Below are 112,158 nucleotides of genomic sequence, written 5' to 3'. Positions count from 1 at the left end.
GGCTCGGAGGGCGCGCCCATCATCAGATCCTCGGCGCGCTGGTTCATCGGGAAGGGGATCACTTCGCGGATGTTGATCTCGTCGGCGAGCAGCATGACGATCCGGTCGATGCCGGCCGCGCAGCCGCCGTGCGGCGGCGCGCCGTAGTGGAAGGCGGTGTAGAGCCCGCCGAAGCGGCGGCGCACCTCTTCCTCGGAGTAGCCGGCGATCTCGAACGTCTTGAGCATCACCTCGGGCTTGTGGTTCCGGATCGCACCGGAGACGAGTTCATAGCCGTTGCAGGTCAGGTCATACTGGTATCCCAGCACCTCCAGCGGGTCGCCCTCCAGCGCATCCATGCCGCCCTGCGGCATCGAGAAGGGGTTGTGCTCGAAGTCGATCTCGCCGGTCTCGGGATCCTTCTCGTAGATCGGGAAATCCACGATCCAGGCGAAGGCGTAGCGATCCTCGTCGACATGGCCGAGTTCGCGCCCGATCACGTCGCGCGCCCGCGCCGCCACGCCGATGAAGTCCTTGGGACGCCCGCCCAGGAAGAAGGCCGCGTCGCCCTTGCCGAGGCCGAGCTGCTGCCGGATCGCCTCGGTCCGTTCGGGGCCGATGTTCTTGGCCAGCGGGCCGGCGGCCTCGACGCCGCTCTCGCCCTCGCGCCAGAAGATGTAGCCCATCCCCGGCAGCCCCTGTTGCTGCGCGAAGGAATTCATCCGGTCGCAGAACTTGCGGCTGCCGCCGCCGGGCGCAGGAATGGCGCGCACCTCGGTGCCCTCCTGCTCGAGCAGGTCGGCGAAGATCTTGAAGCCGCTGCCGGCGAAATGCGCGCTCACCACCTGCATCTTGATGTGATTGCGCATGTCGGGCTTGTCGGTGCCATACCACAGCATCGCGTCGCGGTAGGCGATCTGCGGCCAGTGCCTGTCCACCTTGCGCCCGTTGCCGAACTCCTCGAAAACGCCCTCGATCACCGGCTGGATCGTCGCGAAGACCTCGTCCTGCGTGACGAAGCTCATCTCCATGTCGAGCTGGTAGAAGTCGGTGGGCGAGCGGTCGGCGCGGGGATCCTCGTCGCGGAAGCAGGGCGCGATCTGGAAATACTTGTCGAAGCCCGAGACCATCAGCAGCTGCTTGAACTGCTGCGGCGCCTGCGGCAGGGCGTAGAACTTCCCGGGATGGAGCCGCGAGGGCACGAGGAAGTCGCGCGCGCCCTCGGGGGACGAGGCGGTGATGATCGGCGTCTGATACTCGCGGAAGCCGATGTCCCACATCCGCCGGCGGATCGAGGCGATCACGTCCGCGCGCAGGGTCATGTTGCGCTGCATCTCCTCGCGGCGCAGGTCGAGGTAGCGGTAGCGCAGGCGCGTCTCCTCCGGGTATTCCTGATCGCCGAAGACCATGAGCGGCAGCTCCTGCGCGCGGCCGAGCACCTCCATGTCGCGGATGAAGACCTCGATCTCGCCCGTCGGGATCTTGGGGTTGATCAGCGAGGGGTCGCGCGCCTTCACCTCGCCGTCGATGCGGATGCACCACTCGGAGCGGACCTTTTCGACCTCGGCGAAGACCGCGCTGTCGGGGTCGCAGAGCACCTGCGTCACGCCGTAGTGGTCGCGCAGGTCGATGAAGAGAACGCCGCCGTGGTCGCGCACGCGGTGGACCCATCCGGCAAGGCGCACGGTCTGCCCGACGTTGCCGGTGTCGAGCTGGGCGCAGGTGTGGGTGCGATAGGCGTGCATGATGCCCTCCGGGTCAGCGATCCGGCGCCGATACACTTGCCAGTCGGGCAGAAGTCAAGGGCAGGCGTCGCGCGGGATTTGAGGAAATCCGAATCGGGTGGCATAGTGACGCAACGGGAGCAACGTCAACCATCCATGCGCCATGGCGGTCCGCCGAGGCAGGAAGGGGGAAGTCATGTGGGAAAACGTCTTCGACAGGATGCTCGAGCGGCTGATCGTCCGCGGGCGCCTTGAGGTTACCGGTCCTGACGGCAGCAGCAAGGCCTACGGGCCCGGCGGCGACATGGAAGCCCGCGTGCGCTTCACCGACCCGGCCGTCTATCGCCGGCTCTGCCTGAACCCCGAGCTCGCCCTCGGCGAGGGCTACATGGACGGCACCATAGAGGTGGAGAAGGACGCGCTCTACGACCTGCTCGCGCTGCTGATCACCAACCGCGACGAGGGCACCTTTCCGCCGTGGATCCGCGCGATCGACCGGATCCGTTTCGCGCTTCGCCGCTGGGCGATGAAGAACACGCCGCTCACCGCCCGGCAGAACGTGGCGCATCACTATGATCTGAGCGACGATCTCTACGCGCTCTTCCTCGACGAGGACTGGCAGTACTCCTGCGCCTATTTCGCCCGCCCCGACATGACGCTTGAAGAGGCGCAGGCGGCCAAGAAGGCGCATATCGCGGAAAAGCTGATGATCCGCGAAGGCGATCGCGTGCTGGACATCGGCTGCGGCTGGGGCGGCATGGCGATCACGCTGGCGCGGGATTACGGGGCGCGGGTCGTGGGCGTGACGCTGTCGGAGAACCAGTTGGCGCGCGCCCGCGAGAGGGCGGAGGCGGCGGGGCTGTCGAAGCGGGTGGAGTTCCGTCTGCTGGACTACCGCAAGCTTGACGAGCCCTTCGACCGGATCGTCAGCGTGGGCATGCTCGAGCATGTCGGCATCCCGCAGTACCAGACCTATTTCGACCAGGTGGCGAAGCTGCTCGCGCCCGACGGCATCGCGCTGATCCACACGATCGGCCGGATCACCGAACCCACGGCCCAGTCGCCGTGGTTCAGCAAGTACATCTTCCCGGGCGGCTATGTGCCATCGCTCTCTGAACTTGCCGTGCCGATCGAGAAGTCGGGCCTGCACGGCACGGACATCGAGATCCTGCAGGGCACCTATCACTACGCCCGCACGCTCGAACACTGGCGCAGGCGATTCGAGGCCAACCTCGACAAGGTGCGCGCGCTCAACGACGAGCGGTTCATCCGCATGTGGCGCTACTATCTCGTGTCCTGCGAGGCGTTCTTCGACTGTGCCCGGCAGGGCGTGTTCCAGATCCAGCTCGCACAAAAGCAGCGGACGATCCCGGCGACCCGGGATTATCTCTACACGCCGCCGGTGCACGCCCAGCTCAAGGCGGGCGAATAGCGCTCAGGCCGCGCGCGCCAACTCGAACCGGCAGGCGGGCGCGCCCATGGCGCAACAGGTCGTCTCGGTGCAGCGCATGTGCGGATGCACGAGCGCGGCGTAGAGCGTGGTGAAGACGCCGCAATGCCAGTCGCAGAGCGGGTGATCGGCCCGCTCGCCCCGCACGATGGGGTTGTCGCGCAACTCGAAGACGAAGGGAGAGACGACGCGGAAGTCGCCCGAGCCCGCGAAGGTCCAGGCGTTGGCGGCGATCGCCCGCGACAGCAGCCGCGCCGCGACCGGCGCGGGCATCGCGACCAGCAGCGTCTGCGCCATGCGGGGGATGCGGTGGGCAAGGATGTAACGCCCCGTGCCCACACCGGCCTCGTAGGCGAGGTCGGCCGCGCGGTCGGGCGCGAGACGCCGCAGCTCCTGATGCACGCGCGCCACCGGCCGTTCGTCGATCATGCCGCTGCCGTCGGGCATCTCGGTCACGCCCGCGGCGGCATAGACCGGCCCGGCAAGCCCGGCCTCGCGCAGCAGGGGATGCAACTGCAAGAGCGCGTTGGGCCCGATCCGGGCCGACGCGGGATCGACCGCGTCGGCGCGCAGATCCGCTTCGGCGAGCGCGGCCATCTCAGGCGTCTTCCATCTGCTCTGTGCCGCCGCCGCAGGCCTTCACCTCGGCGCCGTTGGGCATCCGGAACCCCTCGCGCCGCTGTTCCGCGCGCTCCTTCATCTGCGCGCGTACGGCCTCGCGGCGCTCCTTCGCACGGGCGGCGCGGTCGGCCGCGGCCTCCCAGTCCTCCATCTGCGCCTCGGCGATCTGGCGGCTTTCGTCGAAGTGGAAATCCACCTTGCCCTTGGACTGCGGCCCCCAGTAGCCGGCCTTGCCGAGATCGTAGAAGGTGCGTGCGAAGCCCGCCTTCATGAAGGCCTTGAGGCAACCCAGCAGGTAACGGCGGCGATAGCCGGTGCCCCGCCACGGATAGTGGAAGAGCGCCTTCTGCATGTAGAAGCGGCGGTAGTTCTTCATCACGCCGTCAAGCAGCTCGCCCCGCTCCATCGCCGCGGGCTTCATGATGGGCGTGACGAAGTTGTACTTGGAGAAGTCGTAGATCTCGACCTTGTCCTTGAGTTCCTGGAAGAGCGGTGTGAAGGGCCATGGCGTGTACATCGCCCAGTTGGCGAGGTCGGGCTGCCAGTCCCAGGCCATGCGGTAGGTCTCTTCCAGCGTCTCCTTCGTCTCGTTGTCGAGACCCACGATGAACTGCGCCTCCACGAAAATGTCGGCGTCGCGCAGGAGCTTGATGGCCTGCTTGTTCTCCTCGACCTTGGTTTCCTTGTTGAACTGGTCGAGCTTCATCTGCGCCGCCGCCTCGGTCCCCAGCGAGACGTGCACCAGCCCCGCCTCGCGGTAGAAGGGCAGAAGCTCGCGGTCGCGGTAGATGTCGGTGACGCGCGTGTTGATGCCCCACTGCACCCGCCGCGGCAGGTCGCGGTCGATGAGCTCCTGGCAGAACTCGACGAACTTCTTGCGGTTGATGGTGGGCTCCTCGTCGGCAAGGATGAAGAAGCCGACGCCGTGATTCTCCACGAGATCCTCGATCTCGTCCACCACCGCCTTGGGCTCGCGCACCCGGTAGTCGCGCCAGAATTTCCACTGCGAGCAGAAGGAACAGGTGAAGGGGCAGCCGCGCGCCATGTTGGGGATGGCGACGCGGGTATTGAGCGGGATGTAGATGTATTTCTCCCACTCGAGGATCGACCAGTCGGGCTTGATCCCCTCGAGGTTCTTCACCGTCGAGGCCGCCTCGGTCGCCACGATCCGCTCGCCGTCGCGAAACGCAAGGCCCTTGATCTTCTGCCTGTCCGCGGGCCAGCGGCCTTCGGAAATGGCGGTCATCAGTTCGGTGACGATCTCCTCGCCCTCGCCGCGCACGATCACGTCGATCCAGGGCGCCTCTGACAGCACCTGCTTGAACATGAAGGTGCCGTGGATTCCGCCCAGGATGCGCACGGCGTCCGGCGCCCTTTCCTGTGCGATGCGCAGGATTTCCTCGGCCTTGTAGATCGAGGGCGTGATCGCCGTGACTCCGACGGCGTCGGGCTGCAGTTCCTCGATCCGCGCGCCCACTTCCTCGTCCGAGAGGTCGTTGGTCATGGCATCGACGAAATGGATATCGTCGAACCCCGCCCGTCGCAGGCTGCCCGTCAGATAGGCGACCCAGGCAGGCGGCCAGTTGCCCGCGATCTCCGCGCCGCCGGAGCGGTAGTTGGGATGGACGAACAGAATGCGCATGATCTTTCTCCCTCGTTGGCAGGGAGCGTGACATACGTGGTGTCAACATTTGTTGACGCAGATCAACCGGCCGCGACGGCACGCGCCGGCCCCTTGCGCCGCCCCGGCGCTCGACTATAACCCGCGCGACGTCGCGCGGCCCTTTCCTGCAGGTTTCTCCATGCCCAAACGCACCGACATCCAGTCGATCATGATCATCGGCGCGGGGCCCATCATCATCGGGCAGGCCTGCGAATTCGACTACTCCGGCGCGCAGGCCTGCAAGGCGCTGCGTGAAGAGGGCTATCGGGTCATCCTGGTCAACTCCAACCCGGCCACGATCATGACCGACCCGGGACTCGCGGACGCCACCTACATCGAGCCCATCACGCCCGAGGTGGTGGCGAAGATCATCGCCAGGGAAAAGCCCGACGCGCTGCTGCCCACCATGGGCGGGCAGACGGGGCTCAACACCGCGCTCAAGCTCGAGGAGATGGGCGTGCTGGCCGAACACGGGGTCGAGATGATCGGCGCCCGGCGCGAGGCGATCGAGATGGCCGAGGATCGCGCGCTCTTTCGCGAAGCGATGGAGCGCATCGGGCTGGAAAACCCGGCCGCGACAATCGTCAGCGCGCCCAGGAAGGACAACGGCCAGTTCGACCTCGAGGCCGGCGTTCAGACCGCGCTCGAGGCGCTGGACGAGATCGGGCTGCCGGCGATCATCCGCCCTGCCTATACGCTGGGCGGCACCGGCGGCGGCGTGGCCTACAACCGCGAGGACTACATTCACTACTGCCGGTCCGGCATGGACGCCTCTCCCGTCGGCCAGATCCTGATCGACGAGTCGCTTCTCGGCTGGAAAGAGTTCGAGATGGAGGTCGTCCGGGACCGCGCGGACAACGCCATCATCGTCTGTTCGATCGAGAACGTGGACCCAATGGGCGTGCACACGGGCGATTCGATCACCGTGGCCCCTGCCCTCACGCTGACGGATAAGGAATACCAGATCATGCGCAACGGCTCGATCGCCGTGCTGCGCGAGATCGGGGTCGAGACCGGCGGCTCGAACGTGCAGTGGGCGATCCACCCCGAGACGGGGCGCATGGTCGTGATCGAGATGAACCCGCGGGTCTCGCGCTCCTCGGCGCTGGCGTCGAAGGCCACGGGCTTCCCCATCGCCAAGATCGCGGCAAAGCTCGCCGTGGGCTACACGCTGGACGAGCTCGACAACGACATCACCCGGGTCACGCCGGCGAGTTTCGAGCCGACCATCGACTATGTCGTCACCAAGATCCCCCGCTTCGCCTTCGAGAAGTTCCCCGGCGCGCAGCCGGATCTCACCACCTCGATGAAATCGGTGGGCGAGGCCATGGCCATCGGCCGCACGATCCACGAATCGATGCAGAAGGCGCTGGCGAGCCTGGAAACCGGGCTGTCTGGGTTCGACGAGATCGCCATCGAGGGCGCCGACGACCCCGAGCAGGGCAAGGCGGCGGTGATCCGCGCGCTGAGCCGCCAGACGCCGGACCGGCTCCGCCTCGTCGCGCAGGCGATGCGGCAAGGGCTGTCGGACGACGAGATTCACGGCGTCACGAAATACGACCCCTGGTTCATCTCGCGCATCCGCGAGATCGTGGAGACGGAAGAGACCCTGCGCCGCGACGGGCTGCCCGTCACGGAGGAGGGCCTGCGCGCGCTCAAGATGATGGGGTTCACCGACGCCCGCCTCGCGCATCTGACGGGGAGGGACGAGGCGCAGGTGCGCCGCGCGCGCCGGAACCTCGGTGTGACGGCCGTCTTCAAGCGGATCGACACCTGCGCGGCCGAGTTCGAGGCGCAGACTCCTTACATGTACTCCACCTACGAGGCGCCCATGATGGGCGAGGTGGAATGCGAGGCGCGTCCCTCGGACCGCAAGAAGGTCGTGATCCTCGGCGGCGGGCCGAACCGCATCGGGCAGGGGATCGAGTTCGACTACTGCTGCTGTCACGCCTGCTACGCGCTCACCGATGCGGGCTTCGAGACCATCATGGTCAACTGCAACCCCGAGACGGTGAGCACCGACTACGACACCTCCGACCGGCTCTATTTCGAGCCGCTGACGCTGGAGCACGTCCTCGAGATCCTGCGCGTCGAGCAGGAGAACGGCACGCTCGCCGGCGTTATCGTGCAGTTCGGCGGGCAGACGCCCCTCAAGCTCGCCAACGATCTGGAGGCGGAAGGAATCCCGATCCTCGGCACCACGCCCGACGCCATCGACCTCGCCGAGGACCGCGAGCGGTTCCAGACGCTGGTGAACAAGCTGGCGCTGAAACAGCCCAGGAACGGCATCGCCGCGTCCAAGGCGCAGGCGCTGGCCATCGCCGAGGAGATCGGCTTTCCGCTGGTGATCCGGCCTTCCTACGTCCTGGGCGGCCGCGCGATGGAGATCGTGCGCGACATGGGCCATCTGGAGCGCTACATCGACGAGGCCGTGGTCGTCTCGGGCCGCAACCCGGTGCTGCTCGATGGCTATCTTGCCGGCGCGACGGAGGTGGACGTCGACGCCATCGCCGACGGATCGGACGTGCATGTCGCCGGCATCATGCAGCACATCGAGGAGGCCGGGGTGCACTCGGGCGATTCCGCCTGCTGCCTGCCGCCGCACTCGCTGCCCGACGACATCGTGGCCGAGATCGAGCGCCAGACGCGCGCGCTGGCGCTGGAGCTCGGCGTCGTCGGCCTGATGAACGTGCAGTTCGCGGTGAAGGACGGCGACGTCTTCCTCATCGAGGTGAACCCGCGCGCCTCGCGCACCGTGCCCTTCGTTGCCAAGGCGACCGACAGCGCCATCGCCTCGATCGCCGCCCGCGTCATGGCGGGCGAGCCGCTCTCGGCCTTCGCCCGGCGCGCGCCCTACAAGGATGCCGGCTACGCGCAGCCCCTGCCGCTCGCCGATCCGATGACGCTGGCCGATCCGGACATGCCGTGGTTTTCGGTCAAGGAGGCGGTGCTGCCCTTCGCGCGCTTCCCCGGCGTGGACACGATCCTCGGCCCAGAAATGCGCTCCACCGGCGAGGTCATGGGCTGGGACCGCAGCTTCGCCCGCGCCTTTCTCAAGGCGCAGATGGGCGCGGGCATGGTGCTGCCCTCCGAGGGCCGGGCCTTCGTCTCGATCCGCGATGCCGACAAGGGGCCGCTGATGCTCGAGGCGGCGCGGATCCTCGTCGATCTCGGCTTCGGCATCGTGGCGACGCGCGGCACGGCCCGGTGGCTCGACGGCCACGGCGTGCCCTGCGAGGTGGTGAACAAGGTCTACGAGGGACGGCCGAACATCGTCGACCGGCTCAAGAATGCCGAGATCGCGCTGGTGATGAACACCACGGAAGGCGCGCAGGCCGTGGAGGACAGTCGCGACATCCGCTCGGTCGCGCTCTACGCCAAGATCCCCTACTACACGACGGCCGCCGCCTCGCATGCCGCCGCGCTCGCCATGCAGGCGCGCGAGGAGGGCGAACTCGCGGTGAAACCGCTGCAGGCGTGATCGTCGAGGGACGCGCCGGCATGCCCTTTCAGGTCCGTCGCTAGGTGTAGGCCCAGATCAGCAGACCTGCGCCCAGCGCGATCCGGTAGAGAACATAGGGCGTGAAGCTCACCGAGCGCAGCAGCCGCATCATCAGCGCGAGCGCGGCAAGCGCCGCGACGAAGGCGAAAGCTGCGGCGATCGCGCCGTCGCGGGCCAGCGCCGCGTCCGCCTCCGCCGCGACCTCGATCGCCAGCAGCCCGCCCGAGGCGAAGATCGTGGGGATCGACATCAGCATGGCGAGCTTCGCCGCGCCGTGGCGCGTATAGCCCAGAAACCGCGCGCCGGTGATGCAGATGCCAGAGCGCGAGGTTCCCGGGATCAGCGCGACCGCCTGCCAGAGCCCGAGGATGATCGCGTGCCGGACCGACCACCCCTCGGCCTCGCGCGCCGAAGACGCGAAACGGTCCGCGACCCAGAGCAGCAGCCCGAAGCCCAGCGTCGTCCACCCGATCACGGCGACCGACCGCAGCGCCGCGTCGAGGCCGGCGAGGCGCAACGCCAGCCCGCCTGCCATCACCGGCAGCGTCGCGATGAGCAGCAGGAGCGCGAGGCGCGCCCCGGGCGTGTCCGCGCGGCCCGTGGCCAGCCGCGGCAGGCCGCCGAGCGCGTCGCGCACGTCGGGCCAGAAATAGAGCACCACGGCGGCCAGCGTACCCACATGCACCGCTACGTCGATGACGAGCCCCTGATCCGTCATGCCGGTCGCCGCGGGCAGCAGAATCAGGTGTCCGGACGAGGAGATCGGCAGGAACTCGGTCACGCCCTGCACGACGGCGACGAGGATGAGATGCAGCAGGGTCATGTGGTGCGCGATGCCGGGCCAGTCGGCGCCCGGTATAAGCCAATGGACTGTGGAGGAAAGCCGGTATTTAGGTCCGGTTGTTGACCTATTATTCCTGCATCAGGTCATGCAGATGCTGCCGCCAGACGGATCAATCTGCATTTAGGTCAGTTTACTTGACTTTTCTTTCAGCGCCGCTTCCTATATCCAATCCGTCACGGCAGCGGCCGGAAGGAGTGTGCGATGTCTGGACAGCAGATGCTCAAGTTCGTCTCGATCGAGCGGGCCATGCCCGAGAAGCGGGACGCGAACGTGCGCCGGCACGACTTCCACGAGATCTACGCGGAATATGCGCACGAGAAGGCGCGCGAGCAGGCCGGGCGCTGCTCGCAGTGCGGCGTGCCCTATTGCCAGAGCCACTGCCCGCTGCACAACAACATCCCCGACTGGCTGATGCTGACGGCCGAGGGCCGGCTGCGCGAAGCCTATGAGCTCAGCCAGGCCACCAATACCTTCCCCGAGATCTGCGGTCGCATCTGTCCGCAGGACCGCCTCTGCGAGGGCAACTGCGTGATCGAACAGGCCGGCCACGGCACCGTGACGATCGGCGCGGTCGAGAAATACATCACCGACACGGCCTGGGAAGAAGGCTGGGTCGAGCCGATCGCGCCGGCGGTGGAGCGCGACGAAAGCGTGGGCATCATCGGCGCCGGGCCCGGTGGGCTGGCCGCGGCAGACGTGCTGCGCCGCGCCGGGCTGCAGGTCACGGTCTACGACCGCTACGACCGCGCCGGCGGACTGATGACCTACGGCATTCCCGGCTTCAAGCTGGAAAAGCCCGTGGTCATGCGCCGCAACGAACAGCTCGAGGCGGGCGGCGTCGAGTTCGTGCTCGACTGCAACGTGGGCGAGGACATTTCCTTCGACGCGATCAGGGGCCGCCACGACGCGGTGCTGATCGCGACTGGCGTCTACAAGAGCCGCGAGCTGACGGGCCCCGGCGCGGGTTCGCAGGGGATCGTGCGGGCGCTCGACTATCTGACCGCCTCGAATCGCAAGAGCTTCGGCGACGACGTGCCCGAGTTCGACTCGGGCGAACTGAACGCCGAGGGCAAGCGCGTCGTCGTGATCGGCGGTGGCGACACCGCGATGGACTGCGTGCGCACCGCCGTGCGGCAGGGCGCGAAGAGCGTGAAATGCCTCTACCGCCGCGACCGGGCGAACATGCCCGGCTCGCAGCGCGAGGTCGCGAACGCCGAAGAGGAGGGCGTCGAATTCGTCTGGCTCTCGGCCCCCAAGGGTTTCGTCGGCGATCCGGTCGAGGAGGTCGTCGTGCAGCGCATGCTCCTGGGCACCCCGGATGCGACGGGCCGGCAGACGCCGGAGGTGATCGAAGGCGCGGATTATGCCGAGCCCGCGGACATGGTCATCAAGGCGCTGGGCTTCGAGCCGGAGGAATTGCCCAAACTCTGGGGCGTGGACGGGCTCGAGGTGACGCGCTGGGGCACGGTGAAGGCCGAGTTCACCACGGGACGCACGTCGATCCCGGGCGTCTATGCGGTGGGCGACATCGTGCGCGGGGCGAGCCTCGTCGTCTGGGCGATCCGCGACGGGCGCGACGCGGCGCAGGCGATTCTCGAGGATCTCGCCGCGCAGCCGGCGGTGGCGGCCGAGTAAGCGGCCCCAAGGCCATCCAGCAGGGAGCGGCGCGATGCGCGCGACGGTCGGAGACAGAACGGCGAAGTGCCTCTGCGGCGCGGTGCGCCTGACGCTGCGGGACATGCCGCGCGATTACGGCGCCTGCCACTGCGAGATGTGCCGCCGCTGGGCCGGCTCGGCCTTCGTCGCCGTGAACATCCCGTCCGAGCGCGTCGAGATCGCGGGTGCCGAGAGCGTCGCCCGCATCCAGTCGTCGGAGTGGGCCGAGCGCGCCTGGTGCGCGCGCTGCGGCTCGGGTCTGTGGTATCGTGTCACCGCGCCGGGCACCGCCGGTTACGGCGACCACGAGATCCCGATCGGGCTGCTGGACGACCCCAACGGGCTGGCGTTCCGCAACGAGATCTTCGTGGACTGCCGGCCCGACTCGCTGACCTTCGAAGGGACGGACGCGCGCGAGACGCTGACCCGCGCCGAGACCTTCGCGAAATATGCCCCCACAGAGGAGGGACACCAATGACCGAGCACGTCACCGACTGGGCCGCCGCCGAAGCAGCGAAGCGCCGCCGCGTCGCCGAAGCGGGCCTCTACCGCGAGGAGTTCGAGCACGCCTCCTGCGGCGTGGGCCTCGTCGTCTCGGTGGACGGCACGCCCTCGCGCAAGGTCGTCGAGCACGGGATCGACGCGCTCAAGGCGGTCTGGCACCGCGGCGCGGTGGACGCCGACGGCAAGACCGGCGACGGCGCCGGCATCCACGTGCAGATCCCCGTGCCCTTCTTCTACGACCAGATCCGCCGCACCGGCCACGAGCCCCGGGAGGATCAGCTGATCGCCGTGGGCCAGGTCTTTCTGCCGCGCACCGACTTCGGCGCGCAGGAGACCTGCCGCACCATCGTGGAGTCCGAGGTGCTCCGCATGGGACACTACATCTACGGCTGGCGCCACGTGCCGGTCGATGTCTCGGTGCTCGGCGAGAAGGCCAACGCCACCCGCCCCGAGATCGAGCAGATCATCATCTCGAACGCGACGGGCGTGGACGAGGAGCAGTTCGAGCGCGAGCTCTACGTGATCCGCCGCCGCATCGAGAAGGCCGCGCTCGCGGCGCAGGTGCCGGGGCTTTACATCGCGTCGCTGTCCTGCCGGTCGATCATCTACAAGGGCATGATGCTGGCCGAGCAGGTGGCCGAGTTCTTTCCCGATCTGAAGGACGAGCGCTTCAAGTCCGCCTTCGCGATCTACCATCAGCGCTATTCGACCAACACCTTCCCGCAATGGTGGCTGGCGCAGCCCTTCCGCATGCTCGCGCACAACGGCGAGATCAACACGCTGAAGGGCAACATGAACTGGATGAAGAGCCATGAGATCCGCATGGCGTCCAACACCTTCGGGGAGATGGCGGAGGACATCAAGCCGATCGTGCCCAACGGCTCGTCGGACTCCGCGGCGCTCGACGCGGTCTTCGAGGTGCTCGTGCGCGCGGGGCGCAACGCGCCGATGGCCAAGACCATGCTGGTGCCCGAGTCCTGGTCGCAGGCCCGCATCGAGCTGCCGAAACCCTGGCGCGACATGTATGCCTATTGCAATGCGGTGATGGAGCCCTGGGACGGCCCCGCCGCGCTCGCCATGACGGACGGCCGCTGGGTCTGCGCCGGGCTCGACCGCAACGGGCTGCGTCCGATGCGCTACGTCGTCACCGGCGACGGGCTGGTGATCGCGGGCTCGGAGGCGGGGATGGTCCCCACCGACGAGAGCACCGTGCGCGAGAAGGGCGCGCTCGGCCCCGGCCAGATGCTGGCCGTGGACATGGTCGAGGGCAAGCTCTTTCACGACACCGAGATCAAGGACAAGCTCGCTGCAGCCCAGCCCTTCGGCGAATGGGTCGGCAAGATCAACGAGCTCGACGAGGCGCTGGCCAGCCTCGACGAACGTCCGCTCTTTGCGGGCGACGATCTCAGGCGCCGGCAGATCGCCGCCGGCTACACGGTCGAGGAGCTGGAGCAGATCCTCGCACCGATGGCCGAGGACGGCAAGGAAAGCGTGGCGTCGATGGGCGACGACACGCCGCCGGCGGTGTTGTCGAAGAAGTATCGCCCGCTCAGCCACTACTTCCGGCAGAACTTCAGCCAGGTGACGAACCCGCCGATCGACAGCTTGCGGGAATACCGGGTGATGAGCCTGAAGACCCGGTTCGGCAACCTCAAGAACGTGCTCGACGAGAGTAGCGCACAGACCGAGATCCTCGTGCTCGACAGCCCATTCGTGGCGAACGCGCAGTTCGACGAAATGAAGCGCCATTTCAACGCCGAGATGGTGGAGATCGACTGCACCTTCCCGGTCGGGGCGGGCGAGGGCGCGCTGCGCAAGGGCCTCGCGCGCATCCGGTCCGAGGCGGAGGATGCCGTGCGCTCGGGCGCGGGGCACCTCGTGCTGACGGACCACCATTCCGGCGCGGAGAAGGTGGCGATGCCGATGATCCTCGCCACCTCTGCCGTGCACAGCCACCTCACCCGGCAGGGGCTGCGCACCTTCTGCTCGCTTAACGTGCGCTCGGCCGAGTGCATCGACCCGCATTACTTCGCGGTGCTGATCGGCGCGGGCGCGACCACGGTCAATGCCTATCTGGCCGAGGACAGCCTCGCCGAGCGGATCGAGCGCGGACTGCTCGAAGGGCCGCTCACCGAGGCCGTCGCACGCTATCGCAAGGCGATCGACCAGGGCCTGCTCAAGATCATGTCGAAGATGGGGATCAGCGTGATCTCCAGCTATCGCGGCGGCCTGAACTTCGAGGCGGTGGGACTCTCGCGCGCGATGTGCGCGGAGTATTTCCCCGGCCTCATCAGCCGCATATCGGGCATCGGCGTCAGCGGCATCCAGCGCAAGGCCGAAGAGGTGCACGCGCAGGGCTGGAAGACGGGCGGCAACGTCCTGCCCATCGGCGGCTTCTACAAGATGCGCAAGTCGGGCGAGACCCACGCCTGGGGCGCGCAGACGATGCACATGATGCAGATGGCCTGCAACAAGGGCTCCTACGAAGTCTGGAAGCAGTATTCGGCTGCGATGAAGGCGCAGCCGCCGATTCATCTGCGCGATTTGCTGGACATGAAGCCGCTGGGCAAGCCCGTTCCGCTGGAAGAGGTCGAGAGCATCACCTCGATCCGCAAGCGCTTCGTGACGCCGGGCATGAGCCTCGGCGCGCTCTCGCCCGAGGCGCACAAGACCCTCAATGTCGCGATGAACCGGATCGGCGCGAAGTCGGACTCCGGCGAGGGGGGCGAGGATCCGGCGCATTTCACGCCGGAGCCCAACGGCGACAACCCGTCGGCCAAGATCAAGCAGGTGGCCTCTGGCCGCTTCGGCGTGACGGCCGAATACCTCAACCACTGCGAGGAGCTCGAGATCAAGGTCGCTCAAGGAGCGAAGCCCGGCGAGGGCGGCCAGCTTCCGGGCATGAAGGTCACGAAGCTGATCGCGCGGCTGCGGCATTCGACGCCGGGGGTGACGCTGATCTCGCCGCCGCCGCACCACGACATCTACTCGATCGAGGATCTGGCGCAGCTGATCTACGACCTCAAGCAGATCAACCCGCGCGCCAAGGTCACGGTGAAGCTGGTGGCAAGCTCGGGCGTCGGCACCATCGCGGCCGGCGTGGCCAAGGCCAAGGCCGACGTGATCCTGATCTCGGGCCACAACGGCGGGACGGGGGCCTCGCCCGCGACCTCGATCAAGTATGCGGGCCTGCCGTGGGAAATGGGCCTGACCGAGGCGCATCAGGTGCTGGCGATGAACAACCTGCGCGAGCGGGTGACGCTCAGGACCGACGGCGGCCTGCGCACCGGCCGCGACATCGTCATGGCCGCGATGATGGGGGCCGAGGAATACGGCATCGGCACCGCCGCGCTCATCGCCATGGGCTGCATCATGGTCCGCCAGTGCCAGTCCAACACCTGCCCCGTCGGCGTCTGCACGCAGGACGAGTCCCTGCGCGAGAAGTTCACCGGCACCGCCGACAAGGTGGTGAACCTCATCACCTTCTATGCTCAGGAGGTCCGCGAGGTTCTGGCCGGGATCGGCGCCCGCAGCCTCGACGAGGTGATCGGACGGGCGGATCTGCTGGCGCAGGTGAGCCGCGGCAGCGCGCATCTGGACGATCTGGACCTCAACCCGCTCCTGCTGACGGTCGATGGCGCGCAGGACATCCGCTACGACCGGAACAAGCCGCGTCAGCCTGTGGACGACACGCTCGACGCCGAGATCGTGCGCGATGCCGAACGCTTCCTCGAGGATGGGGAAAAGATGCAGCTCTCCTATGCCGTACAGAATACGCACCGCACGGTGGGCACAAGGGTCTCGAGCCACATCGTGCGCCGCTTCGGGATGCGCAACGCGCTGCAGCCCGATCACCTGACGGTCAAGCTGCGCGGCAGCGCGGGGCAGTCGCTCGGCGCCTTCGCCGCGCCGGGGCTCAAGCTCGAGGTCTCGGGCGACGCCAACGACTACGTGGGCAAGGGCCTCTCGGGCGGCACCATCGTCGTGCGCCCGCCGATGGAAAGCCCGCTCACCGCCGCCGACAACACGATCATCGGCAACACCGTGCTCTACGGCGCGACCGCGGGCTATCTCTTCGCCGCGGGCCGCGCGGGCGAGCGCTTCGCCGTGCGGAACTCGGGCGCGCATGTGGTGGTCGAGGGCTGCGGCTCGAACGGCTGCGAGTACATGACCGGAGGCGTCGCGGTGCTGCTGGGCGAGATCGGGGCGAACTTCGGCGCCGGCATGACGGGCGGGATGGCCTACCTCTACGACCCCGAGGGCCGCGCGCCGCAGTTGATCAACATGGAAAGCCTCGTGACCTGCCCCGTGACGGTCGAGCACTGGGAGGCGCAACTCAAGGGCCTGATCGAGCGGCACCTAGCCGAGACCGGCTCGCGCCGTGCGGCGGACATCCTGCAGCATTGGGATACCGAGCGCGGCAACTTCCTCCAGGTCTGCCCGAAGGAGATGCTGGACAAGATCGACCACCCCCTCGGGCTCGAGGAATCGGCAATCCCGGCGGAGTGACCCCATTCACGGGCGGCGGCGAAAGTCGCCGCCCGATGCACGCGAGGCCCGGCCGCGGCCATGCGGGCGGCCCTGTGTTGGGTTTATCCAAAATTCGCCACATTCTCCTGTTTTGATGCGCCCCGATAAACGATCGGGAAGGGTGCCTGCGCCTACTTCCTGATGAGGGGCAGCGATCGGGCGACGGCCTAATGGGCTACAACATCAGCGAGACGACGGGCGCGGTCGGCGGCGGCACCGCGGGGCTCGACACCTGGACCTTCACGGTGGATTTCTCCACCGGTGGCGCGACCACGGTCAGCGGCGATTTCGACGAGGTGCCGATCGGCGGAGGTCCGCCCTCGGAGGCGGACGGCGGCTACAGCTTCGGGGCGCTCAACACCAATGCCTTCGGCAGCCTGAACACGGACACGACGACAGGCGAATTCACCTTCACGATCGACAAGCAGGCCTTCTTCGCCTCGGGCTCGGACCAGACGATCGAATTCACCGTCACCGGCACCGACAGCGATGGAAGCGATACCGACACCGTCTTCATCAACCTTCTGCTGTGCGTGGCGCGCGGCACCCGGATCGCGACGCCCGAGGGGGCCGTCCCGGTCGAGACGCTCGAGGTGGGTGATTCCGTGACGACGCTGAACGACCAGGTGCGGCAGATCCGCTGGATCGGTCGCCGCCGGCTGGGCCCCGCGGAACTCGCGGCACATCCAAACCTTCGGCCGGTCCGGATCGGGCGCGGCGCCTTCGGGCCGGACCTTCCGGAGCGTGACCTGCGGGTTTCGCCGCAACACCGGGTGCTCGTGTGCGGCTGGCGGGCCGAACTGCTGTTCGGCGAGGCGGAGGTTCTCGTGCCCGCGCGGGCGCTCGCCGGAGACGGTGCGATCCGCATCGATCACGCATGCCGCGAGGCGGAGTATTTCCACCTCCTCTTCGACGCGCACGAGATCATCCTGACCGAGGGACTGCCGACCGAGAGCTTCCATCCGGGTCGGCACGCCCTGGCCGCGATGGATCCCGGCGCGCGCGACGAACTGATCCACCTCTTCCCCGAATTCGGCACCGCGGCCGGGTTGCCCGAGACTGCCCGCCCTGCCCTGCGCCCGTGGGAGGGCCGGCTCGTTGCCTCCGGCGCGGAGCGCCGCAGCAACAGCGCCGGGGCGCGGGCATGACGCCGCTGACCGACAGCGCGGGCCGCCCCCTGCCCGAGATCGAGACGCCGGACGCCGAGCGCCTGCGCATCTACGGCGACATGATGTTTCTCGCGCTCCGCAGCGCGCGCCACGCGCGGATGCCCGTCGCCGACCTGCGCAGCTACCTCGAGGTGCCGATCCTGACCGGACAGTTCCGCATCTTCCGTTTCGACGGCATCCCACGCGGGATGTTCACCTGGGCGCTGCTGGACACGAACGCGCAGGAGAAGCTCGTGACGGGCCGGCCCCTCGCGCCCCAGGACTGGAACAGCGGAACGGCGCTGTGGATCATCGACATGATCGGCCCCTATCGCGGCGTGACACGGGGGATGGTCCGCTGGATCATGCAGCGGGGCAATTTCGCCAAGCGCGATTTCCACTTCCGGCGCGTGGGTGCCGGGAACGAGACGCGGCGCATCGTCCATGTCGACTTCGACGCGCCGCGGCTGTCGCGCGTGTTCACCGAGGCGGGCTTTCTGGAGCGCCTGCATGGCGGTCACGGCGGATAGCATGAGCGGCGCCGCACCGTCGGTGCGGGGATGGCCGGGCAGGCCGGCTCTGCTATGACGGGGGCCAGCATGGCCCGCCGCAATCCCGCCAGCTCGCCGAAGTCTGTCGAAAACGCCGCGCCGCCGCGCCGCGGCGGGTTCTTCCGTGCCGTGGGGCGGATACCGGGGCTGCTCTGGCGCGGCGTCACCCGCGCGCTGGTCTGGCTCGCCGCGCTCGTGCTCTTCGCGATCCTCGCCTACCGGCTCTTCGACCCGCCGATCACGCCCTACATGGCCTCGGAAAGCCGCCGCCTCGGCGGCGTGGCGCACGACTGGGTGCCGCTCGAGCGGATCGCGCCCGTCATGGCCCGCTCTGCGGTTGCGGCGGAGGACGCGAATTTCTGTCGCCACTGGGGTTTCGACCTGGAAGCGATCCGCGCGGCGCTCGAGGACGGATCGCGCCGCGGCGCCTCCACCATCACGCAGCAGGTGGTCAAGAACGTCTATCTCTGGCACGGGCGCAGCTGGAGCAGGAAGGCCATCGAGGCCGGCCTCACCCCCCTGGTCGAAGCCGCCTGGCCCAAGCGCCGGATTCTCGAGGTCTATCTCAACGTGGCCGAGTTCGGCGAGGGCGTCTTCGGGGTCGAGGCCGCTGCGCGGCACCACTTCGGGGTCGCGGCGGCCGAGCTCACGGCCGTTCAGGCCGCCCGCCTCGCCGCGGTTCTCCCCTCGCCCAAGACACGCTCCGCCGCGGAACCCTCGGCCTTCGTCCGGCGCCGGGCGGCGGGGATCATGGACGGGGCGGCGACGATCGCCCGCGACGGGCGCGCGGCGTGCTTTCGCGCTGCCGAGGATTGAAAAACCAGCCCCGTCAGGGCAAGTCTGGCCCACCCCAGGCATCGGAGTCCGCCCAGGAATGGCACGCCTCTATCACGTTCCGCTCTCGCCCTTCTGCCGCAAGGTCCGGCTGACGCTGGCCGAGAAACGGATCGAGGTCGAACTCGTCGAGGAGCGCTACTGGGAGGGCGACCCGGATTTCCTGCGCCGCAACCCGGCCGGCAAGGTGCCGGTGCTCAAGATCGACGGCATGACGCTCGCCGAGAGCGCGGCGATCTGCGAATACCTCGACGAGGCCTATCCCGATCCGCCCCTCATGCCGAAGAGCCCGGCCGCGCGCTGCGAGGTGCGCCGGCTCGTCGGATGGTTCGACGACACCTTCCACGACGAGGTCACCTCGAAGCTGCTCTACGAGCGGGTGAACAAGAAGGTGATGAAGCAGGGCTACCCGGACAGCCGGAACGTCAAGTACGGCGCCCAGCGGATCAAGTTCCACCTCGACTACATGCACGGCCTGCTCGATCAGCGCCGCTGGCTCGCCGGGGACACGATGACCCTCGCCGATTTCGCGGCGGCCGCGCATCTGTCGGCGCTCGACTATATCTCGGACGTGGACTGGCACCGCTCGGAGGTCGTCAAGGACTGGTATGCCAAGATCAAGTCGCGCCCGGCCTTCCGCGGGATCCTGTCCGACCAGGTGCCGGGGTTCCCGCCGCCCGCCCATTACGCGGACCTCGATTTCTGACGCGGGCCGGGGGGCGCTGCCCCCCGTCGGCCTGCGGCCGACTCCCCCCGGGATATTTGGACCCAAGAAGAAGCATGGGACGCGAGCTGAAGGATCGGTTGATCGAGGAGGCCCGCGCGGCCGGCTTCGACGCGGTGGGCGTCTGCCGGCCCGACGCGGTGCCCGAGCTGCCCGCGCGGCTGCGCGCGTTTCTGGAGGCCGGCTATCACGGTCAGATGGGCTGGATGGCGGAGCGCGAGGCCTGGCGGGCCGATCCGGCGACGCTCTGGCCGGAGGCGCGCTCGGTCGTGATGCTGGCGATGAGCTACACGCCGGAAAGCGACCCCTTGGCGACGCTGTCGCAGCCCGAGGTGGGCACGATCAGCGTCTACGCGCGCGGGGGCGACTATCACGACGTGATCAAGAAGCGGCTCAAGCGCGTGGCGCGTTGGCTGATCGGGGCGGCGGGCGGCGAGGTGAAGGTCTTCGTCGATACCGCGCCGGTGATGGAGAAGCCCCTGGCGCAGGCGGCGGGACTGGGCTGGCAGGGCAAACATACCAACCTGCTCTCGCGGGAGCTGGGCAACTGGATCTTCCTGGGCGCGATCTTCACCACGCTGGAACTGGCGCCGGATGCGCCGGGCGAGGCGCACTGCGGGAGTTGCCGCAAGTGCCTCGACATCTGTCCCACAGACGCCTTTCCGGCGCCGTTTCAGCTGGATGCGCGGCGGTGCATTTCCTACCTGACGATCGAGCACGCGGGGCCGGTGGACGAGGCGCTGCGGCCGCTCCTGGGCAACCGGATCTACGGCTGCGACGACTGCCTCGCCGTCTGCCCCTGGAACAAGTTCGCGGTCGAGGCGCGGGAGGCGAAGCTTGCCGCTCGGGAAGAACTCGGGGCGCCGCCTCTTGCGGAGCTCGCGCGGCTCGACGACGCGGGCTTTCGCGCGATGTTTTCCGGCAGCCCGATCAAGCGCATCGGGCGCGACCGTTTCGTGCGCAACGTGCTCTACGCCATCGGCAACTCCGGGCGGGCGGAACTGCGGCCGGTGGCGGCGGAGTTGACGGGCGACCCCGATCCGGCGGTCGCCGACGCCGCGCGCTGGGCGGTCCGGCGGCTGCAGGGGGTTTGATTTTCGCTCGGGCGTGCCATCTTTGGGGCGAGGATCGACCGGAAGGAACGCGCATGAGCAAGTGGGAAAAGCGGCCCGAGGCGGTGGCCGCGCTGGACGAACAGCAATACTACGTGACGCAGCAGAACGGGACGGAGCCGCCCGGCACAGGCGCGCTCCTGCACAACAAGGCGCCGGGGATCTATGTCGACGTGGTCTCGGGCGAGCCGCTTTTCGCCTCGGTGGACAAATACGACAGCGGCTCGGGCTGGCCGAGTTTCGTGCGGCCGATCGAGCCCGCGCATCTGCGCGAGATCGAGGACCGCAGCCTTGGCATGCTGCGCACCGAGGTCCGCTCGGCGCATGGCGACAGTCATCTGGGCCACGTCTTTCCGGACGGGCCGCGCGACCAAGGGGGCCTGCGCTACTGCATCAACTCCGCGGCGCTCCGCTTCGTCCACCGCGACGACATGGAGGCCGAGGGCTATGGCGACTATCTGACATTCGTGGAGACCGAACATGGCTGAGGAACGCGCAGTCCTGGCAGGCGGCTGCTTCTGGGGGATGCAGGATCTGATCCGGAAGCTGCCGGGCGTAATCCGCACGCGGGTGGGCTACACCGGCGGCGACGTGCCCAATGCCACCTATCGCAACCACGGCACCCATGCCGAGGGGATCGAGATCATCTTCGATCCCGACCAGATCAGCTATCGGCGTATTCTGGAATACTTCTTCCAGATCCACGACCCCACCACGAAGAACCGGCAGGGCAACGACATCGGCATGTCCTACCGTTCGGCGATCTACTATGTGGACGACGAGCAGCGGCGCGTGGCGGAAGACACGATCGCGGATGTCGAGGCCTCGGGCCTCTGGCCGGGGCCTGTGGTGACCGAGGTCGAACCGGTGGGCGACTTCTGGGAGGCGGAGCCCGAGCATCAGGATTACCTGCAGCGCTTCCCGGGCGGCTATACCTGCCATTTCCCGCGCAAGAACTGGGTGCTGCCGCGGCGCGCCGCGGCGGAGTGACCGACTGAACGACGAAGGGCCGGAGCGATGCTCCGGCCCTTTTGTTCTCGAGCGATGCGGCCGCCTCAGAAGCGGAAGGTACCGCGCACCTGGAGCGTGGTCGCGTTCACATCGACGCCGGAGCCGTCGAAATCCTCGAACTCGTGCCAGAGCGCCTCGGCACCGACCGAGAAGCTGTCGCTGACCATCTGCTCGTAGCCGCCGCCCAGGAAGTAGCCTGTGTCGGTGCCCAGTGCACCGGCATCGGCCTGCGCCGCGCCGCCGGTGGCATAGAGCAGCCCGCTCTGGCCGAGCTTGGCGCCGGCGCGCAGCTTGGCGCGCGCCACGTTCTCGAGCGTCGCGGCGCCGCCGACGTCGACATCGGCGAAATCATAGTCGAGGGCGCCGCCGACGACGTAGTTGCCGAAATCGTAGTCATAGCCCAGTGTCAGGCCGCCGATGGCGCCGTCGCCCTCGAGCCCGCCGTCCGCCTCGACATCCGCGAAGCCAAGTTGCGCGCCGCCGTAGAACCCGGTCCAGTCGACTGAGGGTGCAGGCGCCGGTGCCGCAACCACCGGCTCGCTCGGGGCCGGCTCGGGGCTGCCGGCCAACGCGGCCGCCGGGCTCAGTACGGCGGCCAGCGCGATTGCACTCACGATGCGCGTGGTCTTGTCGCTGTTGCCTCTCATTTCTCTGCCTCTCGCTTATTCCGCAGCGCGGCTGGATGCCGCGACTACGAATGCAAGTAGCAAGCCGGCCCTCCGGTTTCATCCGTCACGCACGAGACCGTGACCGGCATCGGCCGAACGCCGCCGTTCGATCGGCAATGCCCCGCCGGTTGCACTTTCACGCAGGCGGCGCGAATGTCGCGCCCGGCAAGGAGAGGTGCATGCAGCCGGGTCTCGGGATCGCGCTCAAACTGGTGTCGGTCCTTCTCTTCATCGTCATGGCGTCCCTCATCAAGGCCACGTCGGACCACGTGCCGCCGGGCCAGGCGGTGTTCTTCCGGTCGCTCTTCGCGCTACCGGTCATCGTGGTCTGGCTCGCGCTGCGCGGCGATCTGAAGACCGGCTTTCGTGTCGAGAGCCGCATGGCCCATGCCTGGCGCGGACTGATCGGCACCTCGGCGATGGGCTGCGGCTTCGCGGCGCTTGGCCTCCTGCCGCTGCCGGAGGTCACGGCGATCGGCTATGCCGCCCCGCTGCTCACCGTGATCTTCGCCGCCCTGATGCTGGGCGAGCGGCTGCGGCTGTTCCGGCTGACGGCGGTGGGAATCGGCCTCGCCGGGGTGCTGGTCATTCTCTGGCCGCGGCTCTCGCCCGGCGATCTGACGGATCTGGCATTGCTGGGCGCGGGGCTCGCCCTCGCCTCGGCCGCGCTGCGCGCGCTCGCGCAGATCCAGATCCGCCGCATGGTCCAGACCGAGGAGACCTCGGCCATCGTGTTCTACTTCTCGCTCTCGGCCACGGGGTTTTCGCTGCTCACCCTGCCCTTCGGCTGGGTCGTGCCGGCTCTGTGGGAGTCGGCCCTGCTGATCGCGGCGGGGCTCATTGGCGGGATCGCGCAGATCTTTCTGACCTCCGCCTACCGCTTCTCGGACGCCTCGGTGCTGGCGCCCTTCGATTACGCCTCGATGCTCTTCGCGCTGGCGATCGGCTATTTCGTCTTCGCCGAGATTCCCACGGGGCCGATGCTGGGCGGCGCCGCGCTCATCATCCTCGCGGGCGTGGTGATTGTCTGGCGCGAGCGGCAGATCGGGCTCGCGCGCGGCCGGGCGCGGCCGGGGCTCACGCCGCACGGCTGAACCGCCCGCTCATCGGCCCGTGCCGGGCCTCTTCGCTCAGCGGTCGGCCCAGGCGCGGAGCGCATAGGCAGGCACAAGCGCCGCGCGGCGGAACCGGCCGAAGGGGAAGCGGCCCGGCGCGTCGCGCATGGCTGCGGGGTAGATCGTCTCGGGCGCGCGGTCGCGGACCAGATCCGCGAGCAGCCGCCCCGCGTAGCTGCCCATCGAGACGCCGTTGCCATGGTAGCCGAAGCCCGCGAAGAGGCCCGGTACCCCGGGCACCGCGCCCACGAAGGGCGTGAGCGGGCGCGTGAGGCAGACCAGTCCGGACCACAGCCAGGGAGTCTCGACCTGCGCCCAAGCCGGGAACATCCCCTCGAAGTCGGCGCGGATCTTCGCCTGGAGCGCACGGCGCTCGCGGGGCGTGTCGAAAATGCCGCCGCGCATGCCGAAGAGAAAGCGGTTGTCGGGCATCAGACGGAAATAGTGCAGCAGGTTCCTCGTGTCGTAGGCCATCTGCCCGCTGGTCCAGCCGGCGGCCTGAAGCTCGTCGCCGCTCAGCGGGCGGGTCACGATGACGTTCGACGCCACCGGCATGGTCCGCGCGCGCATCCAGCGCGGGATATCCTCGGCCGAATAGCCGTTCGTGGCGACGATCACGCGGCGCGCGCGCAGCGTGGCCTCGGGCAGGACGAGGCGCCAGCCATCGCCGTCACGCTCCAGCCTCCGTACCGGCGCGGGTGCATGGAGGCGGGCGCCGGCGGCCTCGGCTGCGCGCGCCAGGCCCGCGGCATACTTGCGCGGGTTCAGCGCGAAGCCCAGGGGTATGGTGAGCGCGCCGTGGAACGGGCCGGCCATCCCCTCGGCGGCAAGCTCGGAAGCGGGCGTCAGGCGCGGCTCCACGCCGTAATCCTCCGCGGCGCGCTCCGCGTCGCGCTGCATCGCCTCCCAGTCCGACGCGCGGTGGGCGAGCAGCGTTTCGCCCTCCGAGTGGCGATCAACCTCCAGGTCGAGGCGTCCGATCAGCCGGTCGACGAACTCCACGGCCGCGCGCTCCGTCGCCCGCCACGCGCGCCGCCCGTGCTCGCCATGGCGGCGTGCGAGGGTGGCGTCGTCGGCCTTGGCTCCGCCAAGACAGCAGAAGCCGCCGTTGCGCCCCGACGCGCCCCAGAACGGCGCCTCCGCCTCGCAGAGCGCAACGTCTTCGCCTGCCTCGGCCAGGTGCAGCGCGGCGGAGAGTCCGGTGAAGCCGCCGCCAATCACCGCGATGTCGACGGTGAGCGCCCCCTCGGGCCGCGGCCAGACCGGCGTCTCGACGGTCTCCGCCCACCAGCAGCGCGCGACAGGCTCCGGCCCGTAGGTATAGGGCAGGCCGATCCGCCTCATGCCGGGGCGCGGACCGCCTCGCGCTCTTCGGCCGCCTGGCGCACCGCGGCGCGCTTGGAGACCAGCGAGGCGGTGATCACACCCGCCGCCACGATGGCGATCAGGATGGTCGAGAGCGCGTTGATCTCGGGGCTCACGCCGAGCCGGATCGAGGAGAAGATCTTGATCGGCAGCGTGGTGGCCGACGGCCCGGCGGTGAAGCTCGCGATCACCAGGTCGTCCAGCGAGAGGGTGAAGGCCAGAAGCCAGCCGGAGATCACTGCCGGCAGGATGATCGGCAGCGTGACCAGACGGAACGCCTCGAAGGGCGAGCAGCCGAGATCGAGCGCGGCCTCCTCCAGCGAGCGGTCGAAGCTCACCAGCCGCGAAGAGACGACCACCGAGACGTAGCACATCGAGAAGGTCGTATGCGCGAGAATGATCGTCAGAATCCCGCGGTCGAGCCCGATGTTGATGAACAGCAGCAGCAGCGACAGGCCGGTGATGACTTCGGGCATGACGAGCGGCGCGTAGATCATGCCGGAAAACAGCGTGCGCCCCCAGAACCGCCCGGCGCGCACCATGACATGCGCCGCCATCGTGCCCAGCACGGTGGCGATGGTGGAGGAGGCGACCGCGACCTGCAGCGTGACCCAGGCCGCGTCGAGGAAGGCCTCGTCGCGCAGCAACTCGCCATACCAGCGGGTCGAGAAGCCTGCCCAGACCGTCACCAGCTTGGACGCGTTGAAGCTGTAGACGATCAGGATGATCATCGGCAGGTAGAGGAAGGCGAAGCCGAGCGTGAGCGAGGTCGCGTTGAACCAGGAGAAGCGTTTCATGCAACGCGCCTCCGCGAAGAATCTTCGATCGAAAAGCCTTCGAACCGATCAGCTCCGAAAGATTTTCGGCGAAAATCTCTCTCCGCGCTCATCCCTCGGCCTCCCGCTGCTTCTGTTCGTTGCGCTGGAAGAGCACGATGGGGATGACGAGGATCAGAAGGAGAACCGTCGCCACCGCCGAGGCCACGGGCCAGTCCCGGTTGTTGAAGAATTCCTCCCAAAGCACCTTGCCGATCATCAGCGTCTCGGATCCGCCCAGGAGCGAGGGGATCACGAATTCGCCGATCGCCGGGATGAAGACCAGGAAGCAGCCCGCGATGATGCCGGTCTTCGACAACGGCACGGTGACGAGCCAGAAGGCCGAGATGCGCGAACAGCCCAGATCCTCGGCCGCCTCGAGCAGCGAGTCGTCCATCTTCTCCAGCGTCGCGTATATGGGCAGGATCATGAAGGGCAGGTAGGTGTAGACGATCCCGATATAGACCGCGATGTTGGTGTTCAGGATCGTGAGCGGCGCGTCGATGAGCCCGAGCCCCATCAGGAACTGGTTGAGATAGCCCTCGCCCGACAGGATGCCGATCCACGAATAGACGCGGATCAGGAAGCTGGTCCAGAAGGGCAGGATCACCAGCATCAGGAGGGTCGGCCGCCATTCGGGCGCCGCGCGCGCCATGCCGTAGGCGATGGGATAGCCCACCAGTAGCGCGAGAAAGGTCGAGACGGCGGCGATCCAGACCGAGGAGAGATAGGCCTTCCAGTAGAGGTCGTCGGTCGTGAGGAAGACGAAGTTCTCGAAATCGAGCGCCGCGAAGAAGTCGCGCACACCCTGCCAGCCTTGGGAGAGATCGAAGGTGGGCGTGTAGGGCGGGATCGAGAGCGCATAGTCCGACAGCGCGATCTTCAGCACGATCAGGAAGGGGATCAGGAAGAGCGCGAGGAGCCAGGCGTAGGGCATCGCGATCAGGGCGAAGCGGCGCATGGGCTCAGTCCTCCAGCAGCACGCCGGCCGTCGCGGTCCAGCTCAGCCAGACCTCGTCCTCCCAGGTGAAGGCGCGGCGGGCGATGCGTCGGGTGTTGGCGGTCTGGGCCTTGACGACATGGCCTGTCGGCAGCTCGACGTGGTAGGTCGAGATGTTGCCGAGATAGGCGATGTCCAGAACCTTGCCCCTGACCGCGTTGGCGGCGTCTTCCGGCCGGTCCTGCGTGATGGCGATCTTTTCCGGCCGAATCGCGAACCAGGCCTTCTGCCCGGTCTCGAAGCGGCGCCGCGTGGTGCCGCGGATCGGCGGCTGCCCTTCGGCCCAGGCGACGTTCACGCGGCCCTCGCCGTCGTCCGGCACCGGCGTGGCGCGGCCCTCGATGATGTTCACGTCGCCGATGAAGTCGGCGACATAGACCGATGCGGGGCTTTCGTAGATCACGTCGGGTGTGGCGACCTGGATGATCCTGCCCTCGTCCATGACGGCGACGCGGCTGGCCACGGTCATCGCCTCTTCCTGGTCGTGGGTGACGATGACGAAGGTGGTGCCCGTCTTCTCCTGAATGTCCATCAGCTCGAACTGGGTGTCCTGGCGCAGCTTCTTGTCCAGCGCGCCCAGCGGCTCGTCGAGCAGCAGCAGTTTCGGCGCCTTGGCGAGGCTGCGCGCCAGCGCCACCCGCTGGCGCTGGCCGCCCGAGATCTGATGCGGCTTGCGTCGGGCGAACTTTTCCAGCCGCGTCAGCCGCAGCATCTCGTCCACGCGCTGGGCGATGCGGTCCTTCTCCATCCGGTCGCGCTTGAGCCCGAAGGCGATGTTCTCCCAGACGCTGAGATGCGGGAAGAGCGCGTAGGACTGAAACATCATGTTCACCGCCCGCTTGTTGGGCGGCACCGGCGCGATGTCCTGCCCGTCGAGCAGGATGGTGCCCTCGGTGGGCGCCTCGAAGCCTGCGAGCATCCGCATCAGCGTGGTCTTGCCGCAGCCCGAGGGGCCGAGCAGCGCGAAGAACTCGCGCCGGAAGATGCTGAGCGAGACGTCGTCGATCGCGGTGAAATCGCCGAACCGCTTGGTCACGCCGCGGAATTCGATCAGCGGCTTCTCGTTCGGATCCTCCCAGGGGGCGAAGACCTGCTGCGGCGAAGGCTGCGCCATCGGCGGACTCCCGGTTCAGGGCAGGGAAAGGCCCGCGCGCGGTCGCGCGCGGGCCGGTGGGCGCGGGCCGCTCAGGTGCCCGACTTTATGCGGGTCCAGAGCCGCGTGACCGTGCGCTGCACGCGCGCCGGATAGGGCGTCGTCGTGTAGAGGTTCTCCAGCGTCTCCTCGTCCGGATAGATCGCCGGATTGTTCAGCACTTCCTCGTCCAGAAGCTCCTGCGAATCGATGTTGCCGTTGGCGTACCAGACGTAGTTCGACGCCTGCGCGATGTTCTCCGGCTCAAGCATGAAGTTGATGAAGGCATGCGCGCCCTCGGGGTTGGGCGCGTCGGCCGGGATCGCCATCTGGTCGAACCACATCAGCGCCCCTTCCTTCGGCGGGTAGTAGGCGATGTTCACGCCGTTTTCCGCCTCCTCGGCGCGCCAGCCCGCCTGCAGCACGTCGCCGGACCAGCCGAAGGCCACGCAGATGTCGCCGTTGGCGAGCGCGTTGATGTATTCGGAGCTGTGGAACTTCTGCACGTAGGGCCGGATCGGCATCAGCACGTCGGCCGTCTTCTCGATCACCTCCGGGTCATGGCTGTCGGGATCCTCGCCGATATAGGCGAGCGCGGCGGGGATGAGCTCGGAGGGCGCATCGAGGAAATGCACGCCGCACTCGGCCAGCTTTTCCATGTTCTCCGGCTCGAAGATCAGCGAGAGCGAGTTCATCGGCGCGTCCTCGCCGAGCGCCGCCTTCACCTCGTCCACGTTCACGCCGATGCCGGTCGTGCCCCACATGTAGTTGACGGAATACTCGTGGCCGGGATCGTAGGTCTCGGTCCGGTCACGGATCACCCCCCAGAGATGCTCGGCGTTGGGCAGCTGCTCGTAGTCGAGCTTCTGGAAGGCGCCGGCCTGAATCTGGCGCGCCAGGAAGGTGCCCGAGGGCACGACCACGTCGTAGCCCGAGCCGCCGGCGAGCATCTTGGTCTCCAGAAGTTCGTTGGAATCGAAGACGTCGTAGATCAGGTCGTAGCCCGTCTCTTCCTCGAATTTCTCGAGAAGCGCCTCGTCGATGTAGTCGGACCAGTTGTAGACGCGCACCTCCTGCGCGGCGGCGGCCCCTGCGCCGAGCGCGATCGCGGTCGTCGTCAGGATCATCTTCTTCATGTCGGTCTCCCGTTGGATCGGTCGTCTGGGCCGGTTGCCCCAGCTTGGCGTATTTGATCAAATACCGGACGACCCGGCCATGTCGAGATGTTTTCACGCAGGCTGGTGCGGCGCAAGCGGCGACGGAGGCGGGAACCCATGCAAGAGGCGCAGTTGCGCGCGACGGCGGCAGACGGCGCCGCCCTGCCCGCGCATGAGCAGGTCTATCGCGCGCTGCGCGACCGCATCCTCTTCGGAGAGATGGCCCCGGGCGAGCCGGTCACGATTCAGGGCCTCGTCGCCGCCACCGGGGCCGGCATGACGCCCGTGCGCGAGGCGATCCGCCGCCTGATCGCCGAGGGCGCGCTCCTCGCCCATGGCAACCGGCGCGTCTCGGTTCCCGTTCTGGGCGCGACCGACGTGGAGGAACTCCTCTTCGCCCGCCTCGCGCTGGAGCCCGAACTGGCGCGGCGCGCGACGCTGAAGGCGGATCGCGCGGATCGAGACCGTCTCGCTGCCGAGGACGCGGCACTCGACGCGGCCATCGCGCGGGGCGACGTGTCGGGCTACCTGCGGCGCAATCACGGCTTCCACTCCCTGCTCTACGCGACCGCGGCTGCCCCGGTTCTGGAAAGCCTCGCCGCCGGGCTCTGGCTGCGTTTCGGCCCCTCCATGCGCGTGGTCTGCGGACGCGCGGGCACCGGCCGGATGCCCGACCGGCACAAGGAGCTTCTGGCCGCCCTGGCGGAGGGAAACCCCGACGCCGCGGCCGAGGCGATGCGCCGCGATGTCGGCGACGGCATGGCGCTGCTGCGCGAGGCGCCGGGCGATTCGATTGACAGCGCATAATTTGATCATATTCTCGCAGCGATACCTTCGCGCGATCTGCTCCAACCGAAAGGCAGCGTTTTGAACAAGATCACGAATCATATGCCCACGGCCGAGCTGCAGCGTCTCGACGCCGCGCACCACCTGCATCCCTTCACCGATCACGGCGCGCTACGCGAGAAGGGGGTGCGCGTCATCACCGGGGCCGAGGGCGTCTGGCTGAAGGACAGCGAGGGGCACCGCATCCTCGACGGCATGGCGGGCCTGTGGTGCGTCAACGTGGGCTACGGCCGGGACGAACTGGCCGAAGCCGCCTATCGCCAGATGAAGGAGCTGCCTTACTACAACACCTTCTTCCAGACGACGCATGTGCCCGCCATCGCGCTTTCGGCAAAGATCGCGGAACTGGCGCCGGGCCACCTGAACCACGTCTTCTTCGCCTCCTCGGGGTCCGAGGCGAACGACACCAACATCCGGCTCGTGCGGCACTACTGGGCGCAGAAGGGGCAACCCGAGCGTCAGGTCATCGTGGCGCGCAAGAACGGCTATCACGGCTCGTCGATGGGCAGCGCGAGCCTCGGCGGCATGGCGGCGATGCATTCGCAGGGCGGGCTGCCGATCCCGGGCATCCACCACATCGACCAGCCCTACTGGTGGGGCGAGGGTGGCGAGATGTCGCCCGAGGAATTCGGCATCGCGCGCGCCCGCCAGCTCGAGGAGGCGATCCAGCGCATCGGCCCCGACAAGGTGGGCGCCTTCATCGCCGAGCCGGTGCAGGGCGCGGGCGGCGTGATCGTGCCGCCCGAGAGCTACTGGCCCGAAATCCGGCGGATCGTGAAGGAATACGGCATCCTGCTGATCGCCGACGAGGTGATCTGCGGCTTTGGCCGCACGGGCGAATGGTTCGGTTCGCAGGGCTACGGCATCGAGCCGGACATCATGACCATCGCCAAGGGGCTGTCCTCGGGCTACCAGCCCATCGGCGGCTCGATCGTCTCCGACGAGGTGGCCGAGACCATCGCGAAGGACGAGTTCTTCCATGGCTACACCTATTCCGGCCACCCGGTCGCCTGCGCCGTGGCGCTGGAAAACCTCCGCATCCTCGAGGAGGAGAAGATCGTCGAGCGCGTGCGCGAGACGACGGCGCCCTATCTGAAGAAGAAGTGGGAGAGCCTCGCGGATCACCCGCTGGTGGGCGAGGCGACGATCCGCGGCATGATGGCCTCGATCGCGCTGACCCCGGACAAGGCCAGCCGGGCGAAATTCGCCTCGGACCCGGGGACCGTCGGCCTGATATGCCGCGAGCGAAGCTTCGCCAACGATCTGGTGATGCGGCACGTGGGCGACCGCATGGTGATCTCGCCGCCGCTGGTGATCAGCCAGGCAGAGATCGACACGCTGATCGAGCGCGCACGCATCGCGCTGGACGAGGCGATGGAAGAGATCGAGGCGCAGGGCCTGATGCAGGCGGCCTGAGCCGGCCGCAGCCCGGCGGGCCGTTCAAGCTGTGCACAACAGGCCCGCCGGCCGCCTCGAGATTGGGCGTAGCGACAAGATTTTTCGGAAGAATCCCGAAAACGGCACCCTTCATGTCGTTTTGGGACTGTCGTGATGTGCACAACCGGGCGACCATGCGTCAGTTCTCTCGCTCCCCGGAGGTGCCGATGATTCGCAAGGACCTGCCCTTCTCGCTGTCGGAATACGAGCGCCGGCTGGCGCGCACCCGCGTCGCCATGGAGGCCGCCGGCCTCGATGCGCTCGTCGTCACCGACCCGTCGAACATGGCGTGGCTCACGGGCTACGACGGCTGGTCCTTCTACGTGCATCAGGGCGTCATCGTGACCAAGGACGGCGATCCCCGATGGTGGGGGCGTGCGATGGATGCCGAGGGCGCGCTGCGCACCGTTTGGATGGCCGACGATCACGTGCACGGCTACGACGACGGCTTCGTTCAGTCGATCGAGCGCCACCCGATGCAGGATCTCGCGCTGCGGCTGGCCGAGCTGGGGCTGGAGCGCGCGCGCATCGGCGTCGAGATGGAAAACTACTACTACTCCGCCAAGGCGCACGCCGTGCTGACCGAAGCGCTGCCGCATGCCCGGTTCGACGATGCCACCGCGCTCGTCAACTGGCAGCGCTCGGTGAAATCCGACGAGGAACTCGTCTTCATGCGCCGCGCCGCGCGCATCTCGGAGGCGATCATCGACGGCCTGGTGGAGCGCACGGCCGCCGGCGTGCCCAAGAACGAGGTGGTGGCCGAGGCCTGGCGCGACGCCATCCTGGGCGCGGACGGCCACTGGGGCGATTACCCGGCCATCGTGCCCATGCTGCCCTCGGGCGCCGACGCCGCCGCGCCGCACCTCACGTGGGACGGGCGCGAATTCGCCGGCGGCGAGGCCACCTTCTTCGAGATCGCGGGCTGTTACCGGCGCTATCACGCCCCGCTCTGCCGGACGATCTTTCTCGGCCGGCCGCCGTCGGACATCCTGCGCGCCGAGGCCGCGCTCGTCGCGGGGCTCGAGGCGGGCCTCGACGCGGCGCGCGCCGGCAATACCGCGGGCGATGTGGCAGAGGCGATGAACCTCGCGCTGGCACGTGCGGGGATCGAGCGGAAGGGCCGCTGCGGCTACGCCATCGGGCTTTCCTACCCGCCCGACTGGGGCGAGCGCACCGTCTCGCTGCGCCCAGAGGACCGCACCGTGCTGATGCCGGGCATGACCTTCCACTTCATGCCGGGGCTCTGGATGCGCGACTGGGGGCTCGAGATCACCGAGTCGATCGTCATCCGCGAGGACGGCCCGGCGGAAACCCTTTGCAACCGGCCCCGCAAGATGTTCGTGAAAGAGCATGAGCAAGCTGTCCCGCGCCCGTTCGATATTGGCGGACCTGATCGCGTTTCCGACCGTGTCGTCGGATTCGAACCTGGAGATGATGGCCTATCTGGCGGACCGGCTGACGAGCCTCGGCGCCAGAACTGAGCTCTTCACCGACCCCTCGGGGCACAAGGCCAACCTCTTCGCCACGATAGGCCCGGAGCGGTCCGGGGGCATCGTGCTCTCGGGCCATTCCGACGTGGTGCCCGCGGTGGCGGAGGACTGGGCCAGCGATCCCTTCGAGATGGACGAGCGCGACGGCCGGCTCTACGGCCGCGGCGCCTGCGACATGAAGGGCTTCATCGCCGCGGCGCTCGCCACGGCGCCGGACTATGCCGCGCGCGATCTCGCACGGCCGGTGCATTTCGCCTTCACCTACGACGAGGAGGTGGGCTGCCTCGGCGCCCGTGCGCTGGTGAAGGAACTGGCCCGGCGCGAGCACCGGCCGGCGATGGCGATCATCGGCGAACCCACGCTCATGCATCTCGTCGAGGGCCACAAGGGATGCTGCGAGTACACCACGCGCTTCACCGGCGCGGCCGGGCACGGCTCGGACCCGGACCGCGGCGTGAATGCGGTGGAATACGCCGCACGCTACGTCGCGCGCCTGCTCGCGCTGCGCGACGAGTTGCGCGCCCGCGCGCCGGCCGACAGTCCCTTCGATCCGCCGTGGTCCACGATCAACGTGGGTCGCGTCGAGGGCGGAGTGGCGCATAACGTCATCGCATCCCACGCCCAGGTGGAGTGGGAGACGCGCCCGGTGCGCCCCGAGGACGGTCCCTTCGTGACCGAGACGATGCGGCGCTACGCCGAGGAACGGCTGCTGCCGGCGATGCGTGCGGTGAGCCCCGACGCCGCGATCGAGACCGAGGTGGTGGGCGAGGTCGAGGGCCTGATCCCGATGGAGGAGAACGAGGCCAGGCGTCTCGTCGCCGAACTCACCGGCGCCAACGGGGCGGAGGTCGTGGCCTTCGGCACGGAGGCGGGCCTGTTCCAGTCGCTCGGCATGTCTGCGGTGGTCTGCGGGCCCGGCAGCATCGAGCAGGCGCACAAGCCCGACGAATTCGTCGCGCTCGACCAGCTCTCGGCCTGCCTGGGCATGCTCGATCGGCTGGGCGACCGGCTGGAGGCGGCCTGACAGGCTCGGTGAGCGCGCCGCCTGCCGGAGTGGAGGTGCGTGCCGAGCACGCACCCTACGGGGGCTGGGGGTGCGTGCCGAGCACGCACCCTACCGGGGCGTGACTGCGGCGGCGCTGCTGCGCGGGCTGTCGGGGCCGGCTTGTGCGGCGGGACGGATTTGGCTTACCTGCGACCATGACCACCGCCCTTCTCACCCACTCAGACGCGCTCGGCCATGTCACGCCACCCGGCCACCCCGAGCGCGTGGCCCGGCTCGAGCATGTCCTGCACGCGCTGGAGCCGCTGGACCTGATGCGCGTGACCGCGCCGATGGCCGCCGAGGACGACCTGCTGCGCATCCATCCGCGCAGCTACATCGACATGCTGCGCGATGCGCTGCCCGAGGAGGGCTTCGCGCAGCTCGACCCGGACACCTTCCTCTCGCCCGGCTCGCTCGATGCCGCCTGGCGGGGGGCCGGCGCGGCGGTGCGCGCGGTCGATCTCGTGGCCTCCGGCGAAGCCGGCAACGCCTTCTGCGCGATGCGCCCGCCCGGCCACCATGCCGAGACCGAGACGCCCATGGGCTTCTGCCTCTTCGGCAACGCGGCGCTGGCGGCGCGCCATGCGCTCGACCATCACGGGATGGGTCGCGTGGCTGTGGTGGATTTCGACGTGCACCACGGCAACGGGACGCAGGATCTGCTGTGGGACGAGCGTCGCGCGCTCTTCGTCTCGTCGCACCAGATGCCGCTCTGGCCGGGCACCGGCGCGCGGGACGAAACCGGCGCCTACGACAACGTGATGAACGTCCCGCTCGCGCCTGGCACCGACGGCGGCCGGATGCGCGCGGTCTATCAGGAGGAGGTCTTTCCGCGCCTGCGGGCCTTCGCGCCGGAGCTCATCCTCGTCTCCGCCGGCTTCGACGCCCATGCCGACGATCCTCTCGCCAACCTCGAGTGGGAGGAAGAAGACTTCGCATGGCTTACACGGGAACTCTGCGCGCTGGCGGACGAACTTTGCGGTGGCAGGCTGGTCTCGGTGCTCGAAGGCGGATACGACCTCGCCGCGCTGGCCGCGAGCGCCAGGGCGCATGTCACGGAACTGAAGGAGGCCGCGGGATGACGGAGGCGAAGCCGGTGGAGCAGATGAGCTTCGAGGAGGCCATGCGCGAGCTCGAAACCGTCGTCACACAGCTGGAGCGCGGGGACGTCGCGCTGGAGGAGTCGATCCGGCTCTACGAGCGCGGCGCGGAACTCAAGGCCCGCTGCGAGACCAAGCTGAAGGAAGCCGAGGAGAAGGTCGCCCAGATCACCCTCGACGGGCAGGGTCAGCCCACGGGCACGACACCCGCCGGAGACCTCTGAGTGTTCCGCACGCAGCTTGCCGAGGCGGCGGAAAAGGTCGGCGCGCATCTCGCGGCTCAGCTCGCGGAGCACGGCGATCTGCCCGTCGGACAGGCGATGGCCTACGCGGCCGGCGGCGGCAAGCGGCTGCGCGGCTTTCTCGCGCTGGAGGGCGCGCGGCTCTGCGGGGTGGCTGAGCGCAACGCGCTCTGGCCCGCGGCGGCGATCGAGGCGGTGCACGCCTACAGCCTCGTGCACGACGATCTGCCCTGCATGGACGACGACGACCTGCGCCGCGGCCAGCCCACCGTGCATGTGAAGTGGGACGAGGCGACAGCGGTGCTGGCCGGCGACGCGCTACAGTCGGCCGCCTTCGAGATGCTGCTCCGCCCCGAATGCCACCCGGAGGCGGAGGTGCGCGCCGATCTGGCCCTCTCGCTCGCCCGCGCCGCGGGCGCGGCCGGCATGGTGCGCGGTCAGGCGCTCGACATCGCGGCCGAAAGCGCGGACGTGCCGCTGACGCTCGACGAGATAGAGACGCTGCAGGCGGCCAAGACCGGCGCCCTCTTCGGCTGGGCCGCCGAGGCGGGCGCGCGAATGGCGCGCGCCGACACCGCCCCGTTCCGCGATTACGCTTCGGCGCTCGGATTGGCCTTTCAGATCGCCGACGACGTGCTGGACGTCGAGGGCGACACGGCGAAGGCGGGCAAGCGCCTGCAGAAGGACGCGGAGGCGGGCAAGGCGACCTTCGTCTCGCTTCTGGGAGTGGCGGGCGCGCGGGAACGCGCCGAGGAACTCGTCGAGCGGGCCTGCGACGCCGTGGCGCCGTTCGGGGATGCCGCGGGAACCTTGAAGGCGCTGGCGCGCTTCGTTATCTCCCGCGAAAGCTGACCCGAGAGGCGCGCGAGGATGAGCCACGCCCCCCAGACGCCCCTGCTCGACCGGGTGCGCACACCTGCCGATATCAAGAGCTTCTCGGACAGCGAGCTGCGCAAGCTGGCCGACGAGCTGCGCGCCGAGACCATCGCCGCCGTCAGCCGGACGGGCGGGCACTTGGGCGCGGGGCTGGGCGTGATCGAACTGACCGTGGCGCTGCACGCGGTCTTCGACGCCCCGCGCGACAAGATCATCTGGGACGTCAGCCATCAGTCCTATCCCCACAAGATCCTGACCGGCCGGCGCGAGCGGATGCACACGATCCGGCAGAAGGGGGGGCTCTCGGGGTTCACCAAACGGTCGGAAAGCCCCTACGACCCCTTCGGCGCCGCGCATTCCTCGACCTCGATCAGCGCGGCGCTCGGCTTCAAGGTGGCCGCGGATCTGGGCGGCGACTCGCCCGTGGGCCACGGCGACTCGATCGCGGTGATCGGCGACGGCGCGATGAGCGCAGGCATGGCCTACGAGGCGATGAACCACGCGGGCGACCTGGGCCGGCGGCTCATCGTGATCCTCAACGACAACGAGATGTCCATCGCGCCCCCGGTGGGCGCCATGTCGCGCTATCTCAGCCGGCTCTACGCCGAGGCGCCATTCCAGGATCTGAAGGAGGCGGCGAAGGGCGCCGTCAGCCTGCTGCCGCCGCCTTTCCGCGAGGGGGCGAAGCGCGCGCGCGATCTCATCAAGGGCATGGCGGTCGGCGGCACGCTCTTCGAGGCGCTGGGCTTTTCCTATCTCGGCCCCATCGACGGGCACGACATGGAGCAGCTTCTGCCCGTGCTGCGCACGGTCAAGGCGCGCGCCGACGGGCCGGTGCTGATCCACACGATCACGCAGAAGGGCAAGGGCTACCGGCCGGCCGAAAGCGCGCCGGACCGCGGCCACGCACGGGCGAAGTTCGACGTGGCCACCGGCGAGCAGAAGAAGGCGCCGTCCAACGCGCCCTCCTACACCAAGGTCTTCGCCCGCAGCCTGATCGACGAGGCGAGCCGCGACAGCCGCATCTGCGCCGTCACCGCCGCGATGCCGGACGGCACCGGACTGGATCTTTTCGGGGAACGCTTTCCGTCCCGCTGCTTCGACGTCGGTATCGCCGAGCAGCATGGCGTGACCTTCTGCGCCGGGCTCGCGGCGGGGGGGATGCGGCCCTTCGCGGCGATCTATTCCACCTTCCTGCAGCGCGGCTACGATCAGGTGGTGCACGACGTGGCGATCCAGCGCCTGCCGGTGCGCTTCGCCATCGACCGCGCGGGGCTGGTGGGGGCCGACGGCGCGACGCACGCGGGCAGCTACGACGTCGCTTATCTCTCGAACCTGCCCGGCTTCACCGTCATGGCCGCCGCGGACGAGGCGGAGCTCGTGCACATGGTCGCCACCGCCGCGCGCCACGACGAGGGGCCGATCGCCTTCCGCTACCCGCGGGGCGAGGGCGTGGGCGTCGAGATGCCCGAACGCGGCGTGCCGCTGGAGATCGGCAAGGGCCGCATGATCCGCGAGGGCGGGCGCGTGGCGATCCTGTCCTTCGGCGCGCGACTCAAGGAGGTGCTGGAGGCCGCCGAGGCGCTCGAGGCGCGCGGCGTCGCGCCAACGGTGGCCGACGCCCGCTTCGCCAAGCCGCTGGATCGCGAGCTTGTCCTGACGCTCGCGCGCGAGCACGAGGCGCTCGTCACCATCGAGGAGGGCGCGGTGGGCGGCTTCGGCAGCCATGTCGCGCAGCTTCTGGCCGAGGAAGGCGTCTTCGACAGCGGGCTCAAATACCGCTCCATGGTGCTGCCGGACATCTTCATCGACCAGGCGAAGCCCGAAGAGATGTACGCGGTCGCCGCGATGAACGCCGAGCACATCGAGGCGAAGGTGCTCTCCCTGCTTGGCGTGGCACAGGTGGCTGGCCGCCGGGCCTGAGCGATCCGCCGCGGTCCTGTGGCCGCGCCAACAGACATGCTGACGTGTCCGGCCCAGGCGGTGGTTGCGGCGCGTGCCCTGCTGTCCTACCCACGAGGCCGAGGGAGGGACACAACGCATGGAATTCACTGAAAAAGCACCGATCGAGGAGGGCTTCGCGCCGGTCTTTCAAGATCGTCTCGCGCCGGAACTGGAGAGGCTGGAAGAAACGCGGCAGACCCTGCTGGCAAAAGCCAAGCGTCATGCCGGCATCGCGCTGGCCGTCGCCGCGGCGCTCTCTTTGCTGTCGGTCGTCTACGGCAGCGGCGATGTCTGGGTCGGACCGATCGTCCTGATGGCCTTCGGCGGGCTCGCCGCCTGGTTTCTGTGGCGACGGCAGGCGCATCGCTGGTCGGGCTCGATGGCCGAAGTCGTGATGCCGCCGGTCTGCGACTTCCTTGGTGGGCTCTCCTATGACCGCGCGGCGCTGGACCGCTTTCCGCTCGATCGCGTCGTCTCGCTCGGCCTGCTCGACGAGCACAACCGCACCAGCCTTCAGGACAGGATCGAGGGCAGCTACCGGGGCACCGGCTTCGAGATGGTCGAGGCGCATTTGCGGCGCCGGACCCGCAGCGCGGGAGACGACGACGACGACAGCTCGGAAAAGACCGTCTTCAAGGGGCTTCTGTTTCGCATCGACGTGCCCGAGCCTGCACCGACGCCGATCCTGATCGCCCGCGACTTCGGCAGCTTCGGCAACAAGCTCAACGCCTTCTTTGCGTCGGGCCGCGGCCGGAACATGCCCCGGGTCGAGGTCGATCACCCCGAGTTCGAGCAGCATTTCGAAATGCACGCCGAGGATCCGGAGGCGGCGCGCGGCTATCTTCCGCCGGAGTTTCTCGACAACCTGATCGCGATCGCGAAGCACGAGAGCGACGAGGGGCTCGCCGGCATGACCGCAGGCTTCCAGCGCGACTCCTTCTACCTCGCGCTCGCGCGCAAGACCGACTTTCTCGAACTGGGCGGCTTGCGCCAGCCCGTGGGCGAGATCGAGGGCGAGTTGCACGAGGTGTTCGAGGATCTGGCGATGGTGCGCCGGATCATCGACCGGCTGCACGGCGACGCGCCGGAGGTCTGAGACGTCAGACTGTCCCCGCCTTCTCCGCCGCGAGAATGGCCTGCAACCCCGCCCGATAGTCCGGGTAGAGCAGGCGCACGCCGAGCTCGCGCTTGATGCGGTCGTTCCGCACCCGGCGCGACTCGGCGTAGAAGCCCGCCGCCATGGGCGAGAGCTCCGCCTCCTCGAAGGGGATCGCCCGGGGCACGGGCAGGCCCAGCAGTTCGGCTGCGTAGGCGATGACCTCGTCGGCGGGGGCGGGTTCGTCGTCGGCCACGTTGTAGACCGCACCGGGGTTCGGTCGCGCGATGGAGGCGGCAAGCACCTGCGCGATGTCGTCCACATGGATGCGGCTGAAGACCTGCCCCTCCTTCACGATCCGCCGCGCCGTGCCCGCGCGCAGCCGGTCGAGGGCGCTGCGCCCCGGCCCGTAGATGCCCGACAGGCGAAAGACGTGCAGCGGCAGACCGGGCACGGCGGCCCAGGCGCGCTCGGCCTCCAGCCGCCGGTCGCTCCGGCCCTTGGCGGGCGCGGGCGGCGTGGTCTCGTCCACCCACCGACCCTGATGGTCGCCATAGACGCCGGTGGTCGAGAGATAGCCGGCCCATTCGAGATGGGGCGCGGCCTCGGCGATGGCCTCATCCGCGGCACGCAGCACCGGATCTCCCTCGGCGTCGGGGCCGACCGACGAGAGCAGATGCGTGGCGTCTGCCAGCGCCGGGCGCAGGTCGGCGCCGGGCCAGATCAGCGGCTCGACGCCCTCTGCGGCGAGGCGGTCTGCCTTCTCCGCGCTGCGGGTCGTGCCGATGATTCGCCAACCCTGCGGCGCCAGCAGGCGGGCAAGCGCACGGGCGGAATAGCCGTGACCGAGCGAGAGAAGAACACGATCCATGAGGCATTTCATGGAGATGGCGGCGCTCCGGCGCAAGTGTTACAAAAAATCCTTGGAGCAAGCCATTTCGTAACATATACTCTGCGTAAGCCTTTAGGAGGAGATGCGCGATGTATGCACAGGGTCTGATCGGAGCCGACGGAAAGACGGGCGAGAGCCCCGAGTTCCTCGAGGCGTTCCAGAAGCGGATCGACGCGGAGGAAAAGATCGAGCCCAACGACGCGATGCCGGAGGGCTACCGCAAGACGCTGATCCGCCAGATCGGCCAGCACGCCCATTCCGAGATCGTCGGCATGCTGCCCGAGGGCAACTGGATCACCCGCGCGCCCTCGCTCAAGCGCAAGGCCGCGCTGCTCGCCAAGGTGCAGGACGAGGGCGGCCACGGCCTCTACCTCTACTCCGCCGCCGAGACGCTGGGCGTTTCCCGCGAGCAGATGACCGAGGAGCTGCACTCCGGCAAGGCGAAATATTCCTCCATCTTCAACTACCCCACGCTGACCTGGGCCGACATCGGCATCATCGGCTGGCTGGTGGATGGTGCTGCGATCATGAACCAGATCCCGCTCTGCCGCTGCTCCTATGGCCCTTATGCCCGCGCGATGATCCGCGTCTGCAAGGAAGAGAGCTTCCACCAGCGGCAGGGTTACGAGATCGTCATGACGCTGGCGCAAGGCACGCCGGCCCAGCGCGAGATGGTGCAGGACGCGCTGAACCGCTGGTGGTGGCCGGTGCTGATGATGTTCGGCCCCCATGACAGCGACAGCCAGCACTCCGACCAGAACATGGCGTGGAAGATCAAGCGCTTCTCGAACGACGCGCTGCGCCAGAAGTTCGTGGACGCGACCGTGCCGCAGGGCGAGTACCTGGGCCTCACCTTCCCCGACCCGGAGCTGAAGTGGAACGAGGAGAAGGGCGGCTACGACTTCGGCCCCATCGACTGGGACGAGTTCTGGCGCGTGGTCAAGGGCGGCGGCGTGATGAACCGCGACCGCATCCGCGACCGCAAGGCGGCCTGGGAGAACGGCGCCTGGGTCCGCGAGGCGGCGCTGGCGCATGCCGAGAAGCGGCGGCAGCGGGCGGCCGAAGCGGCGCCGATCGCGGCCGAGTGACAAGGGTCCGGGCGTAGCGCGGGGGCGCTGCCCCCGCACCCCCGGGGTATTTCAGGACCATTGAAGGGAGTGGGCGCGATGAGCGGTGAAGTGCCTCTTTGGGAAGTGTTCATCCGGCCCCGCAACGGGCTGAGCCACAAGCATGTGGGCAGCCTGCACGCGGCCGACGAGGTCATGGCGCTCAACGCGGCGCGCGACGTCTACACGCGGCGGGGCGAGGGCACCTCGATCTGGGTGGTGCCGTCCAAGGCGATCACGGCCTCCGACCCTGATCAGGCGGCCGAGAACTTCGAGCCGACGGCGGGCAAGGTCTATCGCCACCCGACCTTCTACGAGATTCCGGACGACGTGGGGCACATGTGATGGCGCTGTTCGAGGCTCTTCTGGAACTGGCCGACGACCACCTGGTGCTGGGCCACCGGCTCAGCGAGTGGTGCGGCCATGCGCCGATGCTGGAGGAGGATCTGGCGCTGCCCAACATGGCGCTGGACCTGATCGGCACGTCGCGCACGCTCTACACCTACGCGGGCGAGGTCGAGGGCGCGGGGCGCGACGAGGATGCGCTGGCCTATCTGCGCGACGAGATGGAGTATCGCAACTGCCTGCTGGTGGAGCGGCCGAACGGGGACTTCGCCCAGACCATGCTGCGCCAGCTCTATTTCGCGGCCTTCATGGAGCCCTACTGGAAGGCCGCGCTGGAAAGCCCCGACGAGACGGTGCGCGGCATCGCGGGCAAGGCGGTGAAGGAGATGGCCTATCACATCCGCCATGCCGGGGAGTGGGTCATCCGGCTGGGCGACGGGACGGAGGAAAGCGCACGGCGCATGCAGGAGGCCGTCGAGGAGCTGCACCGCTACACCGACGAGCTCTTCCACAGCTCCGCGGCGGCCAGGGGCGTGGACGCCCTGCCCGACCGGGCGGCGATCCGGCCGGAATGGGACCGGGTGATCGGCGAGATCTTCGCCGAGGCGCGACTGGAGATCCCGCAGGTGCCCTTCCCGCAGCAGGGCGGGCGCGAGATGCAGCATGGCGAGGCGCTGGGCCACATGCTGGCCGAGATGCAGGTCACGCACCGCGCGCATCCGGGGGCGGTCTGGTGAACGTCTGTCATCAGGAAAGCGCAGAGGCGGCCTGGGAAGCGGCGGCCGCCGTGCCCGACCCGGAGGTGCCCTGCGTCACGGTGGCCGATCTCGGCATCCTGCGCTGGGTGCGGCTGGAGGACGGGGTCGCCGTCGCCGGCGTCACGCCCACCTACTCGGGCTGTCCCGCGACGCTGGCCATCGAGTTCGCCGTCGAGCAGGCGCTGCGCGAGGCGGGGTTCGAGGCACGGGTGGAGCGGGTGATGAGCCCGCCCTGGACCACGGACTGGATTACCGCGGAGGGGCGCGAGAAACTGCGCGACTACGGCATCGCGCCGCCCGTCGAGAGCGGCGGCAAGGCCACGCTCTTCGGCGCGCCCACGGTCGCCTGCCCGCGCTGCGGTTCGACCGACACCGAGCGGCTTTCGGAGTTCGGCTCGACCCCCTGCAAGGCGCATTACCGCTGCAAGGCCTGCGCCGAGCCCTTCGACTACTTCAAGTGCCTCTGAGGAGGAGCGACATGTTCCACGAGCTGACCATCGCCGACGTGCGCCGCGAGACCCCCGACAGCGTCGCGGTGAGCTTCGCCGTGCCCGAGGATCTGAAGGAGGCCTTCGCCTGGAAGCCGGGGCAGTATCTGACCCTGCGCGCCGAGGTCGAGGGCCAAGACGAGCGGCGCTCCTATTCCATCGCCTCCGCGCCCGGCAAGCCGCTGACGGTGGGCGTCAAGCATGTCGAGGGCGGGCTCTTCTCGACCTTCTGCCAGGGGCTGGAGCCGGGGCAGGTGATCCGGGTGATGCCGCCCGAGGGCCGCTTCGTGCCGAAGAACGAACGGAAGCTCGTGCTTGTCGCCGCCGGCTCCGGCATCACGCCGATGGTCTCGATCGCGGCCGAGCGGCTGGCCGCGGGCGCCGAGGTCACGCTGATCTACGGCAACCGCGACACGCAGCACATCATGTTCCGCGAAGAGCTCGAGGCGCTCAAGGACCGCTACGTCGACCGCTTCACGCTGATCCACGTGCTCAGCCGCGAGCCGCAGGACGTGGAGCTGCTGAACGGTCGGATCACCGGCGAGCGGATCGTCCGGCTGGCCAATGCCGGCGCGGTGGACATCGAGGGTGCCGACGGCATCTTTCTCTGCGGTCCCGGCGGCATGATCGACGACGTGGCAGAGGCGCTGACGGGCAAGGGCGTGCCGGCCGAGCGCATCCATTTCGAGCGCTTCTTCACCGAGGGCGAAGGCCCCCGCCCCACCCGGTCCGAGGCCGCGCAGGCCGCCGCCGAGAAGGGCGTGCAGGTCGAGGTCGTGCTGGACGGGGCGCGCCGCGCCTTCTCCGTGGGGGCCGAGGACGACACGGTGCTCGAGGCCGCCGAGCGGCAGGGGCTGGAATTGCCCTATTCCTGCCGGGGCGGCATGTGCTGCACCTGCCGCTGCAAGGTCGAGGAGGGCAGCGCCGAGATGGCGGTGAACTATTCGCTCGAACCCTGGGAGATCGAGGCGGGCTTCGTACTGGCCTGCCAGTCGCGGCCGACCTCCGACAAGCTGGTGCTGGATTTCGACGCGGCCTGATCCGGCCCGTCAGGGCGCGCCGCTCTCGGCGGCCGCCTCTTCCTGTTCGGCCAGCTCCTGGGACCATTCCTGCGCCGCTTCCAGCGCCACCGGCGATGAGGTGGGCATGACGCCGACATAGGCGCCTGTTTCGTCCACGGGCACCGCCGGGCGGCGCGTCATGCGCCAGGCTGCATAGGCGGCGATTGCGGCGAAGAGAGCGAGCAGCACCAGCCAGAAGCTTTCGGCGCCACCCGCTTCCATCGCCGCCCCCGTCACCAGCGGCCCGGCGATCGCGCCGAGGCCGTAGGTGAAGACAAGTCCGCCGGAGGCGGCCGGCATGTCCTCGGTCTCGAGGAAGTCATTGGTATAGGCGATGAAGAGCGAATAGAGCGGGTTCGCCATGCCGCCCATGACGAAGGCCGCGACGAGCAAGGGCGCCAGAGCTGCGTCCGAGAGATAGCCGAGGGCGCCCGCCGCCGCGCCGATGGCGGCGAGACCGAGAATGAGCACCCGCCGGTCCATCCGGTCCGAGAGCCAGCCCACCGGGAACTGGAACACCGCGCTGCCCACGAAGATCATGGCGACGAACAGCGCGATCTCGTCCACCGAAAGCCGCGCCTGCGCGCCATAGACCGAGGCCATGCCGAACTGTGCCGCAAAGACCCCGCCCAGCAGGAATACGCCCACGGTGCCCAGCGGAGAGCCCTCGTAGAGGCGCCGCAGGCTCATGGGTTTCGTCAGCTCGGCGGCGGGAAGCGGCACGGCGGAGAGCAGGATCGGCGCGAAGGAGAGCGAAACGAGGATCGACGCGCCGATGAAGAGCGCCGGGCCTGCGGCGTCGGCCACGGTGACGAGCCATTGCGCGGCGATCATGCCGGCCATCTGCGCCAGCATGTAGGCCGACAGCAGCTTGCCCCGCATCTCGTTCGTCGCGGCGTTGTTGAGCCAGCTTTCGGCGGTGACGTAGACACCGGACATCGAGAAGCCCAGCGCGATCCGCAGCAGCGTCCAGGCCCAGGGATCGGCGATCAGGGGAAAGGCGATCAGGGCGGCGGACATGAAAGACCCCAGCGCGGCGAAGACCCGCACATGCCCCACGCTGCGTATCAGTCGCGGCGCCAGCTGCGCCCCCGAGAGGAAACCGAGGAAATAGCCCGCCGTCACGATGGAGAGTTCGGCGGACGAGAAGCCCTCGATGCCGCCGCGCACGCCCATCAGCGTGGCCTGCATGCCGTTGCCGATCATGATGAGCGCCATTCCGAACAGAAGCGCCCATACGCCGCCCAGAACCTGAAGCATGCGGCACTCCTTCGAGGGGCGGCCGGTCACCGGCGTGCAAGCTCCGACGGAGGCCAAACCGATTCGATCCGTCGCGTCAATCGGCTTGCGCACCGTGCGCGGGCGCGGTTTCATGCGGCCATGGCACAGCAGAAGACACCCGACGTCGACGCTGCCTACGGGCTGGACGGGCCCGAGGCGGCGAAGCGGCTCTACGAGGGCTGGGCAGAGACCTACGATACCGACTTCGCCGCGGCGAGCGGCTACCGAGCGCCGGGCGTGGTGGCGGCGGCCTATGCCGCGGCGGGGGGCGCCGGCCCGGTTCTGGACGTGGGCGCCGGCACGGGCCTCGTGGGCGAGGCGCTGGCGACGCTCGGCGTCGGGCCGGTGGACGCCACCGACCTCTCGCCCGAAATGCTGGAAATCGCGCGCGGCAAGGGCGTCTATCGCGCGCTGATCGAGGCCGATATCCTGCAGGGCCTGCCGGTCGAACCCGGGCTCTACGCGGGCATGGTGAGCGCCGGCACCTTCACCCACGGGCACGTCGGCCCCGAGGCGCTCGACGAGCTGCTCCGGGCGGCGGCGCCGGGCGCGCTCTTCGTGCTTTCGGTGCACGAGGGCGTCTACGCGCCCTCGGGCTTCGAGGCGAAGCTCGACGCGCTGGGCGAGGCGATCACGGCGCTTTCGCTGACGCCCGAGCGCATCTACGCCGAAGGCTCCGACAGCCCGCACGCCGACGACCGCATGTTCGTCGTCGCCTTCCGCAAGGCCCTCTGAGGCGAAGATTTCTCGCGGCTTTTCGCGGCGGACCTTGAACCGTCGCCGCGCGTTCCGATCTCAGCTGGCCGGCGCGCATCGGGGCGGCGCGCCGGCGACCCTGTTCAGGCCGGATCGCCCCGTGAAAGGCATTGCAGAATGGAGAACTGGGCGTTGGTGGCAGGCGGGCTCGTCCTGCTTCTCGGCGGTGGCGAGATGCTCGTGCGGGGCGCCGTCGCGGCGGCCGTGCGGCTGGGCGTCTCCCCGCTGATGATCGGGCTCACGCTGGTCGGCTTCGGCACCTCGACGCCGGAGCTCGTGGCGAGCCTTCGCGCGGCGCTCGACGGCGCGCCCGCCGTAGCGCTGGGCAACGTCGTGGGCTCCAATATCGCCAACGTCCTGCTGATCCTGGGCGTAGCCGCCCTGCTGTCCCCGATGATCGTGGAGCGGCGAAGCTTCGCACGCGACGGCGCCGTTCTGGTGGCCGCGAGCCTGCTGCTCACGGGCCTGGTGCTCGCGGACGGCTTCGGCGCGGCGACCGGGGCGGCGCTCCTTCTGCTCGTGCTCGGTTATACCTGGTTTGTCTGGAAGACCGACAGCGCAGCGGGCGCCGCTCTGGCCGGTGAAGTGCCGGACCGGCCGGCGCTGGGGCTGGGCGCGGGCCTGAGCGTCGCGGCAGCCGGTATCACCGGTGTGGTGATCGGCGCAGGGCTGCTGGTGGACGGCGCGGTAGCGCTGGCGCGCGCTGCAGGCCTGTCGGAAGCGGTGATCGGTCTCACCCTCGTCGCGGTCGGCACCTCGCTGCCCGAGCTGGTCACCTCGATCGTCGCGGCGCTCAAGCGGCAGGGCGCGGTGGCTTTCGGCAACGTCATCGGCTCGAACATCTTCAACGTGCTGGGCATCCTCGGGGTGACGGCGCTGGCTGCGCCGCTGCCGGTGCCAGCCGAGATCGCGCGCCTCGACATCTGGGTGATGCTCGGCGCGGCGGTCGCGCTCACGCTCTTCGCGGTCACGGGATGGCGCCTCAGCCGGTGCGAAGGCGCCGCGCTTCTGGCGGCCTATGCGGTCTATCTCGGCGTCCTCGTCCTGCCGGCGATCTGAGCTAGCGCCGCAGCATGGCCAGGACATCCGTGGCGAGCCTGTCGATGCGCGCGGGATCCGCGCCGTCGATCTCGGCCATGTCCGCGGCGACCGCGCGCGTCGCCATCGGCCCGATGAGCCGCATCGACCAGTCGTCGAACCGCCGCCGGATCAGCCAGCGGATCGCGAAGGGCAGGATCTCCGAGTGTCGCGTGTCCGCGGAGATCGAGGAGAACAGCCGCGTCACCTGCTCGAGCGGCCCCTCGAGAATCTGCAGGAAATAGCGCCCGTCGTGCAGCAGCACGCCGGTGATGCCGGCGCTTGCATTGAACCGCTGCGCCTTGGTCACCATTCCGTCGATCGCGGGCTGGCTGAGATCCTCCTGCGCCACGCTCCGGTAGCTCAGGGTCATGAGATCCGAGGCGTCCTGACCGGCCGGCCGCGGCCCCTCGGGCACGAGGCGCGGGTCCGTCATGTCTCTCCTCCCTGCAGGCCCTCCCGCGTGGCCGCGTCACTCGGCGTAGTCCGACCCTTCCGCGTCGAGGATCGCGCGCAACTCGGCCAGATGCCGCCCCGCGTCGCCGGGGTAGCTCTCGAGTTCGCGCGCCGTCTTTTCGGCGATCTCGTCCGGCAGGACCGACAGGGCGCGGCCCGTCCAGAGCGCCCGGATGTAGGTCGCCGCCGCGCGTTCGAAGTAGTAGAGCCGGTCGAAGGTCTCGCCCACGGTCTCGCCGATCGCCAGGACGCCGTGGTTGCCCATCAGCATGACCTTCTTCTTGGGATCGTCGAAGAGCGCGGCGCAGCGCGCGCCCTCCTCCTCGAAGGCGAGCCCGCCATAGTCCCGGTCCACCACCACCCGATCGAAGAAGGCGCAGGCGTTCTGATCGAGCGGCGGCAGCCTGGGATCCTCCAGGCAGGCCAGCACCGTGGCGTAGGGCGAATGCACATGCATCACGCAGCGCGCCTGCGGCACCTCGCGGTGCATCGCGCCATGCAGGCCCCAGGCGGTCGGATCCGGTGCGTCGGGGCGGTCGAGGGTGGCGGGATCTTCCGCGTCCACCTCGATCAGGTCGGAGGCGCGGATACGCGCGAAATGCATCTGGTTCGGATTGATGAGAAACCGCCGCCCCTCTGCGTCGAGGGCGACCGAGAAGTGGTTCGCCACCCCCTCGTGCATGTCGAGCCGGGCCGTCCAGCGGAAGGCGGCGGCGAGATCGGCGCGCAGGTCGGGCTGGTCGAGATCGGCGGCACGGTGCGGTGCGTTCATTGCGGCGTCTCCTCTGGCGAAAGCGGGCAGGACGGCAGCCAGGCGTAGCCGTCGGGATCCAGGATCACGGCCTCGCGCAGACCGTGCGGCTTGTCGCGCGGCGGGGCGAGCACCTGGCCGCCTGCGGCAGCGGCGCGCGCCGCAGCGGCGTCGGGATCGCTGTCGTAGAGCCGCAGCTCGATCCCGCCGCCGCGCGGCCCGGCCTCGGGCAGCATTCCCAGCAGCACATTGGCCCCGTAGGTGTGGTCGCCATGCAGCTGGAACCGCGCGCCGCCGTATTCGACGATGGCGAAATCCCGCGACAGGCGATGCGCCTGCATGCCGAAGGCAGCTTCGAGGAAGGCCGCGCTGCGCGCCACGTCGCGCACGAGCAGATTGAGGCCGAGTCCGCGCAGGGCGCGGCCGAAATCCGCCGGGCTGACCGTCTCGTAATCCATGCACGTCCCCTTGCCGCGGCAGCTTGATCGCGCCCGGCCAAGCTGTCAACTTGCGCGCGACCTGCCCACGGGCAGACCGTTCCAGGATGCGCCCCATGCCCCATGCCACGACGCACGTCGTGACCCCCGACATGCCTCCGCCGCGCCGCTTCACCGAACCGGACGCGGCCGTCGCGCATCTGGCGGAGCTCTACCGGACGGCCACCACCTTTCTTGCAGAGGGGTTCGAGCGCTGCATGCGCGAGGGCCATCCCGGCCATCGCTACCGCGCCTTCTATCCCGAGATCCGCCTGACCACGACGAGCTTCGCGGAGGTGGACAGCCGGCTGAGCTTCGGGCACGTGGCCGCGCCCGGCACCTATGCGGCGACGATCACCTGCCCCGAGCTCTTCGCCAACTACCTGCGCCAGCAGCTCGACCTGCTGATCCGCAACCATGGCGCGCCGGTCGAGATCGCCCCGTCGAGCACGCCGATCCCCGTGCATTTCGCGGTGGCCGACCGCCCGGGCCTTTCGGTTCCGCAGGAGGGCGCGGCGCGGTTTCCGCTGCGCGATGTCTTCGACGTGCCGGACCTGACGACCACCAACGACGACATCGTCAACGGCGTCGCCGGGTCCGGCCCCGGCGGCGAGTTGCCGCTCGCCCCCTTCACCGCGCAGCGGGTCGATTATTCGCTGGCGCGGCTGCGGCACTATACCGCCACGGATCCGGGCCACTTCCAGAACCATGTGCTGTTCACCAACTACCAGTTCTACGTGGCCGAGTTCGAGGCGGTCGCCCGCGCCAAGCTCGCCGACCCGGACAGCGGCTATACCAGCTTCGTCGCAACGGGCGACGTCGAGATCACCGAGCCCGATGCGCCGCTGCCCCCGCCCGCCAAGCTGCCGCAGATGCCCAGCTATCACCTCAAGCGGCCTGATGGTCAGGGCGTGAGCCTGGTGAACATCGGCGTGGGGCCGTCCAACGCCAAGACGGCCACCGACCACATCGCGGTCCTGCGCCCGCATGCCTGGATCATGGTGGGCCATTGCGCCGGGCTCAGGAACTCGCAGAGCCTGGGCGACTTCGTGCTGGCCCACGCCTATCTGCGCGAGGATCGGGTGCTGGACGACGATCTGCCGGTCTGGGTGCCGATTCCCGCACTGGCCGAGATCCAGATCGCGCTGGAGCGCGCCGTCGCCGAGGAAACCGCGCTCGAGGGCTACGACGTCAAGCGGATCATGCGCACCGGCACGGTTGCCAGCGTGGACAACCGAAACTGGGAACTGCGCGAGCATACAGGCCCGGTCCAGCGCCTGAGCCAGTCCCGCGCCATCGCCCTCGACATGGAGAGCGCGACCATCGCCGCCAATGGTTTCCGCTTCCGCGTGCCCTACGGCACCTTGCTCTGCGTATCGGACAAACCCTTGCAGGGAGAGCTGAAATTGCCCGGCATGGCGTCCGAGTTCTACACCACGCAGGTCGCGCGGCACCTGGCGATCGGCGTGCGCGCGATGGAACTGATCGCGGCGATGCCGCTGGAGCGCATCCACAGCCGGAAGCTGCGCAGCTTCGACGAGACCGCCTTTCTGTGACGCCGCCGCGCCACGCTTCGGCGGCCAGTGCCGCGATTTGGACTTGTCAAACACCACTATTTGTTGTGTTTGCATGCCATATGCAGTTAAATCGGGTCAGTTTGGCCCAAGGATCAGGGGCAGTGAAGGGAGATTCAGAATGGCCAAGGCGATGACCAAGACCCAGCTTGTGGCCGCGCTGGCGGAGGAAATGGGCAGTGACAAGAAGACCGCCGGCGCGGCGCTCGACGCGGTCTGCAATGTCATCACCCGAGAAGTGTCGGATGGCGGCGCCGTGACCCTTCCGGGCGTGGGCAAGTTCTATCTGCGCGAGCGCCCCGAGCGCATGGTGCGCAATCCGGCCACGGGCGAGCAGTTCAAGAAAGAGGCCGACAAGCAGGTGAAGGTCACCATCGCCAAGGCCCTCAAGGACAGCGCGAACGGCTGACATCCGTCGCGCCGGGCGGGGTCCGGCTGCCTGAAGACGGCCGGGATCGCGCCCGGCCGTCGAACGCATGGCGCCAGGAAGAATTTTCGTACGAAAATTCTTCGGTCGTCTGTCCGGCGCCTGAAAATCTTTCGTTCGAAAGATTTTTGTATCGCGGCCCGAGAAAACACGGAGGGTCCGGATGGATCTGCGCGCGATCGGCATGGGACTCGCCTTCGCGCTCATGTGGTCCTCCGCCTTCACTGCGGGCCGCGTGATCTCCACCGCGGCACCGCCGCTCACGGCGCTGTCGCTGCGCTTCTTCATTGCCGGCGCCCTCGGAATCGCGCTGGCCCGTGCGCTCGGGCAGAGCTGGCATCTCACCCGCCCCCAGTGGCGCGCGACGATCGTCTTCGGCATTTGCCAGAACGCGCTCTATCTGGGCCTCTACTGGGTCGCCTTTCAGACCGTCGAGGCCTCGCTCGCCGCGATCATCGCCTCTTCCATGCCGCTTCTGGTGGCGCTCGCCGGATGGCTCGTGCTGGGCGAGCGGGTGCCGCCCCTCGGGGTCGCCGGCCTGCTGGCGGGCTTCGCGGGCGTGGCGCTCATCATGGGCGCGCGGTTCCAGGGCGGTGCGGACCCCTTCGGCGTCACGCTCTGCGTGATCGGCGTCCTCGCGCTGACGGTGGCGACGCTGACGATGCGCGGGGTGAGTTCGGGCGGCAACTTCCTGATGGTCGTCGGACTGCAGATGCTCGTGGGCGCGGTGGCGCTGCTGCCCTTCGCGCTCCTGCTCGAAGAGGTCAGGGTGGCGTGGTCGTGGCAACTCGTCGCGGCCTACATCTACACCATCCTCGTGCCGGGCCTCGCAGCCACGCTCGTCTGGTTCCTGCTGGTCCACCGGATCGGTGCCGTGAAGGCCGCGACCTTCCATTTCCTCAACCCGTTCCTTGGCGTGGCGATCGCCGCCGTGCTCCTACGCGAGCGTCTCGGTCCGATCGACATCCTGGGCGTCACGATCATCGCCTTCGGCATCCTTGCGGTTCAGCTCGCGAAGCAGCGCGCGGTCGAAGCGGCGAGACGCTAGCTCAGAATCGCGAGAAGACCGGTCAGGGTGAAGAACGCCCCCGCGGTCGCACCGAGAAGCGCGAGCGAGGCGATGCCTTCGTGCCCATAGTCCTGGGCGAGCAGCGCGTAGATGCCGAACATCGGCATCGCCGCCGACAGGATCACCGCCATTTGAAGGTCCGGATTGATCAGCGGCAGCCCCGTGGCCAGCGGCAGGAAAACCAGGGCCAGCGCGGTAAGCGCCGGATGCACGAGCAGCTTGCCGGCGACGATCTCGGCCGCGAGCGACCGGTTGCCCTTGATCGGCAGGCCCACCAGCGATCCGCCGATGACGAAGAGCGCGATCGCCCCGGTCGACTGGGCCAGCAGATCCAGCAGCCGCGTGAAGCCTGACGGCAGCGACAGGCCGGCGAGCGAGACCGCGACACCGGCGATCAGACCCAGCACCATCGGTCGTCGGATCACGCCCCAGAAGAGCGCCGAGAGCCGCGACCAGAGGCCCGCGCCGTCCCGCGGGCGCGAGCCCTCGAGCAGCAGCAGGGTGAGCGGGATCAGCACGAAATTCTCGACGACGAGGTTCATGGCCAGGATCAGCCCCGCCTGCTCGGGCAGCAGCAGAAGCATCAGCGGGTAGCCCACATAGCCGGAGTTCGGGCACGTCGATCCCATCACCGCGATCGCCTTGCGCGCCGGCCCCGTCCCACGCGCCGTGTGCCAGAGCCAGGTGACCACGATCGTCGCGAGCCCGCCCGCCAGGAAGACCGAGAGATAGGCGGGGCTCAGCGTCTCGGTCAGAGACCGCTCGGCCACCGCGTTGAAGAGCAGCGCCGGCAGCGCCACGTTCATCACGAAAAGCCCCAGTGCCCGCATGTCCGAGGGCTGGAAGGCGCCGAAGCGCACCGAGCCGTAGCCCAGCGCGACCAGCGCGAAGATCGGGAAGGTGATGGCGAGGATTTCCAGCAAGGGCCTAACCGATCGGGCCCCGCGCGCCCCCTGTCTGCGCCCTGTCCAGAAGCAGGTGGTCGAGCAGCACGCAGGCCATCATCGCCTCGCCCACGGGCACCGCCCGGATGCCCACGCAGGGGTCGTGCCGCCCCTTGGTCACGATCTCGGCGGGTTCGCCGGCGGTGGTGATCGTGCGACGCGGCGTGAGGATCGACGAGGTGGGCTTGACGGCGAAGCGCACCACCACGTCCTGCCCTGTCGAGATTCCGCCGAGGATGCCGCCCGCGTGGTTCGAGGCGTAGGCCGGACGCCCGTCGTTGCCCATGAAGATCTCGTCGGCGTTCGCGCTGCCGGTCAGCGCCGCCGCCGCCATGCCTTCGCCGATCTCCACGCCCTTCACCGCGTTGATGCTCATCATCGCGGCGGCGAGGTCGGCGTCGAGCTTGCCGTAGACCGGCGCACCCAGGCCCTCGGGCACGCCGCGCGCCACCACCTCGACCATCGCTCCCGCGCTGTCGCCGGACTTGCGCAACCCGTCCAGGTAATCGGCCCAGCCCTCCGCTGCCTGCGCATCCGGGCACCAGAACGGGTTGCGGGCGATCTCCTCCGCGTCGAAGCGGCCGCGGTCTATCGGATGCGGGCCGATCTGCACCATGTACCCCTGAATCGAGAGCGCAGGCGCGAGTTCCGCAAGCGCCGCGCGCGCCACGCCGCCCGCCGCCACCCGCGCCGCGGTCTCCCGCGCGGACGACCGCCCGCCGCCGCGATAGTCGCGCAACCCGTATTTCTGCCAGTAGGCGATGTCGGCATGGCCCGGCCGGAACTTCCCGGCGATCTCCGAATAGTCCTTGCTGCGCTGGTCCGCGTTGCGGATCAGAAGCTGGATCGGCGTGCCGGTGCTGCGCCCCTCGAAGACGCCCGACAGGATCTCGACGGCATCGGGCTCGCGCCGCTGGGTGACATAGCGGCTCTGGCCGGGCTTGCGGCGATCGAGCCAGACCTGCAGATCGGCCTCCGCGAGCGGCACGCCCGGCGGGCAGCCGTCCACGACGGCACCCAGCGCGGGTCCGTGGCTCTCGCCCCAGGTGGTCACGCGAAAGACATGGCCAAAGGTGTTGAGGCTCATCGCCGCCCTCCTCTGGCGCGCGGTCTAGCCCCCGGGGCCGGCGCTCACAAGCCGTTTCGCCCCCCGCCAAGGCGCGGCGCCGGAGCGCGTCGGGCACACCATGGGTCCATTTCTTCCTCTTGCCGGAAATACCCCGGGGGAGTCGCGCGGGGGACCGCGCGACGGGGGCAGCGCCCCCCGCCGCCGTCGCAGCCGGGCGCCCCCTTGTCCTCTGCGCGCCACAGGATTAGCTTTCCACCTACCTCGGGGTGCCCTTTGGGGCTGAGATGCGCAAGCGAACCCGTTGAACCTGACCCGGTTAGGACCGGCGGAGGGAAGGTAAGGGGATCCGAAGACATCCCCCGACTTGCTCCGCCCGTCGCGACGAAAGGAGCAAGACCATGCGATCCCTTCTGATTGCTGCGGGACTCGTCACCGGCGCCGCCGCCGCCCAGGCGCAGACGCCGGAACTCACCGTCTACACCTACGACAGCTTCGTCTCCGACTGGGGGCCCGGCCCGCAGATCGAGAGCGCCTTCGAGGAGGTCTGCGGCTGCGACCTGACCTTCGTCGCCGCGGGCGACGGCGCCGCGCTGCTTTCGCGGATACGACTCGAGGGCGAGAGCACCGAGGCGGACATCGTGCTCGGGCTCGACACGAACCTCACCCATGCCGCGCGCGAAACGGGGCTCTTCGCCGGGCACGGCCTGTCGCCCGAGCTCGACCTGCCGGTCGCCTGGGAGGATCCACACTTCCTGCCTTTCGACTGGGGCTATTTCGCCTTCGTTCACGACGCGGACTTCGACGCCCCCGGATCCTTCACCGAACTGGCCGAGAGCGACGCCAGCATCCTCATTCAGGATCCGCGCTCCTCGACGCCCGGCCTCGGACTGGTGATGTGGGTCAAGGCGGCCTACGGCGACGAGGCGCAGGCGATCTGGGACGGGCTGGCCGACAACGTCGTGACCGTCACGCCCGGCTGGTCCGAGGCCTACGGCCTCTTCCTCGAGGGCGAGGCGGACATGGTTCTGAGCTACACGACCTCGCCGGCCTATCACCTGATCGCCGAGGACGACCCGACGAAGGCCGCGGCCCCCTTCGAGGAAGGCCACTACATGCAGGTCGAGGTCGCGGGGATGCTGGAGGGCACCGAGGAGCCCGAGCTCGCGCGGCAGTTCCTCGAGTTCATGACGGGGCCGGCGTTCCAGTCGGTGATCCCGACGACCAACTGGATGTATCCGGCCGTCACGCCCCCCGAGGGCCTGCCGGAAGGGTTCGAGACGCTGATCACGCCGGACGAGGCGTTGCTCTTCACGCCCGCCGAGGCCGCGGAGATCCGCGACGCCGCGCTCGAGGAATGGCGTGTCGGTCTCTCCCGCTGACGGCGCGGCGCAGGGGCAGGCCACTCGCCCCGCGCGCGCCGACGCGGTGAGCCCCGGGAGAGCGGCGCGGTTGGGGATGCCCGCGCTTCTCTCCCGGCTGGCGGGGGCGCTCGTCGCCCTCGCCGTGCTGCTGCCCCTGGCGGCCGTGTTCTGGCGCGCCGGGGGCGCCAGCGCCCTCGGCCCCGCGGACTGGGCCGCGGTGCGGTTTTCCCTGACGCAGGCGTCGCTTTCGGCGCTCCTCTCCGTGGCGCTCGCCGTTCCGGCCGCCCGCGCACTCGCGCGGCGCCAGTTTCCCGGGCGGTCCCTTCTCGTCACGCTGCTCGGCGCGCCCTTCATCCTGCCGGTCGTCGTGGCGGTCTTCGGCCTGCTGGCGGTCTTCGGCCAGAACGGGATCGCAAGCCGTGCGCTTGTGCTCCTGGGCTTCGAGCCGCTCTCGATCTACGGTCTGCACGGCGTCGTTCTGGCGCATGTCTTCTTCAACCTGCCGCTCGCGACGCGGCTGATCCTGCAAGGGTGGCTCGCCATCCCGGCCGAGCGCTTCCGCCTCGCCGCGACGCTCGGGCTGCCGCCCGGCGCGGTCTTTCGCCTGCTGGAAGTGCCGATGCTGCTTCGGGCGGCGCCGGGCGCGCTGGTGGTGATCTTCGTCATCTGCCTTTCCAGCTTCGCGGTCGCGCTGACGCTGGGCGGGGGCCCCCGCGCCACGACGGTGGAGCTCGCCATCTACCAGGCCTTCCGCTTCGAGTTCGACCTGGGCCGCGCGGCGCTGTTGTCGGTGGTCCAGCTTCTTCTGGCGGCGGGCGCCGCGGCACTCGCCGCACGGCTGGCTCTGCCGCCCGCGATGGGCGCGGGGCTCGACCGCGTGACGCCGCGCTGGGACGCCGCGCGCGCGGCGCTGCGCGCGCAGGACGCGGCCTGGCTGACCCTGGTCGCCGCCTTCCTGCTGGTGCCTCTGGCCATGATCGTCGCGCGCGGGGTGCCGGGGCTCTTCGAGATGCCCGCGCAGGTCTGGCGCGCGGCCGGCTATTCGCTGGCGGTGGCTCTCGGATCCACCGTGCTGACGGTCGCGCTCGCGCTGCCGCTGGCCTCGCGCGGCGGCGAGGTGCTCGCGGTCTCGGCGATCGCCGTGTCGCCGCTCGTGCTGGGGACCGGGCTTTTCCTGATCCTGCGGCCGGTGGCCTCGCCCGGCGACGTCGCGCTGCCGGTGACGGCCGCGGTCAACGCCTTGATGGCCCTGCCCTTCGCTCTCCGGGTGATCCGCCCCGAGCTGGAGGCGGTGCGCAGCGACTACGGCCGGCTCTGCCTGTCGCTCGGCCTCACCGGGCGATGGTTCTGGACGCGTGTGGCGCTCCCGCGGCTGCGCCGGCCGCTGGGCTTCGCGGCCGGCCTGACGGCGGCGCTCTCGGCGGGTGATCTGGGCGTGATCGCGCTTTTCGCTGATCCGGAGCGGGCGACGCTCCCGCTGCAGATGTATCGTCTGATGGGTGCCTACCGGATGGAGGCCGCGGCGGGCGCGGCGCTTCTACTGCTGGCGATGAGTCTCGCGCTCTTCTGGGCCTTCGACCGCGGAGGCCGCGTTGCTCGAACTTGAAGCCTTGTCCGCCGGGCACGGCGACTTCCGTCTGACGGCCGACTGGACGCTCGCGCCCGGCCGCATCGCGGCGGTGCTCGGCCCGTCCGGCGGGGGGAAGTCCACGCTGCTCGACGTGGTGGCAGGCTTTCTCGCGCCCGAGGCCGGGCGCGTGCTCTGGCAGGGCCGCGACCTCACGCCGCTCGCGCCGGGCGCGCGCCCGGTGGCGATGCTTTTCCAGGACAACAACCTCTTCCCCCACCTGACCGCGGCGGAGAACGTCGCGCTGGCGCTCACGCCGAAGCGGCGGCTGACGCCCGAACAACGGGAAAGGGTCGAGGCCGCGCTCGATCGCGTCGGCCTCTCCGGTTTCGGCGCGCGCAGGCCCGCGCAGCTCTCCGGCGGCCAGCAGGGGCGCGTGGCGCTCGCCCGCGCCCTTCTCCAGCGCAAGCCGCTGCTGCTGCTGGACGAGCCCTTTTCGGCCCTCGGCCCGGCGCAGCGTGGCGAGATGCTCGACCTTGTGGCGGAGCTGGCGCGGGCGGAAGGCGCGACCGTGCTCATGGTCACCCACGCGCCGGAGGACGCGCGGCGCGTGGCCGACGCGGTGGTGCTGGTGGCCGAGGGCCGCGCCGCCGCGCCCGCGCCGACAGAGGCGCTCTTCGCCAACCCGCCGCCCGCGCTGCGCGCCTATCTAGGCTAGCCGCTGCCGATCAGCACGCCCGCCGCAAAGACCAGCGCGCCGCCCAGCACCACCTGAAAGGTCGCACGGAAGAAGGGCGTGTCCATGTAGCGGTTCTGGATCCATGCGATGGCCCAGAGTTCGACGAAGACGACGAGCACCGCGATGGTGGTCGCGGTCCAGAAATCGGGGATCAGATAGGGCAGCGCATGCCCCAGGCCGCCCAGGGTCGTCATCACGCCCGAGGCGACCCCGCGCTTGACCGGGGAGCCCCGCCCGGAGAGTTCGCCGTCGTCCGAAGCGGCTTCCGTGAAACCCATCGAGATGCCCGCGCCCACCGAGGCCGCGAGCCCGACGAGAAAGGTCGTCCAGGTATCCTGCGTGGCGAAGGCGGTGGCGAAGATCGGCGCGAGCGTGGAGACCGAGCCGTCCATCAGACCGGCGAGCCCCGGCTGGACCCAGATCAGGACGAACTGCCGCCGCGCCGTGCGATCCTCGGCGGTCTTCGCATCCTCGGCCAGATGCTCTTCGGCGAGCCGGTCCGCGGTCTGCTGATGCGCGGCCTCGGCTGCGGCCAGATCGCCCAGCAGCTTGCGCGTCTCGGCGTCCGTGCTGCGCTGCGCCGCGATGTGGTAGAAATGCTCGGCGTCCCGCTCCATCATCTCGGCTTCCGCGCGGATCCGCTCGATGCCGAGGTTCTCGACCAGCCAGACGGGCCGGCGGGCATAGTAGCCGGCGACATGCTCGCGCCGCAGCAAGGGGATCGTCTTGCCGAACCGCTTTTCATGGAGCGCGATCAGACGCTGGCGGTGGCGGTCCTCCTCCTCGGCCATGCCCTCGAAGACGTGGGCTGTGTCGGGGTAGTCCGCGCGCAGGCGCTCGGCATAGCTGCGATAGATCCGGGCGTCGTCCTCTTCGGACGAGATGGCGAGCGCGAGCACCTCCTGCTCGGAGAGATCGCTGAAACGCCGGCGCTGGCTGAAGAACCGCATGCGCGACTCCATTCATGAATTAGAATGGTTCTAAACTAATAGAACAACCGGGAACGGCAAGGGCCAAGTCCGTGTTGCCGATACTGAACGGTTCGGTTTATCGTCTTGAGCGAGGAGGATCCGTGATGAACGCACCCGCCCGGACGGCGCGCGGCCCCGCGCAGAAGGGCCGCAAGTACGATCAGGTGCTCGAGGGCGCGCGCCGGGTCTTCATGGCCGACGGCTACGAGGGCGCGAGCGTGGACGCGATCGCGCGGGAGGCGGGCGTCAGCAAGGCCACGCTCTACAGCTACTTCGCGGACAAGCGGCTGCTCTTCATGGAGGTCGCGCGGACCGAATGCGCGCGACAGGCCGAAGAGTCGCTGCAGCTCATCGACCTGTCCGCGCCGCCGCGCACCGTGCTGCGCCTCGCCGCCCAGCGGATGCTGGACTTCATCCTGTCGGACTTCGGACAGCGCGTCTTCCGTATCTGCGTGGCGGAGGCCGACCGCTTCCCCGAGCTGGGTCGCGAGTTCTACCAGAGCGGGCCGGCGCTGGTGCGTGAGCGGATGACGGAATACCTGCGCGGCGCTGCCGCGCGCGGAGAGCTCGCGATCGAGGATTACGACCTCGCCGCCGACCAGTTCGCCGAACTCTGCAAGGCGGATCTCTGGCCCAGGCTCGTCTTCGGCATCGACCGCCGATTTCCCGAGGCGGAGGTCGCGCGCGTCATCGAAGGCGCGGTCGAGACATTCATGGCGCGCTACGGGCGCGGCGATAGACCAGAAGATTCTTCGTACGAATAATCTTCGTCAGTCCACCCGCCGCACCAGAAGCTGGTTGTTCGGCCCGCGCTTGGTCTCGAACACCTTGAGCTCGGACACGAGGTCAGACAGCTTGCGCTTGCCGTAGGTGCGCGTGTCGAAATCCGGATGGTCGGCCTGGATCTGCTGTCCGATCCGGCCAAGTGGGAACCACTCGTCCTCGGCGTCGAGCTTCTCCATTGCGTCGAAGAAGAGATTGCGGGCCTCGGTGATCGAATTGCCGGTCAGCTTCTCGGCCGCCTTGTCCTGCGCGGGTTTCGAGTCGTCCTCGTAGACGTTCTCGATCGCGACGAAACGGTTGCAGGCGTTCTTGAGCGCGTCGGGCGCCTTGGCCTCGCCGATCACGATCACGGTCAGCCCCTGCTCGCGGATGCGGGAGGCCAGCCGCGTGAAATCGCTGTCCGAGGAGACGAGCACGAAGCCGTCGAAGTGGCCCGCGTGCAGGATGTCCATCGCGTCGATCACGAGGCCGATGTCCGAGGCGTTCTTTCCCTTGGTGTTCGCCGTCTGCTGGTGCTGGACCAGACCCAGTTCCTGCGCCGTCCGGGTCCAGCCCGACAGCCGCTGGTTCGACCAGTCGCCGTAGACCCGGCGCAGGCCCGGCTCACCGTATTTCGTGATCTCCTTCAGGATCGCGCGGGCGTATTTCGCCGGCACGTTGTCCGCGTCGATAAGGACGGCGAGGAGCTTGTTGCGGTCGTCGTTGGCCATGCACCCTCCGAATGGTCGGGGCCACAATCGCGCATCCCCGGCGCCGGCACAATGCGCGGTCACAGCGCGCGGTGCATCACCAGCGCGTCCACGCGCCCTTCCGTGGGGTGACGGAAGGCTCCCGGCAGGCGGCCCACGACCGCGAAGCCCGCCCGCGCCCAGGTGTCGATGGCGCGCGTGTTGGTCTCGACCACGAAGTTGAACTGCATCGCGGTAAAGCCGCGGGCGCGCGCCTCGTGCAGCGAATGGGCCAGAAGGGCGCGGGCGACGCCCTGCCCGCGTGCCTCCGGCGCCGTGCAGTAGCCGGCGTTCGCCACATGCGCGCCGCCGCCGGCGTGATTGGGCTTCAGGTAGGAGGTGCCGAGAGTCTGCCCCCCGACCTCGGCCACGAAGTTCGAAGCGCCCGGCGGCCGCCAGTAGGCGAAGGCGCCCGCGCGCCCGCCGCGCGGATCGGCGGTGAAACTGTCGCCTGCCTCTATCGCGGGCTTGAGGATGGCCCAGATCGCGTCGTCGTCCGCGGGCGTGGCGGGTCGGATCGTGACTTCCGGGACGGGATCGGGCAGCGGCGGCGCCTCGGGCGCCGACAGCCCGCGCAGGCGGGCCAGCGCCGCCTCGGCCCGCTCGGCCGGGACGAAAAGGTGGTCGTGCTGCACGCCCGCCACCACGTTGCAGGGGATGCCGGCCGCGGCGAGAGCCTGCGAGACCGCCGCCGTCAGCCCCACGCCGTCGAGCGCGGAATGGACCGTCAGCGTGATGCAGGCCATGGACAGCCCGGTGTCGAGGCCCGCGGCCGCCGCCACCTCCTCGGGCAGGATCGCGGTGGTGCCCTCCTCCTCGCGCACCACCGCGAAGGCGCGGGCAAGCAGCGCCGCGTCCTCCGTCTCGGCGAAGACGAAGCGCCCGCGCCGCAGGACGGGCGCCATGCCCGCGATCATCGCCGCAGTATCGCGGACCGGCCCACCCATCGGCTCAGTAGACGACCACCGACCGGATCGACTCGCCCGCGTGCATCAGGTCGAAGCCCTTGTTGATCTCGTCGAGGCTGAGCCTGTGCGTGATCATCGGATCGATCTCGATCTTGCCGTCCATGTACCATTCCACGATCTGCGGCACGTCCGTGCGCCCGCGCGCGCCGCCGAAGGCTGTGCCCTTCCACACCCGGCCGGTGACCAGCTGGAAGGGCCGGGTGGAGATCTCGGCGCCCGCCGGCGCCACGCCGATGATCACCGACTCGCCCCAGCCGCGGTGCGTGCATTCGAGCGCGGCGCGCATGACTTCGACATTGCCCGTGCAGTCGAAGGAGTAGTCGGCGCCGCCGATCCGGTCGGCCCTGGTCTTGGTGAGTTCCACGATCTCCTGCGTGACGTTCTCGACCTCGTTCGGGTTGACGAAATGCGTCATGCCGAAATACTCGGCCTTCGCCTTTTTGTCGGGGTTGATGTCCACCCCGATGATCATGTCCGCCCCGGCCATGCGCAGGCCCTGGATCACGTTGAGCCCGATGCCGCCGAGGCCGAAGACGGCGGCCTTGGCCCCGATCTCGACCTTCGCCGTGTTGATCACCGCGCCGATGCCGGTCGTCACGCCGCAGCCGATGTAGCAGACCTTGTCGAAGGGCGCGTCCTCGCGGATCTTCGCGACCGCGATCTCCGGCAGCACCGTATGGTTCGAGAAGGTGGAGCAGCCCATGTAATGGTGGAGCGTCTCGCCATCGAGGGTCGAGAAGCGCGACGTGCCGTCGGGCATCACGCCCTGTCCCTGCGTCGAGCGGATCGCGGTGCAGAGGTTCGTCTTCTGGCTCAGGCACGAGGGGCAGGCGCGGCATTCGGGCGTGTAGAGCGGGATGACGTGATCGCCGGGCTTCACGCTGGTCACGCCCTCGCCCACCTCGAGCACGACGCCCGCCCCCTCGTGGCCCAGGATCGAGGGAAAGAGCCCCTCGGGATCGCCGCCCGAGAGCGTGAACTCGTCGGTATGGCAGATTCCGGTGGCCTTCACCTCGACCAGCACCTCGCCGGCCCTGGGGCCGTCGAGATTGACTTCCATGATCTCCAGCGGCTTTCCGGCCTCGAGGGCCACGGCGGCTTTGGTGCGCATCGGTTCCTCCCTGCGTTGTCGCCGTGAAACCTGCGCCACCAGCTTTGCGTTTGCAACGCGCAAGCGGCCCTCTGGCGCGCGTTCGCGACAGAGTTTCGGAATCTCGGCAAGGGAGAACGCAGATGCCCGTGCGAACCCTGACCGCTCCGGCGGTGGTCGCCCTCGCCGCCTGCGCATCCATGCAGCAAGGCACAGGCGCCCTCGAACCCTGCGACGCACAGCACCTCGCCGTGCTCGTCGGCGAGCCCACGGAAAAGCTGGAGGAAGTGCCGTTGCCGGAGCCCACGCGCATCGTCGCGCCGGGCGATGCCGTGACGATGGATCACCGCCCCGAACGGCTGACCGTGCTCGCCGCCGACGGCGGACCGATCTACGGGATGCGCTGCGGCTGAGGGCCTGCCCGGGGCTCTCAGTCGTCCAGCCGGTAGTCCTCGTGGCAGGCGCGGCAGCTTTGGCCGAGATCTGCGAAGCTGTTCCGCAGCGCCTGCGCGCTGCCGGTTTGCAGATCGCGCGCGGCCGCCTCCATCGCCTCGGCCTGCGCGACGAAACCGGTCCAGTCTTCCCAGACGGCCGGCAGCGCCTCGCTTTTCGGGTCGGTCTCGCGCGCCTCGAAGAGGGACGGAATGCGGGCGGCGGCCTCGGTGAGCGCGGCCCTCGCCTCTGCCGCGCGGACCGGATCGAAGGCGGTCTTGCCCTGCACCATCTCGCCCAGCGCCCTGGTCTCCGCGCCGATGCCCTTCATCAGGTCCATCCGTTCCATGACGGCCGGGTTCTGAACCCCCTCGTGAGCGAGCGCCGCGCCGGCGGCGAGGGTGACGGTCAGGGCGAGGGCACTAAGGCGCATGGGCTGTCTCCTGTTCGCGTTCTTGGCGGCAAACCTACGCGGCCGTGGGGCCGAGGCAAGGCGATGACTCGACTCCGCGCGCCTGTGGCTCTAGTCTCGCAAAGAACATTTAGCGAACATCCTGCCGTCCTCCGATGCCCGCCCGCCGCATCCTGTCGATCTGGTTTCCCCGGCTCGCCGCCGAGCGCCTTTTGCGGCTTGGCGAGGCGGAGCCCGATGTGCCCTTCGCCGTCGTCCGGGACGAGCGGCAACGACAGGTGGTGGCCGCGCTTTCCGCCGCGGCCGAGGCGGCAGGGGTCACGCGCGGCCAGCCACTGGCCGACGCGATGGCGGTCTACCCCGATCTGGTCACCCGCCGGGCGAGCCTGCCGGCAGAGGCGGGGTTTCTCTCGGCGCTCAGGCGCTGGGCGGGGCGCGTGAGCCCCTGGGTGGCCGAGGCGCCGCCCGAGGGGCTGGTGGCCGACATCACCGGCTGCGCGCATCTCTTCGGCGGGGAAGCGGCGCTGATCGACCGGCTGGCAGAGGACTGCGCGGGCTTCGGCCTGACCATGCGCTGCGCCATCGCCGACACGCAGGGCGCGGCCTGGGCGCTTGCGCGTTACGCGGGCGATGGTCCGGCGCCCAACCGCTCGGGCGACGCCATCGAGCAGGAGGCGCGCGCGACCCGCTCGAAGGCCGCCAGACGCCGGCGGGAAACCGGCGCGACGCTGAAGAACGGCGGGCGCATCGCGCCGCCCGGTCAGACGCGCACCGCGCTCGCCCCCCTGCCGGTCGCGGCGTTGCGGATCGAGCCCGAGGTCGCCGAGCAGCTTGCCCGCCTCGGCCTGCGCGCCATCGGCGATCTGGCCGGCCAGCCGCGCGCGGCGCTGGCTCGGCGCTTCGGCCCCGGCCTGGTGGCGCGGCTCGATCAGGCGCTGGGCGCGGCGCCCGAGCCCGTCTCGCCCGCGCCGCCGCCCCGGACCTTCGCCGCGCGGCTCTCGCTGCCCGAGCCCATCGGGCTCGAGACCGACATCATGGCCGGTCTCGACCGGCTGATGGCGCAGGTCTGCGCGCGGCTGCGCGAAGCGGGACGCGGGGCGCGCCGGCTTCGGCTGGAGGCGCTGCGCAGCGACCATGCGACCGAGGTGGTGGAGGTGGGTCTCGCCCGTCCCTCGGCCGATCCCGAGCGCATCCGCCCGGTCTTCGCGCTGAAGATCGGGGGCATCGACGCGGGCTTCGGCATCGACATGCTGCGGCTCGAGGCGGTACAGACCGAGCCGGTCACGCCGCGCCGCCCGGCCGGGCACCTGGACGCCGCGCAGCGGGCGATGCGTGCGCCCGCTGCGGAAGAGGCGGTGGCCGACCTGATCGGGCGGATCGGTGCGCGCATCGGGCTCGAGGCGATCACCCGCCGCCACCCGGCCGACAGCCACATCCCCGAAAAGACCGCCACCGTGCTTGCCGCCGCCTGGTCGGAGCCGCACTGCGAGGCCTGGCCGCGCCCGCCCGCGCCGCGCCCGCTGCTCTTGTGGCGGCCAGAGCCGGTGGGCGCGCCGGACGATCCCGCCCCGCCCGCGCGGTTCCGCTGGCGAGGCCGCGACCTGACCGTGGCGGCGGCCGAGGGGCCGGAGCGCCTCGCCCCCGAATGGTGGCTGGACGATCCCGACTGGCGCACCGGGCAGCGCGACTACTGGCGCGTCACCTGCGCCGAGGGCGACCGGCTGTGGCTCTACTACGCCCACGGCGCGGCGATGTCGCCGGGCTGGTTCTGTCACGGGGCCTTTGCCTGAGGCGTGCCCGGGCACCGCGATCGGGTCGGCCTCTCCGGGGCAGCCGTGATCGCCGCCTCAAGACCCCTGGCCTCGGCTTGCCCCTCCGGCGATGCGCTACTGCGCCTTTTCGGAACGCAGACGCCAGGCCCGCATCACCTCCCCCGGCAGGATCGCGGCGCAGCGCGCGTAGCGGGGGCCGAGCCGCGCGGGGCTTGACAGCATCCGCCAGAGCCATTCCATCGCCACGGCCTGCACCCAGCGCGGCGCGCGCCGCTGCGTTCCGGCGAGAAAGTCGAGGCCCGCGCCGATGCTGGCAAAACCGACCCGGGGGGCCAGACGGCGTCCCCGCGCGGCCAGCCGTTCCTGCTTGGGCGCGCCCAGCGCGAGGAAGGTCAGCCGCGCGCCGCTCTCGTTCAGCTCCGAAAACAGCGCGTCGGCGGCGGGGCTGTCGGGGTCGAAGCCCATCGGCGGTGCGATCCGGGTCACGATTTCCAGCCCCGGCGCCGCACGTTCCATCGCGGCGCCCGCAGCGGCGAGCGCCGGTGCCGTGCTGCCAACCAACGCAACGGGCGCCCCCTCCTCCGCGGCGAGGCGGGCGAGCGGGATCACCAGTTCCGACCCGGGCACGAGGCTCACCGGCCGCCGCGCCAGACGCGACAGCCAGACCACCGGGTTGCCGTCCGCCACGACGATGTCCTGCGCCGCGTAGGCCTTTGCAAAAACGGCATCCCGGCGCAGCTTCACCAGGTGGTCGAGGTTGATGGTGGCGAGCGCAAAGCCACGGCCCGCGCGCAGCCGATCGCGCACGGCCGAAAGCGCCGCGGCGCGGTCAGGCGTGGTCACCCGCACCTTGAAGCCACCGGCCCCGATGAATTCCACCCGTTCCTCCGCCTTGCCCGACCTTTCCCGATCCTTGCCGCGCCGCCGCCACCCTGCCAAGGGACTGCTGCGAAATTGACAATTTCGCGGGGCATGACAGACAGAACAGGGGATAGCGTGGGCGCGGGGCGCGGATGCGCGATGAGACAGTGAGCGAGGCCGGAACTGTGGCCGGCGCCGTGCCGCGCCCGGCGGGGCCGGTCGCCTATGTCACGGGGGGCTATCCCAAGGTCTCGCATACCTTCATCCAGCGAGAGGTGGCGGCGCTGCGCGCCCTCGGGCTCGATGTCGTGACCTGCACGATCCGCCGCCCGCCGCCGTCCGAGGTGGTCGGCGCCGCGCAGGAGGCCGAGGCGGCGCGCACCTTCGGCGTGCTTGAGGCGGCGAAGAACCCGCTGCATCTGCTGGCAGCTCATGCGCGCGTGCTCGCCCGCAGCCCGGGGCGCTGGGCCGGTGCGGCGGCACTCGCCTGGCGGGCGCGCAGCGACGGGCTGAAAGCCGGGCTCTGGCAGGTCTTCTATTTCCTGGAAGCCGCCGTGCTGGCCCGGCATCTCGAACGCACCGGCGCGGTGCATCTGCACGACCACTTCGGCAGCTCCAGCTGCACGGTCGCGATGCTGGCCGCGCGGATGGCCGGCATCCCCTTCAGCTTCACGCTGCACGGGCCGGACGTGTTCTTCGAGGCGCATCGCTGGCGGCTGGACGTCAAGATCGCCGAGGCGCGCTTCGTCGCCTGCATCAGCGCCTTCTGCCGGTCGCAGGCGATGCTGTTCTCCGATCCCGAGACCTGGCCGAAACTGCACATCGTGCACTGCGCCGTGGCGCCCGCACGCTACGCCACGGGCGCGCGCGACGGACGGCAACTGCTCTTCGTCGGCCGGATGGCGGCGGCGAAGGGCGTGCCTGTGCTGCTCGACGCGATGGCGGCGCTCGCGCGCACACATCCCGAAGCGCGGCTCACCCTCGTGGGCGACGGCCCCGGTCGCGCGGCGCTCGAGGCGCGGGCGGCGGAGCTGGGACTGGAGAATCGCGTCGCCTTCGCCGGGTATCGCGACCAAGACGGCGTGGCCGAGGCCCTGGCCGGTGCGGACATCTTCGTGCTGCCGTCCTTCGCGGAGGGGCTTCCGGTGGTTCTGATGGAGGCGCTGGCGGCGCGCTGCGCGGTGGTGGCGACGCGCATCGCCGGTATCCCCGAGCTCGTCCGCCACGGCGAGACGGGCCTTCTCGTACCGCCGGGAGAGGCCGCTGCACTCGCGCAGGCCGTCGCGCAGCTGCTCGACGATCCGGCACTGCGCGCACGCCTGGCCGACGCCGGCCGCGCGGCCGTCGAGGCGGAGTTCGACCTCGGCCGCGAGCCGGCGAAGCTGGCGCGACTCTTCGCGGGGGACACGCCGTGAGTCTCGGCGTCGTTCTGATCGGACGGAACGAAGGCGCGCGGCTGGAACGCGCGCTCGCCGCGCTCGAGGGGGTCGAGGCGCGCATCGTCTACGTGGATTCCGGCTCGACCGACGGCAGCGTCGCGGCGGCCCGTGCCGCAGGCGCGGAAGTGGTGGAGCTCGACGCCTCGCGCCCGTTCACCGCCGCGCGGGCGCGCAACGCGGGTTTCGCGCAGCTCGAACGGGGCGATGCGCCGGAACACGTGCAGTTCATCGACGGCGACTGCGCGCTGGTCGACGGGTGGCTCGACGCCGGACAGGCGGCGCTGCGCGCGGACCCGGACCTTGGCCTCGTCACCGGCTGGCGGTCGGAGATCCGGCCCGAGGCCAGCCTCTACAACGCGCTCGCCGACGTGGAATGGCATCGGCCGGCGGGTCCGATCGAGGTCTGCGGCGGCGACATGATGGTGCGCGCTGCCGCCTTCCGCCAGATCGGCGGCTTCGATGCCCGTGTCATCGCGGCAGAGGACGACGAGTTCTGCCTGCGCCTCGGGCAGGCTGGCTGGACGCTGCGGCGACTGCCGCAGGAGATGACGCGCCACGACCTCGCGATGACACGCTTCGGCGCTTGGTGGCGGCGGGCCGTGCGCGCGGGCCACGGTTTCGCGCAGGTCGGCGCCATGCACCCGGGGCACTTCCGCGCCGAGCGGCGCCGCGCCTGGATCAACGCCATCTCTGCGGCCGCGTTGCTGGCCGGCTTCGTCGCGGGAGTATGGTGGCTCGCGGCATTGGCCGGCGCGTTCTTCGCCCTGTCCTACCTGCGGACGACGCAGGGCCTCGTGCGGCGCGGCCAGCCCCTGCATCGCGCGCTTCCTCTCGCCGCGTTGCTCGTGCTGTCGAAGTTTCCCAATCTCGTCGGGATGCTGGCCTACCACGTGCGGGCGCGTCGCGGGGCGGACACCGAACTGATCGAATACAAATGAGGGCGGACAGGCATGGCTGATACCGAGTTGCGCGCGGGACTCGTGGGAGCGGGCTACATCGCGGACTGGCACGCCGCGGCGATCGCGGCGAGCCCGGGCGCACGGCTCGTGGCGGTCGCCGACCGGGCGGCCCATGCCGCCGAGGCACTGGCCGAACGTCATGGCGCGCGGGCTTACGCCGACGTTGCGGAAATGCTGGCCAGGGGCGGATGCGACATCGTGCACGTGCTCACGCCGCCCGCAAGTCATGCGGCGCTCGCGCGGCAGTGCCTGCGCGCCGGCACACACGTGCTGGTCGAGAAACCCGTTGCCCTCTCGGCCTCGGAAGTGGCGGAAATCGAGGCAGAGGCGCAGGCCTCGGGGCGGGTCTTCGCAGCCGGGCACAATTTCCTTGGCCTGCCCTCCTACGAGCGGCTCAAGTCCGCGCTGGCCGAGGGTCTGATCGGACCGGTGGACACGGCCGAGCTCACTTGGGCCCTGCCCTTCCCACCGCTCCGCTCGGGGCCTTACGGGCTGTGGCCGCTGCAGGCGCCGGAGAACCAGTTGCTCGAGACCGGTCCGCATCTGCTCGCCTTCGCGACCGATCTTTTCGGACCCGTGGAGATCGAGCATCTCTCCCTTGGGCGCCCGGTCGAACTGCCGGGCATGGGCCGGCGCCCGCAGCTGTGGCGGATGACCGGGCAGGCGGGCGGCGTGGCGCTGAGCCTCACAATCTCGTCGGTCGAGACGTGGGACGAGCGCAGCCTGACGCTGCGCGGTCCAGCGGGGTTCGCGCGGCTCGACTACGCCGGCGACACGCTGCTTCTGCGGCGCGAGAACGCCTCCGATCTGATCCTGAATCCCCTCCGCAAGGAGCTTTCCACGGGCTGGCAGCATCTGCGCGGAGGGACGGCGCGCGCGCTTCGCGAACTCTCCTCGCTCAACCGCGCCTCGCCCTACGCGCTGAGTTTCCGCGGCATGCTCGCCGAGGTCTATGGCGCGATCCGGGCCGGCCGCGCGCCGGATGTGCGGTTCGCCGGGCGCTCCGCCGTGCCGGTCATGCGCGCAGTGGAACAGGCCTGCGCGCGCATTCCGGCCGAATGGCGCCCGCCCGCGCCGCCCGTGCGCACGCGCAAGCCTGCGCCACAGGTCATGGTGATCGGCGGCACCGGCTTCATCGGCCGGAACCTGACTCGCGCGCTGGCGGCGCGCGGGACCGACGTGCGCGTCGTCAGCCGCGGCGGTCGCGGACCCTTCGACGATCTTCCCGACCGGGTCGAGACCGTCGCGGTCCCGCTTCGCGACCGCGCCGCGCTGGCCGAGGCGATGCGCGGCGTGGACTGCGTGGTCAACCTCGCGCGGTCGGCCGACCCGACCTGGCAAAACGCGCTCGAGAACGACGTGCGCGTGACCGTCACCATCGCCGAGGCCGCGCTCGACGCCGGCGTCCGGCGGCTGATCTACACCGGCACCATCGCCAGCTACGACATGTCGGACCCCGCCGCGACGATAACCGAGGCCACCGGCTTCGCGCCGGACATGTCGGACCGCAACGTCTATGCGCGTTCCAAGGCCGAATGCGAGCGGCGGATGATGGAGATGCACCTGACGCGCGACCTGCCCATGCTCATCGCGCGGCCCGGGATCGTGATCGGGCCCGGCGGGCCGCTGCAGCATTGGGGGATCGGCCGGTGGCACGGCTCTGGCGCCGTCCGGCTCTGGGGCGACGGCCGCAACAAGCTGCCGTTCGTGCTCATCGAAGATGTGACAGATGCACTTATCCGCATGATGGATGACGATATTCCAACGGGCGAGAGCTTCAACCTGGTAGGGCCGCCCCTCCTGTCGGGTCGCGAGTATTTCGAAGCGATCCGCACCGAACTTGGCGCGGCGCTCACGGTGCGGCCCGGAAATCTGACAGCCATGTGGGCCGGCGATGCGGTGAAGCATGTGCTAAAGCGCCATGTGCTACGGCGCAGGGGCCTCGTCCGTCCCTCGCTGAAGGATTGGAAGAGCCGCGCGCATCTGTCGCGTTTCGACAACACGCACCCACGGCGGCTGTTGGGCTGGACGCCGGTCGACGAGCGTGAGAGCCTCATACGCAGGGGCATCGTCGAAGCCAACCTGCTCGGGTTTTGAATGATGTGGCTCCGGGGCTATTGTTTCCGGATCGCGAAATAGCACCACAACCGGCGCATTTCGGTCAGATTTTCGTGGTCATCTGAATCTGATGGACAGTCCGGCCGGAGAGTCGTCGCTGGGAGCGGATCCCGCGCGAAGCACTAGGGCCTTGCTCCTGCGTACCGCGGCGGAGCACACCATGACGGAGCACGACGGTGACAACGGGAAGGCGAGGCACGACGCGATGAACACGCAGAACCGTTCGTTGTCGGACATCGCCGAGCGGAGCCAGGCAGGCTTGCCACGGCGCGGCATGCGCACCGGGCACTCCACCCGTACGCCTGTGGCGCGCGAGGCCCCCCCCGCGCATTCGCCGGGCGAGACCGCGCCGGAGCGCACGCGTCCGTCCGAGCGCCCGCAACTGCCGGAACCGTGGGAGGGCCATGCCGACGAGGCCGCAGCGAGCGAGACGCGGGACGCGACCGGGCCGAGGCTTCAGGACGACACCGTCGAAGCGGCGGGGGCCGAAGCCCGCGCGCCCGACTACGGCGCGCCGGTGCCGGCGGCCGCAGCCCGCGCGCCCGCCCTGTCGATCCCCCCGGCCTGGGACAAGCTGGGAGAGGTGCCGCTCGACCCGTACCACCTGGAGAGGCACCGGATGATCAGCGCCGCGCGCGAGGACCCCTCGCACGCCGCCTTCGACGTGCTGCGCACGCGGCTTCTTCAGGCGCTGGCGGACAACGGTTGGCGTCGGGTGGCCATCACTTCGCCGACGAAGAACTGTGGCAAGAGCTTCGTGGCCGCCAATCTGGCCCTCAGCCTGTCCCGGGCCGAGACCGCGCGCACCCTTCTGCTCGACGTCGACCTTCGCAATCCGTCGCTCGCCAAGCTGCTCGGCGTCCGGCGCCCCGGGGCGCTGGGTGATCTGCTGCGCGGCCTCGTGCCGCCGGAGCACCATATCGTCCGCTTCGGAGAGAACCCCGTCGGCGTGGGGCCGAATCTGGGCATGGGCCTCAACGAGCGTGTCGAGCGAGGGGCGGGCGAGCTTCTGCAGAGCCCGGAGGTCGCCGCCGCGCTCGCGCAGCTCGACGACCTGCTGCGGCCGGACGTCGTTCTCTACGATCTGCCGCCCGCGCTCTACCACGACGACGTGCTCGCCTTTCATCGGCACTACGACGGCGTGCTGCTCGTCGTGGGCGGAGGGATAACCAAGCCCGACGAAATCAGCGAGGTTTCCAGGCGTCTGGCCCAGCATACCCCGTTGCTCGGCGTGGTGCTGAACCGCGCGGAGGGCCCCAGCATCCGCGACTACAGCTACTGACGCGGCCCTTGCGCAGCCGGGTCAGCTCTGTGGCAGCGCGGGCAAACGTTCCGCCAGCGGCCGCAGCGCCGGGACGTGGCTCGAGGCGAGCCGCAGGAGGATCGGCAGCCCGACCGCGATCAGCACGAGCCCGGCCGTGCCGAAGATCCATCGGCGGCGCACCTCCCAGCGGGTCCGCACGGTCGGGATCGTGACGACCGGGCGGATCTGCAACGCCTTCTCCAGCTGCGCGGCCGTGCGAATCGCCGGGTTCAGAAACTCGAGCAGCGCCGCCACGATTGCGGCGGCCGCGAGGCTCGCCACGCCGCCCGCCGTGGCGATCGCACGCCGGCTGCGCGAGATAGGGTACTCCGGTGGGATTGCCGTCTCGAGCACCTCGAAGATCTCCGCGTTCTGCCGGTCCTCGAGAATGCGGGTCATCTCGGCCTCCGCGCGGCGGCGGGTGACCATCTCGAACTGTTCCTGCAGCTGCGCGAGCTCACGGGTCAGCGCGCGATACTCCTGCTCAATTCGGGGCGCGCGTGCCAGCGTCGCCTCGATCTCGTCGATGCGATCGCGCAGAAGGTCGCGCTGATTCTCGAGCATCGCGCGCTGCCGCTGGAGCACCTCCAGCCGCTGCCGCTCGCCGGTCGTGTCCAGCGCGAGGATCTGGCGCTCGACCTCGAGTTCTGCCTCGCGCAAGCCGGAAAGCTGCGTGCGCAGTGAGGTCAGGTTTTCCGGCAATCCCTCGGCGTGCTCCTGCTTGAAATCGGCGATTTCGGCCTCGAGCGCCTCGATCTCGGCGCTCACGCGCGCCTCTTCCTCGACGAAGAAGGTCTCTGCCGTGCGCGCCTGTTCGATGAGCCCGCGGCGGCTGGCGGCGACGACACGACCGAGCAGGTCGTTCGCCACCACGGCGGCAAGCTCGGGATCGCCGAGGCGCACCCTGATGATCATGCCCGCCGGGATCCGCCCCTCCGGCGTGTAGGGCGGCGCATCGTTCGCCATCTCTTCCAGCTCGACGGCCTCGCGCATGAGGCGCACCTTTTCGAGCGTCGTCAGATTTGGAAGATCCGAGAAGAGATCGTAGGTCTCGACGAGGGCGGCGAGATTGTCCCGCGCCATCACGCGGCGTTCGATGAGGTCGAGTTGATCGGCGACGGTCATGCGTGAGGCGCGCCCTGCCTCTTCGACCACGGGGCCCCGGATCTGCATCGCCGCCACCGCCTGGTAGGCCCGGGGCTGATTGAGCGCATACCAGACCGACGCGGCACAGCCGGCGACCACGATCGCCGCCATGAGCCAGAAACGGCGGCGAACGATGCTGAGCACCTGATCGACAGGAGCGAGACCAGTCATTCCGATCCTCCGAGCGCAGCGCCACGCGCTGCGGTCCAAATTCGGCCCCACCGAGGCACTGGATAGCGCCCGTGCCACGAAAAGGCCATGTTTGCGTTCGGATTGTGGCGGAAACAGAGCGTTTCCGCCATCTTTGCGCCAGGTATCAGCGTCCGGGCGGCGGGATCGCCTCAGGCCGCAGGGCGACGATGGCGAGTATCGCTCCCGCCACTCTGCCGATCCGACCTTGGACGGACCTGCCGGGCAGGAAGGGGCCGAAGGGCCGCCGTATCCGCGCGGCGAAACGCCCCGTCTCGGGGAAATTCACGGTGACAGCGTCAAAGTCCAGCATGAGCCCCGTCAGCGGATACTGCGCCTTGAAGAGCGCCTCCTTCGCCACGAAACGGTCGAGTGCGGCGCGCCCGCGCGCCTCTTCTGAGAGGCGCGCGAGATCGCGGCGCTCGTCGTCTGTCAGGATCGAGGGCCACAGGTCGGGCGGCAGCGGCGCATCGCGCTCGAGGTCCACGCCGAGGGACGAAACGGCGTCCTTGCACGCCGCAACGGCGATGCCGCCCTCGGCGCAATGCGCGATGCTGCCCGTCACGCCGTCGGGCCAGACCGGCGCGCGCCCCTCGCCCACCGGGATCGGCGCGGGCGTGATGCCCAACTGCACAAGCGCAGACCGCGCGGCCGCGCGGCCGGCGGCGAACTCGCGGCGCCTCGCGGGCACTGCGCGCGCGACGGCGCGGGCTTCCTCTGCGTAGGTCGTCCCGTCCCCGTCAGGGCGAAAGATGGCGACGGCTGCGCCCGCAGGGGCGAGGTCGCGCGCGAGCCGCGACAGCGCCTCCAGGCGATCCTCGCTCGTGATCATGCCCTTCGACGTGCGCGCATCGCGCGTCGCCGTTCCATGGCCCGGGCGCGCTGTGCCTGCCGGTCGTTCGCAGGCTCCGGCGGGGAGTCCGCCTCGGCCGGTGCCTTTGCGGCCGGCGCGGAGAGATGTCCGCCCGACAGTTCCTCGACCCGCCCGGCCAGCGCACCCAGGGTGGGGAAGCGGAAGATGTCGGTGATGGCGAGGCCCGCGACGCCAAGCTCCGCACGCAGGTCGCGGTGCACCTGAACGGCCAGCAGGGAGTGACCGCCGAGGTCGAAGAAGTTGTCGCGCGGCCCCGGCTGGGGCACGCCCAGCACGCGGGCCCAGATCGCGCCCACGCGGTTCACCGCCTCGCCCGCGGCGAGCGCCGGGCCTTCGGCCGTGGCAGGCCCCTCCTGCGCAGGCGCTTCGGTGGCAGGCGCTTCGCCGGCTGGCGCGTCCGCCCTGTCCGCGTGCCTCGGCCCAGGAGGCGGCAGCGCGTTGCGGTCAACCTTGCGATTGGGCGTCAGCGGGAAGGCCTCGAGGGTCACCACCCGCCCCGGCACCATGTGCGGGGGCAGGCGCTCGGCCAGATGCGCGCGCATCGCCTCTTCCTCCAGCGGCGCCGACAGCGTGACGTAGCCCACAAGCCGCTGATCGCCCGGCGTGTCCTCGCGGGCAAGCACCACGGCCTGCCGCACGCCCTCCATCTCCTCCAGCGCGGCCTCGATCTCGCCCAGCTCGATCCGATAGCCGCGGATCTTCACCTGATGGTCGGCGCGGCCGAGGAAGTCGAGCCTGCCGTCCGCCCGCCGCCGGACCAGATCGCCGGTGCGATACATCCGGCCCTCGCCGCGGAAGGGATCGGGGCGGAAACGCTCGGCGGTCAGTTCGTCGCGGCCCCAGTAGCCGCGCGTGACGCCCGCGCCGCCGATCCAGAGTTCGCCGGCCACCCCGACGGGCACGGGGCGCTGCGCCTCATCGAGGACGTAGAGGGCAGTGTTGGCGATGGGGCGGCCGATGTTGACGACGTTTTCGTCGGGCGTGGCGGGTTCGGTCGCCGACCAGATCGTGGTTTCGGTCGGGCCATACATGTTGGTGATCGTGGCGTCGGTCAGCCCCTGCAACTCGCGCACCAGCGCGCCGGGCAGCGCCTCTCCCCCGATCATCAGGTGCCGGACATGCGCAAGCGCCGCCGCCGACTCGTCGTGCATGGTCAGCATCCGCGCCATCGAGGGTGTGCATTGCAGGTGCGTGACCCCGTGACGCGCGATCTGCGCGGCGATGGAGTGGTCCTGCGCGCCCTCGTTCGCGCGGCGCAGCACCTCCGACAGCGGGCCGAGGCCCTCCAGCACCTGCTCGACCGGGATGCCGTAGTCGATCAGGCAGGCGATCTCGCCCACGCCGATGGCGCGCACCTGCTCGACCCGCGCCAGCGCGTCCTCGACCGTGCCGAAGAGGCCCGAGTCCTCGAAATACCGCTGGAAGGCGAAGTCGAGGATCGCGTCCAGTTCCTCGTCCGTCAGCGTGCCGAGGTCGAGCTGCATGGGCGTCTCGACGCCCTTGGGTTTCTTGAAGGCCGGGAAGGCCCAGGCGTAGTTCTTGATGAGCCCCGCGGCGGAGCGCAGGTAATCCTTCATCGGCTCGCGCGCCACCTCGCGCACCGCGTCGCGGTCGTGGCCCACATAGGTGTGCAGCATCAGCGTGACGGTGCGGGAGTCCGGATCATGCCCCGCCTCGGTCAGGGCGGCGCGATAGAGCGCGATCTTCTCGCTCACCTCCTCGATCGTCTGGCCCAGAAGGTGGGTGAGCACGTTGGCGCCCATGCGCCCCGCCTCCTTCCAGGTCTCGGGGTTGCCGGCGGTGGTGACCCAGATCGGCAGCTCCTCGGACACCGGGCGGGGCTGGGTGACGACGGCGTGGGTGGTGCCGTCCTGCCGGGGGAAGGCCACCGCCTCCCCCTTCCAGAGGCGGCGCAGGTCGCGGATCGCTTCGGCCATCGCGGGCTTGTTGTTGGGCGGCGTGTTCTCGGGGCGCAGGACGAAGTCGTCGGGCTGCCAACCACTTGCAATGGCAAGCCCCGCGCGCCCGTTGGTCAGGTTGTCGATCACCGCCCATTCCTCGGCGATGCGCGCCGTGTGGTGCAGGGGGGCCACGCAGCTTCCCGCCCGCACCGCGATGTTCTTCGTCACCGCCGCTACCGCCGCCCCCGTCACCGAAGGGTTGGGGTAGGGGCCGCCGAAGGCGTGAAAGTGCCGCTCCGGCGTCCAGACCGCGCAGAAGCCGTTGGCGTCCGCGACGCGCGCCCCTTCGAGCAGCAGGCGATACTTGTCGCGCCCCTGCCCGTCGTCGTTGCCCCAGTAGTAGAGGCTGAACTGCATCGACTGGTCCTCGACGGCGACGGGGCCGGAGACCAGCGCGCGCTCCTCGTCGCCCATCAGCACCAGCTTGAAGCCGCGCGCGAGCGTCCAGAAGAGCTCCAGCACCGAGATGTCGAAGGAAAGCGAGGTAACGGCCAGCCAGACGCCCGCCGGATCGTGGTCGATCACCGCATCCATGCCGGTGAAGAAGTTGGCGACGTTGCGATGCTCGACCATCACGCCCTTGGGCCGCCCGGTCGAGCCGGAGGTGTAGATCAGATAGGCGAGATCGTCGGGCCTGGCGCCGCCCTCGGGCCGGCTTGCAGGCGCCTCCGCCAGCCGCGGGTCGATGTCGAGGCAGAGGGTCTGCGCGCCATGCGGCGGCAGCTCGGCCTCGACGGCGGCCTGAGTCACGACGACCGATGCGCCGCTGTCCTCGAGATAGAGCGCCAGCCGGTCCTTCGGATAGGCCGGGTCGAGCGGCAGATAGGCGCCGCCCGCCTTCAGGATCGCCAGAGCGCCCACCAGCAGGTCCGGCGAGCGACGCGTGGCGAGCCCCACGACGGTGCCGGGCGCCACGCCCATCTGCCGCAGCACATGCGCGGCGCGATTGGAGCGCGCGTCGAGTTCGGCGTAGGTGAGGGTCGTCGCCTCGTGCACCAGCGCGGGCGCGTCCGGCGTCGCCTCCACCTGTCGCTCGAAAAGCGCGTGCACGCAGGCGCTGTCGAACGGCGTATCGGTTGCGTTCCGGCCATGCAGGACGGCCCGGCGCTCGGCCTCGGGCATGACGTCGATGGCGCCGATCGGCGTCGCGCCATCGATCTCCGCATGCGCCAGGTGCTCGAAGCGCGCGGCCATCAGCTCTGCCAGGTCGGGCGCCATCGCCTCCGAATCGTAGCGCAGGGCGGGCGCCGCGCCGAGCGCGAGCGTCAGCGCGGTCCCCGGGATCAACCCGCCGGCCTCGCTGAAGTCCAGCCCGATCTCGGGCCCCCGGCCGTCCAGTTCGGGCATCCGCGCGGCGAGGTCCGGCGCGAAGGCCCCGGCCCGCCGCGCGCGGGCGAGCTCGCGCGCAAAGGCGCCTTCCGCGAAGCTCAACGGCGTCTCCACCCCCGCCTCGAGCCGCAGCGGCGCCCAGTCGCTCACATGCCCCGGCCAGGCGAGCCCGGCGCTTTCCGGCGTGCGCAGGGCCAGATCCGCGCTGCCACGCCCCATGCTGCGCGCCGCCCAGAGCGCGGCGAGGAAGGCCGCGCGCTCGGGCGGGAGCTCCGGGAGGTCCAGCGGCCGCTCGGAGAGGCCGCCGCGACCGGCCCGCAACGGGAGCCCGCACGGCTCCACCTCAGCGAGCCTTCGGCGCACATGGCTCTCCATGGGCGCGATGCGCGCGATACGGCGGGTCAGCTCGTCGGCCTCTTCGGGCGTCAGGGCTTCGAGGCGGTCCCCTGCTGCGGCCACATCGGCCCCAGCCACTGTCGCGCCCTCGGGCGTGCGCAGACCCGAGAGGCGCACCGCGCCCTCGGCGCAGGCCACGGTGAGCGCGCCGGCCGCGACCTCGAGAACCGTGCCGGGGGCGCCCGCCCCGGCGACCGGCTCCGCCGCGCCGACGAGCCAGACCCCTCCGCCGCGCGCGATCTTGGGGCAGGCCACCGGGTTGGCGTAGTCGCCATGATCCAGGGCGCGCACCAGGCGCGCGAGCGACGCGGCCGGTTGCGCGAAGTCCAGCCGTGCGGCCGCGCGCGGACGATCCGCGAGACCGTAGTAGCTGCGCCGCGCGGCATCCTGCGGCGTGCCGGGGTCGTCACGCTCCAGCGCGTCGAGCAGCGCGGGAAAGCTCTCGATCCCCGCCTCGTAGGCCTTGGCGTTCGCCGTCAGTGCCGTGTCCTCCGGCGAGAGGTCGAACACCCGCTGCGCGAGGATCGCGCCCGTGTCGATCCCGTCGCCGATCCTGTGCCAGGTGACGCCGTGGCGCGTCTCGCCGTTCAGCAGCGCCCAGACCGGCGCGTTCAGGCCGGCATAGGCCGGCAGCGGACCGTCGTGGAAGTTCACTGCGCCGCGGCGGGCACGGCCGAGCACCGCCTCGGGGATGAGATCGAGGTTGGCGACGGAAAGCAGCCAGTCGGCCTCGGGCAGCCGCTCCTCCAGCCCGGCACCGGGCGCCTCGATCGTCAGGCCCTTCGCCGCGGCCCAGTCCGCGACGGCCGGGTGTCGCGTCACCACCGCCGTGAGGGTGTGCCCCCGCGACAGAAGGGCCTCGCCGCATTGCAGCGCCAGCGTCTCGTTGCCGATCAGGATCGCACTGAAGGGAGTCATGATGTCTCTCCGCTGGGCAGCGCGGCGGGCGGCTCCGCCACGCGCGGCGCGCGCCCGAAGAGCGCGCGCAGGTCATGGATGACGAGATCGCGCAGGAAATGCGGCCGGTCCCCGCGCGGCTTTCCCTGCAAGAGCATCCGGGAGCGCCAGAGCAGCCCCCCCGCCAGATGCGCGAGCGTGGCGGCGGCGGCATAGGCGCGGCCGTGCGTCTTGGCGAAATAGTGCCAGCGGGAGTCGAACCAGAAGCCGGGGACGCGGTCCCAGCTCTTCATGCCGGTCGAGGCGGAGCCCACATGCGCGACATGGCTTTCGCGGACGTAGAGCGTGGGCCAGCCCGCCCGCGCCGCACGGCGGCAGAGGTCCGTCTCCTCGAAATAGAGAAAGAAGGTCTCGTCGAAGAGCCCGATCGCGTCCAGCACGGAGCGCCGCATCATCAGGCTCGCGCCAGCCAGCCAGTCCACCCGCCGCGTCGCATCCGGCACGCCGATGGACACGGAATACCCGCGCAGCATGCGGCTGAGCGGACCGAACCGCGCCGCGCCCTCCAGCTCCGACAGGATCGACGGGAAGCGGAAGGCCGTCACATGCGGTGTGCCGTCCGGCCCGTGAATGTAGCTGCCCGCGAAGCCCAGCGTCGGATCGCTCTCCAGTGCCTCGAGCAGACGGCGGATCGCGTCGGGGGCCGGAAAGGCGTCGGAGTTGAGGATGTAGACGTAGTCGGGCGCGCGCCCGTCCGAGAGACCGGCGCGAATGCCCACGTTGTTGCCGGCGCCGAAGCCGCCGTTGCGCCCGGACTGGATGACGCGCACGCGGTCCCCTGCCGTCCAGCCCCGCGCCCTGGCCTCTCGGCTGAGACGCTCGAAGGAGCCGTCGCCGGAGTCGTTGTCCACGATCACCAGTTCGCCAGCGATCCCCTCGAGCGCGCGAAGCGCGGCCTCGGCCGCGTCGAGCGTCATCTCCGCGGTGCGGTAGTTCAGCAGGACGGTCAGCAACCGTGGCATCGGCTCACTCCGCTGCCTGCCGCGCGGTCGAAAGGGCCTGTGGCGTCCCTGCCGCGCGGTCGCGCTCGGCCGCCTCGATCGCCTGCCGCATCCGTTGCGCAAGGACGCGTGCGTTGGGTTCCAGCACCATCGAGTCGTGGTCGCCCGGCACCTCGTGCACCTCCACGCCCGGCACCCAGGCGCGCCAGCCGTTGTCCTCGTAGAGATAGGCGCGCTCTTCGCTCACCATGCGTCCGCCCGAAACGATCCAGCGCGGCTGCAACGCCGGGCGGAACAGCACGAGCCGCCCGTCCCACGGCCTGACCTCGTAGCGCGCCAGCGCCTCGTAGAAGGCCGCCTCGATCTCGGCATTGTGGAAGGCATGGTCGGGTGACGGCTCGGCGGCGGCCTTCTCGCGCATTTGCCGACGATAGCGGATCTTGCCGGCGAGCCAGCGCAGCGGATAGGCCGCGCCTTGCCGCCGCAGTTCCTGCCAGTGGATCAGCAGGCGATCGCGTCGCGGAAGGTCGTGGCGGCCCGGCAACGGGGTGTCGAGCAGCACCACGATGCCGACCTCCTCGCCCGCCGCGGTGAGCTGGCGCGCCATCTCGTAGGCGGTGAGCCCGCCACCCGAGAAGCCGCCCAGAAGATACGGACCGTGCGGCTGGACCTGGCGAATCTCGGCGATCATGTCGCGCGCGGCCTCCACCAGATCGCGATGCGGCTCCGCGCCACCGTAGAGGCCGCGCGCCTGCAGGCCATAGAACGGCCGGTCGGTGCCGATCAGATGCGCGAGATGGCGCAGGTTGAGCACGTTGCCGAACATGCCCGCGACGAGGAAGAAGGGCCGGCGCGGCCCGCCCTCGCCCTCATGCATGGGCACCAGATGAATGAAGCGGCGCAGGGCCGGGGTCTGACCCGTCCCGGTGTCCTGCGCGCCCTCCTCGGCGCCGCCGCCTGTCTCGGCGTCGATGAGCGCGGCGCAGGCGCGGATCGTCGGCGCCTCGAACAGCACCGAAATCGGCAGGTCCACGCCGAACCGCTTGCGGATCTGCGCGAAGAGGCGCACGGCGATGAGCGAGTGTCCCCCCAGATCGAAGAAACTGTCCTCGACGCCGATCCGCGCGACGCCCAGAAGATCGCTCCAGAACTGCGCCAGCACTTCCTCCGTGGCGGTTTCCGGCGCGACGTAGTCGCCCTCGAGCTCCGGTCGGTCGAAACGCGCGCCAGACCCGCCCTCGGCCTCGCCCTGCCGCGCCTGCGCCGCCAGCGCATCGAGCGGCAGCGAGCTCACGATCACCTGCGCCCCGTCCGAGCCCAGCGCACGCAGGAAGGCCTCCGCCCCTTCGTCGGGCGTGATGCCCTGCGATAGATTGTGGATCAGCCGCTCCTCGGCCGGCGAAAGCGGCGCGTCGGCTTCGCTTGCCGTGTCGAACTCGACCTCGCGGGCTGCGGGCGGGGCGAGCTCGCCCAGACCCTGATCCATGCGCCGGATCTGGAAGCCCTCGATCTCGACGCAGACCGTGCCGTCGGGCTCGGCGAGCGTCACGTCGAAGCGCGCCACAGCGCCGTCGGCCCTGTTGTCGTCCGCGTTGCGGACCCAGCTCACGATCTCGACAGGCAGGGGGCGATGCACCCGCATGCGGGCGTAGCTCATCGGCACCCAGAGCTCGCGCCCGTCGTAGCCCACGATAAGCTCCATCGCCCAGCCCGTTGCGATGTCGAGCAGCGCGGGATGCAAGGCGAAGCCCCGGTCGCCCGCGGCCGCCGGGGGAAGGCGCAGGCGGGCGATGCCTTCGCCCGCGCCCAGGGCGCTGCGAGTCAGCACCTGCCAGCGCGGTCCGAAGGCCAGATGCGCCGCCTGCGGGCCGGCCATCCCCTCGGGCGCCTCGGTGACGGCGCGGGTGCAGCGCGCCTCGAGCGCGGCGATGTCGAGCGGGCCGGGCGTGTCCATCGGCAAGAGCGCGAGCGTCGCCTCGGCGTTGCGCTCCCACGCGCGGCGCCCGTCGAGCTCGGCCGCCGCCTGCACTTCCATCGCGTAGCCCGCGTCGGCGCGCGCGAGCCGCACGCGGATCTCGCGCTCCGCCCGGTCGGCGAGCGCCAGCGGGCGCAGGAACCACAGGTCGCGGATCTCGAAGCCGCCGGTCTCGCCCTGCGCCTTCAGCGCCTCGGCCGCGAGTTCGGGGTAGCCCGTGCCGGGGAACAGCGCGCGGCCGTCGCGCGTGCGGTGCTCGTCCAGAACCCAGCGATCGGCGGTCCGCCACCGTGCGGTCAGGATGCGGTGACCCGCGTCGTCGAAGCTCGCCGCGTCGAGCAGCGGCGCGTCTATCTCCGTCACCGGCGGCTCGGGCAGATCGCCGGTGCGCCGCGCCACCGCCTCGGCGGCCATGCCCACCTCGGCCCAGATGCCCCAGTTCAGCGCCAGAACGCGGGTCTTTCCCCCGCGCCGGCTGCGCGCGAAGGCGTTGAGGTATTCGTTGGCCGCGACGTAGTCCACCTGCCCCGCCGGCGCTGTGACGGTCGAGGTGGAGGAGAAGAGCACCATCCAGTCCAGCGCCCCGTCGGGAAAGAGCGAAGCAAGCACCTGTGTGCCGTGCAGCTTGGGCGCCAGCACGTCCTCGACCGAGGACAGGGTCTTGGCCATGAGCGGCGCATCGTCCACCACGCCGGCGGCGTGGATCACGCCTGCGATGCGGCCGAACCTCTCGGTGGCCGTGGCGACCGCCGCGCGCATCTCCTCCGCGTTGGTCACGTCCGCCTGCACGACCAGCACCTCAGCACCTGCCGCCTCCAGGCGCTCCACCGCCCGCAGACGGGCGGCCAGAGGATCGGCGGGAGCGCGGCGCATGAGCTCGGCCGCCCAGTCCTCGCGCGGCGGGAGCGCGCCGCGCGAGACCAGCACGATTTTGCACCGCCGCTCACGCGCCAGCCGCTCGGCCACGGTCAGGCCGATGCCGCCGAAGCCGCCGGTGATCAGCACCGTGGCGCCTTCGGCGACCTGCGGTGCCGCGGCCTCGGGCAACGGACTCTGCACCGGCGTCTGCACGAAGCGCCGCCCCTCCCGCAGCGCTGCGGCATGATCCGACGGCTCGGCGAGGAGTTCCTCCAGCAACTGGAGCGTCAGCGCCTCCATCGCGGTCTCGCGCGCGCCATTGGCGCGTAGAGCTGCCCGCCCCCGGCGCGGTGCCTCCGGCAGGGCGATGTCGAGCGTCGCGCAGGTGACGCCCGGCAGCTCGCGCGGGATCACGCGGGCGGGGCCGGCGACAGTCGCCTTTTCGGGGTGCGCAAGCGGCTCGTCCCGGACCTGCGCCGCGCCCGAGGTGACGACCGTCAGATGCGGCGGCACGGGCAGCGTCTCGCCCGCAAGGGCCTGCCCGAGGAAGAACAGGGACCAGAACCCCTGTTCCTGGTTGCGATGGAAGAAGCTCGACCCGGGGCGGAAGCTCTCACCCTCGGTGACAAGCCAGAAATGCGCGATCCGCTCCGGCGCGAGCCCGCGCGACAAGAGCGCACCGATCAGCTGCTCGTAGCCCGCGCGGCCCTGTTCGGGCGCGAGCGTATAGGCATGCTCGCCCAGCTGCGCGAAGGCGTCGCCGGGGCGCACTTCCATCACCGTATGTCCGCCAGCACGCAGGCGCGCGGTCACGCGATCGGCGAGCCCCGCCTCGTCGGCGAAGATCAGCCATGTGCGGGGCGGCCCCGTCTCGCCTGCCGCGACGTCGAGCGCGCAGTCGGCATAGGCCGGCTTCCATCTTAGGCGCCAGCCCCAGTTCTCGACGCCCTCCACCCGCATCGGCAGCGTCTCTTCCGCTGCCGCGGCGGGTGCCGCACGCTCGATGAAATAGGGGGCCTGCTGAAACGCGTAGGTGGGCAGCACGACGCGGTTGCGCCGCGCCGCGCCCCAGATCTGGCCCCAGTCGAAGGACGCGCCCAGCGCCCAGAGCCGGCCCAGCGTGCCGATGAAATGAACGTCGTCCGGCACCGCCTCTTCGGGGTGGCGCAGGGCGTTGACCACCCGGTTCGCCTCGATGCCGGGCTGCGCCTTGGCGAGCGCCGAGAGCGCCTTGCCCGGCCCCATCTCGAGGAAGATGCGCGCGGGCTCCTGGGCCAGCGTCTCCATCCCCGCGCCGAAGCGCACCGTGCCGCGCAGATGCGCGACCCAGTAGTCGGGATCCGTCGCCTGCTCGGCCGTCAGCCAGGTGCCCGTGCGGTTCGAAACCACAGGGATCTGCGGCGGCGACAGGGGGATCGAGCGCAGGTAGTCGCGGAAGCGGTCCAGCACCGGGTCGAGCAGGCGGGAATGCGCGGCGATGTCGATGGCGATGCGCGTCGCCTCGATCTCCTCCGCGGCAAGCTCTGCCTGAAGCCGGTCGAGCGCGGCCTGCGGGCCGGAGGCGACCGAGAGGCCCGGTGCGTTCTCCGCGGCAAGGTCCAGATCGGGGCCGAGCCGCGCGCGCAGCTCGTCCGCCGGCAGCGCGACGGACAGCATCCCGCCGCGCTCCGCCTCGTCCATCAGCCGGCCGCGGAGGTGCACCAGCCCGATGCAGTCCTCGAAGCGCATGACGCCCGCCACGCAGGCCGCCGCGTTCTCGCCCATCGAATGGCCGATCAGCGCGGCGGGCGCGACACCCCAGCTTTCGAAGAGGCGGGCCAGCGCGACCTCGACGATCATGATGAGTGGCAACTGCACCGACGGCGTGGTCAGGCGCTGCGCGGCGGCCTCCGCCTCGGCCCCTTCGGCCAGCCAGAGCGCGCGGATGTCGTAGTCGAGCTTCGGCTGCAGAACCTCACGGCCCCGGTCGATCCAGTCGGCAAAGACCGGCTCGGTCTCGTAGAGGTCGCGCGCCATGCCGACGTATTGCGCACCCCCGCCAGGGAACATGAACACGGGCTGCGGCGTGCCGGGCAGCGCGCGATGGGTGAAGACCCGGGCCCGATCGCCGGACTCCAGCAGCGCCGCCGCCTCCTCGTGGCTTTCCGCCACCACGACGCGGCGATGCTCGAAGGCGCGGCGGCCCTCTTTCAGGGTGAAGGCGACGTCGGCCAGATCCTGTTCGGGATGCGCGCGCAGGTGCTCTGCCAGCCGCGCCGCGTTGGCGTCGAGCGCCGCCTTCGAATGCCCCGAGACGGTCAGAAGCTGGAAGGGCCAGTCCGAGGGTGCGGACGCCGCGCGCGCCGGCGCTTCCTCGAGCACGACATGGGCGTTGGTGCCCCCCACGCCGAGGCTGTTGACCCCCGCCCGCAGCGGCCCCTTCGCGCTTTCGAAGGGGGTCAGCCGGTCGTTCACCCGGAAGGGGCTGTTGTCGAAGTCGATGGCCGGGTTCGGGGCCTCGTAGCCGAGGCTTGGCGGGATTTCCCGATGATGCAGCGCGAGCGAGGCCTTGATGAGGCTCGCCACCCCGGCGGCCGTGTCCAGGTGCCCGATGTTCGTCTTGACCGAGCCGATGCGGCAGTAGCCGGTGGCGTCCGTCGTCTCGCGGAAGGCCTGCGTCAGCGCGGCCACCTCGATGGGATCGCCCAGGTAGGTGCCGGTGCCGTGGCATTCGACGTAATCGACTGTGTCGGCGGTGATGCCCGCGATGGCCTGCGCGTCGGCCACGGCCTCGGCCTGCCCCCCCACCGAGGGCGCGAGGTAGCCCGCCTTGTCGGAGCCGTCGTTGTTGACCGCGCTGCCCTTGATCACCGCCCAGATGTGGTCGCCGTCGGCCAGCGCGTCCGCGAGCCGGCGCAGCACGACGACGCCGGCGCCGGAGCCGAAGACGGTGCCCTTCGCCCGGTGGTCGAAGGCGTGGCATTCCCCGTCGGGCGAAAGGATCTCGCCCTCCTTGTAGAGGTAGCCACGGCCCTGCGGCAGCTCGATCGTCACGCCGCCCGCCAGCGCCATGTCGCATTCACCGTTGAGCAGCGCCTGCGCGGCGTAATGCGTGGCCACAAGCGATGTCGAACAGGCCGTCTGCAGCGTCAGCGACGGGCCGCGCAGGTCGAGGATGTGGGAGAGGCGCGTGGAGAGGAAATCCTTGTCGTTGCCGGTATGGCGCAGCAGGAACATGCCTGTGTCGCGCACGAGTTCCGGGTGCGAGCAGACGTTGAAGTAGAAGTAGCTGCCCATCCCGCAGCCGGCGAAGACGCCGACGGGCCCCTCGATAGCTTCGGGCGGATGCCCCGCCACCTCCAGCGCCTCCCAGGCGACCTCGAGGAACTGGCGGTGCTGCGGGTCCATGATCGCCGCCTCCTTGGGCGAGAGCCCGAAGAAGTCGGCATCGAAGTATTCGTAGCGCTCCAGCGGCGCGGCATGGGGCACATAGTCCTTCCGCGCGATCAGTGCGGGCGCCTCGCCCGCGGCGCGCAGCTCGTCCTCGCTCAGACGCCGGATCGCGCGGCGCCCGTCGCGCAGCATCTGCCAGTAGTCGCCGAGACTGCCCGCACCCGGCAGTCGCGCGGCCATGCCGACGATGGCAATATCGGTCTCACCCGACGGGGCGGGATCGTCCCGGCTCATCCTGTCTACTCACTCTGTCCCGTGTCGGGTGCCTGACACTCAAATGGGCGAATTTTATGGCGAGGCCTTGGCAGGCCGCCGCCATTGCGAACATGCGGTACTCTACGCGATTTTCAGCCGACTGTCAGTGGGATAGAAAGTCACTGCAACCCCTGCCAGCGCTGCCACCGCCGGCCAGTCGAGCCAGACGGCGCCCGCGGCGAACAGCGCGCCGAACGACATCAAACCGGCATCATCCGCGGGATCCCAAACAGATTGTCTGCGTGTGCGCCAGACAAGCACCGAATAGGCCAGAAGCGCGCCCACGCCTTGTGCGATCAGCGCGCCGGGCAGACCGGCCAACTCGAAGCCGCCGACGAGCGCGCCCGGCAGAAGCACGGCCCCGGCGGCGGTGATCACGAAGAAGCGTCCGGCCGGAAGGCTCACCGGCCGCGACTCCAGCCCTGGGCGCGGCGAGCCGTCAGACGGACCGCCGCCGCGACCCCGCCATAGACGGCAAAGGCAAGCGGGTCACCCGCCGCGCGCCGCAGGATGTCACCCGCGCGGAAGGGCGGCTTGTCCTCGTTGGCCATGAGCTCGGGAAACCGGCGGGCGATCTCGGCCACGCCCGCGTCCTGCCGCCGCCGCACCCGCACCAGATTGGACCACCCCTCGACCAGAGGCCATTCGTATCCGGCCGGGACGCCGACACGCTCGTGGGGCGCGAACTGCAGCCGCGCGAAGATGTCGTCGGCGATCACGTCCGGAAAACGGTCCCAGCGCGCCCGTCCCGCCGCGTTGACCGCGAAGAAGCCGCAACCGGGCACGCCATGCGTCATGAAGGGAACGCCGAGGTAGAAGCGCCGATAGGCCCGGCTGGCCGCCGTCGAGGGGCGCGGGATGCGAACAGATCCGCTGGCGAACACGGGCGTGTCGCGGTCGAGCGCGGTGACGATCTGCCCGAGCAGCGGCCTGCTCAGCTTCACGTCGGCATCGAGATAGGCGCGCATCGCGCCCGGCGCCGCCGCGTCTCCCGCGTTCAGCGCGGCGATCTTCCCGGGCTCGGGCAGGTCGAGCACGCGAAAGCCCCAGCCTCGCGCCTCGAAGCGCGGCGCGAAGCCCTGCGCCTTGGCAACCGTGGCATCCGTGCAGCCGTTCGCGGCGACGACCACGGTCACCGGCAGGTCGCGCGGCACGGCACTATCGACGAGGGCCGTGAGGCAGCGGCCGATCGTCGTCTCTTCGTTGCTGGCCGGCACGACGACCGCCAGGCCGCGCGCGCGCGTCGCGGCGCAGGCGGCGCCAGCCGGCGCGGCAGGATTCTGCGCTGAAGGTGTGCCGTTCAGGGTCATGACGAAATGTCTGCCTGGGCTCGGCGGCGTGTCTGTCTCTGCCGGTGGCGCGGGGATGCTTCGAACACTATAGAGAGTATCTCGGCGGTGTGATGGAAACAAAGGGGCAAATCATGGCGGACCCGCCGCGGCTCGGCATACTGATCCCCGAGTTTCCCGGACAGACGCATATCTTCTTCTGGCGGGAGATCCGCGCGCTGGAAGCGATGGGCGTGCCGGTCGAGCTGCTCAGCACCCGCAAGCCGGCGGCCGGCCTTATCGCGCACGAGTGGTCGCAGGCCGCGATGGCGCGCACGACCTATCTGGGTGCGCCGCGGCTCGGGGCCGCGGCCTCTGCCCTGCCCGAGTTGCCGTGGGGCGAGCTGCTGGCGGAGGTGCGCCGCGACGGGATGCCGGCGGCGCGGGACATCGCCTTGGTCGCCTCGGCGTCGCGGCAGCTCGTCTCGGCTGCGCGATCCCGGGGAATCGCCCATGTTCACGCCCATTCCTGCGGCCGCGCGGCCCTGATCGCGGCCTTTGCACAGCGCCTCGGCGGACCGAGCTACAGCCTCACGCTGCACGGGCCCCTGCGAGATTACGGCCCGGCCCAGCGATTCAAGTGGCGGCGCGCGGCCTTCGGCACCGTCATCACGCGCCGGCTTCTGACCGAGATCGGCGAGCGCCTGGCCGGCGATCTGCCCGAGCGGCTCTTCGTCCGGCCGATGGGCGTGGACACCGAGGTTCTCCGGCGCGACGCTGCCTACGCGCCGGCGGTGCCCGGCGGACCGCTGCGCGTCTTCTCCTGCGCACGGCTCAACCTGGTGAAGGGGCACCAGCATCTGTTGCAGGCGATCCGCATCCTGCGGGATGCCGGCATGGACGCCCGCCTGGAGATCGCGGGCGAGGACGACATGGGCGGCACAGGCTTTCGCGCGGTACTGGAAGCGCGGATCGCCGAGCTCGGTCTGGAAGAGCATGCGCGCCTGCTGGGCGCGATCGACGCGGACCAGGTCAAGGCGAAACTGCTGGAGGCGCATGTCTTCGCGCTCGCGAGCTTCAGCGAGCCGCTGGGCGTGGCCTATATGGAGGCGATGGCCTGCGGCGTACCGACGATCGGCACCGACGCCGGCGGCGTACCCGAGCTCATCGAAGACGGCGTCGACGGGTTGCTCGTCAGCCCGCAGGCGCCGGAGGAGCTCGCCGCGGCGATCCGGGCGGTGGCCGAAGATCCCGCGCTCGCGGAGCGGCTCGCCGCAGCGGGCCGGGCGAAGGTCGAACAGGGCTACCGGGCCTCCCTCGGCGCGGAGCTGCTGCGCGACGAGTTCCGGCGGATCACCGGGGCTGACGCAGCGATGCGGTGAGAAAGACGAGATCATCGTCCGCAGCGAAGACGACCTCTTCCACCGCCACCATCCGCACGCGCGCACTGTCGCTTTCGGCGATGACCGCCTCGCCCTCGGTCCGAAACAGCCAGGCGGCCGCGCTGCCCGGCAGCACCGCGCGATCGGTGCCGGGGCCGCCGTGCAGGCGGTCCGCCCCGCCGCGCCCGTCGAGGCGATCGTCGCCCGGCCCGCCGATCAGCGTGTCCTCTTCCGGCGTCCCGCGCAGCTCGTCGGCGCCGGGGCCTCCCTCACGCAGGACGCCGTGCAGGAAGGTGCCCGGCGCGCGTTCCTCCCAGGGAGCCGCGGAAGCATTGTAGGCCATCAGCGCATCCCAGCGGGGATTGTCGTCCCACAGGTGCCGCAGCGCGCCCCAGCTTCCGAAGCGCGAGGGCCCGCCGACCTCGACGAAGGCGTTGAAGAGCGTGCCGCCCGATTCGCGCCAGCCCGCGAGCAGCCGCTCGTAGAGCGCGCCCATCTCGGGAGAGTAGTTGAACTGCGTGAAAAACGCGGTCAGCGCGCGGTCCTCGACCCAGGGGCCGATCCCCACGACATGGGTGCCGCCCTCGTACATCACCATCTCCATCCCGTGGTCGGCGGCGACGCGGGCGTGATAGGGCAGCCGCTCCTCGATGAGCGCGGCGAGCGAACCCGCGCGCAGCGCCTCGGCCACGCGCGCGGTCGTCTCGGCCGCGCCCTCGCGCTCCAGCCAGTCCTTGATGCGGGGCGCCCAGTCGTCGGTGCCCATCTCGTAGCCGAAGTAGCCGGTCACGGCGTAAAGATCGAAGCTTTCGGCCGGGCGCGGATTGCCCTCCGCCACCCACAGAGGCGCCTCGAGCAACGGCTTTTCCAGCCCGAGCCAGCCGGTCTGGACGCCCACGACCGTGCGCAGCCGCGCGTCCGCCTCGGGGCCGAACACCTCGCGCCAGATATCGGCAACCTGCGCGGCGCGGCCGCCGGCGAACTGCATCCACCCGGCATCGTCCGCCGCATCGCCCCATCGCGCTTCGGCCTGCGCGCGCGCCCACTGCGCCTGGGGCAGGATTTGGTTCCAGAGTTCGTTGGAATACTCCGCATGGACGCGGAGCCGCGGATCGAGCGTGTCGCGGACATGTTCTGCGAAGCGGCGCACGAAGTCGTCGTCCGCCAGATGCGGCAGCGTGAACCACGGATCCGCGCCGATCTCGTTCGCCAGAGCGACCATGACCTCCACCGGCACGCCGTGCCTTTGAACGGACCAGGTCATGTCTTCGGGGCGCGGACGGTCCTCCCACCGCACGAGGGTCGACCCGTTGGTATCCATCCAGTTCATGAAACGAACCGCCCGAAGATCACGCACCAGAGCGAGCCATGACGGGTTGAACAGCGCACCCGCCTCGTGGAGGGCAAGATGGTCCTCCCGGACCAGCGAGATATCGCGGATATGGTCGCCCGTTCCCTCGGGATCGGTCGATTTGACCTCCACCGTCACCGCGCCCGGCCCCGGCGTGTAGTTGAACACGATCTCGCCGGGACGCTGCGCAACGAGCCTTGCGCGGCCGCCGACTTCCAGGTGTCCCTCGCCCGTCCACCGCAGGATGTAGCGGCCCGCGAGTTCCTCGGCTTCCTCCGGCTGATCGGTCAGGACAAGAGACTCGAGCTTCGTCGCACCCTCGGGAAGGCTGAGCGGCCAGCCCTCGGCGCTCACATGACCACCCGCCTCGAGCGCTGCGGCGTCCCAGCGGCCCCATTCGTCCGCGGTGTGACCGATCCAGGGGCGGGCCGTCTTCATCCGATCGATGAACGGCTGCTGCACGGACCAATCCATGACCGCGTCGAGCCCGGCGGCGAGCTTGGGATCGGCGAGTCCAGCGCCCGGTGTCCCTGTCGCCTGCGCATCCGTGGCGAGCGTCTCCTCGATGTCGGCGATCCGGTGGATCAGGCCGTCGTCATCGGCCCGGAGATCCCCGGCCTGCGCTGCGGCGGCGCCCGCGAACACGAGCACCAATAGACATATTCCGAGGCTGTGCATCGTCGCTCCATCGCGCTGGCCCGCCGCGATGATGGGGGTTGCCCGGCGTGTTTTCCAGCCGATTCGCGCCGCCGCGCCGCGGTATGGGCCAGCTCGTTCCGAGCGGTCAGCGGGCCGCGTCACGGAGCGTCTCGAGCGAGATCGCCCCGCCGAGGCCGTTCGACCCGTAGAGCCAGCCGATCGTGTCGTACCAGTCCTGCGGCGTCTTGGCCCGGATCACGGCGTTGCGCAGCGCGGCATGGGCGCCCGCGGGGTGGTAGATGTGCTCTCCCACCGCGCGCGACTGTAGCTGCACCCGCGCCGTGCGCAGATAGCGCCGCGCATTGTAGGCCGGCAGCGCGCGCGGAATGTCGCCCTCGGCCGCCTCGACCTCATGCGCGAGCGCCACGGCGTCCTCCATCGCCATGCAGGCGCCCTGCGCCATGTATTGCAGCATCGGGTGCGCCGCATCGCCGAGCAGCGCCACGCGCCCCTCCACCCAGCGCTCGACCGGCTCGCGGTCGCAGAGCACCCAGAGCTTCCAGTCCTGCCCCTTGTCGATGATCTGCCGCGCGATCGGCGCGACGTGTTCGAAGCCGCGCCGCACCTCGTCGTGACTCACCGGCTTGCCGGCGACAGGCTCCGGCGCATCGTTGTGATAGGTGACGACAAGGTTGAAGGTCTTCCACCCTGACAGCGGGTAATGGACGATATGGCACTTCGGGCCGGCCCAGAGCGTCGCCGCGTTCCAGCGCAGCTCCTCCGGCATCGCGTCCACGGGGATCACGCTGCGGTAGGTGGTGTGGCCGGAGACGCGCGGCGCGCCGTCGCCCACGAGCTGCGCGCGCACCGGAGACCACAGGCCGTCGGCCCCGATCAGCGCGGCGCCGGTCACGCGCTCGCCCGACTCGAGGATCGCGGTGGCGCTCTCGCCGTCCTGATCGTAACCGGCCACCGCGGCGGAGGTTCTGAGCTCCACCAGCGGGCTCGCCTCGCAGGCCTCGAGGAACACGCGGTGCAACTCGCCCCGATGCACCACGGCGTAAGGGTTGCCCATACGCGCGCGGAACGCCTCCCCCAGCGGCACGTGGCAGATCTCTTCGGCCGTCAGCGCGTCCATCAGGCGCAGACTGTCCACATAGACCGCCATGTCGCGCGCGCGGTCGCCGACGCCCAGGTAGTCGAAGGCGTGAAAGGCGTTGGGGCCGAGCTGAATGCCGGCGCCGATCTCGCCGAGCTGGCGCGCCTTTTCCAGCACGGTGACGCGGAACCCCTTCTGCGCGAGCCCGCAGGCGGCGGCCAGCCCGCCGATACCGCCGCCGGCGATCAGGATGGGGGCCTCGGCCATGCGCCTACTCCGGGTCGCCGATCGTGAGTTCGATCGGCGCCAGCCCCTCGATACCGCCGGTGATGCGGTCGCCCGGCTCGACCGGGCCGACCCCCGCGGGCGTGCCGGTAAGGATCAGGTCCCCGGGGCGGAGGTGATAGAACTTCGACAGATCCGCCACGATCTCGGGCACCGAATGGATGAGCTGGTCGAGCGTCGCGTCCTGCTTCACCTCTTCGTTGACCTCCAGGTGGATGCGCTGCGGGCCCAGCGGCGCCACCTCCGCCGCCTTCGTCATCTCGGCGAAAACGGCGGAGCCCTCGACATCCTTGCCGAGATCCCACGGCCGCTGCTTCTCGCGCGCCTTGAGCTGCAGATCGCGGCGCGTCATGTCGAGCGCGCAGCCATAGGCGTAAATCGCCCCCTGCGCCGCCTCGGCGCTCACCCGGAAGGCCTCCGCCCCGATGGCGAGCGCGAGTTCCATCTCGTAGTGGAAATTGGCGGTTCCGGGCGGATAGGGCAGCGTGCTCCCCGAGGCCAGATACGCCGAAGGAGACTTGGTAAAATAGAACGGTGCCTCGCGATCCACCTCGACTCCCATCTCGGCGGCGTGGGCGGCATAGTTCCTCCCCACGCAGAAGATGCGGCCCACCGGATAGAGCCCCCTCTCGCCTTGCACCGGAATGCCCGGCACTGCGGGCGGCTCGAAGATGAAATCGGCCATGACGCTCCTCCTGTCCGCGCGTTCCCTGCCGTCGCGCCTGAACGTCGCATACTTATGATAAGTATACTTGTCAATTAGGCTGCCGCACCATACAGTTTCGCCATGCGCGACCTCTACCGGATGCCCGGCCATCTGATCCGGCGGATGCACCAGATCTCCGTCTCGGTCTTCGCCGCGCGGATGCGGGCGGCGGGGCAGGATCTGACGCCGGTGCAGTTCGCCGCCCTCGCCGCGCTTTCGGCACACTCCGGCGTCGACCAGGCCACGCTCGCTGGTCTGATCGCCTACGACCGCGTGACGCTCGGCGGCGTCGTGGACCGGCTGGAGGCCAAGGGCTACCTCGTCCGCGAGGTGAGCGAGACGGACCGCCGTGCCCGAATCCTGCGGCTCACGCCCGAGGGAGAGGCCGCTCTCGACCGCGCCCGGCCGGTGGTGGACGCCGTGCAGGACGAAATGCTGGCCGGACTGACACGCGCCGAGCGGGACGAGCTGCTGCGCCTGCTGCATAAGGCGGCGGAGGCCGGCAACGCCCGCAGCCGGGCCCCCCTGCGCGCCCCCCAGGCCGAGCGCCCCGCACAGGGCTAGGTGCGGATCACGGTTCCCGCTACGCCGGCGCGTGTGAGCGCATGGGCGGCGACGGCGGTGTCCTGTGCGCCGGTGCCGGTCAGATCCGCGATGGTGATCTCGGTCTCCGCCTGCCGGCCCGGGACGGCCCCGGTGACCACCTGGCCGAGCTCGGGCGGCGATGCCTGAACGAGCCCCGCGGCGCGCGCCGCGCGCAATTCGCCCATCGCCTCGGCCTGCGCCACCCTGTCAGCGACGTAGAGATGCGCCTGTGCCAGCGCGGCAGGCTCGATCTCGTTCTTGCCGGGCTGGTCCGAGCCCATCGCGGTGACATGCAGGCCCGGATGCAGCCAGGACGCCCGCAGCACCGGCGTGGTCGCCGGCGTCGTGGTTACGACCAGCTGGCTCTCGGCCACGAGCCGGGCCGGGTCGGTCGCGACCTCGGCCTCGACCCCGAGCGACGCCCGCAGATCCGCGGCGCAGACCTCTGCCTTTTCGCCCGACCGGCCCCAGACCAGCACGCGCGGGAAGCCGCGCACGAGATGCGCCGCCTGTATCTGAAGCCGCGCCTGCACGCCGGTGCCGATCACCCCGGCCGTCTCGACATGGCGGGGCGCGAGGTGCTTCGCCGCCACCGCCCCGGCGGCGGCGGTGCGGATGTCGGTCAGATACCCGTTGTCGAGAAACACCGCCTGCACCATCCCCGTCTGCGCCGAGAGCAGAACCATGAAGCCGTTGAGCGAGGGCAGGCCGATCTTCGGGTTGTCGAAGAAGCCGGGAGAGACCTTGACGGCGAAGCCGTCGAAGCCCGGCAGATAGGCGGTCTTGACGTCCACCTCGGCGTTGCGGTCGTGCAGCGCCATGGACATCACGGGCGGCATGACCACGCCTTCGCCGGCCAGCGCCGCGAAGGCACGCTCGATCGCCTCGACGAGCGCATGATCGAGCTGCACCGCGTGGCGCAGATCGCTCTCGGTCAGGATGCGAATCTCCTGCGACATCGGCCGGACCTCCCCTCGTGCCTCGCGCTCATCGTGCCGCGACGGGCGCGGCGTGCAAGTCCCGTGCCACACGACGGGCGCGACACGCGACACGGCGCTAGTCGGGCGCGAGCATGTAGCCCTCGCCGCGCACCGTCTGCAGGTAACGCGGCTGCTTGGGATCGGCCTCGAGCTTGCGGCGCAGGCGGGTGATCTGAACGTCCACGGCGCGCTCCTGCACCTGGTGCCCGCCGCGCCCGAGATCCGCGACGAGACGTGCGCGGCTGATCGGCTCCCCCGGCCGTGCCGCGAAGAGCCGCATCAGCTGCGCCTCGGTCGAGGTGAGCCGCACGGGCGCATCACCGTTCCAGAGCTCCGCGCGCGCCACGTCGTAGCGCAGCGGCCCCATGTGCAGCAGCTTCGGTGCGGCGTCTTCGGATTCCGCCTCGGGCACCCGGCGCAGGATCGCGTTGATCCTGAGAAGCAGTTCCCGCGGCTCGAAGGGCTTGGCGAGATAGTCGTCCGCGCCGGCCTCCAGCCCCGCGATGCGGTGTTCGGTCTCGCTGCGCGCGGTGAGCAGGAGCACGGGCGTGTCGCGCTCGGCGCGCAGCATGCGCGTGAAGGCGATGCCGTCCTCGCCCGGCATCATCACGTCGAGCACGATAAGGTCGAAGTCGAGCCCGGCCATGATCCGCCGGGCATGGTCCGCGTCACGCGCGGTGGTCACGAGAAAGCCGTTGCGCACGAGGAACTTGCGCAGAAGGCCGCGCAGCCGCTCGTCATCGTCGACGATCAGCAGATGCGCCTCGCTCCCGCTCATCCGCGGCCCTCGCGCAGCGCCCGGTAATGCCGGCGCATCTCGGGATCCATCATCGCCTCGAGGACGGTTCGGAAACCCGCCACCGCCTCTGGCCCCGCAGCCCGGTAGGCGGCGCGCATCCGGGCGCGCTGCGCGTCCGACAGCTGCCGCTCGAGTGCCTCGCCCCGCTCGGTCAGGTAGAGATGCCGCTCACGCTTGTCCGAGCGGCCCACGCGGCTTTCCACCAGCCCGTCGGCGATCAGGGTGCGCAGGACGCGGTTGAGCGACTGCTTGGTCACGCCCAGGATCGACAGAAGGTTGTTGACGGTGGTGCCGGGGGCGCCGTTTATGAAGTGCAGCGCCCTGTGATGCGCGCGACCGTAACCGTAGTCCGCGAGTATGCGGTCGGGATCTGCGGTGAAGCCCCGGTAGGCGAAGAACATCGCCTCGATCCCCTGCCGCAACTGCTCGTCGGTCAGGAAGAGAAGCGTCTCGCTTCCGGTTGCCGCGGCGCTGCGCCCGTCGCTCATGCTGCGCCTCCCTCGCTTGGGGAGAGCTTACGTCAGCCTTATTGACATTCCAAGAGCCGGTTGGTAGCGAGTCGCGCATTTTGCGCAATTTTATGTCCACTTCGGACGTAAGCCGCGCAACAATCGGAAAGCGCCGGCGAGGGAAGGGCACCGGAGATGACAGGCTACGACGATCGCGACGGGAAGATCTGGCTGGACGGAGAGCTCGTGGACTGGCGCGCGGCCAAGGTGCATGTCCTCAGTCATGCGCTGCACTACGCAAGCTCGGTCTTCGAGGGTGAGCGCGCCTACGGCGGCCGCATCTTCGCCAGCCGCGCGCATTCCGAGCGACTGCGTGCGAGCGGCGAGGCGATCGACATGCCCGTGCCCTGGACCGTGGACGAGATCGAGGCGGCCAAGGCGCAGGTGATGCAGGCCAACGGGCTCTCCGACGCCTATGTGCGCGCGGTCGCCTGGCGCGGCGCCGGCGAGGACATGGGCGTGAGCTCCGCCCGCAACCCCGTCCGACTGGCCGTCGCGGCCTGGGAATGGGGGGCCTACTACGGCGATTCGAAGACGCGCGGCGCGAAGCTCGACATCTCGAAATGGAAGCGCCCCAGCCCCGAGACGATCCCCAGCCACGCCAAGGCCGCCGGCCTCTACATGATCTGCACCATGTCCAAGCACGCCGCCGAAGCGAAGGGCTGCGCCGACGCGATGATGTTCGACTACCGCGGCTATGTCGCCGAGGCCACCGGTGCCAACATCTTCTTCGTCAAGGACGGCGAGGTGCACACGCCGCTGCCCGACTGCTTCCTCAACGGCATCACGCGACAGACGGTGATCGGCCTGCTGCGCGACCGGCAGGTGAAGGTGCACGAACGCCATATCGAACCGGCCGAACTGGAGGGCTTTCAGCAGTGCTGGCTCACCGGGACGGCCGCGGAGGTCACGCCCGTGGGGCAGATCGGCGACTACGCCTTCGAGGTCGGCGCGCTGACCCGCGAGATCGCGGAGGCCTACGAGACGCTGGTGAGACGTTGAGTTCGCCACGCCCGCGGCGCGGCTCTGTGGGCTTTTCATTACCGACGGAGAAAGACCGCAGGGAAAAACAGGCCCGGCGCATGCCTCGCGCGCTGCCGGGCACCTGTTTCAGTGCGCCGGCGCCGCCACCGGGTCGAGCAGGGTGCGCCCGCCGTCCACGGTCATGATCTGCCCGGTGACGAAGCCCGCGCCCTCGGAGGCGAGAAACTGCACCGCCTCGGCCAGCTCGCCCGGCGCCGCGATGCGGTTGAGCGGCGTGTGGTCCTCGATGTCCTCGCGGTAGGTCGCGTTCTGCTGCAGGGCGCCCTTGAGGCTCGAGGACATCACCGAGCCGAAGGCCACGGCGTTCACGCGGATGCGATGCGGCGCCAGCGCCACGGCAAGCGAGCGCGTCATCTGGTCGAGCGCGGCGGACGAGACCGAATAGGCCATGAGATCGGGATGGGTGCGTCGCGCGGCGATGGAGGACATGTTGACGATCGCGCCCACCTGTCCCTCGCTCTGGCCCTCGGCCTGCTTGATCATGCGCCGCGCCACCATCTGGCTGAGGCGAAGGCTGGTCAGCAGGTTCTGCTCCAGAAGCGTCTCGACCGACTCGTCCTCGGGGTCGAGGGGGTCGGAGGCCAGCATCTGACGCGAGGCGTTCACGAGGATGTCGATGCGGTCGAAGGCGTCGATGGTGGCGGAGAGAAGGTTCGCCACGGTCAGCCGCTCGCGCAGATCGCCGGCGAAGTAGCGGATCGCGCTGTCGTCGGCGAGTTCACCCAATTCATGCGCCAGCGCCGCCTCGTCCATGTCCGCGAACATCACGTTGGCGCCGCGGTCGGCGAAGTGCCGCCCGATGGCGAGTCCGATGCCGCGCGCGGCGCCGGTGACGATGGCGGTCTTGCCGTCGATGGAAAAGCTCATGAGTCCCTGCCTTGTCCGGGCATGTCAGCGCGCCGGCCGCGCCGCCTCGATCACCTTGTAGCGCGCATCACCCGCGATCTCCCGCACCGCGCCGAAGCGGCGCGAGAGTTCCGCCTCGTAGGGCAGATGACGGTTGGCGACAAGCCACAGCCGCCCCGAAGGCGCCAGCATCTCCGCGGCCGCGGCGACGAAGGCGCGGCCGAGGTCGGGATCGTCGGCGCGGCCGGCGTGGAAGGGCGGGTTGGTGACGACGCCGCCCAGCGGCGTCTCGGGTCGCCAGCATCGCGCGTCGGCCCAGTGGAAGACGGCGCGCGGATCGGTCACGTTCTCGCGCGCGCAGTCGAGCGCGATGCGGTCGGCCTCGACGAGGTGCAACTGCCGGATCTCGGTCCGTTCCAGCACGCGCGTGGCGAGATAGCCCCAGCCCGCACCGAGATCCGCCATCTCCTCCGGCAGGCGGGCCGGCAGCGCCTCGGCCAGCAGCACCGAGCCGGGATCGGGCCCGTCCGCAGAAAAGACGCCCGGCGCGGTGACGAAACCACCCGCCACGCGCTGCCGCGCGGGCGGCGCCCATCCGGCGGGCGCGCGGTCTGCGGGAAACCAGAAGAGCTTGCCATGTCCCTTCGAGATCGGTGCCGAGACCGCAAGCTCGCGCCGCAGCTCGCGCAGGATCGATTCGACGCCGTCGGTCTTCTGACCGTCGACGATGACCGGCCCGCCGACGACGACTTCGCGCGCCGCGGCCGCGATCAGCCCGCGCGCGAGCGCCTTGGCGCGCGGCAGGATCACGAGCGCGGCGGCATAGGGGCCGCCCAGGGCGGGCGCGACCGCGAACCCCTGCCGCGCGAAATCGTCGTGCATCGGCTGCACGGGCTGGACCACCTCCACGCGGTCGCGCGGCAGGCTCGACAGATCGGTGTCCGAACGCGGGTGCACGACGGCGATTCGCCCCTCGGGCGGCAGGGCGAGGGCGCCGTCCTCCAGCGCGAGCCTGAGGCGCGGCGCGGACATGACGCGCCGCCTATTCCTTTTCCATGGTGCACTGGAGCGGATGCTGATGCCGGCGCGCGAAGTCCATGACCTGCGCCACCTTGGTCTCCGCGATCTCGTGGCTGAACACGCCGACGACCGCCACGCCCTTCTTGTGCACGGTCAGCATGATCTCGAAGGCCTGAGCGTGGCTCATGCCGAAGAAGCGCTCGAGCACGTGCACGACGAATTCCATCGGCGTGTAGTCGTCGTTGAGCATCAGCACCTTGTAGAGCGGCGGCCGCTTGGTGCGCGGCTTGGTCTCGATCACGACATTCGTGTCCGCCCCGTCCCCGTCGGGCCGGCCGGACATCACTATGGGGGTCCGGATCGCAAAGCTCATGGGAGTGTCGTGCTTCTGGGCCACTTCGGCGGGAATATAGCGGCTCATGCGCGTGAGAAAAGAGGGCGCGGCCGCCGAGTTTCGGCAGCTTGCCCTGACGACCGGTATGGCAGGGCTTCGCGCCACGGCCCGAAGCGACAGGGGCCGCGGCGCGATGGCGCGACGGCCGAGGAGGAAGATCGCTGATCTTGCGTTGGTGGCGAGCGCGTCCACCAGATATCGCGAGGCCTCGCGAACATCAGGGGAAAAAGCTTTCAGTGAAAGGCTTTATCGCGCATTCTTCTTGTGGTATATGCTGCCCAAACAAAAATCGTCGGCGCGCAGTGCGCCGGCCCGAGGCAGACGAGGCAAGACAGTGAAGAGAGGGCAGCCCCCGCGGCCCGTCCGGATGGGCCTCTATTTCATCGCGTTTCTCTGGTTCGTCGCGGTCGTTCCGCTGAGCGTCGCGGCCGCGCCCTACGCGGCGATGGTGATGGACGCACGCAACGGTCAGGTGCTTCATTCCGAGAACGCCGACACCCGACTGCATCCCGCATCGCTCACCAAGATGATGACGCTCTACGTCGTCTTCGAGGCGGTCGAGAACGGCGAGATCGGTCTCGACGACATGGTGACGATTTCGCGCGCGGCGGCGGCGGAGCCGCCGTCCAAGCTGGGCCTGCGCAGCGGACAGAAGATCAAGCTGCGCTATCTCATCCGGGCCGCAGCCGTGAAATCGGCCAATGACGCGGCGACAGCGCTGGCCGAGGCGATCTCGGGCTCGGAAGCCGCCTTCGCGCGTCGGATGAACCGCACGGCCAAGGCCCTCGGCATGACGCGGACGACGTTCCGCAACGCGCACGGCCTGACCGAGGAGGGGCATCTCTCCACCGCCCGAGACATGACGATCCTGGGGCGGCATCTGTTCTACGACTATCCCGAGTACTACAACCTGTTCTCGCGGCGCTCGACGCATGCCGGCATCAAGACCGTGCCCAACACCAATCGCCGCCTGCTCGCCGCCTATCGCGGCGCGGACGGGATCAAGACCGGGTATACACGTGCCGCGGGCTTCAATCTCGTCGCATCGGCCGAGCGCGGCGGCGAGAGGGTCATCGCAACGGTGTTCGGGGGCCGGTCCTCGGCGTGGCGCAATCAGCGCGTCGCGGAGCTGCTGGATCTCGGGTTCCGCGAGGCGCCGACCCGCGTCGCCGTGCGCCGCCCCGCCCGGCCCGCCTACGCAGGCCCCGTGACCGACGGACGGGTCGGCAAGACCGTTCGGGTGAGCGGGCTGGTGACACGCTCGCTGCGGCCGTTGCCGCGCCCCGGCCCGGCCGCCGACGCGGTCGCCGTGGCAGAAGTCGTGGCTCAGACCGTCGAGGCGGTGGTGCTGGCGGAGGCCGGAGAGGCCGCGGAGGTGGCGCAGGGCGCGGCCGGCGCACCCTCCGCGAGTCCCGCGCCGGCGACCCGGCCTGCCGCGATCGCGGCAGCCATGACGACCGAACAATCCCAGCCCGAGGTGGTCACGCGCGTCTCGACCTCCGGCGGGCGGCACTGGGCGGTCAACGTGGGCCGCTATCCCTCGCGCTACGATGCGGAGAAGGTGCTGCTGACCACGGCGCTCACGGACATCTCTGCGCTGGACGGCGCGTTGCGCAAGGTGGTCCGGCGGTCGGGCGGCTTCGACGCGCAATTCGTCGGACTGACCCGCGACGGCGCAGATCGCGCCTGCCAGCGGCTGCAGGCCCGCAACATCACCTGCTTCATGGTGGGGCCAAGCTGAGGCGCACCGCTCGGTCGCGTCCTCTTCGGGCGCGCCGCGCTAAGAGGCCCCGCACGGGGCCGATGAGCGCCGCAGTCAGGGCTTCGGCGCGTCGTCGTAGTCGTCCGACAGGATGCGCCGCGCGTCGCCCTCGGGGTCGTCGTATTGCCGCGAGCGCACCGTGTAGATGAAGAACACGAGGCCCATGCCGCCCAGAAAGACGGAGATCGGGATCAGATAGGCCAGAACGTTCATGTCCGCCCCTTCAGCCTGAGCGCGTTGAGCGAGACGGTAATCGAAGAGGCCGACATCGCCAAGGCCGCGACCAGCGGCGTGGCCCAGCCCACCACCGCGATCGGCACCGCGATCACGTTGTAGAGCGTCGCCAGCCGGAAGTTCTCGTGGATTCGTCTCGTGGCCGAGCGCGCCACCGCGATCGCATCGGCCACCGGCGAGAGATCCCCGCCCAGAAGCACGATGTCCGAGGCCACGCGCGCCGCATCGAGCGCCGAGGCGGGCGAGATCGAGACATGCGCGGCGGCGAGCGCCGCGGTGTCGTTGAGCCCATCGCCCACCATGAGCACATGCGCGCCCTGGCGCTCCAGTTCGGAGATGCGCGCGGCCTTGTCCTCGGGCCGCATGGCGGCCTGCCATTCGCCGATCCCGAGCCGTGCGGCCAGCGCCGCGACCGGCGCCTCGGCATCGCCCGAGAGCAGCAGGATCCGCTTGCCGTCGGCCCCGAGCGCCGCGACGGCCTCTTCCGCGCCCTCGCGCAGCCGGTCGGTGAAGGCGAAGGCCACCGGCGCGGCGCCCTCGAGGCCAAGCCACGCCTCGGTCGTCTCGCCCTGCGGTGCGCCCAGCCAGTCGGCGCGGCCCAGCCGGACGGTCCTGCCCTGCCAGAGCGCCTCGGTCCCCTGCCCCGGGATCTCGCGCAGGGTCTCGATCTCGGCGGGCGCGATCCCGCGGGCGGCGATCGCCTGCGCCAGCGCCTTCGACAGCGGATGCGCCGAGCCTTCCGCCAGTGCGCGGGCGAGCGCCAGCTCCGCCTCGGTCCGGTCGTCCAGATTCACGGGCTCCGGCATACCGGCAGTCAGCGTGCCGGTCTTGTCGAACACGACCGTATCGACCGCCGCCAGCCGTTCCAGCGCGGTCGCGTTCTTGATCAGCAGGCCCTTGCGGAAGAGCCGCCCGGAGGCGGCCGTCGTCACCGCCGGCACGGCGAGGCCCAGCGCACAGGGGCAGGTGATGATGAGCACGGCGGCCGCGATATTGAGCGACACGCGCATGTCGCCCGACCAGATCAGCCAGCCGAGGAAGCTGAGGCCCGCCAGGATATGGACGCCCGGCGCGTAGAGCTTGGCCGCCTTGTCGGCGAGCGGCGTGTAGCGGGAGCGGCCCGACTCCGCCACCGCGACGAGTTCGGCCATGCGGTGGAGCGAGGTCTCCTCTCCCACCGCCGTGGCGCGGACCACGAGCGGCCCGGTCAGATTGACCTCGCCTGCGCTCACCTCCATGCCGGCGTCCGCCCGCACGGGCAGCGTCTCACCGGTCAGCAGGGACCGGTCCAGCTCGGAGGCGCCCTCCACGATCACGCCGTCCACCGGCATCCGTCCGCCGGGCTTGACCCGCACCAGGTCACCCGCGGCAAGATCGGACACGGCCACAGTCTCTTCCGCCCCGTCGCGCAGGCGAAGCGCGCGCGGCACCTCGAGCGCGGCGAGCTCCTCGGCCGCGGAGCGGGCGACGGCGCGGGTGCGGTGATCCAGCCAGCGGCCGGCGAGAAGGAAGAAGGTGAGCGCGATGGCGGCGTCGAAATAGGCGTGCTTGCCCGACAGCGCCGTTTCCCAGAGGGACGTGACGACCGCGAGCGCGATGGCGAGCGAGATCGGCACATCCATGTTGAGCCGCCCGGCGCGCAGAGCGCCCCAGGCGTTGCGGAAGAAGGGCTGCGCCGAGAACGCGATCGCCGGCAGCGCGATGGCGGCGGAGACCCAGTGGAACAGGTCGCGCGTCGGCCCCTCGGCCCCCGACCAGACGGCGATCGAGAGCAGCATGACGTTCATCATGGCGAAGCCCGCCACCGCCATGCGCATCAACAGGTCGCGGCCCGCGCGGTCCGTCTCGGTCACCGCGATCGCGCCGGCGTCGAGTTCGTGCGCCTCGTAGCCGGCCCGCTCCAGAACCGGGATAAGATCCGCGGCGGTGACGCCCGGATCGGCCTCGACTGTCGCCCGCTTCAGCGTGAGGTTCACCCGCGCCGAACGCACGCCCGGCGCCTCGCCCAGCGCCCGCTCGACGCCGGAGATGCAGCCGGCACAGTGGATCTTGGGCAGCGAGAGCGCCACGCGCGTGCCGCCCCGCGCGGCGGCACGTTCGGCGATCTCCGCCGCAGCGGGGGCGGCGGAACAGGCCGGACAGGCCGAAGCGGCTGGCGCCTGAAGCGTGCTCACCTGCGTCAGCCTCGCACTCGAAGCTCCAGCCGCTGCTCGAAGCGTGTGCCGTCGGCAGCTTCGGCGTCGACCCGGACGGTCCAGTAGCCCTCGCCCAGGTCGGCGGGACCGACGAAATCGCGCCCGTCGAAGGTGAGCTCGGGGCGGAAGTCCTGCCGGACGTGCGTTGGCCGGCCGACCAGGGCCTCGAACCGATGGGGCTGCACGGGCGCGCCGGCCGAGTCGCGGATGGAAAGAACGAGATAGCCGTCTTCCAGCGCCGCCTCGGCCTGCCAGCCCAGCGCCTCCTGGGCCGCGCGCCGGTCGTCGAAGCTCTGCGAGGCGATGTAGGAGTTCTTCACCTCGAGCCCCGGGAAGGTGGCCACCGCGTTCCACGCGAGCGCCAGATTGACCGAGATGATGATGCCGAAGGCCCCGATGAAGATGGCTGCGGCGTGCCGGCCGGTGAACTTGCGTTCTTCGCTCACTGGATGTCCCTCCCGAAGAAGACGGTGTCGTTGTGGGCGCGTTCCGCGTTGGTCAGGTCCTCGACCCAGAAACGGAACTCGGTGCGTTCGCTGACCGCAGGCCCTGAGTTCGGCGGCGCGATGACGTAGACCCGCTGCAGGTAGGTCTCGTTCGCGGGCACGGTCACGGTCTCGTAGGGGGTGCCTTCGAGCTGAACCCGCAGCTGCGGATGCCCGGTCAGCGAGATGCGGAACGGCCGGTCTTCGCCGTGCTTGTTGAGAAGCCGCACGTCGTAGGTGTTGCGCACCGATCCGTCGGACAGGATCACGTTGATCGGGTTGCGCTCGGGCGCGACGGTCATCTCGATCTCGGGCCGGATGAACAGCGCGAAGAGCAGCCCCAGCCCCACCAGCGCCCACAGCGTGGTGTAAAGGATGACGCGCGGGCGGAAGATGTGCTTCCACACGGGCTTGGGCGCGCCTCCGGCGCGCTCGCGCTCCTCGTCAGAAAGCGCGATGTAGTCGATCAGGCCGCGCGGCTTGCCGATCTTGGCCATCACGTCGTCACAAGCGTCGATGCAGAGCGCGCAGGTGATGCACTCGAGCTGCTGACCCTCGCGGATGTCGATGCCCATGGGACAGACGTTCACGCAGGCCATGCAGTCGATGCAGTCGCCGGTTTCCTGCTCCATGTCCTCGGGCCGCACGCCGCCCGGCGCGTTGGGCTTCGGCGTGGGCGCGTAACGCGGCGGGCCGTCGCCGCCGGCGGCGTGCGTCGCCTCCTCTGCGGCCTCTGCCGCCTTGACGCTCGCGCGGCGGACGTTGTGCTTGCCGCGAGGCTCGCCCCGCCAGGCGCGATAGGCGACGGTCAGCGTCTCCTCGTCCATCATCGCCGCCTGAATGCGCGGCCAGGGACAGGCGTAGATGCAGATCTGCTCCCGCGCGAAACCGCCGAAGAAGAAGGTGGTGCCCGTGAGGATCGCGACGGTGGTATAGGCCGCCGGATGCGCGTTCAGCGTGAAGAGATCGACCAGCAACGTCGGCGCGTCGGCGAAGTAGAACACCCAGGCCCCGCCGGTGGCCACGGCGATCAGCAGCCAGGTGATCCACTTCGTGAGCCGCAGGCGCGCCTTGCGGAAGTCGAGCTTCTTCTGCCGGTGCAGGCGCAGGCGCGCGTTGCGGTCGCCCTCGATCCAGCGTTCCACCAGGATGAAGAGGTCGGTCCACACGGTCTGCGGGCAGGCGTAGCCGCACCAGACACGGCCCAGCGCGGATGTGAACAGAAACAGCCCGAGCCCCGCCATGATCAGAAGACCCGCGACGAAGTAGAACTCGTGCGGCCAGATCTCGATCCAGAAGAAGAAGAAGCGGCGGTTGGCGAGGTCGATCAGGACGGCCTGATCCGGCAGCTGCGGGCCGCGGTCCCAGCGGATCCAGGGCGTCACGTAGTAGATCCCCAGCGTGACGATCATGATGATCCACTTGAGGTTGCGGAACCTGCCCGACACCCGGCGCGGGAAGATCGGCTCGCGCGCGGCGTAGAGTTTCGGGGCTTCGCTGTCGCTGCTGCTCACGGGGAATCGCTCCGGAAAATCTGGCTATCCGTTGCAGGATTTCTGTCAGGCCCGGGCGTGCCGAACCTTGACCTGCATCAATCCTGTATCTGTGATCTACCTATTGCGCCTGCGCTGCGGCTTCACGCCGCATCCATGCGCAGAAGGCCCGCGCCGCCGGTCGCAGGACACCCGGCCGCGTGACCAGGTGATAGGCGCGCCCGTCGCGCTCCTCGTGGATCAGCTCCAGCCGCCCGGCCTCGAGGTCGCCGTGCACGAAGAGCCGCGCGGTGACGGCAACCCCCTGCCCCGACCGCGCCGCGTCGAGCATCAGGTTGCCCGGAAGCTGCAAAAGCCCGCCCAGCCGCCGCGCCTCGACCCCGCGGCGCGCGAGCCAGTCGGTCGTCTCCGAGGTGCCGAGCTCCTGCAGGACCGTGAGCCCGTCGAGGGCGGCCAGGCCCCGCTCCGGCCGCTCCGCGAGCAGCGAAGGCGCGGCGACGAGCACGGTCGTGGTCGGGATGACCTCTTCGGCCTCGAGCCCTGCGAAGGGCGGCGTGCCGTAGCGAACCGCCACGTCGATTCCGCCCGGATCGAGCGACACGAGCGCCGGCGTCGGATTCACCATCAGGTCGATGTCCGGGTGACGCTCGCGGAAGCGGGCGAGCCGCGGCATGAGCCAGTTGGCGGCGAACGCCGGGGTGACGGAGACCTGCAGCGGCCGCGCGGCCTCGGCCCCGGTGAGCGCCTCGACGGCGCGGCCCATCTCGGCGAAGCCGCGGCGCAGCGCGTCGGCCAGCAACACGCCCTCCGGCGTCAGGCGCTGCGGCCGCGCCGCCCGGTCGAGCAGCGCGACGCCGAGGTGTCCCTCCAGCGCGCGGATCTGCTGGCTGACGGCGGCATGGCTCACGTTGAGCGCGCCGGCGGCGGCGACGACGGAACCGGAGTCGGCATAGGCCGCGAAGGCCCGCAGCGCAGCGAGCGGCGGCAGGGCGCGCCAGTCCATGTGTAAGCCTGCCTTACAGTGTGGAAACTTTCCTGAGTGGCAGGATGCCCCAATAGCGCGCATTTTCAAGCGCAGAACGCACGAGGTTGGAGGTCACCCCATGTTGGATCTGCTTGCACGCTCGCTCATGCTCGCGACATTGCCGGACCGCCGGCCGCCCGAGCGTCGGCGCGCGCCCGGCACCACGTCGCGCGAACTTCCGCGCCTCTGCGCCCGGCCGCGTGGAACCGGCGAGGAGACGCACGCCTGAAAAGGCGAACGGCGCCCCGGTCGAACCGGGGCGCCGCCCTGACGCTTGCGCTGTGTTGGAGCGGTCAGGCCGCCTTGCGCGCCGCCGCCCGCTTCAGATCGAAGCGATCGAGCTCCATGACCTTGGTCCAGGCATTGACGAAGTCCTTCACGAACTTGTCGCCGTTGTCGTCCTGGGCATAGACCTCGGCCAGCGCGCGCAGCTGCGAGTTGGACCCGAAGACCAGATCGACGCGCGTGGCCGTGTGCTTGACCTCGCCGGTCTTGCGGTCACGCCCCTCGAAGACCTGATGGCTGTCGTCGGCCGGCTGCCACTCGATCCCCATGTCCATGAGCGTGCGGAAGAAGTCGTTGGTCAGCGCGCCCACGCGGTCGGTGAAGACGCCGTGCTTTTCCGACTGGGCATGGTTGGCGCCGATCGCCCGCATGCCGCCCAAGAGCACGGTCATCTCCGGCGCCGAGAGCGTGAGAAGCTGCGCCTTGTCCACCATCAGCTGCTCGGCCGAGATGTTGTACTCGGTCTTGAGGTAGTTCCGCCAGGCGTCGGCGAAGGGCTCGAGCACCTCGAAGGACTCGGCGTCCGTCTGCTCCTCGGTCGCGTCGGTGCGGCCGGGGGTGAAGGGCACCTCGATGTCGTGGCCCGCGGCCTTCGCCGCCTGCTCGACCGCGGCGCAGCCGGCCAGCACGATCAGGTCGGCGAGCGAGATCTTCTTGCCGCCCGAGGCGCCGGCGTCGAAGTCCGCCTTGATGCCTTCCAGCGTCGAGAGAACCTTCTGCAGTTCGTCGGGCTGGTTGGCCTCCCAGTCCTTCTGCGGCGCGAGGCGGATGCGCGCGCCGTTCGGCCCGCCCCGCATGTCCGAACCGCGGAAGGTCACGGCAGAGCCCCAGGCCACGCGGACGAGCTCCTGCGTGCTGAGTCCCGAGTCGAGCACCTTGGCCTTGAGCGCCTTGATGTCGGCGTCATCGACCAGCGGGTGATCCACCTCCGGCACCGGATCCTGCCAGATCAGGTCTTCTTCCGGCACCTCGGGACCGACGTAGCGCGTCTTGGGCCCCATGTCGCGGTGCGTGAGCTTGTACCACGCGCGGGCGAAGGCGTCGGCGAACTCGTCGGGGTTCTCGTAGAAGTGACGCGAGATCTTCTCGTACTCGGGGTCCATCCGCATCGCCATGTCGGCGGTGGTCATGATGGTCGTCACCTTCTTCGACGGATCGTCGGCGGCGGGCGCCATGTGATCCTCGTCGGGGTTCTTGGGCTGCCACTGCCAGGCGCCGGCGGGCGACTTCACGAGCTCCCACTCGTGCTCGAAGAGCATCTCGAAGTAGCCCATGTCCCATTTGATCGGGTTGGGCGTCCAGGCACCCTCGATGCCCGAGGTGATGGCCTGCGCGCCCATGCCCGAGCCGAAGCGCGACTTCCAGCCCAGGCCCATCTCGGTGATGTCCGCGCCCTCGGGCTCGGCACCGACGAGGCCGGCATCGCCTGCGCCGTGGCACTTGCCGAAGGTATGGCCACCCGCGGTCAGCGCGACGGTCTCGTAGTCGTTCATCGCCATCCGCGCGAAGGTCTCGCGGATGTCCTTGGCCGAGGCGAGCGGGTCGGGCTTGCCGTCAGGGCCTTCGGGGTTGACGTAGATCAGGCCCATCTGCACCGCCGCGAGCGGGTTCTCGAGTTCGCGCTCGCCCGAATAGCGGCTGCCCTCCTTGTCGGAGGTGGCGAGCCACTCGCGCTCGGAGCCCCAGTAGACATCCTCTTCGGGGCCCCAGACATCCTCGCGTCCGCCGCCGAAGCCGAAGGTCTTGCCGCCCATCGATTCGATGGCGACGTTGCCGGCGAGAACCATCAGGTCCGCCCAGCTGAGCTTGTTGCCGTACTTCTGCTTGATCGGCCAGAGCAGGCGGCGGGCCTTGTCGAGGTTCGCGTTGTCCGGCCAGGAGTTGAGCGGCGCGAAGCGCTGCTGCCCCGAGCCCGCGCCGCCGCGGCCGTCGCCGGTGCGGTAGGTGCCCGCCGAGTGCCAGGCCATGCGGATGAAGAGGCCGCCGTAGTGGCCGTAGTCCGCCGGCCACCAGTCCTGGCTGTCGGTCATCAGCGCGGTGAGATCCTTCTTGAGCTGATCGTAGTCGATCGACGCGAAGGCCTCGGCATAGTCGAAGTCTGGATCCATCGGATCCGCGGCGGGCGGGTTCTGGTGCAGGATGTTGAGGTTGAGCTGGTTGGGCCACCAGTCGCGGTTGCTGCGCACGTTGAAGGTGGTGTGAATGCCCATACCGTGCATCACCGGGCATCCGCCCTGTGCTTCGTCGTTTCCGTCCATGGATTCTCTCCCGTTCGTCGTCCTGTCGTCAGACTGTCGCTGCAGGGAAGGCTCGACCATGCGCCGCGGCGTATCGCGGCGGGCACGCAGGATGGAGCGCGGGTAGATTCCGCACGCCCGGCAATGCTGTCATGGTCCGCTCCTCAGCTCCCTTTTAGAACGTATCAAAAGAAGGCCATTAGCCAAAGTTGTATTTTCTCATGAGAAGCATAGGAAAATCTTATGATAAACTCGGCGAAACGGGCGCAGACCGGACCGCAAGACACGCTTCGGCACCGGCAGCGCCCGCCCCGTCGTCAGGCCGAGGCCGTCTCCATGCCCTCCGCGCGCAGGCGCGCGGACACCAGCGCGGACAAGGCGACCATCGCCGTCGCCATCCCCAGCATCAGGGCGAGGCCCCCGATCTGATAGGTCAGCCCCGACAGGACGGTGCCAAGAAGGCGCCCGCCCGCGTTGGCCATGTAGTAGAAGCCCACGTCCATCGTCACACGCTCGGCCTTCGTGAAGGCCAGGATCAGGTAGGAATGCAGCGACGAGTTGACCGCGAAGGTCGCGCCGAAGACCAGCAGTCCGGCGACCAGGGTCACGGTCAGCCAGAGCTGCGGCGCGGGCGATGCGAGCGCCGCGATCGTGAGCGCCGCGGGCACCGCGGCCAGCGCCCAGGCCCAGCCGCGCGCGGCGGCCACGAGCTCGTCCTCGGGGCGAGTCGCGGCGCGCAACAGCCGCGGCGCGAGCGCTTGAACAGCGCCGTAGAGGATGATCCACCCCGCCATGAAGGTGCCGATCATGAAGAAGGCGGCGCGGTCGCCCGCTTCGGTGCCGTCGGAGAGCACGGCATAGAAGTAGATCGGGATGCCCACGACGAACCAGACGTCCCGCGCGCCGAAGAGAAACACCCGCGCCGCCGAGAGCCAGTTGACGTTCGCGGACTTCGAGAAGACTTCGGAGAACTTCGCCCCCTTCCGCCCCCGCGGCAGACCGGGCGGCATCGCGATCAGCACGGCCACGAGAATGACGGCGAGCACCGCGGCCATCCCCAGCACCGCCCAGGCGAAGCCCAGCGTGGCGAGCAGGCCGGCGCCGAGCAGAAAGCCCAGCCCTTTCACCGCGTTCTTCGATCCCGTGAGCAGGGCCACCCAGCGGAAGAGCCCGCCGTCGTCCGACGGCGCCAGAAGCTTGACGGCGGACTTTGACGACATCTTGGCCAGATCCTTGGCCACGCCGCTCGCCCCCTGCACGACCATCACGTAGGCCACGGAGAGGCCGAGCGCCCAGCCGGGCTCGAGCTGCGCCAGCGCCACCAGCGCCACGACCTGGATCCCGAGCCCCGCGTAGAGCGTCGAGGTCAGCCCGAAGCGCGCGGCAATCCAGCCTGCCGAGAGATTGGTGACCATCCCCGCGATCTCGTAGAGCACGAAGAGATAGGCGAGCTGGACGGGCGTGAAGCCCAGGGTGTGAAAGTGCAGCAGCACCAGCATGCGAAGCGCGCCGTCGGTGAGCATGAACGCCCAGTAGGCCGCCGTCACCGCGATGTAGGCCGACAGGCCCTCGGGCCACGCGGTCACAGCCGCGCTCCCACCATCAGGGCCACGTCCACCAGCCGGTGAGCATAACCCATCTCGTTGTCGTACCAGGCATAGACCTTCACCTGCGTGCCATTCACGACCATGGTCGAGGGCGCGTCCACGATCCCCGAGCGGGGATCGTTCACGTAGTCGGCCGAGACGAGCGGGCGCTCCTCGTAGCCGAGTATGCCTTTCAGTTCGCCCTCCGCCGCGGCGCGGAAGAGCGCGTTCACCTCCGCCGCGCTGGTCTCGCGCGTCACCTCGAAGACGCCGTCGGTGATCGAGGCGTTGAGCAGCGGCACGCGCACGGCATGCCCGTCGAGCCTGCCCTCGAGGTCGGGGAAAATGGCGGTGATCGCCGTGGCGCTGCCCGTGGTGGTCGGGATCAGCGAATTGAGCGCCGAGCGTGCGCGCCGCAGGTCCTTCGCGGGACGATCCACGATCACCTGCGTGTTGGTCACGTCGTGGATCGTGGTGATCGAGCCGTGGCGGATGCCCAGTCCTTCGTGCAGCACCTTCACCACCGGTGCGAGGCAGTTGGTCGTGCAGGAGGCAGCCGTGATGATCCGGTGCCGGGCGGGGTCGTAGATGTCGTCGTTCACGCCGTAGACGATGTTGGCGGCCTCCGCGTCCTTCACCGGGGCGGAGACGACGACCTTCTTCACGCCCGCGTCGAAACAGGGCGCGAGCTTCTCCGCCGACTTGAACACGCCGGTGCAGTCGATGAGCACATCGACACCCTGAAGCGGGAGATCCTCCAGTCGCCCGGCGCCCGGGAAGGGCAGCCGCACGCCGTCGATCGTCACGCTCTCCGGGTCGTGGGCGAAGGCCGCGTCCCACCGCCCGTGCACCGTGTCGAACTCCAGAAGATGCGCGTGCATCTCGGGGTCGCCCACGGCGTCGTTGATCCAGGCGATCTCGGCGCCCCGCTCGAGCAGCGGGCGCAGCGCCAGTTTGCCGACCCGGCCCAGTCCGTTCAGCGCATAGACGGTCATGCCGGCTCTCCCGCATCGCTGCGGGCAAGGTCGTCCACGGCCTTCTGGAGAGAGATCCGGTCGAGCTGGTCGATCGGCAGCGCGGTGAAGGCGAGCAGGCGGTTGCGGAGCGCGCCGTAGGCCTGCTGGAAGGCGAGCGCCTTCTCGGCCTCGGTGCCCTCGACCTTCACCGGGTCGGGCATCCCCCAGTGCGCGCTGATCGGCTGGCCCGGCCAGGGCGGGCATTCCTCGTTCGCCGCCTGGTCGCAGACGGTGAAGACGAAATCCATCTCCGGGGCGTCCGGCCGCTGGAACTCCGAGACGTTCTTGGCCCGCAGGAGCGAGACGTCGTGCCCCTTGTCCTCGAGCACCTTCACCGCGAAGGGGTTGAGCTCCGAGTAGGGGCGGGTTCCGGCGGAATGAGCCTCGAACCGATCGCCCGCCATGTCGCGGAGGATCGACTCGGCGAAGATCGAGCGGGCGGAGTTGCCCGAACAGATAAAGAGCACGTTGTATTTGCGGTCGGGCACGGCGCGGCGTCCTGTGACAGAGGGGGAAGGGAGCGGCGGGCAGAGCCCGGGCCGCCCGCGGCAGCAGTCCTCGAGCAGGAATTCCATGATGTCGCCCACCGCCGACACCTCGGCGCGGTAGAGCAGCGAGGTGCCCTGCCGGCGCTGGCCGACGAGGCCCGCCTGCGCGAGCGCGGAGAGATAGACCGAGAGCGTCGAGGGCTTGACGCCCAGGGCGCGCCCGATCTCTCCGGCCGGCACATCGTCGGGCAGCCGCCGCATGAGCAGGCGAAAGACGGCCATGCGGCCGGGGTGCCCGAGCACCGTCAGACGGTCGAGAATCACGGCTTCCATAATTCACGAATAATCGAAATACCTCTGACGCACAAGGAGCTCTGACACAGAGGCACGCACGCCCGAACGCGGTCCGCGCCCGCCCCTCAGAGGAAGGTGAAGTCCTCCAGCCCCAGCTCCGCGGCCGCCACGCCTTCCAGCAGGATGCTGTGGCCCTGGTGGTTCATCAGCACGCCTTGCGCGGTATCGGTGATGTTCAGCGCGTCGATATAGCCCTCGAGGCCCGAGCCGGGCGCGTTCTCGACCCCTCGCATGACGAAGCTGTCCACGCCGTCCTCGAAATCGGTGATCACGTCGTCGCCGACATCCTGGAAGAAGTTGTAGACGAACTCGTCCGCGCCCTCTCCGCCGGTCAGCGTGTCGTCGCCCTCGCCGCCGTTGATCCTGTCGTCGCCGTCGCCGCCGTCGATCGAATCGTCGCGCCCGCCGCCGGCGAGGAAGTCGTGGCCCTCCCCGCCTGCGATCACGTCGTCGCCCTCGCCGCCGCCGACGCTGTCGTCGCCGTCGCCCGCGTCGATCACGTCCCGGCCGAGGCCGCCGCCGATGGCGTCGGCGCCTGTCCCGCCCGCGACGGTGTCGTCGCTGA

The 112,158-nt window shown here is 69.8% G+C and carries 94 protein-coding genes, 1 pseudogene and 1 riboswitch (1 of these 96 only partly in view); of the genes and pseudogenes, 46 read left to right on the top strand and 49 right to left on the bottom strand.

Annotation, left to right across the window (positions count from 1 at the left end):
• Nucleotides 1–1,724 carry the 5' portion of an aspartate--tRNA ligase gene (gene aspS, locus DRV85_RS07085; protein WP_113289196.1) on the bottom strand. The gene continues 52 nt to the left of window position 1, outside the view, so only the first 1,724 of its 1,776 coding nucleotides appear in the window; it begins with the start codon at nt 1,722–1,724; its stop codon lies beyond the left edge, outside the window.
• Nucleotides 1,725–1,899: 175 nt separating this feature from the next.
• Here aspS and DRV85_RS07080 point away from each other — a divergent pair, with 175 nt between their 5' ends.
• Entirely contained in the window at nt 1,900–3,135 is a 1,236-nt protein-coding gene (locus DRV85_RS07080) for an SAM-dependent methyltransferase (RefSeq protein ID WP_113288756.1), read from the top strand.
• A gap of 3 nt (nt 3,136–3,138) precedes the next feature.
• On the opposite strand, the gene bchJ is transcribed toward DRV85_RS07080, so the two are convergent.
• Together bchJ and bchE are read right to left on the bottom strand one after the other, a co-directional pair.
• The gene (bchJ, locus tag DRV85_RS07075; RefSeq protein WP_113288755.1) at nt 3,139–3,750 is read right to left on the bottom strand and encodes a bacteriochlorophyll 4-vinyl reductase; all 612 of its coding nucleotides are present in this window, start codon (nt 3,748–3,750) and stop codon (nt 3,139–3,141) included.
• A 1-nt stretch (nt 3,751) separates the two neighbouring features.
• A complete protein-coding gene (bchE, locus tag DRV85_RS07070; protein WP_113288754.1) occupies nt 3,752–5,416 on the bottom strand; it encodes a magnesium-protoporphyrin IX monomethyl ester anaerobic oxidative cyclase in 1,665 nt (554 codons plus the stop codon).
• A 160-nt stretch (nt 5,417–5,576) separates the two neighbouring features.
• Here bchE and carB point away from each other — a divergent pair, with 160 nt between their 5' ends.
• Complete coding sequence (gene carB / locus DRV85_RS07065) at nt 5,577–8,918, top strand: carbamoyl-phosphate synthase large subunit (RefSeq protein WP_113289195.1); 3,342 nt, start codon at nt 5,577–5,579, stop codon at nt 8,916–8,918.
• Between the two features lie 40 nt (nt 8,919–8,958).
• Here carB and DRV85_RS07060 read toward each other — a convergent pair whose 3' ends face one another.
• On the bottom strand, nt 8,959–9,762 hold the full coding sequence (locus DRV85_RS07060; RefSeq protein WP_113288753.1) for an undecaprenyl-diphosphate phosphatase: 804 nt from the start codon (nt 9,760–9,762) through the stop codon (nt 8,959–8,961).
• 222 nt (nt 9,763–9,984) lie between these two features.
• On the opposite strand from DRV85_RS07060, the gene DRV85_RS07055 reads away from it, so the two are divergent.
• The 10 genes from DRV85_RS07055 to msrA all read left to right on the top strand — a co-directional run bounded on the left by DRV85_RS07055 (nt 9,985) and on the right by msrA (nt 21,832).
• Nucleotides 9,985–11,418: an NAD(P)-dependent oxidoreductase gene (locus DRV85_RS07055; protein ID WP_113288752.1), complete on the top strand. Its 1,434-nt coding sequence runs from the start codon at nt 9,985–9,987 to the stop codon at nt 11,416–11,418.
• Between the two features lie 34 nt (nt 11,419–11,452).
• Nucleotides 11,453–11,917 (top strand): GFA family protein, encoded by a 465-nt coding sequence (locus DRV85_RS07050; RefSeq protein ID WP_113288751.1) that lies wholly within the window; start codon nt 11,453–11,455, stop codon nt 11,915–11,917.
• The gene (gltB, locus tag DRV85_RS07045) at nt 11,914–16,452 is read left to right on the top strand and encodes a glutamate synthase large subunit (RefSeq protein ID WP_113288750.1); all 4,539 of its coding nucleotides are present in this window, start codon (nt 11,914–11,916) and stop codon (nt 16,450–16,452) included. The genes DRV85_RS07050 and gltB overlap by 4 nt, the downstream gene beginning before the upstream one ends.
• A gap of 191 nt (nt 16,453–16,643) precedes the next feature.
• Nucleotides 16,644–17,621, top strand: a complete 978-nt coding sequence (locus DRV85_RS07040; protein WP_113288749.1) for a Hint domain-containing protein — start codon at nt 16,644–16,646, stop codon at nt 17,619–17,621.
• Nucleotides 17,618–18,151, top strand: a complete 534-nt coding sequence (locus DRV85_RS07035; RefSeq protein WP_158540120.1) for a toxin-activating lysine-acyltransferase — start codon at nt 17,618–17,620, stop codon at nt 18,149–18,151. Before DRV85_RS07040 ends, DRV85_RS07035 begins: the two co-directional genes overlap by 4 nt.
• A gap of 69 nt (nt 18,152–18,220) precedes the next feature.
• Nucleotides 18,221–18,988 (top strand): monofunctional biosynthetic peptidoglycan transglycosylase, encoded by a 768-nt coding sequence (mtgA, locus tag DRV85_RS07030; RefSeq protein ID WP_113289194.1) that lies wholly within the window; start codon nt 18,221–18,223, stop codon nt 18,986–18,988.
• Between the two features lie 58 nt (nt 18,989–19,046).
• Complete coding sequence (fzlA, locus tag DRV85_RS07025; protein ID WP_113288747.1) at nt 19,047–19,712, top strand: FtsZ-binding protein FzlA; 666 nt, start codon at nt 19,047–19,049, stop codon at nt 19,710–19,712.
• 74 nt (nt 19,713–19,786) lie between these two features.
• Complete coding sequence (gene queG, locus DRV85_RS07020; RefSeq protein WP_113288746.1) at nt 19,787–20,824, top strand: tRNA epoxyqueuosine(34) reductase QueG; 1,038 nt, start codon at nt 19,787–19,789, stop codon at nt 20,822–20,824.
• Nucleotides 20,825–20,877: 53 nt separating this feature from the next.
• On the top strand, nt 20,878–21,330 hold the full coding sequence (msrB, locus tag DRV85_RS07015) for a peptide-methionine (R)-S-oxide reductase MsrB (RefSeq protein WP_113288745.1): 453 nt from the start codon (nt 20,878–20,880) through the stop codon (nt 21,328–21,330).
• A complete protein-coding gene (gene msrA, locus DRV85_RS07010) occupies nt 21,323–21,832 on the top strand; it encodes a peptide-methionine (S)-S-oxide reductase MsrA (protein ID WP_113288744.1) in 510 nt (169 codons plus the stop codon). The genes msrB and msrA overlap by 8 nt, the downstream gene beginning before the upstream one ends.
• Nucleotides 21,833–21,897: 65 nt before the next feature.
• Here the strand turns inward: msrA and DRV85_RS07005 are convergent, their stop codons facing one another.
• Nucleotides 21,898–22,500: an outer membrane protein gene (locus DRV85_RS07005; protein WP_113288743.1), complete on the bottom strand. Its 603-nt coding sequence runs from the start codon at nt 22,498–22,500 to the stop codon at nt 21,898–21,900.
• 200 nt (nt 22,501–22,700) lie between these two features.
• Between DRV85_RS07005 and DRV85_RS07000 the strand changes: the two genes are divergently transcribed.
• A complete protein-coding gene (locus tag DRV85_RS07000; RefSeq protein ID WP_113288742.1) occupies nt 22,701–23,615 on the top strand; it encodes a DMT family transporter in 915 nt (304 codons plus the stop codon).
• Nucleotides 23,616–23,651: 36 nt separating this feature from the next.
• Here DRV85_RS07000 and DRV85_RS06995 read toward each other — a convergent pair whose 3' ends face one another.
• From DRV85_RS06995 to DRV85_RS06975, 5 genes are all read right to left on the bottom strand, one after another.
• Nucleotides 23,652–24,980 (bottom strand): NAD(P)/FAD-dependent oxidoreductase, encoded by a 1,329-nt coding sequence (locus DRV85_RS06995; RefSeq protein WP_113288741.1) that lies wholly within the window; start codon nt 24,978–24,980, stop codon nt 23,652–23,654.
• Nucleotides 24,977–25,798, bottom strand: a complete 822-nt coding sequence (locus DRV85_RS06990) for an ABC transporter permease (protein ID WP_113288740.1) — start codon at nt 25,796–25,798, stop codon at nt 24,977–24,979. The genes DRV85_RS06995 and DRV85_RS06990 overlap by 4 nt, the downstream gene beginning before the upstream one ends.
• Before the next feature lie 88 nt (nt 25,799–25,886).
• Nucleotides 25,887–26,777 (bottom strand): ABC transporter permease subunit, encoded by an 891-nt coding sequence (locus tag DRV85_RS06985; protein ID WP_113288739.1) that lies wholly within the window; start codon nt 26,775–26,777, stop codon nt 25,887–25,889.
• A gap of 4 nt (nt 26,778–26,781) precedes the next feature.
• Nucleotides 26,782–27,930, bottom strand: a complete 1,149-nt coding sequence (locus DRV85_RS06980; protein ID WP_113288738.1) for an ABC transporter ATP-binding protein — start codon at nt 27,928–27,930, stop codon at nt 26,782–26,784.
• A gap of 71 nt (nt 27,931–28,001) precedes the next feature.
• Nucleotides 28,002–29,084, bottom strand: a complete 1,083-nt coding sequence (locus tag DRV85_RS06975; RefSeq protein ID WP_113288737.1) for a polyamine ABC transporter substrate-binding protein — start codon at nt 29,082–29,084, stop codon at nt 28,002–28,004.
• Nucleotides 29,085–29,222: 138 nt separating this feature from the next.
• Here DRV85_RS06975 and DRV85_RS06970 point away from each other — a divergent pair, with 138 nt between their 5' ends.
• The 9 genes from DRV85_RS06970 (at nt 29,223) to DRV85_RS06930 (ending at nt 39,181) form a co-directional block, all read left to right on the top strand.
• Nucleotides 29,223–29,912 (top strand): GntR family transcriptional regulator, encoded by a 690-nt coding sequence (locus DRV85_RS06970; protein ID WP_113288736.1) that lies wholly within the window; start codon nt 29,223–29,225, stop codon nt 29,910–29,912.
• A gap of 60 nt (nt 29,913–29,972) precedes the next feature.
• Entirely contained in the window at nt 29,973–31,367 is a 1,395-nt protein-coding gene (locus DRV85_RS06965; protein ID WP_113288735.1) for an aspartate aminotransferase family protein, read from the top strand.
• A 188-nt stretch (nt 31,368–31,555) separates the two neighbouring features.
• Nucleotides 31,556–32,869, top strand: coding sequence for a M24 family metallopeptidase (locus DRV85_RS06960; RefSeq protein ID WP_233495423.1), 1,314 nt, complete (start codon nt 31,556–31,558; stop codon nt 32,867–32,869).
• Nucleotides 32,796–33,902, top strand: coding sequence for an acetylornithine deacetylase (gene argE / locus DRV85_RS06955; RefSeq protein WP_233495422.1), 1,107 nt, complete (start codon nt 32,796–32,798; stop codon nt 33,900–33,902). Before DRV85_RS06960 ends, argE begins: the two co-directional genes overlap by 74 nt.
• A 176-nt stretch (nt 33,903–34,078) precedes the next feature.
• Nucleotides 34,079–35,005 (top strand): histone deacetylase family protein, encoded by a 927-nt coding sequence (locus tag DRV85_RS06950; RefSeq protein WP_113288733.1) that lies wholly within the window; start codon nt 34,079–34,081, stop codon nt 35,003–35,005.
• Nucleotides 35,002–35,247: an exodeoxyribonuclease VII small subunit gene (locus DRV85_RS06945; protein WP_113288732.1), complete on the top strand. Its 246-nt coding sequence runs from the start codon at nt 35,002–35,004 to the stop codon at nt 35,245–35,247. Before DRV85_RS06950 ends, DRV85_RS06945 begins: the two co-directional genes overlap by 4 nt.
• Complete coding sequence (locus DRV85_RS06940; protein WP_233495421.1) at nt 35,248–36,117, top strand: polyprenyl synthetase family protein; 870 nt, start codon at nt 35,248–35,250, stop codon at nt 36,115–36,117. It begins immediately after the preceding gene.
• Nucleotides 36,118–36,135: 18 nt separating this feature from the next.
• On the top strand, nt 36,136–38,064 hold the full coding sequence (gene dxs / locus DRV85_RS06935) for a 1-deoxy-D-xylulose-5-phosphate synthase (protein ID WP_113288731.1): 1,929 nt from the start codon (nt 36,136–36,138) through the stop codon (nt 38,062–38,064).
• A gap of 118 nt (nt 38,065–38,182) precedes the next feature.
• Nucleotides 38,183–39,181, top strand: a complete 999-nt coding sequence (locus tag DRV85_RS06930) for a DUF3137 domain-containing protein (RefSeq protein WP_113288730.1) — start codon at nt 38,183–38,185, stop codon at nt 39,179–39,181.
• Between the two features lie 4 nt (nt 39,182–39,185).
• Here the strand turns inward: DRV85_RS06930 and DRV85_RS06925 are convergent, their stop codons facing one another.
• Nucleotides 39,186–40,052, bottom strand: a complete 867-nt coding sequence (locus DRV85_RS06925; RefSeq protein ID WP_113289192.1) for an SDR family oxidoreductase — start codon at nt 40,050–40,052, stop codon at nt 39,186–39,188.
• Between the two features lie 110 nt (nt 40,053–40,162).
• Between DRV85_RS06925 and paaA the strand changes: the two genes are divergently transcribed.
• The 5 genes from paaA (at nt 40,163) to DRV85_RS19690 (ending at nt 43,810) form a co-directional block, all read left to right on the top strand.
• The gene (gene paaA, locus DRV85_RS06920; RefSeq protein WP_113288729.1) at nt 40,163–41,161 is read left to right on the top strand and encodes a 1,2-phenylacetyl-CoA epoxidase subunit PaaA; all 999 of its coding nucleotides are present in this window, start codon (nt 40,163–40,165) and stop codon (nt 41,159–41,161) included.
• Between the two features lie 78 nt (nt 41,162–41,239).
• Nucleotides 41,240–41,524, top strand: coding sequence for a 1,2-phenylacetyl-CoA epoxidase subunit PaaB (gene paaB, locus DRV85_RS06915; protein ID WP_113288728.1), 285 nt, complete (start codon nt 41,240–41,242; stop codon nt 41,522–41,524).
• Complete coding sequence (paaC, locus tag DRV85_RS06910) at nt 41,524–42,261, top strand: 1,2-phenylacetyl-CoA epoxidase subunit PaaC (RefSeq protein ID WP_113288727.1); 738 nt, start codon at nt 41,524–41,526, stop codon at nt 42,259–42,261. Before paaB ends, paaC begins: the two co-directional genes overlap by 1 nt.
• The gene (gene paaD, locus DRV85_RS06905; protein WP_199525850.1) at nt 42,258–42,749 is read left to right on the top strand and encodes a 1,2-phenylacetyl-CoA epoxidase subunit PaaD; all 492 of its coding nucleotides are present in this window, start codon (nt 42,258–42,260) and stop codon (nt 42,747–42,749) included. The genes paaC and paaD overlap by 4 nt, the downstream gene beginning before the upstream one ends.
• An 11-nt stretch (nt 42,750–42,760) precedes the next feature.
• Nucleotides 42,761–43,810, top strand: coding sequence for a 2Fe-2S iron-sulfur cluster-binding protein (locus tag DRV85_RS19690; protein WP_113288726.1), 1,050 nt, complete (start codon nt 42,761–42,763; stop codon nt 43,808–43,810).
• A gap of 9 nt (nt 43,811–43,819) precedes the next feature.
• On the opposite strand, the gene DRV85_RS06895 is transcribed toward DRV85_RS19690, so the two are convergent.
• A complete protein-coding gene (locus tag DRV85_RS06895) occupies nt 43,820–45,091 on the bottom strand; it encodes an MFS transporter (protein ID WP_113288725.1) in 1,272 nt (423 codons plus the stop codon).
• 120 nt (nt 45,092–45,211) lie between these two features.
• On the opposite strand from DRV85_RS06895, the gene DRV85_RS06890 reads away from it, so the two are divergent.
• Together DRV85_RS06890 and DRV85_RS06885 are read left to right on the top strand one after the other, a co-directional pair.
• Entirely contained in the window at nt 45,212–45,847 is a 636-nt protein-coding gene (locus DRV85_RS06890; protein WP_113288724.1) for a class I SAM-dependent DNA methyltransferase, read from the top strand.
• A gap of 138 nt (nt 45,848–45,985) precedes the next feature.
• Nucleotides 45,986–46,927, top strand: a complete 942-nt coding sequence (locus tag DRV85_RS06885) for a calcium/sodium antiporter (protein WP_113288723.1) — start codon at nt 45,986–45,988, stop codon at nt 46,925–46,927.
• Between the two features lies 1 nt (nt 46,928).
• On the opposite strand, the gene DRV85_RS06880 is transcribed toward DRV85_RS06885, so the two are convergent.
• The 3 genes from DRV85_RS06880 to DRV85_RS06870 are packed head-to-tail and all read right to left on the bottom strand — an operon-like array spanning nt 46,929 to nt 48,610.
• Nucleotides 46,929–47,381, bottom strand: coding sequence for a BLUF domain-containing protein (locus DRV85_RS06880; RefSeq protein WP_113288722.1), 453 nt, complete (start codon nt 47,379–47,381; stop codon nt 46,929–46,931).
• Nucleotides 47,382–47,417: 36 nt separating this feature from the next.
• Nucleotides 47,418–48,173 (bottom strand): class II aldolase and adducin N-terminal domain-containing protein, encoded by a 756-nt coding sequence (locus DRV85_RS06875; RefSeq protein WP_113288721.1) that lies wholly within the window; start codon nt 48,171–48,173, stop codon nt 47,418–47,420.
• The gene (locus tag DRV85_RS06870) at nt 48,170–48,610 is read right to left on the bottom strand and encodes a VOC family protein (RefSeq protein WP_113288720.1); all 441 of its coding nucleotides are present in this window, start codon (nt 48,608–48,610) and stop codon (nt 48,170–48,172) included. Before DRV85_RS06870 ends, DRV85_RS06875 begins: the two co-directional genes overlap by 4 nt.
• A gap of 95 nt (nt 48,611–48,705) precedes the next feature.
• On the opposite strand from DRV85_RS06870, the gene DRV85_RS06865 reads away from it, so the two are divergent.
• From DRV85_RS06865 to DRV85_RS06855, 3 genes are all read left to right on the top strand, one after another.
• Nucleotides 48,706–50,184: an AMP nucleosidase gene (locus DRV85_RS06865; protein ID WP_113288719.1), complete on the top strand. Its 1,479-nt coding sequence runs from the start codon at nt 48,706–48,708 to the stop codon at nt 50,182–50,184.
• Nucleotides 50,185–50,323: 139 nt separating this feature from the next.
• Nucleotides 50,324–50,611, top strand: a complete 288-nt coding sequence (locus DRV85_RS06860) for an HU family DNA-binding protein (RefSeq protein ID WP_113288718.1) — start codon at nt 50,324–50,326, stop codon at nt 50,609–50,611.
• 181 nt (nt 50,612–50,792) lie between these two features.
• Nucleotides 50,793–51,677 (top strand): DMT family transporter, encoded by an 885-nt coding sequence (locus DRV85_RS06855; RefSeq protein ID WP_113288717.1) that lies wholly within the window; start codon nt 50,793–50,795, stop codon nt 51,675–51,677.
• On the opposite strand, the gene DRV85_RS06850 is transcribed toward DRV85_RS06855, so the two are convergent.
• Nucleotides 51,674–52,621, bottom strand: a complete 948-nt coding sequence (locus DRV85_RS06850; protein WP_113288716.1) for an AEC family transporter — start codon at nt 52,619–52,621, stop codon at nt 51,674–51,676. The two genes, DRV85_RS06855 and DRV85_RS06850, sit on opposite strands and share 4 nt — an antisense overlap.
• Nucleotides 52,622–52,625: 4 nt before the next feature.
• Complete coding sequence (gene aroC, locus DRV85_RS06845) at nt 52,626–53,729, bottom strand: chorismate synthase (protein ID WP_113288715.1); 1,104 nt, start codon at nt 53,727–53,729, stop codon at nt 52,626–52,628.
• Nucleotides 53,730–53,963: 234 nt separating this feature from the next.
• Nucleotides 53,964–54,062: riboswitch (TPP riboswitch) on the top strand.
• Nucleotides 54,063–54,109: 47 nt separating this feature from the next.
• On the opposite strand from aroC, the gene thiB reads away from it, so the two are divergent.
• From thiB to DRV85_RS06830, 3 genes are all read left to right on the top strand, one after another.
• On the top strand, nt 54,110–55,090 hold the full coding sequence (gene thiB / locus DRV85_RS06840; protein WP_113288714.1) for a thiamine ABC transporter substrate binding subunit: 981 nt from the start codon (nt 54,110–54,112) through the stop codon (nt 55,088–55,090).
• A gap of 76 nt (nt 55,091–55,166) precedes the next feature.
• Nucleotides 55,167–56,678, top strand: a complete 1,512-nt coding sequence (locus tag DRV85_RS06835; RefSeq protein ID WP_113288713.1) for a thiamine/thiamine pyrophosphate ABC transporter permease ThiP — start codon at nt 55,167–55,169, stop codon at nt 56,676–56,678.
• Nucleotides 56,665–57,357: a thiamine ABC transporter ATP-binding protein gene (locus tag DRV85_RS06830; RefSeq protein WP_113288712.1), complete on the top strand. Its 693-nt coding sequence runs from the start codon at nt 56,665–56,667 to the stop codon at nt 57,355–57,357. The genes DRV85_RS06835 and DRV85_RS06830 overlap by 14 nt, the downstream gene beginning before the upstream one ends.
• Here DRV85_RS06830 and mbfA read toward each other — a convergent pair.
• On the bottom strand, nt 57,354–58,328 hold the full coding sequence (gene mbfA, locus DRV85_RS06825) for an iron exporter MbfA (RefSeq protein WP_113288711.1): 975 nt from the start codon (nt 58,326–58,328) through the stop codon (nt 57,354–57,356). The genes DRV85_RS06830 and mbfA overlap by 4 nt on opposite strands.
• 125 nt (nt 58,329–58,453) lie before the next feature.
• Here mbfA and DRV85_RS06820 point away from each other — a divergent pair, with 125 nt between their 5' ends.
• Nucleotides 58,454–59,113, top strand: coding sequence for a TetR/AcrR family transcriptional regulator (locus tag DRV85_RS06820; protein ID WP_113288710.1), 660 nt, complete (start codon nt 58,454–58,456; stop codon nt 59,111–59,113).
• Between the two features lie 6 nt (nt 59,114–59,119).
• On the opposite strand, the gene DRV85_RS06815 is transcribed toward DRV85_RS06820, so the two are convergent.
• From DRV85_RS06815 to DRV85_RS06805, 3 genes are read right to left on the bottom strand one after another with little or no spacing between them, the layout of a single operon-like run.
• Entirely contained in the window at nt 59,120–59,842 is a 723-nt protein-coding gene (locus DRV85_RS06815; RefSeq protein WP_113288709.1) for an NYN domain-containing protein, read from the bottom strand.
• Nucleotides 59,843–59,901: 59 nt separating this feature from the next.
• Nucleotides 59,902–60,777 (bottom strand): GNAT family N-acetyltransferase, encoded by an 876-nt coding sequence (locus tag DRV85_RS19735; protein WP_338066967.1) that lies wholly within the window; start codon nt 60,775–60,777, stop codon nt 59,902–59,904.
• Between the two features lie 34 nt (nt 60,778–60,811).
• Nucleotides 60,812–61,939 carry an S-(hydroxymethyl)glutathione dehydrogenase/class III alcohol dehydrogenase gene (locus tag DRV85_RS06805; RefSeq protein ID WP_113288707.1) on the bottom strand — a complete coding sequence of 376 codons (1,128 nt, stop codon included), beginning with the start codon at nt 61,937–61,939 and terminating at the stop codon, nt 60,812–60,814.
• 122 nt (nt 61,940–62,061) lie between these two features.
• On the opposite strand from DRV85_RS06805, the gene DRV85_RS06800 reads away from it, so the two are divergent.
• Nucleotides 62,062–62,331, top strand: coding sequence for an I78 family peptidase inhibitor (locus tag DRV85_RS06800; RefSeq protein WP_113288706.1), 270 nt, complete (start codon nt 62,062–62,064; stop codon nt 62,329–62,331).
• A 17-nt stretch (nt 62,332–62,348) separates the two neighbouring features.
• Here DRV85_RS06800 and DRV85_RS06795 read toward each other — a convergent pair whose 3' ends face one another.
• A complete protein-coding gene (locus DRV85_RS06795) occupies nt 62,349–62,783 on the bottom strand; it encodes a c-type cytochrome (protein WP_113288705.1) in 435 nt (144 codons plus the stop codon).
• Between the two features lie 134 nt (nt 62,784–62,917).
• Here DRV85_RS06795 and DRV85_RS06790 point away from each other — a divergent pair, with 134 nt between their 5' ends.
• Complete coding sequence (locus tag DRV85_RS06790) at nt 62,918–64,552, top strand: Y-family DNA polymerase (protein ID WP_113288704.1); 1,635 nt, start codon at nt 62,918–62,920, stop codon at nt 64,550–64,552.
• A 96-nt stretch (nt 64,553–64,648) separates the two neighbouring features.
• Here the strand turns inward: DRV85_RS06790 and DRV85_RS06785 are convergent, their stop codons facing one another.
• Nucleotides 64,649–65,413, bottom strand: coding sequence for a WecB/TagA/CpsF family glycosyltransferase (locus tag DRV85_RS06785; protein ID WP_113288703.1), 765 nt, complete (start codon nt 65,411–65,413; stop codon nt 64,649–64,651).
• A 134-nt stretch (nt 65,414–65,547) separates the two neighbouring features.
• On the opposite strand from DRV85_RS06785, the gene DRV85_RS06780 reads away from it, so the two are divergent.
• From DRV85_RS06780 to DRV85_RS06765, 4 genes are all read left to right on the top strand, one after another.
• Nucleotides 65,548–66,810: a glycosyltransferase family 4 protein gene (locus tag DRV85_RS06780; protein ID WP_113288702.1), complete on the top strand. Its 1,263-nt coding sequence runs from the start codon at nt 65,548–65,550 to the stop codon at nt 66,808–66,810.
• A complete protein-coding gene (locus DRV85_RS06775; RefSeq protein ID WP_113288701.1) occupies nt 66,807–67,772 on the top strand; it encodes a glycosyltransferase family 2 protein in 966 nt (321 codons plus the stop codon). Before DRV85_RS06780 ends, DRV85_RS06775 begins: the two co-directional genes overlap by 4 nt.
• A 12-nt stretch (nt 67,773–67,784) precedes the next feature.
• Entirely contained in the window at nt 67,785–69,890 is a 2,106-nt protein-coding gene (locus DRV85_RS06770; RefSeq protein WP_113288700.1) for an NAD-dependent epimerase/dehydratase family protein, read from the top strand.
• Nucleotides 69,891–70,071: 181 nt separating this feature from the next.
• Nucleotides 70,072–71,193: a CpsD/CapB family tyrosine-protein kinase gene (locus DRV85_RS06765; protein ID WP_113288699.1), complete on the top strand. Its 1,122-nt coding sequence runs from the start codon at nt 70,072–70,074 to the stop codon at nt 71,191–71,193.
• A 21-nt stretch (nt 71,194–71,214) separates the two neighbouring features.
• Here DRV85_RS06765 and DRV85_RS06760 read toward each other — a convergent pair whose 3' ends face one another.
• The 7 genes from DRV85_RS06760 to DRV85_RS06730 form a co-directional block, all read right to left on the bottom strand.
• Nucleotides 71,215–72,531 (bottom strand): GumC domain-containing protein, encoded by a 1,317-nt coding sequence (locus DRV85_RS06760; RefSeq protein ID WP_113288698.1) that lies wholly within the window; start codon nt 72,529–72,531, stop codon nt 71,215–71,217.
• A 145-nt stretch (nt 72,532–72,676) separates the two neighbouring features.
• Nucleotides 72,677–73,381: a 4'-phosphopantetheinyl transferase family protein gene (locus DRV85_RS06755; RefSeq protein ID WP_113288697.1), complete on the bottom strand. Its 705-nt coding sequence runs from the start codon at nt 73,379–73,381 to the stop codon at nt 72,677–72,679.
• The gene (locus DRV85_RS06750; protein ID WP_113288696.1) at nt 73,378–78,027 is read right to left on the bottom strand and encodes a MupA/Atu3671 family FMN-dependent luciferase-like monooxygenase; all 4,650 of its coding nucleotides are present in this window, start codon (nt 78,025–78,027) and stop codon (nt 73,378–73,380) included. Before DRV85_RS06750 ends, DRV85_RS06755 begins: the two co-directional genes overlap by 4 nt.
• Entirely contained in the window at nt 78,024–79,028 is a 1,005-nt protein-coding gene (locus tag DRV85_RS06745) for a glycosyltransferase family 2 protein (RefSeq protein ID WP_113288695.1), read from the bottom strand. Before DRV85_RS06745 ends, DRV85_RS06750 begins: the two co-directional genes overlap by 4 nt.
• Before the next feature lie 4 nt (nt 79,029–79,032).
• The gene (locus DRV85_RS06740) at nt 79,033–85,506 is read right to left on the bottom strand and encodes a type I polyketide synthase (protein ID WP_113288694.1); all 6,474 of its coding nucleotides are present in this window, start codon (nt 85,504–85,506) and stop codon (nt 79,033–79,035) included.
• 102 nt (nt 85,507–85,608) lie between these two features.
• Nucleotides 85,609–85,932, bottom strand: coding sequence for a hypothetical protein (locus tag DRV85_RS06735; protein ID WP_113288693.1), 324 nt, complete (start codon nt 85,930–85,932; stop codon nt 85,609–85,611).
• On the bottom strand, nt 85,929–86,837 hold the full coding sequence (locus tag DRV85_RS06730) for a glycosyltransferase (protein ID WP_113288692.1): 909 nt from the start codon (nt 86,835–86,837) through the stop codon (nt 85,929–85,931). The genes DRV85_RS06735 and DRV85_RS06730 overlap by 4 nt, the downstream gene beginning before the upstream one ends.
• Nucleotides 86,838–86,950: 113 nt before the next feature.
• Here DRV85_RS06730 and epsE point away from each other — a divergent pair, with 113 nt between their 5' ends.
• Nucleotides 86,951–88,177, top strand: coding sequence for an exopolysaccharide biosynthesis GT4 family glycosyltransferase EpsE (gene epsE / locus DRV85_RS06725; protein ID WP_113288691.1), 1,227 nt, complete (start codon nt 86,951–86,953; stop codon nt 88,175–88,177).
• On the opposite strand, the gene DRV85_RS06720 is transcribed toward epsE, so the two are convergent.
• From DRV85_RS06720 to DRV85_RS06710, 3 genes are all read right to left on the bottom strand, one after another.
• Nucleotides 88,149–90,179 carry a calcium-binding protein gene (locus DRV85_RS06720; protein ID WP_158540118.1) on the bottom strand — a complete coding sequence of 677 codons (2,031 nt, stop codon included), beginning with the start codon at nt 90,177–90,179 and terminating at the stop codon, nt 88,149–88,151. The two genes, epsE and DRV85_RS06720, sit on opposite strands and share 29 nt — an antisense overlap.
• Nucleotides 90,180–90,312: 133 nt before the next feature.
• A complete protein-coding gene (locus DRV85_RS06715; RefSeq protein ID WP_113288689.1) occupies nt 90,313–91,533 on the bottom strand; it encodes a 3-hydroxybenzoate 6-monooxygenase in 1,221 nt (406 codons plus the stop codon).
• A 4-nt stretch (nt 91,534–91,537) separates the two neighbouring features.
• Nucleotides 91,538–92,236: a fumarylacetoacetate hydrolase family protein gene (locus tag DRV85_RS06710; RefSeq protein WP_113288688.1), complete on the bottom strand. Its 699-nt coding sequence runs from the start codon at nt 92,234–92,236 to the stop codon at nt 91,538–91,540.
• 102 nt (nt 92,237–92,338) lie between these two features.
• Between DRV85_RS06710 and DRV85_RS06705 the strand changes: the two genes are divergently transcribed.
• A complete protein-coding gene (locus tag DRV85_RS06705) occupies nt 92,339–92,821 on the top strand; it encodes a MarR family winged helix-turn-helix transcriptional regulator (protein WP_113288687.1) in 483 nt (160 codons plus the stop codon).
• On the opposite strand, the gene DRV85_RS06700 is transcribed toward DRV85_RS06705, so the two are convergent.
• The 3 genes from DRV85_RS06700 to DRV85_RS06690 all read right to left on the bottom strand — a co-directional run bounded on the left by DRV85_RS06700 (nt 92,818) and on the right by DRV85_RS06690 (nt 95,109).
• The gene (locus tag DRV85_RS06700) at nt 92,818–93,801 is read right to left on the bottom strand and encodes a cyclodeaminase (protein ID WP_113288686.1); all 984 of its coding nucleotides are present in this window, start codon (nt 93,799–93,801) and stop codon (nt 92,818–92,820) included. The two genes, DRV85_RS06705 and DRV85_RS06700, sit on opposite strands and share 4 nt — an antisense overlap.
• A gap of 97 nt (nt 93,802–93,898) precedes the next feature.
• A complete protein-coding gene (locus DRV85_RS06695; RefSeq protein WP_113288685.1) occupies nt 93,899–94,600 on the bottom strand; it encodes a response regulator in 702 nt (233 codons plus the stop codon).
• Complete coding sequence (locus DRV85_RS06690) at nt 94,597–95,109, bottom strand: MarR family winged helix-turn-helix transcriptional regulator (protein WP_113288684.1); 513 nt, start codon at nt 95,107–95,109, stop codon at nt 94,597–94,599. The genes DRV85_RS06695 and DRV85_RS06690 overlap by 4 nt, the downstream gene beginning before the upstream one ends.
• Before the next feature lie 156 nt (nt 95,110–95,265).
• Between DRV85_RS06690 and DRV85_RS06685 the strand changes: the two genes are divergently transcribed.
• Nucleotides 95,266–96,132 carry a branched-chain amino acid aminotransferase gene (locus DRV85_RS06685; protein WP_113288683.1) on the top strand — a complete coding sequence of 289 codons (867 nt, stop codon included), beginning with the start codon at nt 95,266–95,268 and terminating at the stop codon, nt 96,130–96,132.
• 108 nt (nt 96,133–96,240) lie between these two features.
• Here DRV85_RS06685 and DRV85_RS06680 read toward each other — a convergent pair whose 3' ends face one another.
• The 3 genes from DRV85_RS06680 to clpS are packed head-to-tail and all read right to left on the bottom strand — an operon-like array spanning nt 96,241 to nt 98,383.
• Nucleotides 96,241–97,041: an SDR family NAD(P)-dependent oxidoreductase gene (locus tag DRV85_RS06680; protein WP_113288682.1), complete on the bottom strand. Its 801-nt coding sequence runs from the start codon at nt 97,039–97,041 to the stop codon at nt 96,241–96,243.
• A gap of 24 nt (nt 97,042–97,065) precedes the next feature.
• Nucleotides 97,066–98,052: a class I SAM-dependent methyltransferase gene (locus tag DRV85_RS06675; protein ID WP_113288681.1), complete on the bottom strand. Its 987-nt coding sequence runs from the start codon at nt 98,050–98,052 to the stop codon at nt 97,066–97,068.
• 10 nt (nt 98,053–98,062) lie between these two features.
• Entirely contained in the window at nt 98,063–98,383 is a 321-nt protein-coding gene (gene clpS / locus DRV85_RS06670; protein ID WP_199525879.1) for an ATP-dependent Clp protease adapter ClpS, read from the bottom strand.
• 418 nt (nt 98,384–98,801) lie between these two features.
• Between clpS and DRV85_RS06665 the strand changes: the two genes are divergently transcribed.
• Nucleotides 98,802–100,175: a D-alanyl-D-alanine carboxypeptidase family protein gene (locus DRV85_RS06665; protein ID WP_113288679.1), complete on the top strand. Its 1,374-nt coding sequence runs from the start codon at nt 98,802–98,804 to the stop codon at nt 100,173–100,175.
• Between the two features lie 75 nt (nt 100,176–100,250).
• Here DRV85_RS06665 and ccoS read toward each other — a convergent pair whose 3' ends face one another.
• The 10 genes and pseudogenes from ccoS to DRV85_RS06615 all read right to left on the bottom strand — a co-directional run.
• Nucleotides 100,251–100,409 carry a cbb3-type cytochrome oxidase assembly protein CcoS gene (gene ccoS, locus DRV85_RS06660; protein ID WP_113288678.1) on the bottom strand — a complete coding sequence of 53 codons (159 nt, stop codon included), beginning with the start codon at nt 100,407–100,409 and terminating at the stop codon, nt 100,251–100,253.
• On the bottom strand, nt 100,406–102,604 hold the full coding sequence (locus tag DRV85_RS06655; protein WP_113288677.1) for a heavy metal translocating P-type ATPase: 2,199 nt from the start codon (nt 102,602–102,604) through the stop codon (nt 100,406–100,408). The genes ccoS and DRV85_RS06655 overlap by 4 nt, the downstream gene beginning before the upstream one ends.
• A gap of 5 nt (nt 102,605–102,609) precedes the next feature.
• Entirely contained in the window at nt 102,610–103,071 is a 462-nt protein-coding gene (locus DRV85_RS06650) for a FixH family protein (protein WP_113288676.1), read from the bottom strand.
• The gene (locus tag DRV85_RS06645) at nt 103,068–104,624 is read right to left on the bottom strand and encodes an RdxA/RdxB/FixG family protein (protein ID WP_113288675.1); all 1,557 of its coding nucleotides are present in this window, start codon (nt 104,622–104,624) and stop codon (nt 103,068–103,070) included. The genes DRV85_RS06650 and DRV85_RS06645 overlap by 4 nt, the downstream gene beginning before the upstream one ends.
• A gap of 100 nt (nt 104,625–104,724) precedes the next feature.
• The gene (locus DRV85_RS06640) at nt 104,725–105,606 is read right to left on the bottom strand and encodes a LysR family transcriptional regulator (RefSeq protein ID WP_113288674.1); all 882 of its coding nucleotides are present in this window, start codon (nt 105,604–105,606) and stop codon (nt 104,725–104,727) included.
• A gap of 314 nt (nt 105,607–105,920) precedes the next feature.
• Nucleotides 105,921–108,170 carry a catalase/peroxidase HPI gene (gene katG / locus DRV85_RS06635; RefSeq protein WP_113288673.1) on the bottom strand — a complete coding sequence of 750 codons (2,250 nt, stop codon included), beginning with the start codon at nt 108,168–108,170 and terminating at the stop codon, nt 105,921–105,923.
• A gap of 296 nt (nt 108,171–108,466) precedes the next feature.
• Complete coding sequence (gene arsJ, locus DRV85_RS06630) at nt 108,467–109,735, bottom strand: organoarsenical effux MFS transporter ArsJ (protein ID WP_113288672.1); 1,269 nt, start codon at nt 109,733–109,735, stop codon at nt 108,467–108,469.
• Nucleotides 109,732–110,730 carry an ArsJ-associated glyceraldehyde-3-phosphate dehydrogenase gene (locus DRV85_RS06625; protein ID WP_113288671.1) on the bottom strand — a complete coding sequence of 333 codons (999 nt, stop codon included), beginning with the start codon at nt 110,728–110,730 and terminating at the stop codon, nt 109,732–109,734. Before DRV85_RS06625 ends, arsJ begins: the two co-directional genes overlap by 4 nt.
• Entirely contained in the window at nt 110,727–111,572 is an 846-nt protein-coding gene (locus DRV85_RS06620; RefSeq protein ID WP_113288670.1) for an arsenate reductase/protein-tyrosine-phosphatase family protein, read from the bottom strand. Before DRV85_RS06620 ends, DRV85_RS06625 begins: the two co-directional genes overlap by 4 nt.
• Before the next feature lie 86 nt (nt 111,573–111,658).
• Nucleotides 111,659–112,158, bottom strand: a pseudogene (locus DRV85_RS06615) (hypothetical protein); the annotation flags it as partial.

Source organism: Rhodosalinus halophilus (assembly GCF_003298775.1).
Lineage (GTDB): Bacteria > Pseudomonadota > Alphaproteobacteria > Rhodobacterales > Rhodobacteraceae > Rhodosalinus > Rhodosalinus halophilus.
This window is presented reverse-complemented; position numbering and strand designations above follow the sequence as displayed.

What these genes read in the sequence shown, in the direction of transcription:
- DRV85_RS07080 (WP_113288756.1), top strand. Translation starts at nt 1,900, where the DNA reads ATGTGGGAAAACGTCTTCGACAGGATGCTCGAGCGGCTGATCGTCCGC.
- bchJ (WP_113288755.1), bottom strand. Translation starts at nt 3,750, where the DNA reads ATGGCCGCGCTCGCCGAAGCGGATCTGCGCGCCGACGCGGTCGATCCC.
- bchE (WP_113288754.1), bottom strand. Translation starts at nt 5,416, where the DNA reads ATGCGCATTCTGTTCGTCCATCCCAACTACCGCTCCGGCGGCGCGGAG.
- carB (WP_113289195.1), top strand. Translation starts at nt 5,577, where the DNA reads ATGCCCAAACGCACCGACATCCAGTCGATCATGATCATCGGCGCGGGG.
- DRV85_RS07060 (WP_113288753.1), bottom strand. Translation starts at nt 9,762, where the DNA reads ATGACCCTGCTGCATCTCATCCTCGTCGCCGTCGTGCAGGGCGTGACC.
- DRV85_RS07055 (WP_113288752.1), top strand. Translation starts at nt 9,985, where the DNA reads ATGTCTGGACAGCAGATGCTCAAGTTCGTCTCGATCGAGCGGGCCATG.
- DRV85_RS07050 (WP_113288751.1), top strand. Translation starts at nt 11,453, where the DNA reads ATGCGCGCGACGGTCGGAGACAGAACGGCGAAGTGCCTCTGCGGCGCG.
- gltB (WP_113288750.1), top strand. Translation starts at nt 11,914, where the DNA reads ATGACCGAGCACGTCACCGACTGGGCCGCCGCCGAAGCAGCGAAGCGC.
- DRV85_RS07040 (WP_113288749.1), top strand. Translation starts at nt 16,644, where the DNA reads ATGGGCTACAACATCAGCGAGACGACGGGCGCGGTCGGCGGCGGCACC.
- DRV85_RS07035 (WP_158540120.1), top strand. Translation starts at nt 17,618, where the DNA reads ATGACGCCGCTGACCGACAGCGCGGGCCGCCCCCTGCCCGAGATCGAG.
- mtgA (WP_113289194.1), top strand. Translation starts at nt 18,221, where the DNA reads ATGGCCCGCCGCAATCCCGCCAGCTCGCCGAAGTCTGTCGAAAACGCC.
- fzlA (WP_113288747.1), top strand. Translation starts at nt 19,047, where the DNA reads ATGGCACGCCTCTATCACGTTCCGCTCTCGCCCTTCTGCCGCAAGGTC.
- queG (WP_113288746.1), top strand. Translation starts at nt 19,787, where the DNA reads ATGGGACGCGAGCTGAAGGATCGGTTGATCGAGGAGGCCCGCGCGGCC.
- msrB (WP_113288745.1), top strand. Translation starts at nt 20,878, where the DNA reads ATGAGCAAGTGGGAAAAGCGGCCCGAGGCGGTGGCCGCGCTGGACGAA.
- msrA (WP_113288744.1), top strand. Translation starts at nt 21,323, where the DNA reads ATGGCTGAGGAACGCGCAGTCCTGGCAGGCGGCTGCTTCTGGGGGATG.
- DRV85_RS07005 (WP_113288743.1), bottom strand. Translation starts at nt 22,500, where the DNA reads ATGAGAGGCAACAGCGACAAGACCACGCGCATCGTGAGTGCAATCGCG.
- DRV85_RS07000 (WP_113288742.1), top strand. Translation starts at nt 22,701, where the DNA reads ATGCAGCCGGGTCTCGGGATCGCGCTCAAACTGGTGTCGGTCCTTCTC.
- DRV85_RS06995 (WP_113288741.1), bottom strand. Translation starts at nt 24,980, where the DNA reads ATGAGGCGGATCGGCCTGCCCTATACCTACGGGCCGGAGCCTGTCGCG.
- DRV85_RS06990 (WP_113288740.1), bottom strand. Translation starts at nt 25,798, where the DNA reads ATGAAACGCTTCTCCTGGTTCAACGCGACCTCGCTCACGCTCGGCTTC.
- DRV85_RS06985 (WP_113288739.1), bottom strand. Translation starts at nt 26,777, where the DNA reads ATGCGCCGCTTCGCCCTGATCGCGATGCCCTACGCCTGGCTCCTCGCG.
- DRV85_RS06980 (WP_113288738.1), bottom strand. Translation starts at nt 27,930, where the DNA reads ATGGCGCAGCCTTCGCCGCAGCAGGTCTTCGCCCCCTGGGAGGATCCG.
- DRV85_RS06975 (WP_113288737.1), bottom strand. Translation starts at nt 29,084, where the DNA reads ATGAAGAAGATGATCCTGACGACGACCGCGATCGCGCTCGGCGCAGGG.
- DRV85_RS06970 (WP_113288736.1), top strand. Translation starts at nt 29,223, where the DNA reads ATGCAAGAGGCGCAGTTGCGCGCGACGGCGGCAGACGGCGCCGCCCTG.
- DRV85_RS06960 (WP_233495423.1), top strand. Translation starts at nt 31,556, where the DNA reads ATGATTCGCAAGGACCTGCCCTTCTCGCTGTCGGAATACGAGCGCCGG.
- DRV85_RS06950 (WP_113288733.1), top strand. Translation starts at nt 34,079, where the DNA reads ATGACCACCGCCCTTCTCACCCACTCAGACGCGCTCGGCCATGTCACG.
- DRV85_RS06945 (WP_113288732.1), top strand. Translation starts at nt 35,002, where the DNA reads ATGACGGAGGCGAAGCCGGTGGAGCAGATGAGCTTCGAGGAGGCCATG.
- dxs (WP_113288731.1), top strand. Translation starts at nt 36,136, where the DNA reads ATGAGCCACGCCCCCCAGACGCCCCTGCTCGACCGGGTGCGCACACCT.
- DRV85_RS06930 (WP_113288730.1), top strand. Translation starts at nt 38,183, where the DNA reads ATGGAATTCACTGAAAAAGCACCGATCGAGGAGGGCTTCGCGCCGGTC.
- DRV85_RS06925 (WP_113289192.1), bottom strand. Translation starts at nt 40,052, where the DNA reads ATGGATCGTGTTCTTCTCTCGCTCGGTCACGGCTATTCCGCCCGTGCG.
- paaA (WP_113288729.1), top strand. Translation starts at nt 40,163, where the DNA reads ATGTATGCACAGGGTCTGATCGGAGCCGACGGAAAGACGGGCGAGAGC.
- paaB (WP_113288728.1), top strand. Translation starts at nt 41,240, where the DNA reads ATGAGCGGTGAAGTGCCTCTTTGGGAAGTGTTCATCCGGCCCCGCAAC.
- paaC (WP_113288727.1), top strand. Translation starts at nt 41,524, where the DNA reads ATGGCGCTGTTCGAGGCTCTTCTGGAACTGGCCGACGACCACCTGGTG.
- DRV85_RS19690 (WP_113288726.1), top strand. Translation starts at nt 42,761, where the DNA reads ATGTTCCACGAGCTGACCATCGCCGACGTGCGCCGCGAGACCCCCGAC.
- DRV85_RS06895 (WP_113288725.1), bottom strand. Translation starts at nt 45,091, where the DNA reads ATGCTTCAGGTTCTGGGCGGCGTATGGGCGCTTCTGTTCGGAATGGCG.
- DRV85_RS06890 (WP_113288724.1), top strand. Translation starts at nt 45,212, where the DNA reads ATGGCACAGCAGAAGACACCCGACGTCGACGCTGCCTACGGGCTGGAC.
- DRV85_RS06885 (WP_113288723.1), top strand. Translation starts at nt 45,986, where the DNA reads ATGGAGAACTGGGCGTTGGTGGCAGGCGGGCTCGTCCTGCTTCTCGGC.
- DRV85_RS06880 (WP_113288722.1), bottom strand. Translation starts at nt 47,381, where the DNA reads ATGACGGACCCGCGCCTCGTGCCCGAGGGGCCGCGGCCGGCCGGTCAG.
- DRV85_RS06875 (WP_113288721.1), bottom strand. Translation starts at nt 48,173, where the DNA reads ATGAACGCACCGCACCGTGCCGCCGATCTCGACCAGCCCGACCTGCGC.
- DRV85_RS06870 (WP_113288720.1), bottom strand. Translation starts at nt 48,610, where the DNA reads ATGGATTACGAGACGGTCAGCCCGGCGGATTTCGGCCGCGCCCTGCGC.
- DRV85_RS06865 (WP_113288719.1), top strand. Translation starts at nt 48,706, where the DNA reads ATGCCCCATGCCACGACGCACGTCGTGACCCCCGACATGCCTCCGCCG.
- DRV85_RS06860 (WP_113288718.1), top strand. Translation starts at nt 50,324, where the DNA reads ATGGCCAAGGCGATGACCAAGACCCAGCTTGTGGCCGCGCTGGCGGAG.
- DRV85_RS06855 (WP_113288717.1), top strand. Translation starts at nt 50,793, where the DNA reads ATGGATCTGCGCGCGATCGGCATGGGACTCGCCTTCGCGCTCATGTGG.
- aroC (WP_113288715.1), bottom strand. Translation starts at nt 53,729, where the DNA reads ATGAGCCTCAACACCTTTGGCCATGTCTTTCGCGTGACCACCTGGGGC.
- thiB (WP_113288714.1), top strand. Translation starts at nt 54,110, where the DNA reads ATGCGATCCCTTCTGATTGCTGCGGGACTCGTCACCGGCGCCGCCGCC.
- DRV85_RS06835 (WP_113288713.1), top strand. Translation starts at nt 55,167, where the DNA reads ATGCCCGCGCTTCTCTCCCGGCTGGCGGGGGCGCTCGTCGCCCTCGCC.
- mbfA (WP_113288711.1), bottom strand. Translation starts at nt 58,328, where the DNA reads ATGCGGTTCTTCAGCCAGCGCCGGCGTTTCAGCGATCTCTCCGAGCAG.
- DRV85_RS06820 (WP_113288710.1), top strand. Translation starts at nt 58,454, where the DNA reads ATGAACGCACCCGCCCGGACGGCGCGCGGCCCCGCGCAGAAGGGCCGC.
- DRV85_RS06815 (WP_113288709.1), bottom strand. Translation starts at nt 59,842, where the DNA reads ATGGCCAACGACGACCGCAACAAGCTCCTCGCCGTCCTTATCGACGCG.
- DRV85_RS19735 (WP_338066967.1), bottom strand. Translation starts at nt 60,777, where the DNA reads ATGATCGCGGGCATGGCGCCCGTCCTGCGGCGCGGGCGCTTCGTCTTC.
- DRV85_RS06805 (WP_113288707.1), bottom strand. Translation starts at nt 61,939, where the DNA reads ATGCGCACCAAAGCCGCCGTGGCCCTCGAGGCCGGAAAGCCGCTGGAG.
- DRV85_RS06800 (WP_113288706.1), top strand. Translation starts at nt 62,062, where the DNA reads ATGCCCGTGCGAACCCTGACCGCTCCGGCGGTGGTCGCCCTCGCCGCC.
- DRV85_RS06795 (WP_113288705.1), bottom strand. Translation starts at nt 62,783, where the DNA reads ATGCGCCTTAGTGCCCTCGCCCTGACCGTCACCCTCGCCGCCGGCGCG.
- DRV85_RS06790 (WP_113288704.1), top strand. Translation starts at nt 62,918, where the DNA reads ATGCCCGCCCGCCGCATCCTGTCGATCTGGTTTCCCCGGCTCGCCGCC.
- DRV85_RS06780 (WP_113288702.1), top strand. Translation starts at nt 65,548, where the DNA reads ATGCGCGATGAGACAGTGAGCGAGGCCGGAACTGTGGCCGGCGCCGTG.
- DRV85_RS06770 (WP_113288700.1), top strand. Translation starts at nt 67,785, where the DNA reads ATGGCTGATACCGAGTTGCGCGCGGGACTCGTGGGAGCGGGCTACATC.
- DRV85_RS06765 (WP_113288699.1), top strand. Translation starts at nt 70,072, where the DNA reads ATGACGGAGCACGACGGTGACAACGGGAAGGCGAGGCACGACGCGATG.
- DRV85_RS06760 (WP_113288698.1), bottom strand. Translation starts at nt 72,531, where the DNA reads ATGACTGGTCTCGCTCCTGTCGATCAGGTGCTCAGCATCGTTCGCCGC.
- DRV85_RS06755 (WP_113288697.1), bottom strand. Translation starts at nt 73,381, where the DNA reads ATGATCACGAGCGAGGATCGCCTGGAGGCGCTGTCGCGGCTCGCGCGC.
- DRV85_RS06750 (WP_113288696.1), bottom strand. Translation starts at nt 78,027, where the DNA reads ATGACTCCCTTCAGTGCGATCCTGATCGGCAACGAGACGCTGGCGCTG.
- DRV85_RS06745 (WP_113288695.1), bottom strand. Translation starts at nt 79,028, where the DNA reads ATGCCACGGTTGCTGACCGTCCTGCTGAACTACCGCACCGCGGAGATG.
- DRV85_RS06740 (WP_113288694.1), bottom strand. Translation starts at nt 85,506, where the DNA reads ATGAGCCGGGACGATCCCGCCCCGTCGGGTGAGACCGATATTGCCATC.
- DRV85_RS06730 (WP_113288692.1), bottom strand. Translation starts at nt 86,837, where the DNA reads ATGACCCTGAACGGCACACCTTCAGCGCAGAATCCTGCCGCGCCGGCT.
- epsE (WP_113288691.1), top strand. Translation starts at nt 86,951, where the DNA reads ATGGCGGACCCGCCGCGGCTCGGCATACTGATCCCCGAGTTTCCCGGA.
- DRV85_RS06715 (WP_113288689.1), bottom strand. Translation starts at nt 91,533, where the DNA reads ATGGCCGAGGCCCCCATCCTGATCGCCGGCGGCGGTATCGGCGGGCTG.
- DRV85_RS06710 (WP_113288688.1), bottom strand. Translation starts at nt 92,236, where the DNA reads ATGGCCGATTTCATCTTCGAGCCGCCCGCAGTGCCGGGCATTCCGGTG.
- DRV85_RS06705 (WP_113288687.1), top strand. Translation starts at nt 92,339, where the DNA reads ATGCGCGACCTCTACCGGATGCCCGGCCATCTGATCCGGCGGATGCAC.
- DRV85_RS06700 (WP_113288686.1), bottom strand. Translation starts at nt 93,801, where the DNA reads ATGTCGCAGGAGATTCGCATCCTGACCGAGAGCGATCTGCGCCACGCG.
- DRV85_RS06695 (WP_113288685.1), bottom strand. Translation starts at nt 94,600, where the DNA reads ATGAGCGGGAGCGAGGCGCATCTGCTGATCGTCGACGATGACGAGCGG.
- DRV85_RS06690 (WP_113288684.1), bottom strand. Translation starts at nt 95,109, where the DNA reads ATGAGCGACGGGCGCAGCGCCGCGGCAACCGGAAGCGAGACGCTTCTC.
- DRV85_RS06685 (WP_113288683.1), top strand. Translation starts at nt 95,266, where the DNA reads ATGACAGGCTACGACGATCGCGACGGGAAGATCTGGCTGGACGGAGAG.
- DRV85_RS06680 (WP_113288682.1), bottom strand. Translation starts at nt 97,041, where the DNA reads ATGAGCTTTTCCATCGACGGCAAGACCGCCATCGTCACCGGCGCCGCG.
- DRV85_RS06675 (WP_113288681.1), bottom strand. Translation starts at nt 98,052, where the DNA reads ATGTCCGCGCCGCGCCTCAGGCTCGCGCTGGAGGACGGCGCCCTCGCC.
- clpS (WP_199525879.1), bottom strand. Translation starts at nt 98,383, where the DNA reads ATGTCCGGCCGGCCCGACGGGGACGGGGCGGACACGAATGTCGTGATC.
- DRV85_RS06665 (WP_113288679.1), top strand. Translation starts at nt 98,802, where the DNA reads ATGGGCCTCTATTTCATCGCGTTTCTCTGGTTCGTCGCGGTCGTTCCG.
- ccoS (WP_113288678.1), bottom strand. Translation starts at nt 100,409, where the DNA reads ATGAACGTTCTGGCCTATCTGATCCCGATCTCCGTCTTTCTGGGCGGC.
- DRV85_RS06640 (WP_113288674.1), bottom strand. Translation starts at nt 105,606, where the DNA reads ATGGACTGGCGCGCCCTGCCGCCGCTCGCTGCGCTGCGGGCCTTCGCG.
- katG (WP_113288673.1), bottom strand. Translation starts at nt 108,170, where the DNA reads ATGGACGGAAACGACGAAGCACAGGGCGGATGCCCGGTGATGCACGGT.
- DRV85_RS06625 (WP_113288671.1), bottom strand. Translation starts at nt 110,730, where the DNA reads ATGACCGTCTATGCGCTGAACGGACTGGGCCGGGTCGGCAAACTGGCG.
- DRV85_RS06620 (WP_113288670.1), bottom strand. Translation starts at nt 111,572, where the DNA reads ATGGAAGCCGTGATTCTCGACCGTCTGACGGTGCTCGGGCACCCCGGC.